This window comes from Actinomadura sp. 3N508, assembly GCF_044326375.1.
Lineage (GTDB): Bacteria > Actinomycetota > Actinomycetes > Streptosporangiales > Streptosporangiaceae > Spirillospora.
The window spans coordinates 910515-1022634 of sequence record NZ_JBIRAX010000001.1 but is presented as its reverse complement, the minus strand read 5'-3'; the positions used below and the strand labels follow the sequence as shown (position 1 = coordinate 1022634).

At 71.3% G+C, this 112120-nt stretch carries 109 protein-coding genes and 1 pseudogene (2 of these 110 only partly in view); 72 read left to right on the top strand and 38 right to left on the bottom strand.

Going from position 1 to position 112120, the window contains the following annotated elements; genetic code table 11:
* The 4 genes from ACH34S_RS04655 to ACH34S_RS04640 form a co-directional block, all read left to right on the top strand.
* Positions 1-2520: the 3' portion of a tetratricopeptide repeat protein gene (locus ACH34S_RS04655; protein ID WP_395951105.1), read on the top strand. The gene continues 132 nt to the left of window position 1, outside the view; the window shows 2520 of its 2652 coding nt (coding positions 133-2652); its start codon lies off the left edge, out of view; the stop codon is at positions 2518-2520.
* Between the two features lie 88 nt (positions 2521-2608).
* Positions 2609-3055 carry a hypothetical protein gene (locus ACH34S_RS04650; RefSeq protein WP_395951104.1) on the top strand — a complete coding sequence of 149 codons (447 nt, stop codon included), beginning with the start codon at positions 2609-2611 and terminating at the stop codon, positions 3053-3055.
* Positions 3056-3085: 30 nt separating this feature from the next.
* Entirely contained in the window at positions 3086-4093 is a 1008-nt protein-coding gene (locus tag ACH34S_RS04645; RefSeq protein WP_395951103.1) for a WXG100 family type VII secretion target, read from the top strand.
* A complete protein-coding gene (locus ACH34S_RS04640; RefSeq protein WP_395951102.1) occupies positions 4093-4635 on the top strand; it encodes a hypothetical protein in 543 nt (180 codons plus the stop codon). Before ACH34S_RS04645 ends, ACH34S_RS04640 begins: the two co-directional genes overlap by 1 nt.
* A gap of 15 nt (positions 4636-4650) precedes the next feature.
* Here ACH34S_RS04640 and ACH34S_RS04635 read toward each other — a convergent pair whose 3' ends face one another.
* Entirely contained in the window at positions 4651-5076 is a 426-nt protein-coding gene (locus ACH34S_RS04635) for a YbaB/EbfC family nucleoid-associated protein (RefSeq protein ID WP_395951101.1), read from the bottom strand.
* Positions 5077-5102: 26 nt separating this feature from the next.
* Positions 5103-5591 carry a hypothetical protein gene (locus tag ACH34S_RS04630; protein WP_395951100.1) on the bottom strand — a complete coding sequence of 163 codons (489 nt, stop codon included), beginning with the start codon at positions 5589-5591 and terminating at the stop codon, positions 5103-5105.
* A 276-nt stretch (positions 5592-5867) separates the two neighbouring features.
* Between ACH34S_RS04630 and ACH34S_RS04625 the strand changes: the two genes are divergently transcribed.
* Complete coding sequence (locus ACH34S_RS04625; RefSeq protein ID WP_395951099.1) at positions 5868-7652, top strand: HSP90 family protein; 1785 nt, start codon at positions 5868-5870, stop codon at positions 7650-7652.
* Positions 7639-10317 (top strand): hypothetical protein, encoded by a 2679-nt coding sequence (locus ACH34S_RS04620; RefSeq protein WP_395951098.1) that lies wholly within the window; start codon positions 7639-7641, stop codon positions 10315-10317. Before ACH34S_RS04625 ends, ACH34S_RS04620 begins: the two co-directional genes overlap by 14 nt.
* On the opposite strand, the gene galK is transcribed toward ACH34S_RS04620, so the two are convergent.
* Together galK and galE are read right to left on the bottom strand one after the other, a co-directional pair.
* Positions 10304-11458 carry a galactokinase gene (gene galK, locus ACH34S_RS04615; RefSeq protein WP_395951445.1) on the bottom strand — a complete coding sequence of 385 codons (1155 nt, stop codon included), beginning with the start codon at positions 11456-11458 and terminating at the stop codon, positions 10304-10306. The two genes, ACH34S_RS04620 and galK, sit on opposite strands and share 14 nt — an antisense overlap.
* On the bottom strand, positions 11455-12408 hold the full coding sequence (gene galE, locus ACH34S_RS04610; RefSeq protein ID WP_395951097.1) for a UDP-glucose 4-epimerase GalE: 954 nt from the start codon (positions 12406-12408) through the stop codon (positions 11455-11457). Before galE ends, galK begins: the two co-directional genes overlap by 4 nt.
* 84 nt (positions 12409-12492) lie before the next feature.
* On the opposite strand from galE, the gene ACH34S_RS04605 reads away from it, so the two are divergent.
* The 4 genes from ACH34S_RS04605 (at position 12493) to ACH34S_RS04590 (ending at position 16313) form a co-directional block, all read left to right on the top strand.
* Positions 12493-13506 carry a hemolysin family protein gene (locus ACH34S_RS04605; protein ID WP_395951096.1) on the top strand — a complete coding sequence of 338 codons (1014 nt, stop codon included), beginning with the start codon at positions 12493-12495 and terminating at the stop codon, positions 13504-13506.
* Positions 13507-13524: 18 nt separating this feature from the next.
* Entirely contained in the window at positions 13525-14613 is a 1089-nt protein-coding gene (gene trpS, locus ACH34S_RS04600; RefSeq protein ID WP_395951444.1) for a tryptophan--tRNA ligase, read from the top strand.
* Positions 14603-15238: a 2'-5' RNA ligase family protein gene (locus ACH34S_RS04595; RefSeq protein ID WP_395951095.1), complete on the top strand. Its 636-nt coding sequence runs from the start codon at positions 14603-14605 to the stop codon at positions 15236-15238. Before trpS ends, ACH34S_RS04595 begins: the two co-directional genes overlap by 11 nt.
* A 73-nt stretch (positions 15239-15311) precedes the next feature.
* Positions 15312-16313, top strand: a complete 1002-nt coding sequence (locus ACH34S_RS04590; protein ID WP_395951094.1) for a YihY/virulence factor BrkB family protein — start codon at positions 15312-15314, stop codon at positions 16311-16313.
* Here ACH34S_RS04590 and ACH34S_RS04585 read toward each other — a convergent pair.
* Together ACH34S_RS04585 and ACH34S_RS04580 are read right to left on the bottom strand one after the other, a co-directional pair.
* Entirely contained in the window at positions 16283-16666 is a 384-nt protein-coding gene (locus tag ACH34S_RS04585) for a nuclear transport factor 2 family protein (protein ID WP_395951093.1), read from the bottom strand. The genes ACH34S_RS04590 and ACH34S_RS04585 overlap by 31 nt on opposite strands.
* A 117-nt stretch (positions 16667-16783) precedes the next feature.
* Positions 16784-17968, bottom strand: coding sequence for a D-alanyl-D-alanine carboxypeptidase family protein (locus tag ACH34S_RS04580; RefSeq protein ID WP_395951443.1), 1185 nt, complete (start codon positions 17966-17968; stop codon positions 16784-16786).
* Between the two features lie 551 nt (positions 17969-18519).
* Between ACH34S_RS04580 and ACH34S_RS04575 the strand changes: the two genes are divergently transcribed.
* The 8 genes from ACH34S_RS04575 to ACH34S_RS04540 all read left to right on the top strand — a co-directional run bounded on the left by ACH34S_RS04575 (position 18520) and on the right by ACH34S_RS04540 (position 28625).
* Positions 18520-19686, top strand: coding sequence for a glutamate--cysteine ligase (locus ACH34S_RS04575; RefSeq protein WP_395951092.1), 1167 nt, complete (start codon positions 18520-18522; stop codon positions 19684-19686).
* A gap of 508 nt (positions 19687-20194) precedes the next feature.
* Positions 20195-21439, top strand: coding sequence for a M20 family metallopeptidase (locus ACH34S_RS04570; RefSeq protein ID WP_395951442.1), 1245 nt, complete (start codon positions 20195-20197; stop codon positions 21437-21439).
* A 210-nt stretch (positions 21440-21649) separates the two neighbouring features.
* Positions 21650-22708 (top strand): BMP family protein, encoded by a 1059-nt coding sequence (locus tag ACH34S_RS04565; protein ID WP_395951091.1) that lies wholly within the window; start codon positions 21650-21652, stop codon positions 22706-22708.
* Positions 22709-22808: 100 nt separating this feature from the next.
* Positions 22809-24338, top strand: a complete 1530-nt coding sequence (locus ACH34S_RS04560) for an ABC transporter ATP-binding protein (RefSeq protein ID WP_395951090.1) — start codon at positions 22809-22811, stop codon at positions 24336-24338.
* Positions 24335-25585: an ABC transporter permease gene (locus tag ACH34S_RS04555; RefSeq protein ID WP_395951088.1), complete on the top strand. Its 1251-nt coding sequence runs from the start codon at positions 24335-24337 to the stop codon at positions 25583-25585. The genes ACH34S_RS04560 and ACH34S_RS04555 overlap by 4 nt, the downstream gene beginning before the upstream one ends.
* Complete coding sequence (locus tag ACH34S_RS04550; protein WP_395951087.1) at positions 25582-26937, top strand: ABC transporter permease; 1356 nt, start codon at positions 25582-25584, stop codon at positions 26935-26937. Before ACH34S_RS04555 ends, ACH34S_RS04550 begins: the two co-directional genes overlap by 4 nt.
* A gap of 4 nt (positions 26938-26941) precedes the next feature.
* Positions 26942-27346 (top strand): cytidine deaminase, encoded by a 405-nt coding sequence (locus tag ACH34S_RS04545; RefSeq protein ID WP_395951086.1) that lies wholly within the window; start codon positions 26942-26944, stop codon positions 27344-27346.
* 4 nt (positions 27347-27350) lie between these two features.
* Positions 27351-28625 (top strand): thymidine phosphorylase, encoded by a 1275-nt coding sequence (locus tag ACH34S_RS04540; RefSeq protein ID WP_395951085.1) that lies wholly within the window; start codon positions 27351-27353, stop codon positions 28623-28625.
* Positions 28626-28629: 4 nt separating this feature from the next.
* On the opposite strand, the gene ACH34S_RS04535 is transcribed toward ACH34S_RS04540, so the two are convergent.
* Positions 28630-29373 (bottom strand): siderophore-interacting protein, encoded by a 744-nt coding sequence (locus tag ACH34S_RS04535; RefSeq protein ID WP_395951084.1) that lies wholly within the window; start codon positions 29371-29373, stop codon positions 28630-28632.
* 97 nt (positions 29374-29470) lie between these two features.
* Between ACH34S_RS04535 and ACH34S_RS04530 the strand changes: the two genes are divergently transcribed.
* Complete coding sequence (locus ACH34S_RS04530) at positions 29471-30199, top strand: TetR/AcrR family transcriptional regulator (protein ID WP_395951083.1); 729 nt, start codon at positions 29471-29473, stop codon at positions 30197-30199.
* 75 nt (positions 30200-30274) lie between these two features.
* A complete protein-coding gene (locus tag ACH34S_RS04525) occupies positions 30275-32131 on the top strand; it encodes a Xaa-Pro dipeptidyl-peptidase (RefSeq protein ID WP_395951082.1) in 1857 nt (618 codons plus the stop codon).
* A gap of 138 nt (positions 32132-32269) precedes the next feature.
* Here the strand turns inward: ACH34S_RS04525 and ACH34S_RS04520 are convergent, their stop codons facing one another.
* Positions 32270-32548 (bottom strand): hypothetical protein, encoded by a 279-nt coding sequence (locus ACH34S_RS04520; RefSeq protein WP_395951081.1) that lies wholly within the window; start codon positions 32546-32548, stop codon positions 32270-32272.
* Between the two features lie 98 nt (positions 32549-32646).
* Complete coding sequence (locus tag ACH34S_RS04515; protein ID WP_395951080.1) at positions 32647-32877, bottom strand: hypothetical protein; 231 nt, start codon at positions 32875-32877, stop codon at positions 32647-32649.
* A 129-nt stretch (positions 32878-33006) separates the two neighbouring features.
* Here ACH34S_RS04515 and ACH34S_RS04510 point away from each other — a divergent pair, with 129 nt between their 5' ends.
* The 4 genes from ACH34S_RS04510 to ACH34S_RS04495 are packed head-to-tail and all read left to right on the top strand — an operon-like array spanning position 33007 to position 34479.
* On the top strand, positions 33007-33837 hold the full coding sequence (locus ACH34S_RS04510; protein ID WP_395951079.1) for a helix-turn-helix domain-containing protein: 831 nt from the start codon (positions 33007-33009) through the stop codon (positions 33835-33837).
* Positions 33834-34046: a DUF397 domain-containing protein gene (locus ACH34S_RS04505; RefSeq protein WP_395951078.1), complete on the top strand. Its 213-nt coding sequence runs from the start codon at positions 33834-33836 to the stop codon at positions 34044-34046. Before ACH34S_RS04510 ends, ACH34S_RS04505 begins: the two co-directional genes overlap by 4 nt.
* Positions 34047-34048: 2 nt before the next feature.
* Positions 34049-34252, top strand: a complete 204-nt coding sequence (locus ACH34S_RS04500; protein WP_395951077.1) for a DUF397 domain-containing protein — start codon at positions 34049-34051, stop codon at positions 34250-34252.
* A gap of 2 nt (positions 34253-34254) precedes the next feature.
* On the top strand, positions 34255-34479 hold the full coding sequence (locus ACH34S_RS04495) for a DUF397 domain-containing protein (protein ID WP_395951076.1): 225 nt from the start codon (positions 34255-34257) through the stop codon (positions 34477-34479).
* Positions 34480-34535: 56 nt separating this feature from the next.
* On the opposite strand, the gene ACH34S_RS04490 is transcribed toward ACH34S_RS04495, so the two are convergent.
* Positions 34536-34883, bottom strand: a complete 348-nt coding sequence (locus ACH34S_RS04490) for a VOC family protein (RefSeq protein ID WP_395951075.1) — start codon at positions 34881-34883, stop codon at positions 34536-34538.
* Positions 34884-35051: 168 nt separating this feature from the next.
* Between ACH34S_RS04490 and ACH34S_RS04485 the strand changes: the two genes are divergently transcribed.
* From ACH34S_RS04485 to ACH34S_RS04475, 3 genes are all read left to right on the top strand, one after another.
* Positions 35052-35339: a type II toxin-antitoxin system Phd/YefM family antitoxin gene (locus tag ACH34S_RS04485; RefSeq protein ID WP_395951074.1), complete on the top strand. Its 288-nt coding sequence runs from the start codon at positions 35052-35054 to the stop codon at positions 35337-35339.
* Between the two features lie 91 nt (positions 35340-35430).
* Positions 35431-35580, top strand: coding sequence for a hypothetical protein (locus ACH34S_RS04480; RefSeq protein WP_395951073.1), 150 nt, complete (start codon positions 35431-35433; stop codon positions 35578-35580).
* 767 nt (positions 35581-36347) lie between these two features.
* Complete coding sequence (locus ACH34S_RS04475) at positions 36348-37106, top strand: hypothetical protein (protein WP_395951072.1); 759 nt, start codon at positions 36348-36350, stop codon at positions 37104-37106.
* Positions 37107-37153: 47 nt separating this feature from the next.
* Here ACH34S_RS04475 and ACH34S_RS04470 read toward each other — a convergent pair whose 3' ends face one another.
* Positions 37154-37777: a DUF4360 domain-containing protein gene (locus ACH34S_RS04470; protein WP_395951071.1), complete on the bottom strand. Its 624-nt coding sequence runs from the start codon at positions 37775-37777 to the stop codon at positions 37154-37156.
* 447 nt (positions 37778-38224) lie between these two features.
* Here ACH34S_RS04470 and ACH34S_RS04465 point away from each other — a divergent pair, with 447 nt between their 5' ends.
* Complete coding sequence (locus tag ACH34S_RS04465) at positions 38225-38764, top strand: DUF1062 domain-containing protein (RefSeq protein ID WP_395951070.1); 540 nt, start codon at positions 38225-38227, stop codon at positions 38762-38764.
* A 15-nt stretch (positions 38765-38779) separates the two neighbouring features.
* Positions 38780-39337, top strand: coding sequence for a dihydrofolate reductase family protein (locus ACH34S_RS04460; RefSeq protein WP_395951069.1), 558 nt, complete (start codon positions 38780-38782; stop codon positions 39335-39337).
* 32 nt (positions 39338-39369) lie between these two features.
* Here ACH34S_RS04460 and ACH34S_RS04455 read toward each other — a convergent pair whose 3' ends face one another.
* The gene (locus ACH34S_RS04455) at positions 39370-39996 is read right to left on the bottom strand and encodes a DUF4360 domain-containing protein (protein ID WP_395951068.1); all 627 of its coding nucleotides are present in this window, start codon (positions 39994-39996) and stop codon (positions 39370-39372) included.
* A 181-nt stretch (positions 39997-40177) separates the two neighbouring features.
* On the opposite strand from ACH34S_RS04455, the gene ACH34S_RS04450 reads away from it, so the two are divergent.
* Both ACH34S_RS04450 and ACH34S_RS04445 read left to right on the top strand, forming a co-directional pair.
* Entirely contained in the window at positions 40178-40651 is a 474-nt protein-coding gene (locus ACH34S_RS04450; RefSeq protein WP_395951067.1) for a calmodulin-binding protein, read from the top strand.
* A 180-nt stretch (positions 40652-40831) separates the two neighbouring features.
* Positions 40832-41290 carry a calmodulin-binding protein gene (locus ACH34S_RS04445; RefSeq protein ID WP_395951066.1) on the top strand — a complete coding sequence of 153 codons (459 nt, stop codon included), beginning with the start codon at positions 40832-40834 and terminating at the stop codon, positions 41288-41290.
* Between the two features lie 76 nt (positions 41291-41366).
* Here ACH34S_RS04445 and ACH34S_RS04440 read toward each other — a convergent pair whose 3' ends face one another.
* Entirely contained in the window at positions 41367-42287 is a 921-nt protein-coding gene (locus ACH34S_RS04440; protein WP_395951065.1) for an RNA polymerase sigma-70 factor, read from the bottom strand.
* Positions 42288-42486: 199 nt separating this feature from the next.
* Between ACH34S_RS04440 and ACH34S_RS04435 the strand changes: the two genes are divergently transcribed.
* Positions 42487-42975 (top strand): carboxymuconolactone decarboxylase family protein, encoded by a 489-nt coding sequence (locus ACH34S_RS04435; RefSeq protein WP_395951064.1) that lies wholly within the window; start codon positions 42487-42489, stop codon positions 42973-42975.
* A gap of 26 nt (positions 42976-43001) precedes the next feature.
* Here the strand turns inward: ACH34S_RS04435 and ACH34S_RS04430 are convergent, their stop codons facing one another.
* Together ACH34S_RS04430 and ACH34S_RS04425 are read right to left on the bottom strand one after the other, a co-directional pair.
* On the bottom strand, positions 43002-43643 hold the full coding sequence (locus tag ACH34S_RS04430) for an MOSC domain-containing protein (RefSeq protein WP_395951441.1): 642 nt from the start codon (positions 43641-43643) through the stop codon (positions 43002-43004).
* Positions 43644-43698: 55 nt separating this feature from the next.
* Positions 43699-44298, bottom strand: coding sequence for a YciI family protein (locus ACH34S_RS04425; RefSeq protein ID WP_395951063.1), 600 nt, complete (start codon positions 44296-44298; stop codon positions 43699-43701).
* 97 nt (positions 44299-44395) lie between these two features.
* Between ACH34S_RS04425 and ACH34S_RS04420 the strand changes: the two genes are divergently transcribed.
* On the top strand, positions 44396-44758 hold the full coding sequence (locus tag ACH34S_RS04420) for a cupin domain-containing protein (protein ID WP_395951062.1): 363 nt from the start codon (positions 44396-44398) through the stop codon (positions 44756-44758).
* Positions 44759-44769: 11 nt separating this feature from the next.
* Here ACH34S_RS04420 and ACH34S_RS04415 read toward each other — a convergent pair whose 3' ends face one another.
* On the bottom strand, positions 44770-45423 hold the full coding sequence (locus ACH34S_RS04415; RefSeq protein ID WP_395951061.1) for a 1,4-alpha-glucan branching protein: 654 nt from the start codon (positions 45421-45423) through the stop codon (positions 44770-44772).
* A gap of 110 nt (positions 45424-45533) precedes the next feature.
* Between ACH34S_RS04415 and ACH34S_RS04410 the strand changes: the two genes are divergently transcribed.
* On the top strand, positions 45534-47036 hold the full coding sequence (locus ACH34S_RS04410) for a M28 family metallopeptidase (protein WP_395951060.1): 1503 nt from the start codon (positions 45534-45536) through the stop codon (positions 47034-47036).
* Between the two features lie 8 nt (positions 47037-47044).
* Here the strand turns inward: ACH34S_RS04410 and ACH34S_RS04405 are convergent, their stop codons facing one another.
* A complete protein-coding gene (locus ACH34S_RS04405) occupies positions 47045-47824 on the bottom strand; it encodes a TetR/AcrR family transcriptional regulator (RefSeq protein WP_395951059.1) in 780 nt (259 codons plus the stop codon).
* Between the two features lie 133 nt (positions 47825-47957).
* Here ACH34S_RS04405 and ACH34S_RS04400 point away from each other — a divergent pair, with 133 nt between their 5' ends.
* The 6 genes from ACH34S_RS04400 (at position 47958) to ACH34S_RS04375 (ending at position 54269) form a co-directional block, all read left to right on the top strand.
* Positions 47958-48953 carry an ATP-binding cassette domain-containing protein gene (locus ACH34S_RS04400; RefSeq protein ID WP_395951058.1) on the top strand — a complete coding sequence of 332 codons (996 nt, stop codon included), beginning with the start codon at positions 47958-47960 and terminating at the stop codon, positions 48951-48953.
* Complete coding sequence (locus tag ACH34S_RS04395; RefSeq protein WP_395951057.1) at positions 48950-49786, top strand: ABC transporter permease; 837 nt, start codon at positions 48950-48952, stop codon at positions 49784-49786. Before ACH34S_RS04400 ends, ACH34S_RS04395 begins: the two co-directional genes overlap by 4 nt.
* Before the next feature lie 95 nt (positions 49787-49881).
* Positions 49882-50241 carry a hypothetical protein gene (locus ACH34S_RS04390; protein WP_395951056.1) on the top strand — a complete coding sequence of 120 codons (360 nt, stop codon included), beginning with the start codon at positions 49882-49884 and terminating at the stop codon, positions 50239-50241.
* The gene (locus tag ACH34S_RS04385) at positions 50238-52499 is read left to right on the top strand and encodes a caspase family protein (RefSeq protein WP_395951055.1); all 2262 of its coding nucleotides are present in this window, start codon (positions 50238-50240) and stop codon (positions 52497-52499) included. Before ACH34S_RS04390 ends, ACH34S_RS04385 begins: the two co-directional genes overlap by 4 nt.
* A 23-nt stretch (positions 52500-52522) precedes the next feature.
* Positions 52523-53614: an adenosine deaminase gene (locus tag ACH34S_RS04380; protein WP_395951054.1), complete on the top strand. Its 1092-nt coding sequence runs from the start codon at positions 52523-52525 to the stop codon at positions 53612-53614.
* A gap of 7 nt (positions 53615-53621) precedes the next feature.
* Positions 53622-54269: a PH domain-containing protein gene (locus tag ACH34S_RS04375; protein WP_395951053.1), complete on the top strand. Its 648-nt coding sequence runs from the start codon at positions 53622-53624 to the stop codon at positions 54267-54269.
* Here ACH34S_RS04375 and ACH34S_RS04370 read toward each other — a convergent pair.
* Genes ACH34S_RS04370 through ACH34S_RS04360 form a run of 3 tightly spaced genes read right to left on the bottom strand, consistent with a single transcriptional unit; the run spans position 54262 to position 57221 of the window.
* Complete coding sequence (locus ACH34S_RS04370; RefSeq protein WP_395951052.1) at positions 54262-55914, bottom strand: phospho-sugar mutase; 1653 nt, start codon at positions 55912-55914, stop codon at positions 54262-54264. The two genes, ACH34S_RS04375 and ACH34S_RS04370, sit on opposite strands and share 8 nt — an antisense overlap.
* Before the next feature lie 8 nt (positions 55915-55922).
* On the bottom strand, positions 55923-56723 hold the full coding sequence (locus ACH34S_RS04365) for a purine-nucleoside phosphorylase (protein ID WP_395951051.1): 801 nt from the start codon (positions 56721-56723) through the stop codon (positions 55923-55925).
* Between the two features lie 39 nt (positions 56724-56762).
* Complete coding sequence (locus tag ACH34S_RS04360) at positions 56763-57221, bottom strand: gamma-glutamylcyclotransferase (RefSeq protein WP_395951050.1); 459 nt, start codon at positions 57219-57221, stop codon at positions 56763-56765.
* A 148-nt stretch (positions 57222-57369) separates the two neighbouring features.
* Here ACH34S_RS04360 and ACH34S_RS04355 point away from each other — a divergent pair, with 148 nt between their 5' ends.
* Entirely contained in the window at positions 57370-58755 is a 1386-nt protein-coding gene (locus tag ACH34S_RS04355) for an NAD(P)H-quinone dehydrogenase (RefSeq protein ID WP_395951049.1), read from the top strand.
* A 21-nt stretch (positions 58756-58776) separates the two neighbouring features.
* Here the strand turns inward: ACH34S_RS04355 and ACH34S_RS04350 are convergent, their stop codons facing one another.
* Together ACH34S_RS04350 and ACH34S_RS04345 are read right to left on the bottom strand one after the other, a co-directional pair.
* Positions 58777-60057: an SLC13 family permease gene (locus ACH34S_RS04350; RefSeq protein ID WP_395951048.1), complete on the bottom strand. Its 1281-nt coding sequence runs from the start codon at positions 60055-60057 to the stop codon at positions 58777-58779.
* A gap of 46 nt (positions 60058-60103) precedes the next feature.
* Positions 60104-60565 (bottom strand): CBS domain-containing protein, encoded by a 462-nt coding sequence (locus tag ACH34S_RS04345; RefSeq protein WP_395951047.1) that lies wholly within the window; start codon positions 60563-60565, stop codon positions 60104-60106.
* Between the two features lie 286 nt (positions 60566-60851).
* Between ACH34S_RS04345 and ACH34S_RS04340 the strand changes: the two genes are divergently transcribed.
* Positions 60852-61538, top strand: a complete 687-nt coding sequence (locus ACH34S_RS04340; protein ID WP_395951046.1) for a response regulator — start codon at positions 60852-60854, stop codon at positions 61536-61538.
* 1 nt (position 61539) lies between these two features.
* Here ACH34S_RS04340 and ACH34S_RS04335 read toward each other — a convergent pair whose 3' ends face one another.
* Positions 61540-62529 (bottom strand): sensor histidine kinase, encoded by a 990-nt coding sequence (locus ACH34S_RS04335; protein ID WP_395951045.1) that lies wholly within the window; start codon positions 62527-62529, stop codon positions 61540-61542.
* 191 nt (positions 62530-62720) lie between these two features.
* Between ACH34S_RS04335 and ACH34S_RS04330 the strand changes: the two genes are divergently transcribed.
* Positions 62721-63368: an SPFH domain-containing protein gene (locus ACH34S_RS04330; RefSeq protein ID WP_395951044.1), complete on the top strand. Its 648-nt coding sequence runs from the start codon at positions 62721-62723 to the stop codon at positions 63366-63368.
* On the opposite strand, the gene ACH34S_RS04325 is transcribed toward ACH34S_RS04330, so the two are convergent.
* Complete coding sequence (locus ACH34S_RS04325; protein ID WP_395951043.1) at positions 63257-64633, bottom strand: hypothetical protein; 1377 nt, start codon at positions 64631-64633, stop codon at positions 63257-63259. The two genes, ACH34S_RS04330 and ACH34S_RS04325, sit on opposite strands and share 112 nt — an antisense overlap.
* Positions 64634-64759: 126 nt before the next feature.
* Entirely contained in the window at positions 64760-66529 is a 1770-nt protein-coding gene (locus ACH34S_RS04320; protein WP_395951042.1) for an acetyl/propionyl/methylcrotonyl-CoA carboxylase subunit alpha, read from the bottom strand.
* A gap of 203 nt (positions 66530-66732) precedes the next feature.
* Between ACH34S_RS04320 and ACH34S_RS04315 the strand changes: the two genes are divergently transcribed.
* Both ACH34S_RS04315 and ACH34S_RS04310 read left to right on the top strand, forming a co-directional pair.
* Positions 66733-67761, top strand: coding sequence for an SPFH domain-containing protein (locus tag ACH34S_RS04315; RefSeq protein WP_395951041.1), 1029 nt, complete (start codon positions 66733-66735; stop codon positions 67759-67761).
* 37 nt (positions 67762-67798) lie between these two features.
* On the top strand, positions 67799-68128 hold the full coding sequence (locus ACH34S_RS04310; RefSeq protein ID WP_395951040.1) for a hypothetical protein: 330 nt from the start codon (positions 67799-67801) through the stop codon (positions 68126-68128).
* Positions 68129-68516: 388 nt separating this feature from the next.
* On the opposite strand, the gene ACH34S_RS04305 is transcribed toward ACH34S_RS04310, so the two are convergent.
* On the bottom strand, positions 68517-72839 hold the full coding sequence (locus ACH34S_RS04305; protein ID WP_395951039.1) for an FtsK/SpoIIIE domain-containing protein: 4323 nt from the start codon (positions 72837-72839) through the stop codon (positions 68517-68519).
* A gap of 40 nt (positions 72840-72879) precedes the next feature.
* Positions 72880-73821, bottom strand: a complete 942-nt coding sequence (locus ACH34S_RS04300) for an NAD-dependent epimerase/dehydratase family protein (protein ID WP_395951038.1) — start codon at positions 73819-73821, stop codon at positions 72880-72882.
* A 113-nt stretch (positions 73822-73934) separates the two neighbouring features.
* On the opposite strand from ACH34S_RS04300, the gene ACH34S_RS04295 reads away from it, so the two are divergent.
* From ACH34S_RS04295 to ACH34S_RS04245, 11 genes are all read left to right on the top strand, one after another.
* Entirely contained in the window at positions 73935-74672 is a 738-nt protein-coding gene (locus ACH34S_RS04295; protein WP_395951037.1) for a TetR/AcrR family transcriptional regulator, read from the top strand.
* Between the two features lie 316 nt (positions 74673-74988).
* Complete coding sequence (locus tag ACH34S_RS04290) at positions 74989-75882, top strand: hypothetical protein (RefSeq protein WP_395951036.1); 894 nt, start codon at positions 74989-74991, stop codon at positions 75880-75882.
* Positions 75883-75884: 2 nt separating this feature from the next.
* Positions 75885-76826 (top strand): hypothetical protein, encoded by a 942-nt coding sequence (locus ACH34S_RS04285; protein ID WP_395951035.1) that lies wholly within the window; start codon positions 75885-75887, stop codon positions 76824-76826.
* Complete coding sequence (locus ACH34S_RS04280; protein WP_395951034.1) at positions 76827-78125, top strand: CpaF family protein; 1299 nt, start codon at positions 76827-76829, stop codon at positions 78123-78125.
* The gene (locus ACH34S_RS04275; RefSeq protein ID WP_395951033.1) at positions 78125-79108 is read left to right on the top strand and encodes a type II secretion system F family protein; all 984 of its coding nucleotides are present in this window, start codon (positions 78125-78127) and stop codon (positions 79106-79108) included. The genes ACH34S_RS04280 and ACH34S_RS04275 overlap by 1 nt, the downstream gene beginning before the upstream one ends.
* Positions 79105-80034: a type II secretion system F family protein gene (locus tag ACH34S_RS04270; protein ID WP_395951032.1), complete on the top strand. Its 930-nt coding sequence runs from the start codon at positions 79105-79107 to the stop codon at positions 80032-80034. The genes ACH34S_RS04275 and ACH34S_RS04270 overlap by 4 nt, the downstream gene beginning before the upstream one ends.
* A gap of 75 nt (positions 80035-80109) precedes the next feature.
* The gene (locus tag ACH34S_RS04265; protein ID WP_131964367.1) at positions 80110-80331 is read left to right on the top strand and encodes a Flp family type IVb pilin; all 222 of its coding nucleotides are present in this window, start codon (positions 80110-80112) and stop codon (positions 80329-80331) included.
* 47 nt (positions 80332-80378) lie between these two features.
* Positions 80379-80771 (top strand): TadE/TadG family type IV pilus assembly protein, encoded by a 393-nt coding sequence (locus ACH34S_RS04260; protein WP_395951440.1) that lies wholly within the window; start codon positions 80379-80381, stop codon positions 80769-80771.
* Positions 80772-80779: 8 nt separating this feature from the next.
* Positions 80780-81211, top strand: a complete 432-nt coding sequence (locus tag ACH34S_RS04255) for a TadE family protein (RefSeq protein WP_395951031.1) — start codon at positions 80780-80782, stop codon at positions 81209-81211.
* Positions 81208-81669 (top strand): TadE/TadG family type IV pilus assembly protein, encoded by a 462-nt coding sequence (locus ACH34S_RS04250; RefSeq protein WP_395951030.1) that lies wholly within the window; start codon positions 81208-81210, stop codon positions 81667-81669. The genes ACH34S_RS04255 and ACH34S_RS04250 overlap by 4 nt, the downstream gene beginning before the upstream one ends.
* 79 nt (positions 81670-81748) lie before the next feature.
* A complete protein-coding gene (locus ACH34S_RS04245; RefSeq protein ID WP_395951029.1) occupies positions 81749-84838 on the top strand; it encodes a BTAD domain-containing putative transcriptional regulator in 3090 nt (1029 codons plus the stop codon).
* A 22-nt stretch (positions 84839-84860) separates the two neighbouring features.
* On the opposite strand, the gene ACH34S_RS04240 is transcribed toward ACH34S_RS04245, so the two are convergent.
* The 4 genes from ACH34S_RS04240 to ACH34S_RS04225 form a co-directional block, all read right to left on the bottom strand.
* Positions 84861-86075 (bottom strand): YncE family protein, encoded by a 1215-nt coding sequence (locus ACH34S_RS04240; RefSeq protein ID WP_395951028.1) that lies wholly within the window; start codon positions 86073-86075, stop codon positions 84861-84863.
* Positions 86076-86180: 105 nt separating this feature from the next.
* Positions 86181-87260, bottom strand: a complete 1080-nt coding sequence (locus ACH34S_RS04235; RefSeq protein ID WP_395951027.1) for an NYN domain-containing protein — start codon at positions 87258-87260, stop codon at positions 86181-86183.
* A gap of 77 nt (positions 87261-87337) precedes the next feature.
* Positions 87338-87577, bottom strand: coding sequence for an acyl-CoA carboxylase epsilon subunit (locus ACH34S_RS04230; protein ID WP_395951026.1), 240 nt, complete (start codon positions 87575-87577; stop codon positions 87338-87340).
* A gap of 31 nt (positions 87578-87608) precedes the next feature.
* Positions 87609-89201, bottom strand: coding sequence for an acyl-CoA carboxylase subunit beta (locus tag ACH34S_RS04225; protein WP_395951025.1), 1593 nt, complete (start codon positions 89199-89201; stop codon positions 87609-87611).
* Positions 89202-89301: 100 nt separating this feature from the next.
* Here ACH34S_RS04225 and ACH34S_RS04220 point away from each other — a divergent pair, with 100 nt between their 5' ends.
* The 5 genes from ACH34S_RS04220 (at position 89302) to ACH34S_RS04200 (ending at position 94676) form a co-directional block, all read left to right on the top strand.
* A complete protein-coding gene (locus tag ACH34S_RS04220) occupies positions 89302-91881 on the top strand; it encodes a phosphoenolpyruvate carboxylase (RefSeq protein WP_395951439.1) in 2580 nt (859 codons plus the stop codon).
* 2 nt (positions 91882-91883) lie between these two features.
* The gene (locus ACH34S_RS04215) at positions 91884-92321 is read left to right on the top strand and encodes a GNAT family N-acetyltransferase (RefSeq protein WP_395951024.1); all 438 of its coding nucleotides are present in this window, start codon (positions 91884-91886) and stop codon (positions 92319-92321) included.
* A 140-nt stretch (positions 92322-92461) separates the two neighbouring features.
* Complete coding sequence (locus ACH34S_RS04210) at positions 92462-92938, top strand: MarR family winged helix-turn-helix transcriptional regulator (protein ID WP_395951023.1); 477 nt, start codon at positions 92462-92464, stop codon at positions 92936-92938.
* A 7-nt stretch (positions 92939-92945) separates the two neighbouring features.
* Positions 92946-94346, top strand: a complete 1401-nt coding sequence (locus ACH34S_RS04205) for an MFS transporter (RefSeq protein ID WP_395951022.1) — start codon at positions 92946-92948, stop codon at positions 94344-94346.
* A 33-nt stretch (positions 94347-94379) separates the two neighbouring features.
* Positions 94380-94676: a DUF1330 domain-containing protein gene (locus ACH34S_RS04200; protein ID WP_395951021.1), complete on the top strand. Its 297-nt coding sequence runs from the start codon at positions 94380-94382 to the stop codon at positions 94674-94676.
* Positions 94677-94680: 4 nt separating this feature from the next.
* On the opposite strand, the gene ACH34S_RS04195 is transcribed toward ACH34S_RS04200, so the two are convergent.
* Together ACH34S_RS04195 and ACH34S_RS04190 are read right to left on the bottom strand one after the other, a co-directional pair.
* Positions 94681-95025: a hypothetical protein gene (locus ACH34S_RS04195; RefSeq protein WP_395951020.1), complete on the bottom strand. Its 345-nt coding sequence runs from the start codon at positions 95023-95025 to the stop codon at positions 94681-94683.
* A gap of 105 nt (positions 95026-95130) precedes the next feature.
* On the bottom strand, positions 95131-95583 hold the full coding sequence (locus tag ACH34S_RS04190) for an ATP-binding protein (RefSeq protein ID WP_395951019.1): 453 nt from the start codon (positions 95581-95583) through the stop codon (positions 95131-95133).
* A gap of 221 nt (positions 95584-95804) precedes the next feature.
* On the opposite strand from ACH34S_RS04190, the pseudogene ACH34S_RS04185 reads away from it, so the two are divergent.
* A pseudogene (locus tag ACH34S_RS04185) lies at positions 95805-96725 on the top strand (helix-turn-helix domain-containing protein).
* An 18-nt stretch (positions 96726-96743) separates the two neighbouring features.
* Positions 96744-96944, top strand: a complete 201-nt coding sequence (locus ACH34S_RS04180) for a DUF397 domain-containing protein (RefSeq protein ID WP_395951018.1) — start codon at positions 96744-96746, stop codon at positions 96942-96944.
* A 120-nt stretch (positions 96945-97064) separates the two neighbouring features.
* On the opposite strand, the gene ACH34S_RS04175 is transcribed toward ACH34S_RS04180, so the two are convergent.
* Both ACH34S_RS04175 and ACH34S_RS04170 read right to left on the bottom strand, forming a co-directional pair.
* Positions 97065-98468, bottom strand: a complete 1404-nt coding sequence (locus tag ACH34S_RS04175; RefSeq protein ID WP_395951017.1) for a sensor histidine kinase — start codon at positions 98466-98468, stop codon at positions 97065-97067.
* Positions 98465-99151 (bottom strand): response regulator transcription factor, encoded by a 687-nt coding sequence (locus tag ACH34S_RS04170; RefSeq protein WP_395951016.1) that lies wholly within the window; start codon positions 99149-99151, stop codon positions 98465-98467. The genes ACH34S_RS04175 and ACH34S_RS04170 overlap by 4 nt, the downstream gene beginning before the upstream one ends.
* Positions 99152-99339: 188 nt before the next feature.
* On the opposite strand from ACH34S_RS04170, the gene ACH34S_RS04165 reads away from it, so the two are divergent.
* The 5 genes from ACH34S_RS04165 (at position 99340) to ACH34S_RS04145 (ending at position 105297) form a co-directional block, all read left to right on the top strand.
* Positions 99340-101523, top strand: coding sequence for an MMPL family transporter (locus ACH34S_RS04165; RefSeq protein WP_395951015.1), 2184 nt, complete (start codon positions 99340-99342; stop codon positions 101521-101523).
* A complete protein-coding gene (locus tag ACH34S_RS04160) occupies positions 101520-101855 on the top strand; it encodes a YciI family protein (RefSeq protein ID WP_395951014.1) in 336 nt (111 codons plus the stop codon). Before ACH34S_RS04165 ends, ACH34S_RS04160 begins: the two co-directional genes overlap by 4 nt.
* Complete coding sequence (locus tag ACH34S_RS04155) at positions 101852-103066, top strand: RNA polymerase sigma factor (protein ID WP_395951013.1); 1215 nt, start codon at positions 101852-101854, stop codon at positions 103064-103066. The genes ACH34S_RS04160 and ACH34S_RS04155 overlap by 4 nt, the downstream gene beginning before the upstream one ends.
* An 84-nt stretch (positions 103067-103150) precedes the next feature.
* Entirely contained in the window at positions 103151-103888 is a 738-nt protein-coding gene (locus tag ACH34S_RS04150; RefSeq protein WP_395951012.1) for a DUF899 family protein, read from the top strand.
* Positions 103888-105297, top strand: a complete 1410-nt coding sequence (locus ACH34S_RS04145; protein WP_395951011.1) for an MFS transporter — start codon at positions 103888-103890, stop codon at positions 105295-105297. The genes ACH34S_RS04150 and ACH34S_RS04145 overlap by 1 nt, the downstream gene beginning before the upstream one ends.
* Here the strand turns inward: ACH34S_RS04145 and ACH34S_RS04140 are convergent.
* Complete coding sequence (locus tag ACH34S_RS04140; protein ID WP_395951010.1) at positions 105294-106067, bottom strand: enoyl-CoA hydratase/isomerase family protein; 774 nt, start codon at positions 106065-106067, stop codon at positions 105294-105296. The genes ACH34S_RS04145 and ACH34S_RS04140 overlap by 4 nt on opposite strands.
* 47 nt (positions 106068-106114) lie before the next feature.
* Between ACH34S_RS04140 and ACH34S_RS04135 the strand changes: the two genes are divergently transcribed.
* Both ACH34S_RS04135 and ACH34S_RS04130 read left to right on the top strand, forming a co-directional pair.
* The gene (locus ACH34S_RS04135) at positions 106115-106990 is read left to right on the top strand and encodes a biotin--[acetyl-CoA-carboxylase] ligase (protein ID WP_395951009.1); all 876 of its coding nucleotides are present in this window, start codon (positions 106115-106117) and stop codon (positions 106988-106990) included.
* A gap of 135 nt (positions 106991-107125) precedes the next feature.
* Complete coding sequence (locus ACH34S_RS04130; protein ID WP_395951008.1) at positions 107126-108151, top strand: adenylate/guanylate cyclase domain-containing protein; 1026 nt, start codon at positions 107126-107128, stop codon at positions 108149-108151.
* Positions 108152-108207: 56 nt separating this feature from the next.
* On the opposite strand, the gene bfr is transcribed toward ACH34S_RS04130, so the two are convergent.
* Complete coding sequence (gene bfr, locus ACH34S_RS04125) at positions 108208-108705, bottom strand: bacterioferritin (protein ID WP_132170494.1); 498 nt, start codon at positions 108703-108705, stop codon at positions 108208-108210.
* Positions 108706-108806: 101 nt separating this feature from the next.
* Positions 108807-109103 carry a bacterioferritin-associated ferredoxin gene (locus tag ACH34S_RS04120; protein ID WP_395951007.1) on the bottom strand — a complete coding sequence of 99 codons (297 nt, stop codon included), beginning with the start codon at positions 109101-109103 and terminating at the stop codon, positions 108807-108809.
* Positions 109104-109343: 240 nt separating this feature from the next.
* On the opposite strand from ACH34S_RS04120, the gene glgX reads away from it, so the two are divergent.
* Together glgX and treY are read left to right on the top strand one after the other, a co-directional pair.
* A complete protein-coding gene (glgX, locus tag ACH34S_RS04115) occupies positions 109344-111515 on the top strand; it encodes a glycogen debranching protein GlgX (protein WP_395951006.1) in 2172 nt (723 codons plus the stop codon).
* Between the two features lie 4 nt (positions 111516-111519).
* On the top strand, positions 111520-112120 hold the 5' end (the start) of the coding sequence (gene treY / locus ACH34S_RS04110) for a malto-oligosyltrehalose synthase (protein WP_395951005.1). 1790 nt of this gene lie beyond the right edge of the window; the window shows 601 of its 2391 coding nt (coding positions 1-601); it begins with the start codon at positions 111520-111522; its stop codon lies beyond the right edge, outside the window.

Sequence of the window (112120 nt, the reverse complement as noted above, 5' to 3'; positions counted from 1 at the left end):
ACCCTGCTGATCCGCCGGGTGGACGAGTCGGAGCATCCGGCCGAGCCGGTCATGGTGGACGAAGCCGGGGACATCGCCCTGCTGGCCGTGACCGGGGATCCACCGCCCGCCGGCCTGCCCCCGGTGCGTTTCGGGCGCGTCGACCGCTCGCGGGTGAGCGTGATCGACCCGTGCTGGACGATCGGTTACCCCAGATGGATGGAGTATCCGCGCGAGCCGGGCAAGGCCAGGCAGCGGGAGAGCGCCCAGCTGGACGGCGTCATCCCCACCGGCTCCAACCTGCGCACGGGGCTGATGGAGTTCCGCGTCGAGTCGGCGCCTCGTGCCGCCGATGGGCGGGCGATCAGCGAATGGCAGGGCATCTCCGGAGCGGTGGTGTTCGCCCAGGATCCGGAAGAGGGCGCGGTCGCCGTCGGTGTGGTGACGGAGCACTCCGCGGCGCAGGGGACCTCCGTCCTGATCGTCGCCCCGATCGACGGCTGGGCCGACGCGATGCGGCACGAACCCTGGGGTCGGGAACTCGGGCTGGATCGTCTGGTCGCTCTCCCGCGCCCGGTGGCCGTCGCGCCTCCGGCCCCGTCCGGGCTCATGAACCTGGAAAGGTCGCTTTCGGACTTCACGGACCGGGACGAGGTCATCGAGGACGCGACGGCCCGGCTCACCGAGCGGCTGACCCAGACCTGTCCGGTGGTGGTGTTCCACGGTATGGCGGGGGTCGGGAAGACCGAGCTGGCCAACGAGCTCGCGCACAGGCTCGCCGCCACGTTCACCCATGCGCGGATCCGCGTGGACGTCGCCGCGGCCGCGACCGAGGAGGCGGCCATGATGGCGGTGCTGGCCGCGTTCGGCGTGCGGTACTCCAAGGTGCCGGATCCCAACGCGCGCAGGCGGAAGTACCAGGAGCTTTGGGGAAAGGGCCCGAGCCTGCTCCTGCTCGACAACGTGTCCGATGCGGGGGAGGCCAAGCCGCTGCTGCCGACGTCCCCCGGCGCGGCCACGATCGTGACCAGCAGGACGAAGCTGGCCTCGTTGAGCGGTGCCCGCCGGCTCCCCGTCCACCCGCTGCCCGACCCCGACGCGCTCCAGCTGCTCGACCGGCTCGTGGAGTCGGAGGCCGTGGCACGCGACCGGCCGTCCATGGAAGAGATCGTCCGGCTGCTGGCCGGGCTTCCGCTGGCGATACGCATCGCCGGGACGCACATCACGAGGACCGACGTCTCGTTCGCACGCTACTCTTCCGACCTCAGGGATGAGGCCGGGCGGCTGGCCCACCTCGACGATGCGGACAGGGGAGTGCGCGGCAGCTTCGAGCTCAGCTACCGGTCCCTTGGATCCGGCACGGCACGGCTGTTCCGCCACCTGGGCGTCCTGGCGGGCCGGGACTTCACCGCCGATGTGGTCGCACGGGCCGGGGACGTCGCCGTCGCGGACGCCGAGCGCATGCTCTGGGAGCTGGCGGACCGCCATCTGATCGAGGTCGCGGGCGACGGCCGCTACCGGCTCCACGACCTGCTGCGGCTGTACGCGAAGGAGCGCATGGCGGCCGAGGAGTCGCCGGCCGACCGGCGCGAGGCGTTCCGCCGTTCGCTGACCTGGTACGGCGACCGCATGCACGCGTGGATGTCGCGGCCGGGCGCGCACGAGCAGCCGCCGGCCGAGGCGATCGCGTGGTTCGCGCACGAGTCCCTCAACGTGCAGGCGAGCGTGCGGGCCGCGGCGGAGGCGGAGGAGTACGAGCTCGTCGTCCGGATGGCGGAATCCCTCTACGGCCTGCTGTTCTACCGCGCCCACTGGGAGGAGATGGCGGCGGTCAAGGACCTCGCCGTCCAGGCGGCCCGGCATGTCGGCGACGCCCCGGCCGAGCTGGGGTCGCTGATCCACCTCGCCGAGGCGCGCCGGATCATCGGGCGCGGCGCGGAGGCGCCACCGCTCTACGAGCGGGCGCTGGAGGTCGTCCGCACCATGGACGACCCGGGCAAGGAGGCGTGGGTGCTGGTCCACTTCGGCGACTTCCAGTGCGATCTCGATCAGCCTGAGCAGGCCCTCGACCGCTATGCCGAGGCGCAGGCCATCTACAGGGCCCGGGACGACGAGGCGGGCGAGATCTGGCTGGCCGCGCACACCGCCGACGCCTACCGCCAGCTCGGCCGGTACGCGGACGCGGCCCGCGTCCTGGAGCGGGCGATGGCGATCGCCGAGCGGCGCGACGACCGCGACGGGGTCATCTGGTGCGCCTGGCACCTGGCGCTGGCCTACGACGGCCTCGGACGTTTCGCCGACGCCGAGGAAGTGCTCACCCCGGCCATCGATTTCCATCGCGAAATCGAGAACAAGGCGGGGCTGGCCACCATGCTACGCATTCTGGGCGACGTCCACCGCCATGCCGGACGTCCTGACAAGGCCCGGCCGGCCTACTCCGAAGCCCTAGACCTGCTAATCGAGATTGATGCCCCCAGCAGAGTCCGCGAACTGCGAGAACTCCTGGCGAACCTCCCCCGAAACGACGACCACCGGCCATAGGCGGCGGCGAAACCCGTTATTCTGACCCCCGCTGCCGGCGTGTCTGACTTCTGACAGTTCGCGAGTCAAAAGTGGAGATCGATATCGCATGAGTCCTCCGAACCGGGTCGAGCAGGCCCTGGGAACGAAGACCGACCATTCGCCCGCACCGCCCACGCAGGGATCGGTGCCGCCGTCCGCAAGGCCCGTGCCGCCGAAGTCGCCGTTCGGGAGCATGCCGGTCTCGACGGGGTCCGACGAGGTCCGCTTCAAGCCGCAGGACGTTTCGCGGCTGGGCGACCGGCTCGTCACCGAACTGGGAGACGACCTGAGCCAGGCACGGCGCCACGTGAACGCCGCCCCCCGCCAAGTTGAGGCACAAGCGTTCACGACGTTCTGTGCCCACCTGGCTCATGCGTACGTCCAAGGCACGGAGTACGCGGACGTCGACCTAGTGACCAAGCTGCGCCACCTGAAGGAATTCCAGGACGGACTGAAGACGACCGCCAAGGTCGTCCAGATGGCGGACGACAAGAGCGCGCCGAAGACGCGGTGATTTCGCGTCCCGAGTAGAGACGGGTGTTTCATGGCTCCCAGCGGTATGTCCCACCTGGCCGAGGTGGGCAAGATCGCATTAGACCTTTCGACGGTCGCCGCCTTCCTGATACCCGCGGCCTGGTCGTCGGTGGCGGTCATGTACATGGCCCAGTCGGACCCCGCCCAACTATGGGACGCGGCGCAGGACTGGAAGAAGACCGTCGACAAGATCAAGTCGGCGCGGGACAAGATCGACGACGAACTGCGCACGCTGCCGGAGGACAGCTGGTACGGCAAGGACCGCGACGCCTTCGAGAAGAAGATGAACGACTACGCCAACCAGCTGATGCTGGCTTTCGCGTACGTGTTCGTCATGTTCATCGTCCTCACGATCATGGCGCTGCTGATCGCCGTGTTCATCATGACGATGCTGGCGTGCGCACTCATCCTCGCCTTCTTCGCCGCATGGGTGTTGATCGCGCGGCTTCTGGTGCCTGTGCCCGGGTACGGTCAGGCGTACCTCGCGGCCACGGAGGCCTCCGCGCGGAGTGCCGCCTCTAGTGTGCGGCACGTCCTCCGCACAGGTGAGGGGGTGCTGCAGAAGGCGGGCACGGCGTGTGCGGCGGCCATCGCCGCCGCCACCGGGGTCGACGTGGTCGGCCAGATGCTCACCGGCAACACCAACGCCTTCCCGGACTTCTTCGAGGCGCAGGTACGCAGCCTCGATGACGTGGCCATCAGCAGGCTCGCCCTCGTCGAGCAGAAACTCACCGGGCAGTTCATGCGCGGCCGGGCCTTCGGCGGCACCGGATACGGGAAGTTCCGCCTGCCCATGGTTCGTCTCCCGCAGCAGTACAGGAGCCTGTGGTCGGGCCTCGGCGGCGCCAAGGGTGTCGCGGACACCGGAATTCCCTACGCACCCGAGGGCGTCGCGAACCCAGGGGCGCCGTGGATCAACAAGGGAATCACTTCGGTCACCGGAAAAGAGGGCTACGGGGACGGCTACGTCGAGCGAACCAACCCGATTCCGGCCGACACCGACAAGGGGCTCGACTGATGACCGCTCCCGGAGGTTTCAGGGTCGTCCTTCAGAACCCGAAGCGGGATGCGCCCGTCACGCTCGCCGTTCTGGTGTTCCTGTGCGCCCTCTGTATCTGGGGCGTGGTGGCGGTCGACAACTTCTGGCGCTACGTGCTGGCCGTGTTGGCCGTCGTGCTGGTCGCATTGCTTCCGCTGCTCGTCGTCCAGCTCCTGCCCGGGAGGGAATTTCTCACCTACATCGATGATCGAGGGCTGATCGTGACAAACGGCAAGCGGCCTGAGGAGATCCTTCCGGCCGAGCGGTTCCGGCGGTTCGAGGTCGTCGACCCTGGGGGCGGTGGGCCGGTGACGCTGAAGCTGAGTTACAGCAATGATGGTGACTACGAACCGTCGAGGCAGATCCGGAGAATGGAGGAGTCTCCGGGGCGCCTCTTGCTCGCGATGATCCAGGACGAGGAGGGGGGCGGGTCCCTCAGCCTGGAGGATCTGTGGCGGCTGCGGCGGTTCGTTGAGGAGACGGGCGTTGGGACGTGGTCGGAGCAGACCCGCCCTTACTGAGCCCTGGCGGGCCTTTCACCGTTGCTGGAAGGCCCGGCGCATGCTGTCGATGATCGCGGTGGTCTCGTGCAGCGTGCTCTCGAACGTCGAGTGCAGGTCGGTGACGAAGGCGGCGGCCTCTTCAGCGCTGGGCGGCTCCGCCATCTGGTCGCCGTTCGGCCCGAACGATTCGGCCGTCAGTTCGCCGACCTCCCGTTCGAACTCCCGCTGGGCGTCCCGCACGGTGTCGGTGATCCGTTCACCGAGTTCGGCGGCGGGCATACGCAGTGCTCTCGGGTCCAGGACGACGCCGGCCAGCCCCGCGCTGGTCCACTGCGCTTTAACCCGCCCGTCGGCGGATTCGGCCTCGGTCTTCAGTTCGTCGATCCGGCGGCGCAGCTCTTCCGACCTGGTGGCGTACTGCTGGGCGCCATTGGCCAGGGCACCGAAATCGAAGTCCATGAACGTCCTTTGAGTGAATATGGCGGTCAGTGGCTGCGCAGGGCCTGGAGTTCGGCGGCGATCTCGGCGGCTATCGCCAGGGCCATGAGGGAGTATCGCCAGCGTTCGCTGTCATCGGGGCATTGGATTGTCATCATGCCGCCGCCGCCCTCCGAGATGTGTCCGATGGGCGTGTCATTCGGGTCCATGACCTTGAACGAGGTGTAGGTGAAGTCGCCGTGAATGGTGCCGAAGGGCTCGTCGTTCGGATCGACCACCTGGAACACGTTCGTTGTCAGGCGCTTTCTCCCGGTACGTCGTAGCGCTGCGATCCGGTTGCCGGAGGGGTCCTCGATCGGGAGGAGGTCGATGTCCGGTGTCCGCTGCTGGGGCATCTGGAACAACGGGCTTCTCTCTGGGGCCAGGACTCGTATCTCTGGGGCGGATGAGCGGAACATGTCGCGGAAAGACCAGCGCGGACGTTCGATGAACGCGAACGCGTCCCCTCTCCAATCCACGAACTTGTTATCGGTCATCAGGAATTGGCGCCTGTCGGTTCCTTGGGGGGTCATCGTCCGCCTTCGGCTCGGGCTGGGCATGCTCCGACAGGGCGCGGGGTGCGGCGTCCCAGCATAGTGGTCGTAATCGGCGCGCCCAGGCGGGTCGAACCGATCGGTGTCAGGGGCGGTCATGCCGGGGTCGCCACTCGCTGGTCATGCGGTGGGTACTCGGCGTACTGGATGCCTAAATGATCTGTGGGAGCCGGTATCGGTCGCTAGGGTGTGATCGCCCGTAAAGGTGATCGGGGAGGCATGTCGGTGGCAGAACAGGCATTTCAGGTCGACTTGCGTGGCGTGGTGGATCTGCTGAGCCGGCACCTCTACGCGAGCCCGCGGGTCTATCTGCGTGAGCTGCTGCAGAACGCGGTGGACGCGATCACGGCGCGTGGCGGGGGCGGCGGACGGGTCGAGATCGAGACCGGCGGCGGGACGCTGCGCGTCCATGACGACGGGATCGGGCTCACCGGCGACGAGGTCCACACGCTGCTCGCGACGATCGGCCGCTCGTCCAAGCGCGACGAGCTGGGGTTCGCGCGGCACGACTTCCTCGGCCAGTTCGGGATCGGGCTGCTGTCGGCGTTCCTCGTCGCCGACGAGATAGAGGTCGTGACCCGCTCCGCGAAGGGCGGGGACGCGGTCCGCTGGACGGGGCTGTCCGGCGGCAGCTACCGGGTCGAGCCCGCCGAGCGTGATCAGCCGGGGACGACGGTCTCGCTGCGGGCGCGCCCGGGGTCGGCGGAGCTGCTCAGCCCGGAGGTCGTCGCGGAACTCGCCCGCACGTACGGGTCGCTGCTCCCGGTCGAGCTGACCGTGGACGGCGTGCCGATCACCGGTGGCGGGCCGCCCTGGCAGGTCGCCCATCCCGATCCGGCGTCCCGGCGGCGGGCGCTTGAGCGGTACTGCGAGGAGCTTTACGGGTTCACGCCGTTTGATGTCGTCGACCTGGACGTGCCAGAGGCCGGGCTGACGGGTGTCGCGTTCGTGCTGCCGCAGCCTGTTTCGCCTGCTGCGCGTGCCTCGCACCGTGTTTATCTGAAGCGGATGCTGCTGGCGGAGAACGTTGAGGGTCTCCTTCCGGAGTGGGCGTTCTTCGCGCGGTGTGTCGTGGACGCGGGGGAGCTGCGTCCGACCGCCAGCCGCGAGGCGCTCTACGAGGACGAGCTGCTCGACTCGGCGCGGCAGGGCCTCGGGGACGTGCTGCGGCAGTGGCTGGTGAAGCTGTCGGAGACCGATCCGGGGCGGCTGCGGGCATTCCTGCGGCTGCATCAGCTCGGCGTGAAGGCGATGGCGCTGCACGACGACGAGATGCTCCGGATCGTGGACCGGTGGCTGGAGTACGAGACGTCCGCCGGGCCGATGACGCTGCACGAGTTCCGCCGCCGCCACCCGGACGGCCGGTTCACCCCGGACGTGGACGAGTTCCGGCGGCTGTCGGCGGTGGCGGGCGCGCAGGGCGTCGGCCTCGTCAACGGCGGCTACGTCCACGACACCGAGATCATCGAGCGGCTGCCCGCGCTCGACCCCGACATCCGGCTGGCCCGGCTCGACGCGGCGATGCTGACGACCACGTTCGGCGTCCTCGACCCGGCGGCGGAGCTGCGGCTGCGGCCGTTCCTCGCGGCGGCGCAGCGGGCGGTGGAGCGGCTCGGCTGCGAGGTCGTGGTCCGCGAGTTCGATCCGGCGTCGCTGCCCGCCCTGTATCTGACCAGCCGCGACGCGCAGTTCCAGGAGGAGCTGACGCGGGCGCGGGAGGAGGCCGACGAGCTGTGGGCCGACGTGCTGGGCGCGGTCAACGCCACGACGGGCACCGAACGCCCGCAGCTGGTGCTCAACCACCGCAACCCGCTGGCGCGGCGCGTCACGTCGCTCGGCGATGACGGGCTGGTGGAGCTGGCCGTCCAGGCGCTGTACGGGCAGGCGCTGCTGCTCGGCCACCATCCGCTGCGGCCCGCCGACACGGCGGTGCTGAACCGTTCCTTCATCGGCCTGCTCGAATGGGCCGTCCACTCCCCGGAGGCCCCCCGTGAGCACGGATGACGTCTATGCGCTGATGGCGCGGTCGCAGGAACTGCCCTACGGCGAGGCGCGGACCGTCCTGGTCGAGGACGCGCTGCGCCGTGCCGAGGCGGCGGGCGACGAGGTGCTGGCGTTCCACGTCCGGGTCCGGCTGACCGACGCCTACCGGTACGGCGGCGAGCCCGTGAAGGCGTTCGCGACGTTCAGCCGGTCGCTCGCCGACCACGACCGCGATCCCGGCCGGTTCGACGAGACGCACAGCCTGCTGTGGCAGATGAAGGCGATCGTCAGCTCGCTCACGCTGTTCCCGGAGATCCCGCTCGACCGGGCCTACTCGGTCCTGGACGACATGGAGCGCCGCTACAAGGCGGGCGGGCACAGCCTCCAGGCGGTGTACCACTACCGCAACGTCGTGGCGCGGCACGTCGGCGACGGCTCGGCGGACGAGTGGTACGCGAAATGGCGCGCGGCCGAACGGGACGAGCTGTCCGACTGCGAGGGCTGCGACCCGACCGGCATGGCCCGCCATCTGGTCGAGGCGGGACGGCACGAGGAGGCGTTCGAGATCGCCGCGCCGGTGCTGAACGCGACCCTGCGCTGCAACGAGCAGCCGCAGTCGATCCAGACCGCGCTGCTGCCGGTGTACCTGCGGACGGGCCGTGCCGAGCAGGCCGCGGACGCGCATCGCCGCGCGTACCGGGTGCACCGGACCCGGCTCGCCGATCTGAGCGACATCGCCGAGCACCTGGAGTTCTGCGCGATCACGGGCAACGAGGCGCGCGGGCTGGAGATCCTCCAGCGGCATCTCGGGTGGCTGGACCGGGTGCCGAGCGCCCACGCGGAGATGCAGTTCTGCGCGGCGGCGGCGCTCGTCCTCGGGCGGGCCACGGCGGCGGGGCACGGCGCGGCGACCGTGCGGCGGCCCGCGGCGGACGGCCGCCCGGCGGCGGACGTCCCGCTGGCCGGCCTGCGCACCGAGCTGGCGGAGCGCGCGACGGAGCTGGCGGGCCGGTTCGACGCCCGCAACGAGACGTCCCATCAGGGTGATCTGGTGCGGGCCGTGCTGGGGGCGGAGCCGGTCGCCGAGTTCGTCCCGCTGGCGGCGCACCACCGCCGCCCGGCCCCGGCCGCCGCCCCCGCGGCACCGCCGCAGCCCGTCCCCGACGAGGACCTGTCCGGGGAGACGGACCTTGACGCGCTCCTGGACATCGCCGACGCGCGCCGCACCCACCGCGACATTCACCGGTCGATCGCCGCGTGGCGGCGGTTCGACGTCCTCGCCGAGAAGGCGGAGCCGACGCCGCTGCAGAAGGCTCGCCGCCTGGACGGCAAGGCCGTCGAGCATGCCGTCGCGGAGGAGTGGGCGCCCGCCGCGTCGTTCCTGGAGGCGGCCGGCGAGCTGTTCGGCGAGCTGGGCGACGAGACGCGCCGGCACCGGGTGCTCGGCCGCCTCGGCGCGATCCGTGTCCGCCTGAACGACCAGCGCGGCCCCGACGAGATGATCACCGCCGCCGAGTACTTCACGAGCAACCCGACCGGCGAGGGCGACGCCACCAGCGCGCTGCTGCGCCTCGCCACCAGCTACGTGGAGCTTGAGCGTCCGGCGGAGGCGCTGGCGACGCTCGACCGGGTGGACCCGGACGACCGTCCCGGCAGCGCCGGCGAGATGTGGTTCGTGCGCGGGCAGGCGCTGCTGTGGTCCGAGGACCCCGAGGGGGCGGTCGCGGCGCTGCGCCGCTCCGCCGAGGCCGCCCGCGCGGGCGACGATCCGGAGCTCGTCGCCGCGCCCGTGCTGCTCCTCGCCCGCACCCTCGCCCGCATGGAGGGCGGCCCGGACGACGAGGTGATCGCCCTGATCGACGAGGGGCTCGCGGTGCTGTCCGGCCCGTCGCCGATGCGCGCCGCGGCGCACTCCGAGCGGGGGCTCGCGCTCCTCGCGCTGGACCGTCCGGCCGACGCCGTCGCCGACCTCGCCGAGGGCATCGCGGGCTGGGCCGCGGAGGGCCTGCACGAGCAGGCGATCCACCTGCGCGTCGACCTCGCCGCCGCGTACCTGTCGACGGACCGCCACCTGGAGGCCGCCGAGACCGCCGAGGAGGCGCTTCCGGCGCTGACCGCCCCGGAGCACGCGGGTATGGAGCGGCGCTGCCGGCTGATCCTCGCGCACGCGCAGAAGGGGCTGGGCGAGGAGCACGCCGCCACGTTGTTCACGTCCCTAGCCCAGGACGCCGCCGGCGAGGACCAGCACGACGCCGCCGCGCACTTCCTGTACGAGGCCGGCGAGGTCCTGTCGAACCTCGACCAGGACGCCGTGGCCGCCGAACGGTTCGCGGAGGCCGCCGAGGCGTACGAGAAGGCGGGCGACCCGTACGGCGTCGTCCGCGCCGGGCGCCGCCGGTCGATGTCCCTGCTGTGGAGCGGCGACACCGGCGAGGCCGTCACGGTCGTGGCCGCGGCCCGCGCCGCGCTCGCGGGACTGCCGCCGGACAACGAGACCGCCCGCGTCTGGGAGACCGCGCTCGTCGCCTTCGACGAGGCCCGCATCCTCGCCCAGGCCGGCCGCCTGCCCGAGGCGGTGTCGACCGCGACCGCCGCCGTGGACGGCTTCGCCGCCCTGGACCAGACCGAGGCCGCCGAGGAGGCCGCCAGGCTCCGCGACGACATCGCCGCCGCTATGAAGCAGTGATCCGCGCGGCCGAGCCGGACGGGACGGCGTCGAGGAACTCCGGCGCCGTCCAGCCGCGCCTGGCGTAGGCGGCGGTGATCGCGTCCCGGACACGGTCGGCCTTTTCGGCGGGGACCAGGACGATCATCGAGCCGCCGAACCCGCCGCCGACCATCCGCCCGCCCCGCGCGCCCGCCCGCAACGCCGCGTCGACGGCCGCGTCCGCCTCGGGCCAGGACACCTCGAACTGGTCGCGCAGGGACAGGTGCGACGCGTTCAGCATCGCGCCCAGCTCCGCGACGGCCCCTGCGCGCAGCAGCCCCACCGCCGCCTCGACGCGATGGTTCTCGGTGACGACATGCTGGACGCGGCGCCGCAGCACCGGATCGCGGAGCGTGCCGAGCGCGCCCGCGAGGTCCCTGACGTCGCGGAGCGCCTCCACGCCGAGCGCCGCCGCGGCCGCCTCGCACTCGGCGCGCCGCGTGCCGTACTCGCCGCCGGTCAGCGCGTGCGAGGCCCGCGTGTCGACCACCAGCAGCGCCAGCCCGGACGCCGCCGGATCGAACGGGACCTGCCCCGACAGGCCGCTGCGGCAGTCGAGCATCAGCGCGTGCCCGGCCTTGCACAGCAGCGACGCGGACTGGTCCATCAGCCCGCACGGCATGCCGACCTGCTCGTTCTCCGCCCGCTGCGCCAGCCGCGCCAGCTCGGGACGATCGATCCGGATGCCGTACAGCTCGCAGAGCGCCAGCGCGGTCGCGCACTCCAGCGCGGCCGACGACGACAGCCCCGCCCCCTGCGGCAGGTCGGAGTCGATCAGCAGCGACGCGCCGCCCACCCCGTGCTCCCGCAGCACCCGCGCGACGCCGACCGGGTACGCCGCCCACGCGCGCTCGGCCGGCCAGCCCTCGGACACGACCGTCCCGCCGTCGATCGGCGCGGTCACCCCTGCACGAGCCTGGTGCGAGCGGACTTCGAGGACGCCGTCGTCGCGCCGCGCCGCCGCCACCGACACCCCGAGCGGCAGCGCGAACGGCAGCACGAGCCCGCCGTTGTAGTCGGTGTGCTCGCCGATCAGGTTGACGCGTCCGGGCGCGTACCAGACGCCTTCCGGCTCGCGCCCGTAGGCGGCTGCGAAGCCGGCCCCGAGCCGGGGGGTCATCGCGACCGGAGGAAGGTCCACGCGTCGTCGACCATGGTGCGCAGGTCGCGCTCCGGCTTCCAGCCCAGCTCCGCCTGGATCTTGTCGGACGAGGCGACCAGCACGGCCGGGTCCCCGGCGCGGCGCGGCGCGACCTCCGCGAGGATCTCGCGTCCGGTGACCTCGCGGCACACGTCCACGACCTCCTTGACGGAGTTCCCCGTGCCGCTGCCCAGGTTGAAGATCTGGTGCGTGCCGGGCGCGCAGGCGTCCAGCGCGAGCAGGTGGGCGCGGCCGAGGTCGGTCACGTGGATGTAGTCGCGGATGCAGGTGCCGTCCGGCGTCGGGTAGTCGTCGCCGAACATCTGCACCGCCGCGCCGTCCCCCTGTGCGATCTTCAGCACGTTCGGGATCAGGTGCGTCTCGACGGTGTGCCGCTCGCCGAGCCGCCCGTACGCGCCCGCCACGTTGAAGTACCGCAGCGACACCCCGCCGATGCCGTGCAGCCGCGCGTACTCGGCCAGCGCCGTGTCGATCGCCAGCTTGGACGCGCCGTACGGGTTCGTCGGACGGGTCGGGTCGGTCTCCAGGATCGGCGTCGACTCCGGCTCCCCGTAGACGGCGGCCGTCGAGGAGAACACGATCCGCGGGACGCCCGCGACGCGCATCGCCTCCAGCAGCGCCAGCGACTCGCCGAGGTTCTTGTCCCAGTACAGGCCGGGCTTCTCCACCGACTCGCCCACCAGGGACTTGGCGGCGAAGTGCAGGACCGCCTCGAACCCGGCGCCGGCCAGCACGTCCTGGGCCGTGTCGCGGAGCGTGCCGCGCACGAGGCGGGCGCCTTCCGGGACGCTGTCCTCGTGCCCGGTGGACACGTCGTCCAGCACGACGACCTCGTGCCCCGCCTCCAGGAGCAGGGCGGAAACGACGCTGCCGACGTAGCCTGCGCCTCCGGTGACGAGCAGCTTCACGGACGGACCTCCAAAACACACGACACTGTGACGGCGGGGTGAGGCCAGGCTATCCGCTGCGCCGAACGGGGAAGGGTGAAGTGCATGGACCGGACGCCGCCGCGGGCGCCCCGGGGGGTCGCGCGCCCCCTGGTGTGGCTGCTGTCGAGCTCGACCAACCTCGTCGTCCGGCTGTCCGGCGGCGACCCCGGCGCGCTCCGCGAGGAGCTGACGGCGGAGCGGATGCGGGCGCTCGTGGCGGAGAACACGCAGCTCACGGCAGAGGAGCGGGCGCTGATCGGGGAGGTGTTCGCGGCGGGGGAGCGGCCGCTGCGGGAGGTGCTCGTCCCGCGCACCGAGGTCGTGTTCCTGGACGCGGCGCTCCCGCTGACCGCCGCCGCGCGGCTGGCCGCCGGGAGCCCGCACTCCCGGTTTCCGGTCTGCCGCGAGTCCCACGACGAGGTGATCGGCTTCGTCCATATCCGCGACCTGCTGGCCCCCGATCTGCCGGAACGGGACGAGCCGGTCGGTGATCTCGTGCGGGCGGTGAAGTTCCTGCCGTCGTCCAAGCGGGTGCTGCCGGCGCTGTCGGAGATGCGCCGGGAGGGCTGCCATCTGGCGATCGTCATGGACGAGTACGGCGGCGTCGCCGGGATCGTCACGCTGGAGGACCTTGTGGAGGAGCTGATCGGGGACATCCGCGACGAATATGATGTCCAGGACGCGCAGGCACGGCGCCTGCACGGCGGTGTGGTCGAGGTCGACGGCCTGCTCAACCTGGACGACTTCGCCGCCGAGACCGGCATCCGGCTCCCCGCCGGGCCCTACGAGACGGTCGCCGGGCACATCATGGCGGTACTGCGCCGCGTGCCCGCCGAGGGCGACTCGGTGGAGGCCGGCGGCCACCGGCTCGCGGTGGCCCGGATGGACGGCCGCCGGGTGGCCCGCGTGCGCGTCACCCCGCGGGCGACGCCGCAGGCCGTCACGGCGGCGCCCGTCACCCCGGCCGCGACCCCGCGGGCGGGCACCGGCGAAACCGCCGCCGGCGCTGCCGCCAGCAGCGCCACCGGGGCCGCCACGAGCGGCGCCACCCGCGGCGGGGCCCCAGGCGACACCTGAGAGAATCGGTCCGTGCACATGCCCGAAGCGTCCAGCCCAGCAGCAGCGACCAGCCCGTCCCAGCAGACGGGCGGGGCCGTCAAGCCCCGCGTGCTGTCCGGCATCCAGCCCACCGCCGACTCGTTCCACCTCGGCAATTACCTGGGCGCATTGCGGCAGTGGGTCGCGATGCAGCACACGCATGACGCCTTCTACTGCGTGGTCGACCTGCACGCGATCACCGTCGAGCACGACCCGGCGGTGCTGCGCCGCCGGACGAAGGTCGCCGTCGCGCAGCTCCTCGCGATGGGCCTGGACCCCGAGCGCGCCACCGTGTTCGTGCAGAGCCACGTCCCCGAGCACGCGGAGCTGGCGTGGGTGCTGGGCTGCCTCACCGGGTTCGGCGAGGCCGGGCGCATGACCCAGTTCAAGGACAAGTCGTCCAAGCAGGGGACGAGCGGCACCACGGTCGGGCTGTTCACGTACCCGATCTTGCAGGCGGCCGACATCCTGCTGTACTCGCCGGAGCCCGGCGAGGGGGACCGGGCGCTGCGCGTGCCCGTGGGCGAGGACCAGCGGCAGCATCTGGAGCTGACCCGCGTCCTCGCGCAGCGGTTCAACCACCGGTTCGGCGAGACGTTCGTCCCACCGGAGGCGCACATCCCGCAGGGCGCCGCGAAGATCACCGATCTGCAGGAGCCCGAGGCCAAGATGAGCAAGTCGGCCTCCTCCCCGCAGGGGATCATCGACGTGCTGGAGGAGCCCGGCCCGATGCGCAAGAAGATCATGCGCGCGGTCACCGACACCGGCACCGAGGTCCTGTACGACGAGGAGAAGAAGGCCGGGATCACCAACCTCCTGCGGATCTATGCGGCGCTGGACGGCGCGTCCGTGCAGGAGTTGGAGGCCCGCTACGCGGGCTCCGGGTACGGGCAGTTCAAGAAGGACCTCGCGCAGCTCGTCGTCGACACCTTCACGCCGATCAGGGAACGCACGCTGAAGCTGCTGGACGACGAGAAGCAGCTCGACCGTGTCCTCGCGCTGGGCGCCGCACGCGCGTCCACGGTCGCCGCGCGGACGCTGGAGACCGTCCGCGACCGGGTGGGATTCGTGGGACGTGGTCGCTGACCGCCCGTCCGGCGACGCCGCCGCGGAGGGCCCCGGGGAGGCGCCCTCCGCGCGCGCGGACCGGCCGCCGGCCGCCGCGCGGGTCCCGGCGACGGCCCCGGGCGTCCGCGCGATCGGCGTCGCGATCCCGATCCCCGATCCGCACGGCGCGCTGCTGCAGGCCAAGCGCGCCTCGTTCGGCGACCCGCTGGCGACCGCGATCCCGACGCACATCACGCTGCTCCCGCCGACCGAGGTGCACGAGTCGGCGCTCGGCGTGATCGAGGACCATCTGCGGGAGATCGCCCGGACCGAGGAGCCCTTCCAGATCAAGCTCCGCGGAAGCGGAACGTTCCGGCCGGTCTCCCCGGTCGTGTTCGTCGCGCTCGCCGAAGGAATCGGTGGTTGCGAACGCGTCCAGGCGAGGGTTCTGTCGGGTCCGCTGGCCCGCCCGCTGCCGTTCCCCTACCACCCGCACGTCACCATCGCCCACCACCTGCCCGACGACGTCATGGACAAGGCGTTCAAGGAGCTCGCGAGCTACAGCGCCGACTTCGACGCGTGGGGCTTCTCCCTCTACGAGCACGGCATGGACGGCGTCTGGCGCCCCCAGCGCGACTTCGTCTTCACCGGACGCGGCACCTGACGGTATTTGGGAGCCTTTAACGCCCGATTACCGTCCGCGGCATCTCCTGACCGCGAGTGGGTACGCCCGGTACATGCGGCAGGTGATCAACCGGGTTCAGCGGGGGAGCGAGGCGCTGTTCGGCCGCGGCAAGAGCCTGCTCCGGGACGCCCGCCGGCGCCGCCCCTGGCTCGACCACCAGGCGCGGGCGTTCAACCGGTACCGGGAACGGCGCGGTGACCGGCTCGCCGCCGCCCTCACCTGCTACGGCTTCCTGTCGTTCTTCCCGCTGCTGGCGCTGGCGTACTCGCTGCTCGGCTACCTCGTGGGCGTCAGCTCGGAGGCGCGCGACTACTTCGTCCGGGCGGTGAACTCGCTGCTGCCCGGGCTGTCCGAGGAGCTCCAGGTCGAGCAGATCGCGCAGTCCAAGACGGCGGTCGGGATCATCGGCCTGGCCGCGCTGCTGGTCACCGGGCAGAGCTGGGTGCAGGTCCTGCGCGAGGGGCTCCGCGACATGTGGGGCAACGAGCCGGGCGGCGGCGGGAACTACGCCGTGAAGCGGCTGTGGGACCTGGCCGTCCTGGCGTTCCTCGGCGCGGTCCTGATCTGCGGGATGGCGGTCTCGACGGTCACGACGTCGGCCACGCACTCCGTCCTCGGCTGGTTCGGGCTGGAGGACGTCACCGGCGCGGGCACCGGGCTGCGGCTGCTGTCGCTCGCCTGCGCGACCGCGTTCAACACCGTGGTCTTCCTGGTGCTGTTCACCCGCCTGTCGGGCACGCGGGCGCCCTGGCGGCGGATCTTCCGCGGCGCGCTGTTCGGGGCCGTCGGCTTCGAGCTGCTGAAGCTGATCGCGACGCTGCTGATCGCGCGGACGACGGCGAACCCGGTCTACGGGGCGTTCGCCGTCCTCGTCGGGCTGATGGTGTGGATCAACATCGTGTCGCGCTTCACGCTGTTCGCCGCCGCGTGGACGGCCACCCGCCGCGTCGTCCTCACCGCCGACGCCGACAACCCGGAGAAGGCCGACCCGCCCGTGCACGACGCCCCCGCCGAGCCGCCGGCTCAGGACCAGAAGGCGTCGTCGGCGTACTGATCCTCCGCCAGCGTGCGGATCTCGGTGATCTTCCCGTCCACGATGCGGAACAAGTCGACCGCGCGGCCGTCCAGGACGCGTCCCGGCCGCCCCGGCCGCTCGGCATAGGTCTGGACGAGTCCCACGCCGTACTCCTCGTTCGCCATCACCGCGTACGGCTCCGCGCGGAACGTCCCGCCGGACAGCTCGAACAGCCGGACGTAGAAGCCGAGGACCTCCTCCGCCGTCCGGTACTCCCCGCACAGCGGGCCGCGTCCCGGGACGCGGTGCACGACGTTCTCGGCGAGCAGCCCGCGGATGGACGCCGTGTCGCCCTTCGCGAAGGCGGTGTAGCCGTCCTTCAGCAGGGTCACGTTCGGATGTTCAGGTGTGCAGTCGCCGAACACCCCGCGAGCGTAAGCCCGCCCGCGCCGGTCGGGCCAGGGCGCGGGAAGGCCCCTGAGCGAACCTTTACCCCGCCCTGGCGGGCCTCAGCGGGACTCCAGGCGGCGACGGCGGCGCAGCACGACGAACAGGGACACGATGGCCAGCAGCGCGCCGACCGCCCCGCCGCCGATGAGCAGCCACGTCCTGGACGCGTCGTCGGAGGCGAGCGGCGCGTCCGGCAGCACCCCGTCGGCGGCGGCGTCCTTCTTGCCCTTGTCCCGCTCCGGGGTGCCGGGGGCGACGAGCGCGCCGACCGGCTCGACCTTGCCGCGGGCGGCGAAGCCCCAGTTCAGCAGCTCGGTCGCGTACTCCGACGGCGGCCGGTCGGCCTTCATCAGCGAGATCACGATCGTGTGGCCGCCGCGCCGCGCCTGGGCGACGAAGGTCTGCTGCGCGGCGATCGTGTAGCCGTTCTTGCCGCCGAGCATCCCCGTGTAGGCGTGCCGCTCGCCCGGCATCATGCGGTTGTGGGTGTGGATCGGGTACCCGCCGACCTTCTTGCCCGCCTTGCGTTCCTTCTTCGTCGGCGGCGCGGGGAACTTGTGGTCGATCGCCTGCATGTACTGCCGGTAGGCGGGGTTCTTCATCCCCTCGCGCAGGATCAGCGCCAGATCGTAGGCGGAGGTGTGCTGGGTGCGGACGCTCAGCCCGAGGTCCTTGTCCAGCCCGTTCGGCGACCCGGCCAGGGTGTCGAGGGCGTTGATCCGCTTGGCCTCGGCGTTCATGTCGGCGAGCGTCCGCTTCATGCCGCCGTGCGCCTCGGCCAGCGTCACCGAGGCGTCGTTGGCCGACATCATCAGCATCGCGTGGAACAGGTCGGAGACCTTGTAGCTCATCTTCGGGGTGAGGCCGACCTTGGTGCCCTCGACGTTGCAGGCCTGCTGCGACGGCCGGACGAGCCGGTTCGGGTCCAGCTTGGGGACGAGGGCCAGCGCGGTCAGCGTCTTGATCGTGCTGGCGGGCAGGTACCGGCCGTGCGGGTCCTTGGCGGCGAGGACGTCGCCGGTGTCGGCGTCCGCGATCAGGTACGAGCCCGCCTTGATCTTCGGCAGCGCGGGGACGCCGGGCGCCTTGTTCAGGACGATCCCGCGCCCGGCGAGCTGCGGCCCGCCGACCGTCTCCTCCGGCGCGGCCCCGGCCTGCCGCGGGAGGGGCGCCGCCGTCGCCGGGGCGGCCGTGAAGGCGGGGCCCGTGGCGAGGGACGCCGAGGTCAGTGGCACTGTGATCATCGTCAGGGCGCGGCGGACGCTGGTCCGCTCTCGCCGCTCTGCTCGCAAGCTTCCGACGCTCCTCGATCCCGTGGAAGCCCGATCGCTCCCGACGCGCGTACGCGTGACGCCCATGGCTCCCCCGAAGACTAGGCGACGTATCCGGCGAAGGGGTACCCAGACGCGAACACGGCAAGCGCGGTACGTAGGCGACGCCGGGCGCACTGGGGAGCACCGAGGGACGCCACGGTATGTAAGGGACGACCGCTATCGGTGACACACCGTCATCGACGGTATTTTGGGACGGACTGACTAGTTCGATCGGATGGTGCCGCAGACAAGATCAATGACCGAAAGGTAGGGCCTCCGGGTGCTCGCCGACCGTCCGCATGAGTCAATTGGACCGCAAAGGGCATGGAGACCGGGCAGCGCGGGAACCGCGGACGCCATCATGGAGCGAACACGTGAACACGTGACCTGGACCGGCGTTTGTCCAGGCTTAGGGACCCGCTGGCTTGAATTGCGCCACGTGCCACGCAACGACCTGCAAGGATTGTGGACGGAGGTTGGCCGTGGCCATTGACTTCAACGCATCGGACGGGGCGACGCTCGGTGTCGAGTGGGAGATCCAGCTCGTCGATGCGGAGACGAGGCACCTGCGGCAGGACGCACGCGAGGTGCTCGCCGCCCTGCCATCGCTCAGCCTGGACGGTGAGAATCCGCCGGTCCGCCACGAGCTGATGGAGTCCACGGTCGAGGTCGTGACCGGTATCTCCCACACGGTCGGTGAGGCCAAGGCCGACCTGACCGGGACGCTCGCCGCCCTCCGCACCGCCGCCGCCGAACGCGGCATCGCGCTCGCCTGCACGGGCACCCACCCGATCAGCGACTGGCGCGACGCGGTCATGGCGCCGATGCGGCGCTACGCCGAGCTCATCGAGGAGATGCAGTGGCTGGCGCGGCGCATCCAGACGTTCGGCGTTCACGTCCATGTCGGGGTCTCCGACGGTGAGCGGGCGGTCCCGATCGTCAACGCCCTGTCCTCCTACCTTCCGCATTTCCTGGCGCTGACCGCGTCCAGCCCGTTCTGGAGCGGCAGCGACACCGGGTTGGCGTCGTGCAGGGCGGTCGTGTTCGGCCAGCTCCCGACGGCCGGGCCTCCCCACTTGCTGGACGACTGGGCGGCGTTCGAGGATTACATGGACACGCTGCTTCGTTCTGGAACTATCCGCAGCATCAAGGAAGTCTGGTGGGACATCCGGCCACATCCGGACTTCGGCACCGTCGAGATCAGGATGTTCGACGGCATCCCGACGCTGCGGGAGGTCGGCATGGCCGCGGCTCTCTGCCAGAGCCTGGTCACGATGTTCGAGCAGCAGCTCGACCGCGGGTACACGCTGCCCCGCCCGGCCGCCTGGGTGGTGCGCGACAACAAGTGGCGCGCGACCCGCTACGGGCTCGACGCCATCGTCATCACCGACGACAGCGGGAACACCGCCCCGCTCCGCGACGACCTGTACGAGCTGATCAGGGAGCTGGAGCCGGTGGCCGACCGGCTCGGCTGCGCCGAGGAGCTCAAGGTGGCCGGCGAGGTCCTGGAGCACGGGGCCCCGTACGAGCGCCAGCGCGCCATCCGCGCCGAGGGCGGGACGCTGGAGAACATCGTCGACGCGGCGATCGTCGAACTCGCGGAGGACAGGTTCGTCACACTGGGGGAGGTCGCTCATGCCGGCGCCTGAGGAACCGGCCGTCCCGGGGAACCCGCCCGGTGCCGCCGTCCCCGCCCACGAGGCGGCTCCCGTCCACGAGGCGCCGCCCGTGGCGCCGCCCGCCCGCGAGCCGTTTCCCGGCCGCGCGGCCCGCCGCACGGCGGACTCCAGCGAAGACAACGAAGACAACACGGTGACAACAGGGCGGAGGCCCTCCGGCTCCGCCGTCGCACAGGGGGCGCACATGACACATCCGAGGCCCGGGGTGATGCCTGGCCTTGAACCACCCACCGCCTCGGGGCCCGCGGGCTCCGGGCGCCGTGACGAGGCGGTCCCGCCGTCCGGGCCGGTGGCCCGCGACACGGCCGCCAGGGCGTCCGCGGCGGGGAGTCCGCCCGGTGGCGAGGACGTGCCGCAGAACATTCCGGGCAAAAGCGTCCAGGAAGGAACGGTCCCGGACGAAACTCTGGCGCAGCCCGTGACGGGCGAGATCGTCCCGGTGACCCCGGCTCCGGGCGCCGCGTCCGCCGGATCGGCGGTGCTCGGCGGCGCGGTGCTGCAACCGCAGCTCGACGCCTTCCTCGCCGCGCACGAGGACGAGCTGATCGCCTTCCGCCGCGACCTGCACATGCACCCCGAGCTGGGCTACTCCGAGTACCGCACGACCAGGAAGCTCGCCGAGCGGCTCCGCGCGGCGGGCCTGCACCCGGTCATCCTCCCCAAGGGCACCGGCCTGTTCTGCGACGTCGGCCCCGCCGACGGCGGCACGGTCGCGCTGCGCGCCGACATCGACGCGCTCCCCCTCCAGGACGAGAAGGCCGACGTCCCGTACCGGTCGACGGTGCCGGGCGTCGCGCACGCGTGCGGCCACGACGCCCACACCGCGATGGTGCTGGGCGCGGGCCTGTTCCTCGCGCAGCAGGCGGAGGCGGGGCTGCTGCCCGGCCGGGTCCGGCTGCTGTTCCAGCCCGCCGAGGAGACCCCGGGCGGCGCGCTGGACGTGATGGCCGCCGGCGGTATCGCGGGCGTCGACCGGGCGTTCGCGCTGCACTGCGACCCCCGCATCGAGGTCGGCCAGCTCGGGCTGCGTACCGGCCCGATCACCGCCGCCTGCGACAAGGTGTACGTGAAGGTCACCGGTCCCGGCGGGCACACCGCCCGGCCGCACCTGACCGCCGACCTCGTCTACGCCCTCGCCAAGATCGTCACCGAGCTGCCGTCCGCGCTGTCGCGCCGCGTCGACCCGCGCTCCAGCCTGTCGCTGGTGTGGGGACGGGTGTCGGCCGGGTCCGTCGCCAACGCGATCCCCGACGACGGGATCGCGGAGGGGACCGTCCGCTGCCTCGACGACGACGCCTGGCACCGGGCGCCGGAGATGATGAAGGCGCTGCTGCAGTCGGTCGCCGCCGCCTACGACGTGGAGGCGTCCCTGGAGTACGTCCGGGGCGTCCCGCCGACGGTGAACGAGGCGACCAGCGTCCAGATGTTCCGGGACGCCGCCGCGCAGGTGATGAGCGAGGAGGGCGTGGTGCCCACCCCGCAGAGCCTCGGCGGTGAAGACTTCGGCTGGTACCTGGAGTCGATCCCCGGCGCGCTGGCCAGGCTCGGCGTCCGCACTCCCGGCTCGCCCGGCGAGTACGATCTGCACCGCGGCGACTTCGACGTCGACGAGCGCTGCCTCGCGGTCGGCGTCCGGGTGCTGAGCGCGACCGCGCTGACCGCGCTGTGGGAGGGTGGCCGTCCCGGCGACGCCGAACCGATCGAGGGTGCGGCGCTGGCCTGATTCCCTGATCTTCCCCCCCCCCGCTGACCTGCGGTGCTGGCCTGCCGTGCGGGCCCGTGGCGCGTTGCCTACGCGTTGGTAACGGACCTGTTGCGAATCAGTGCACACGGGAAGTTTGCCCGCATTCGCGAGGTAGCGTCCGATCGATTTCGGTGACCGGTCGGACGGAGCGGTCACCTTCCCGTGGGTGGGAACGGAAGGAGCGCAACCTTGCGCCGTGGACTGAAGATTTCGCTCGTCACCGCGACGGGTGCGGCGGTGCTGCTCAGCGCTTCCGCCTGCGGTGGCAAGAAGGCCGACACCGGCGAGGGTGACGGGGACGGCAAGAAGTCCCTCAAGATCGGCCTGGCCTTCGACATCGGCGGGCGCGGCGACCAGTCGTTCAACGACTCGGCCGCCGCCGGGCTGGACCGCGCGAAGAAGGACCTGAACGTCCAGACCGAGGAGATCTCCGCCAAGCCGGACGAGCCGGACGCCGACAAGGAGTCCCGCCTGCGGCTGCTGGCCAACAAGGGCTACAACCCGGTCATCGGCGTCGGCTTCGCCTACACGACCTCGATCATCAAGGTCGCCAAGGAGTTCCCGAACACGAAGTTCCTCGTCGTGGACGCCGACCAGTGCAAGGTCGAGGGCGCGAACGTCAGCGGCGCCTGCTTCGCCGAGGAGCAGGGGTCCTACCTGGTCGGCGCCGCCGCGGCGCTGAAGTCCAAGACCGGCACGATCGGGTTCATCGGCGGCGTCAACGTGCCGCTGATCGTGAAGTTCTACGCCGGCTACCAGGCCGGGGCGAAGGCGGCCAAGCCGGGCATCAAGATCCTGCCGCCGAAGTACCTGACCCAGCCGCCGAACTTCAACGGCTTCAAGGACACCGGGCTCGGCAACGAGGCCGCCAAGGGCCAGCTCGACCAGAACGCGGACGTCATCTACCACGCGGCGGGCGGCGCGGGCATCGGCGTCATCAAGACCGTCGGCGGGGCCGGCAAGTGGGCGATCGGCGTCGACTCCGACCAGTACAACCAGCCCGCCGTCGCCGGCGTGAAGCAGCAGATCCTCACCTCGATGATCAAGCACGTCGACCTCGCCGTGTACGACTTCGTGGAGAGCGTCGCGAAGAACACCTTCCAGGCGGGCACCAAGCAGTACGACCTGAAGAACGACGGCGTCGGCTACGCCGCGACCGGCGGGAACGTCGACGACATCAAGGCCAAGCTGGACGAGCTGAAGGCCGGCATCGTCAGCGGCTCGATCACGGTCCCGACCAAGGCGTGACGCGGGCCCCGGCCCGTTTCGCACGGCCGTAATCGCGCACCGGGCGTCACCGGCGAGGTGACGCCCGGTGCGGTCACAGGTCAAGAGGAGGGGGAGACTCGTGCCTGACCAGGTGCCGGCCGTGCGGCTGACATCGATCACCAAGCGGTTCCCCGGTGTGGTGGCCAACCACGATGTCGACCTCACCATCGAGCGCGGCGAGGTGCACGCGCTGTGCGGGGAGAACGGCGCCGGCAAGTCCACGCTGATGAAGATCCTCTACGGGATGCAGCGGCCGGACGAGGGCACCATCGAGGTCGACGGCGAGCAGGTCTCGTTCCGGACCCCGGCCGACGCGATCGCCCGCGGCATCGGCATGGTCCACCAGCACTTCAAGCTGGCGGACAACCTGACCGTCCTGGAGAACGTGATCCTCGGCGCCGAGCCGCGCGGCCGGTTCGGCGGCATCGACTTCGCCGCCGCCCGCGCCAAGATCAAGGAGATGTCGCAGGCCTACGGGCTGCACGTCGCCCCCGATGTGCTGGTCGAGACGCTCGGCGTCGGCGAGCGGCAGCGCGTGGAGATCCTCAAGGTCCTGTACCGGGGCGCCCGCGTGCTGATCCTGGACGAGCCGACCGCCGTCCTCGTCCCGCAGGAGGTCGACGAGCTGTTCGGCAACCTGCGCGAGCTGCGCGCCGAGGGCCTGACCGTGCTGTTCATCTCGCACAAGCTGGACGAGGTGCTCGCCGTCGCCGACACGATCTCGGTGATCCGCCGCGGCACCACCGTCGCGAGCCGGCTGGCCCCGAGCGAGGTCACCTCGCGGCGGCTGGCGGAGCTGATGGTCGGGTCGGAGCTGCCTACCCCGGAGCTGCGCGAGTCCACGGTGACCGAGGACGTCCAGCTCGACATCTCCGGCCTGAAGGTGCTCACCCCGGAGGGCCGCGCCGTCGTGGACGACGTGTCGCTCCGCATCCGCCGCGGCGAGATCGTCGGGCTGGCGGGCGTCGAGGGCAACGGGCAGACCGAGCTCATCGAGGCGATCATGGGGATCCGGCACTCGGACGCCGGAACGATCCGCTACGGCGCCGACGACATCACCCACTGGCCGACCCGGCGGCGCCGCGAGGCGGGCATCGCCTACATCCCGGAGGACCGGCACCGGCACGGGCTCGTCCTGGAGGGGACGCTCTGGGAGAACCGCATGCTGGGCCACCAGACGCAGCCGCCGAACGTCCGCGGCCCGTGGATCGACCGGCGCGGCGCCCGCCGCGACACGACCCGGATCGTCCAGGCCTACGACGTCCGGACGCCCGGGATCGACGTGCCCGCCGCCGCGCTGTCGGGCGGCAACCAGCAGAAGCTGATCGTCGGCCGGGAGATGTCCGGCGAGCCGCGCCTGCTGATCGCCGCGCATCCGACGCGCGGCATCGACGTCGGCGCCCAGGCCGCCATCTGGGACCACCTGCGGCAGGCCCGCGCGGCCGGGCTGGCCGTGCTGCTGATCAGCGCCGACCTTGAGGAACTCATCGGTATGTCCGACACCCTGCATGTGATCCTGCGGGGCGAGCTGGTCGCGGAGGTCGATCCGCGGACCGTCACCCCCGAAGATCTCGGCTCCGCCATGACCGGCGCCGGAGCCGACTCATGACCGACCCGAAGGACCCGGGCAAGCCCGACCTGTCGAAAGAGAAGCCGCCGCCCAGTGTTCCGGAGCCGGTGCCGGCGTGGAAGGCGATCATCCAGGGACTGGGGCCGACCGGCCTCGTCCTGCGGATCGGCTCACCGCTGCTGGCGCTGCTGATCTCCCTGGTCATCACGATGATCCTGCTGCGGATCACCGGCGCCGACCCGTTCAGCTCCGTGCAGAGCATGATCGACTACGGCACCAAAGAGAACTCGATCGTCGAGATCGTCAACCGCGCGACCCGCTACTACCTGTCGGCGGTCGCGGTGGCGATCGGGTTCCGGATGGCGCTGCTGAACATCGGCGTGGACGGCCAGTACCGCCTCGCCGCGTTCCTCGCCGCCGCGCTCGGCGGCGCGATCACCCTGCCCGCGCCGTTCGGCCAGCTGCTGGTGATCGTCGCGGCGATGGTGGTCGGCGGGGTGTGGGCGGCGATCGCGGGCGTGCTGAAGGTGACCCGCGGGGTCAGCGAGGTGCTGTCCACGATCATGCTGAACGCGATCGCGACCGGCGTGATCGCCTACCTGCTGAACGACCAGCGGCTCGCCGAGTTCCGGCCGGGCAGCAACAACGTCGCGACCCCGAAGATCCCGGAGGACGGCCGGGTCGGCTCGCTCAACGGCGCGCTGTCGTCCATCGGCATCGACCTGCCCGGCCAGCTGTACGGGCTGCTGCCGGTCGCGATCGTCGTCGGCATCGTGTTCTGGGTCGTGATCAACCACACCAGGTTCGGGTTCGATCTGAAGGTGTCGGGGCTGTCCCAGCCCGCGGCGCAGGCCAGCGGCGTCAACGCCCGCCGCATGGTCGTCTACACGATGATCGCGTCCGGGGTGGTGGCCGGGCTGATCGGGATGCCGGAGCTGCTCGGCGCGTCCTACGAGTACTCGCTGAACTTCCCGTCGGGCCTCGGCTTCACGGGCATCACGATCGCGCTGCTCGGCCGCAACCATCCGGTGGGCATGGCGCTCGCCGCGCTGCTGTTCGCGTTCCTCGACCAGACCTCCGACATCCTCCAGGAGGTGGACGTGCCGAAGGAGATCGTCGGGGTGATGCAGGGCGTGGTCGTGCTGACCGTCGTCGTCGTGTACGAGCTGGTCCGGCGCTGGGAGATCCGGCTGCAGCAGCGCACCGTCGCGGCGGAGCTGGCCACCGGCCACGACCTGGCCCGCGAAACGCCCGGGGCCACGGGCAGCACGGGGAGCGCCTCATGAGCACCGCGACCGGGACGATGACCCCGACCAAGCCCGCCAACGGCAAGCGCAGGCTGCGCTGGCCGCACTACGCGCTGATCGCGTCAGGCGTCCTCGTCCTCCTCTCCCTCGTCCGCGTGATCGACGACGCGAACCCGGTGACCTCCAGCGGGACGGTCAGCGCCTCCCTCCGCCTCGCCGTGCCGATCTTCCTGGCCGGGCTCGGCGGGCTCTGGTCGGAGCGGTCCGGCGTGATCAACATCGGGCTCGAGGGCATGATGATCCTCGGGACCTGGACGGGCGCCTGGGCCGGCTTCCAGTGGGGCCCGTGGATCGGCGTCCTCGCGGGGATCATCGGCGGCGCGCTCGGCGGGCTGCTGCACGCGATCGCGACCGTGTCGTTCGGCGTCGACCACATCGTGTCCGGTGTCGCGATCAACATCCTCGGCATCGGCCTGACGCAGTTCCTCGCCGGGCTGATCTTCGACAAGGGGGAGGCGAAGGCGCTCGGCGGCGGGCCGCGGCAGTCCCCGCCCGTCGACACGATCAATACGCTGACGTTGCCCGTGCTGTCCGGCGGGAAGATCGGCGGCTGGCAGAGCCCCGACTGGCTCGGCTCGCTGGAGGACCACCACTGGTTCCTGGTGTCCGACCTGGCGGGCATCCTGCGCGGCCTGACCAGCGAGATGTCGCTGCTGACGTTCGTGGCGCTGCTGCTGGTGCCGCTCAGCTTCCTGATCCTGTGGAAGACGTCGTTCGGCCTGCGGATCCGGTCCTGCGGCGAGGACCCGTACGCCGCCGAGTCCCTGGGCGTGCAGGTCTACCGGATGAAGTACGCGGCCGTGATCATCTCCGGCGGGTTCTCCGGCCTGGCGGGCGCGTTCCTCGTGGTCGTCGCGGGCAACCTCTTCCAGGACGGCCAGACCAACGGCCGCGGCTTCATCGGCCTCGCCGCGATGATCTTCGGTAACTGGCGTCCCGGTGGCCTGATGACGGGCTCGCTGCTGTTCGGCTACACCGACGCGATGAACGTCCGGGGCGGCGGCGAGTCCGTCCACGCGCTGCTGCTGTTCGTGACGATCCTGCTGGTGGGCGCGGCGGTCTACCAGACGGTGCGGGCGACGCGGCTGCGGCCGCTCGCGGTCACCGATCTCGGCCACCGCGAGGTCCGCAACGCCTACATCAGCGCGGTGCTGGCGCTGGTCGCGGCGGCCGGGCTGCTGACGTGGTTCCTGATGAGCGACCTCGTCCCCGGCGAGCTGGTCTCGTTCTTCCCGCACCTGACGACGCTGCTCGTGCTGGCCCTGGCGAGCCAGCGCCTCCGGATGCCCACCGCGAACGGGCTCCGGTATCGGCGCGGTGAGGCACGATAGCGAGATGGAGATCGACTGGCCTGCCCTGCGCGACGCCGCGCGGGAGGCGATGAAGCGCGCCTACTGCCCCTACTCCGGTTTCCCCGTCGGCGCCGCCGCCCTGGTGGACGACGGCCGCGTCATCAGCGGATGCAACGTCGAGAACGCCGCGTACGGGGTCGCCCTGTGCGCGGAGTGCGGCGTCGTGTCGGCGCTGCACGGCCCCGGCAAGGGGGAGAACCCGCGCCTGGTCGCGGTCGTGGTCGTCGACGGGCACGGCAACACGCTGATGCCGTGCGGCCGCTGCCGCCAGCTCCTCTGGGAGCACGGCGGCGCGTCGATCCTGATCGAGACGACGGAGGGCATCCTGCCCATGTCGGCCGTGCTGCCGGACGCGTTCGGTCCCGACGACCTGATCGAGAGGGCGTGATCGGTTGGACGCCATCGACGTCATCCGCGCCAAGCGCGACGGCGGCACGCTGACCCCGGGCCAGATCGACTGGGCCGTCGACGCCTACACGCGCGGCACGATCGCCGAGGAGCAGATGGCCGCGCTGGCCATGGCGATCCTGCTGAACGGCATGACCCGCGCCGAGGTGGCCCGCTGGACGGACGCGATGATCCGCTCCGGCGAGCGGATGGACTGGTCGTCGCTGGACCGTCCGACCACCGACAAGCACTCCACCGGCGGCGTCGGCGACAAGATCACCCTTCCGCTGGCACCGCTCGTGGCCGCGTGCGGCGCGGCGGTCCCGCAGCTGTCCGGCCGCGGCCTCGGCCACACCGGCGGGACGCTCGACAAGCTGGAGTCGATCCCGGGCTGGCGGGCGTCGCTGTCGAACACCGAGATGCTGGACGTGCTGCGCACCGCCGGAGCGGTGGTCTGCGCGGCGGGCGGCGGCCTGGCCCCCGCCGACCGCAAGCTCTACGCGCTCCGCGACGTGACCGGCACCGTGGAGTCGATCCCGCTGATCGCCTCCTCGATCATGTCGAAGAAGATCGCGGAGGGGACCGGGGCGCTCGTCCTGGACGTGAAGGTCGGCTCCGGCGCGTTCATGAAGACGGTGGAGAACGCCCGCGAGCTGGCCGAGACCATGGTCGCGATCGGCACGGACAACGGCCTGCGCACCACCGCCCTCCTCACCGCGATGGACCGCCCGCTGGGCAACGCGGTCGGCAACGCGGTAGAGGTCGCGGAGTCGGTGGAGGTGCTGGCCGGCGGAGGCCCGGCCGACGTCGTCGAGCTGACGCTGACCCTCGCCCGCGAAATGCTGGCCGCCGCCGGGCTCACGGACAAGGACCCGGCCGACGCGCTCAAGGACGGCTCCGCAATGGACGTCTGGCGCCGCATGATCACCGCCCAGGGCGGCGACCCGGACGCGCCGCTCCCGTCCGCCCGCGAGACCCACACGGTCACGGCCCCGTCCTCCGGCGTCCTGACGAGCCTGGACGCCTACGGCGTGGGCGTGGCGGCCTGGCGCCTGGGCGCGGGCCGGGCCCGCAAGGAGGACCCGGTCTCGTTCGCCGCGGGCATCATGTGCCACGCCAAACCGGGCGACACGGTGACCGAAGGCCAGCCCCTCCTCACCCTCCACACCGACGACGAGACCCGCCTGCCCCGCGCCCTGGAATCCCTGGAAGGCGCGTACGAGATCAGGGAAGACGGAACCCCGGCCCTGCACCCCTTGATCATCGACCGGATCTCCTAGCCGCTCAGTGCAGACCGCGCTTGCCGGGCGTCCAGAAGGGTTTGACCTTGACGGACGTGCGCGGCCATCCACGCTCGCGCACCAGGTGATCGCGGACCATCTGGCACGTCCTGGCCTCCCCGGCCACATAGGCGGCACCCGGCGCCGTGGGGAGGTCGAGCCGTGCCACGGCGTCGAGCATGACCTTCGACGACGCCGCGGGTGACCCTTCCCGGTGGACGCGCCGCAGCCGGTGCGGGCCGGGCAGCGGAGGGTCGACCTCCGGGGTCTCGCTCTCCAGCACCCCGTAGACCCGGGCGGACGCGTCCAGCTCCCGCAGCATCGGCCCGAACGCGACGGACGCCGTCTCGTCCCCGGCGAACACGTGGTAGTCGGCGTCCCGGACGGCGAAGTCCCCCTGCGGCCACCAGAACGTCACCGCGTCGCCGGGCTTCGCGTCCCGCGCCCACCGGAGCCCGATGCCGTCGCCGTCGTAGAGGTGGGCCCGGAGCTCCAGCTCCCGCGCGTCCCGGTCGAACTCCCAGATGGTGTAGCTGCGGAGGGTCTCCACCGGACGCAGCAGCCCGTGGAGCGAGAGCGGGTCGTTGATCTGGATCCGGACGTGCTGCCCGGGCGTGTAGCGGAACTCGATCGGCGCCTCGGTGACCAGCCGGATGCGCTTCATCGTCGGCGTGACGTCCCCGACCTCGGTGATCGCCGCCTCCATCGCGTACTTGCCGACCAGCCGGTTCAGCGGGTTACGGGCCATGACTCCTTATCCCCTCTAGATTGATTTAGAGGTATTAAGGAAACATAGAAGCCCTAGACTGTCAACGCCCCGTCCACGAACCCCGGGAAGGACACTCATGAGCCCCAGCCGCCGTGACCGCCTCCGGCAGGAGACCCTGGCGGAGATCCGCGAGGCGGCCCGCACGCTCCTCACCACGCGGGGCACCGCCGCCGTGACGATCAACGCCGTCGCGCGGGAGGTCGGGATGAGCGGCCCCGCGCTCTACCACTACTTCTCCGGGCACGACGAGCTCGTCCAGGCCGTGACCGCCGACTTCTTCGCGGAACTGGCTGCCGAGATGCGCGCCGCCCGCGACGCCCACGGCGCCGACGGAAGCGTCTCCGCCCGCCTGCTGGCGACCTGCCGCGTCATGCGGGGCTGGGCGATCGCGCACCCCGCCGAGTTCGGCTGGATCTTCACCAGCCACGTCCCGCCGACGGTCACCCGCAGCGCCGACTCCGCCCGCAACCTGGCCGGACGCGACTTCGAGCTCGTCTTCCAGGAGGAGATCGCGACGCTGTGGGAGACGGCCCCGTTCCCCGTCCCGGACGACCTGCCGCCCGCCGTCCGCGAGCAGCTGAGCGCCTACGTCGGCAAGCTGGGCGTCAAGCTGCCCGTCGAGGCCGTCTACGTGACCACGACCTGCTGGATCAGGCTCTATGGGCTGCTCTGCATGGAGGTCCTGAACCAGCTCGACTACATCTACACCGACGTGGAACCCATTTTCGAGGAATGTCTCAAGGACCTGGCCGGACTGCTCGGACTCGACTACGAGCCGCCACCGGCCCGGCCCTCCGCTTTGTGAACAATCACCGTTGACGCAGGTCCGCGCGGCTCTGGAAAGCTGATCAGGTTTCTTTCAATGATCAGGGAGCGGAAGTTGAGACCCTCACTCCTGCCCGTCGCGGCACTCGTGGGCACGGCGACCTTGGCGGTAGGCGCCTTGTCGTTGCCCGCCCATGCCGAGACGGCACGTCCTCACATCGTCGTGAAGGACGGCAAGACGCAACCCGTGTTCTCCTACAAGGACGCCATTCGCGAAAAGATTTTCGTCGAGACCAAGGTGGACAGCGACGGGGACGGGAAACGCGACCGCGTGTCCGTGTACCTCACCCGTCCGAAGGAGACGAACGAGGGCCTGAAGGTCGCGTCCATCATCGAGGGCAGCCCCTATTACGGCGGCCTGCACGACACGCCTTACCACCCGGCCGACGTCACCGACTACCCGCGCCTCGCCCCGTGGACGCCCCCGCCGGGCCCGCCCGGCGCGCCGAATTACGCGTTCCCCTATTACGACAACTATTTCGTCTCCCGCGGCTACGCGTTCCTCGCCGCCGACACCCTCGGGACGGGCGACTCCGACGGCTGCCCGACCGCCGTCGGCCCGAACGAGGCCCAGGGCATGAAATCCGTCGTCGAATGGCTCACCGGCGACGCCGTCGCCTACGACGCGAACGGAAAGAAGGTAGAGGCGAACTGGTCGACCGGCAACGCCGCAATGGCGGGCAAGTCCTACGACGGGACGCTGCCGCTCGCCGCCGCCGCGACCCGCGTCAAGGGTCTCAAGACAGTCGTGTCCATTTCCGGCGTCTCCAACTGGTACGACGAATACCGCGCCAACGGCGGCGTGGTCGCCCCCGACGGCTGGGCGGGCGAAGACCTGGACCTGCACGCCAAGGTCGTCCTGTCCCGCAAGAACCCCGCCATCTGCGCGCCCGTCATGCACGACCTCGCGAAGAAGATGGACCGCGTCACCGGCGACTACAACCGCACCTGGGACGACCGGAACTTCGCCAAGCAGGCGCGGCATTTCCGCGCCAGCGTCTTCATGACCAGCGGCCTCGCCGACTGGAACGTCAAGCCGCTCCAGATGTCCCTTCTCTGGGACGGTCTGAAGAAGGCGGGCGTGGACCGGAAACTCTGGATTCACCAGGCCGCCCATGACGAGCCCCTCGACGTCCGCCAAGGCGCATGGCTCGAAGCGCTGAACCTCTGGTTCGCGCACGAGCTCTACGGCGTCCGCAACGACATCATGCGCCAGCCGAAGGTCGACCTGGAACGCACCCCGGGCACCTGGGAAACGCACCGCGACTGGCCCGCGCCCGACGCCCGCCCCGTCCGGCTGGGCCTGAACTCCACCGGCCTGGGCAAGCCCGGCTACGGCACCCAGCACCTCGTCGACGACCCGTCCCGCAAGGCCGAGGAACTGGCCGCCAAGCCGGACGAGTCCGACCCCAACCGCCTGATCTACCTGACGCCCGAGCTGAAGGAATCGGTGAAGCTCAGCGGCACCGCCGAAATCAAGCTCCGCGCCGCCATCAACGGCAAGTCGCCGTACCTGTCGGCGATCCTGGTCGACTACGGCACCGACGAGCGCATCTCCGGCTACGTCCGGACGTCCGACACCTGGTGCTACGGCGACTCGATCCCCACCGACCAGGGCTGCCGTGCCGTCCGCAAGTACACCACCGAGGTCAGCCCCTTCAAGATCGTGACGCGCGGCTGGATGGACATCCGCAACCGCAACTCCATCTGGCACAGCACCCCGGTCAAGCCCGGCAAGGAGTACACGTTCTCCTGGCCGATGCAGCCCTACGACTACGTCTTCAAGAAGGGCCACCGCATCGGCCTGATGATCGTCGCGACCGACCACGCCTACACGCTCCGCTACCCGGCGGGCACCAAGGTCGACGTCGACCTACGAGGAAGCACCCTCACCCTCCCCCTGACCCGCTAGAAGCCAGAAAGAACGGCCCCGCCCATTCGGCGGGGCCGTTCCCTTTTCACCGACTCCCGGCCAGAAACCCGAAGAACCATCCAGCCACTCCGCAAGCACCCCCGAAAACGAGGATCTGCAGCGTCATCTGCCCCAGGCTCATTCCAGCTCCCGCACGAGCGCGCCGATGACACCGTCGACGTCCCGCGCGATCGGCCGCCCATCGCTCCAGGTGAACCACCACGCCTCCCGGACGAAGTCGCACCCGACCTCGACCAGCCGCCCCGACCCACCGACCCGGACGACGCTCACCCACGAGACCCCGCGCCGCTCGATCAGCCCGCACGCCAGCTCCCGCCGCGCCTCCACCGCGTCCCGCAGCACGTGCAGGTTCGCGACCCGCTCGTTGGTAAGAACGCCCTGCTGTCCAACGCTCACACCTCTCACCTCCCTGTGAAGCGGCGCGGCCGGCGAACTCGGGGGGACGCCCACCGGCCGCACCGCGCTTGAGAACGGCGGCCACCCGGCCGCCGTGATCACAGACTCCGGACCCGCGCCCGCTGCGCCTGCTGGACCAGCGCCTCCCGCAGAAGTGGCGCGGTGGGGAACATCAGCGTCGGCTCGACCCCGACGTTGGGGTCATGGAGGCTGGCCACCCATTCGCCCAACCGCCCGTCCTGCTTCACGGCCCGCCAGATCCGCCACCCGCGGAAGTCGTCCCGCAGCCGCCCCAATTCCCGCTCGTCGTCCCGCACTCGCGTGTCCATCCCGAAACCCCTGGTCCTTCGGCCTGTCCGTTTCCTGTGACCAGCGTCACGCAATTGGATTACGCTCTGCTACAGAGCAACCACAACCAAGCACCAACCAAGATCGCCGCCGATCCGAGGAACACCCCCATGACCGCCGAGATAGGCACCCACACGCGCGACCCTCTGATCCGTACCTTCGGCGTGGTCCTGCGCGGTTATCGCGAGGCCGCAGGGTTGTCCCGCCCTCAACTGGCCGACGCGCTCGGATGTACGGCCGCCTGGATCGAGAAAATGGAGACCGGCACCAAGCCGTCCATCCCAGCCGCCATCGACCTGGACACCTACTTCAAGATCCCGACCAAGACCTTCCAGAACATCGCGGAAGACATCGAACGGATGGGCAAGCACCTGGCTTTCCCTCCGGGCTTCGCGGGTTTTGTGGAGCAAGAAGCCAAGGCAACGTCGATTTACGGCTTCGAGGCCCAAGTCATCCCGGGGCTCCTCCAAAGGGAGGCGTACGCTCGGGCAATCATGGACGCTGGGCAGCCTCAGGATGAGCTAGACGGTCTGGTTGAAGCGCGGATTGGCAGACAGGCGATCCTCGAGACGGCCCGGCCACCCCGGGCGTGGTTCGTGATCGACGAATCGGTCCTCTTAAGGCCAGCAGGTGGGAAGGACGCGATGCGTGAGCAGTTGTCTTACCTGCTCAAGGTGATGACCGAGTCCCCGAACACTCAGGTTCGGGTGCTTCCCTTCGAGTCGATCACATGGGCTGGCCTCGATGGCTCCTTCGAGATTCTCGAGTTGCCGGATGGGCATAAGGCCGCTTACCTGGAGTATCCCGGGTCGGGAGTGCTGACCCACGAGCCGAGTAGAGTCGAAGCAACATCGGTACGCTTTCAGCTCGTCATGGGAGAGGCGTTGCCGGCGAGCGCGTCTCTCAAGTTGGTTAAGAGAGCGCTGGAGGATTACGAATGAGCACTCCGGGTCAGTGGGACCTTCAGTGGCGTAAGAGCAGCCGTAGCGGCGGCCAGGGCGGCAACTGCGTGGAGCTCGCGGATGCTACCCCCATGATCGTGGTGCGGGATTCCAAGAACCCGGACGGGCCCAGGCTGGCGTTCGGTCGTGTGGCCTGGCGTGTGTTTGCCGAGCAGGTGAAGGCGAGCAAGTACGACCTGGAGGGCTAGCCATGGGCGCCTCGGACGACCGTTGGCGCAAGAGTAGCCGCAGCGGCGGCCAGGGCGGTGCCTGCGTGGAGGTCGCGAGCCTGGATGACACGGTCGCGGTGCGGGATTCCAAGGACCTCGACGGTCCCAGCCTTGCGTTCGGTCGCGCGGCCTGGCGTGTGTTTGCCGTCCGGGTGAAGGCAAACGAGTTCGACCCGGAGCGTTAATCATGGGGTCGGCCGACGTCCAGTGGCGCAAGTGCAGCCACAGTGGCGGCCAAGGCGGGGACTGTGTGGAGGTCGCGGACCTCGCCCCTGTGATCGCGGTGCGGGACTCCAAGAACCCGGACGGCCCCAGGCTGGCGTTCGGCCGTGCGGCATGGCGGGCATTCACGCGTCGTGTCAGGTCGGACGAGTTCGACCTAGTCACGGAGGGTGCGGAAACGCCCTGCTAATCCCGGGCGCCGCATTCGTGGTGTTTGGTAAATGAGCGTGCGTTGACCGGGCCATGTCATCGGTGGGTCAGCACGTTGACCACGCGGCCGTTGGGGTCGCGGACGAAGAACCGGCGCACGCCCCACTCCTCGTCCTGCAACGGGTGGACGATCTCCGCGCCGGCCTCCCGCATCAGCGCGTAGGCCGCGTCCACGTCGTCCACCTCCACGCTCAGGTCGGGCACGACGGGCGCGGTCTTGTCGTGAGTCATGAAGGTGACCTGCGCGGTGGGGTTGGACGGGGAGGCGAGCGTCACGACCCAGCCGTGGTCCATGACCTCCTCGAACCCCAGGCGGCCGTAGAAGTCCCGGCTCTCGTCGATGGCCTCTGATCGGATGTCGGGCATGACCCGGCGGACGGACATGGCGCCTCCTGCTGACGTGGGAGAAGCGGGCGTGCCCCGATTGTGTCCAGTGGCGCCGGGGGCTCAACCCAACGCATAGCCACGAATGGGCACCGAGAGTAATCAAGCAAACGCGGCACAGGTGTACACCATGTACACATGTAGCGTTGTGTGCACTAGAGTCTCGGTATGGAGTCCTATCCGATCAAGGAGGCGCGGAAGCGCCTTGGAGACATGCACGCCGCCGTGGTTCACGGCCGGTCTCACCCTCGGATCACCAAGAATGGCCGGGATCCTGTGGTGCTGGTCACTGAGCAGGAATGGCAGGAACTTCAACAGCTCCGTCGCGAGCGTGCCGCCCTGCATGCAGACCAGGAGGCGAGCCGCATCCAGCCATATCTGGACGCCGGTGAGACCCCACCTGGCTACGAGGTTTACACCCGCGAACAAGTTGCCTCTGGTGACTGGCTTGCCTGATCATCTCGTCGTCCCCCGCAGCCTCCGGCTCCTGATCGCTGGTATGGCGCCCCACTACCGCACGGCGGTTCAGCTGGTGATCATGTCTTTGTTGAGTGATCCGGTACCGCCCGACGCCAAGCCACTCGGAATCGAGGGGTTGGAGTACACCCACTACACGCTCACCCGCGACGATGTCACCGTCTACTATCTCGTCACGGGCGACAGCGTCGTGATCAATAACGTCCATCCCGACAGCTGACGAGTGCTGGCCTGGGGACCACTCTCATGGGTCGAGCGGCCTATTGCGCTGTCCAGCGGATCGGGTGGCCGGATGGATCAGTGGTGAGCCAGGAGCCGTCGCCGAGAGGCTGGAGGTCGTAGGAGTTCTCGTTGTGGCCGTCGAACCGCGATTGAACCGGCCGGAACGCAGGTCGATGCGGTAGCTGCGGGACCACTCCGAGTCGTCCTCGTTCTCTCCTACCAAGACGACGATCGCGGTGTCCGGGGCTGCTCGTGATGGACCGTCAGGAACCGGTTTCCATCGGGAGTGAGGTCGATGAGGCATCGGTCGTCCCAGGGGTAGCGGTCGAGGGCGAGCCCGCCGGTGGTCAGTGTCGCGCGGTAGATGATCGAGCCGTCCTGGCCCTCGCCGACGTCCAGCAGGACGTGGCCGTCCGACAGGTGGGGTAACAGTTGCGCGCCGTGTCCAGCCGTCTTCAGATCCGCGTGCGCGAGTGGCTTTCCGGTCGCCGCGTCGTGTAGACGGCCTTCTTAGCGCTGGCGAAGACCGCATGTTCTAGCGCGCTGTCGCCGGGCAACGGCCGGAACGTCACACCTCAACTGCCAGCGGACCATTGCGAAGGACAATCACAAAGGCATCATCTCGCTGGACCAGACATCGGTCCACGGCAATCAGTACGACATGAAGGACTTCCTCGAGTGGTGATCGGCCCGGGCCCCGCGGCTCGATCTGGCGGCGCGCGAGACCACCAGACTTGGCCCGGTTGCCTGTGGTTGTCTACCGATATGACGGCGGTGGGGAGGCTGGACGCTGAGAGTCTCGCCGTTCGCGCCGAGCTGCTGAAGCTGGGCAGGCTGTTGACGCCGGGCAACGTGCAGCACAACCCCGCGCTCTCCGAGGGCTACCGGCGGCGCGACGAGCTGTGGCGTCGCTACCGGGAGTGGCTGCCCGAGATTCCGCTGACCCGTGACCCGCATTCCGGCGCCGCTCTTCACTGGCCGCTCGACCCGGTCGATCTTGACGGCTGGTTCTGGAACCATGAGGCGCCCGTCCGCCGCGTTCCCGTACGGCTTCCACGGCTGTGGCTCACGCTGACCGGTGCCATGCGGATCTCCGAACCCGTGACCTATGCGCCGTTCACCTGTGAGCCCGGTCCCGGCGCTCCCTACGTCGTCCCGCGCATTCTGGAGGCGCCGGACGTGCGTGCCGTCATCTCCGAGGTCCCGGTCGGGCGCCACACCGGCTGGGCCGTCGCCTACTTCGGCCCCCTTCCGAGCGTCCCGCTGGAGAACGAATGGGGCGGCCACGAATACTACGTCTACGACGACAACGGCGAATGGAAGGGCTGGTCAGAGCACACGCCCCAAGCCGATGACTGGGACTTCGACCTCCGCCCTTGGCTCGCCTCGGGCCGCCTGCTCTGGATCGTCCCCGGAGACTCCGCCCTCACCCTCCGCGAGGGCGCTGCCTCGTGCCCCTACGTGGGCATTGAAGGCCCCTACGAATGTGCCTCCATCAGAAACGGCAAGCTCACGTACCACTGATCCGACCGGAACCGTGCGGCCTGCAGTTGTGGAAGCCCTGAGGGGGCTTATGTGGTGGGGCAGCGTTTCCAGGAGAATTCGTAGACCTCTTTTTCGCCCATGGTCATGTAGCTGGGCTTGGACGGGTCGGAGGTGCCGAGGTCGACGCGCACGCTGGCGGAGATGTTGAAGTTGCGCTGCTCGCCGCACGGGCTGTACATCGGGTCTTCGTCGATGATGGACGTCTGCCAGGGGCCGGAGAACGGGCCATTGAGCGTTACGGTCTTCGCTTCCGGTTTCGGTGCGCCCTGGAAGTAGGCCGATACCGCCACGGTGCCCGAGGCGCCGGGCTCCAGGTGCGCGGTGCCGCTGTATCCGTACGACTTGATGCCGTAGGTGTAGCCCTGCGGGACGTGGATCCTCATGTTGATCTGGCAGTTCTTCCGAGCGTCCGCCGGGTTTGAGGCGCCACCTGCGTCGGCGCGCATGTCGCTTCGGGTAATGGTGAAGGTGCTGGAGTCGTGCGAAAGGGCGACCGATGCCGTCCCGATTGGGCAGCCTGTGCCGTTGATTGTCGCTATCTCGATGGTCACCCCCTTCGGTGGGGGATCGGCGACTGCGGCGGTGGAGGTCAGGGCGTGCAGAGCGATTGTGGCGGCCATCGCCGTGAGCACTGAGCGTCCGGGTTTCATCTTGGGCAGCCTTCCAGAACGGGGAGAGTGAATGCCGTGCATGCGGCGCGGCATTGCTGCGGTGATCCTGGCGGGCCCGGAAATGCTCCGTTAGCCTAATTCTCGATCAATAAGAATGTCAATGTTAATTGACATTCTGTCCTCTTCAACTTTTTCACGTCGTCGGGATCCTCCGGAGACTTGGGCTTGGTGGACGCAGGTCCCGCCGGAAAACGGTTTGACGGTGGGGGTGGGCGTGTGGGTACGGTGCGTTCGTCGTCGTAGATCGTGAGGACACGCGCGTGAACACGCCCGCTATTTCTCTCTGACCCGTATCACCAGCGCTTCGTAGGCCTGTGGGCCTCTGCCGGGCTGTCCCCGGCTCTTTAGCGTTCCTGGCCGGCTGAGCGCGGCCTTGTATCAGGGCTTAGAGAGATCGTGTCTTCACAACCCAATAGAGATTGTTCCGTGCTGTCCTGGGCGGTGCGGTGCGTCCGCCTGCCCCTGTTGTCCTTGCGGTGCCTGGAGTGCGGGGCGACGACCGCCACGGCCGAACGGCGGATGTTCCGCGTCAACGCCAACAAGAAGCTCCTGGACGTGTGGCTGCTCGTCGACTGCGTTCGTTGTGGGGCGACGACGAAGGTCGCGGTTCATGAGCGTGTTCCGGTGCGCTCGGTCGATCGGCTGCGTGCCTTTGAGGACAACGACCCGCGTCTTGTCGAGCGGGTGCTTCTGGACCCGCAGGTCGCGCGCCGCAACCGCTTCACCCTGGACTGGGACGGTGCGTGGTACCTGGATACTCCGGAAGTGCCGCCGCTGGACGCGGACTGGCCGGTGTGCGTCGAGGTCGCGTTCGAGGCTCCCGTCCCGCTCCGGCCGGATCGGTTGATCGGGCGGGGGCTCGCGCTAAGCAGGAGTGCGGTCGCGCGCCGGGTCAAATGCGAGGTCACGCTTACCCGCAAAACGAGCCGTGCGTTCGGCTTCGTCCTTCTTCCCCGGTTGCTCTAGGGGTACGCTTGCGCGATGCGACCTTTGAGGTATTCCATCCACGTCACATTGGACGGGTGCTGCGATCACCGTGAGATATTCACGGACGAGGAATTGCATCAGCACGCGACCGAGACCATCGCCAGGGCCGATGCCCTCATCTTCGGCAGGGTCATCTACCAGATGATGGAGGAGGCGTGGCGGCCGCCGGCGCCTGCGGAAGCCAGGCCCGACTGGATGGAACCCTTCGCCCGGACGATCGACGCGACAAAGAAGTACGTCGTTTCGAACACCCTTGAGCGGGTCGACTGGAATGCCGAACTCGTGCGCGGGGATTTGGAGGAGACCGTCCAGCGGCTCAAGCGGGAATCGGGCGAAGGGCTTTATACGGGAGGTGTGAAGCTCCCGCTGGCGCTGGCGGAGCTGGGATTGATCGACGAGTACGAGTTCGTGGTGGTGCCCAGGCTGGCGGGTCACGGGCCGACGCCGTTCGCGGGGCTGTCGAAGGTCCTTGACCTGAAGCTCGTGGACCGGCAGGAGTTCAGCTCGGGGGCCGTGGCGATGCGTTACGAGCCGAAGAAGGGGGCCGTGTGACGGGCCCTTTGTCCAGGTGAGTTCTGGCGTTCTCAGCCGGGCGGGCAGGTCCTCCAGGCGAAGAGGTAGGTGCTTCCGCGGTCGGAGTTCATGTCGATGGTGCTCGTCTTCGTCCGGGCGGAGGCGGTGAGACGCAGTTCCGTGTTGAGGGTCAGATTGCGGTCCTCGCCGCACGGCACGTAGATGAACTCGCGGGGGTCGAACTCCTTGAAGACCAGCCACTCGCCCGAGTAGGGCCCCTTGAGCGAGGAAAAGCCCGAGTGCCGGGCCGGGAGGCCCGCGTAGTAGTGCGACGCCCTGAAAGCAGCGGTCGCATCGGGTGCCAGTTGGGCCGACCCGTAATGGTCGACGTACGTCACCGCGTATGTGACTCCCTCCGGGGGGATGATCCGCAGGTTGAGCTGGCAGTTCTTCCGGAAGTCGGTGGGGAGGGCGTCGCCGCCGATCTTCGCCGAGTAGTCGCGGTAGTGGACGGTGAAGCCGCCGGGCCCGGGGGTTACCGTCACGGTCTCGCGGCGGCAGCCCGACCCGTTGACGGTCGCGATCTCGATCGTGGGGGTGTCGCGCGGCTGGGCCGCGGACGCGGGGAGAGGGGCCAGGACGGGCAGGGCGGCGACGACGACGCCTAATCCTGTGGTCAGCTTGGCGTCGGGTTTCATCGGGGGCTTGGCACCTCCTGCTGTCAGGCGAGAGTGCGCGTGCCCCGAGTATGTCCAGTGGCGCCGTGGACTCAACCCCCCGCGTGGCCACAAATGGGCACGGACAGTAGTTAACCGATTTCATTGGGTAAGTAGCGGTCGGGTCGCGCCACTGCGGCCCATCGGACCCAACGGAGGGAACGTGCACCAGTTCACCGCTCTCAGCGCCCTGCGGAAGGCGAGGACCCGTGTCAGGGCGCTCGCCGCGGCCGTCGCGGTGGCCGTCGTCGCGCCGCTGACGGTCGCCACCGCCACGCCCGCCAGCGCCGACCCCGCGGCCTACTTCGTGTTCACCGACATCACCAACCAGCAGGCCGTCCTCAAGCTCACCGACCCGGCCAAGATCCAGCACGCCCGGGAACTGGTCAGCGGCGAGACCGTTGACCGGCCGCACGTCTTCGGCCGGATCATCAAGCGCCAGGCGGACTACAACCCGCGCTGGAGCTACCACTACGACCCGTACACGGTCGACTTCTTCGACTACGCCATCGAGGTCTGCGACGCCACCATTCCCTACGTTGAGGATCACCTGGACGAGGCGGGCGGCGCGTTCCTGCCCGGTCTCATGTGGTGCCCCTGGACGTCCCGCCTGATCAGGGAGATCCCCGCGCCGTAACCGTTCCCGGCGCGGTATAGCACCCACTCGCCCAGGGGCCCTGCAGGTCAGGCCCCTGGGCGTTCGCCGCCCTGCCCGGCGAGTGATTTTCGCGTTCCTCCCGTGGTGGTCCGCCGCCGGTCATGTGATGATCAAGTCGTGGCACCCCGTGATCCCTTCACGACTTACCGGAGGTACATCATGCGACAGACGACGATCAAGGGCCCGCGAGCGATCGTAGGAGCCGTGGCGGTGGCCTTAGCCGGGCTGCTGGTCATGGCCACCGCCATCCGTCCGGCCGACGCCGCTCCGACGACCGCCGCCTACTTCGTCTTCACCGACATGGCGAGTGACGACGAGGCCGTCATCGAGCTCACCGACCCCGCCGAGATCCAGCACGCCCGCGACCTGATCAGCGGGTCCGCCACCCACGATCCCCAGGTCATGGGGAAGATCGTCAAGCAGCCGGCGCCGTACAACCCGGGCTGGAGCTACCACCTCGACCCAGCGACGATCCAGTTCTTCGAGATGGCCACCGAGGTCTGTGACGCGTCCATCGCCTACGTCGAGGAGCACCTCGATGAGGCGGGCGGCGCGTTCCTGCCCGGCCTGACCTGGTGCCCCTGGGGCTCGCGCGTGATCAGGGAAGTCCCCGCGTAGCCGCCGACCGGCACGTGCCCGGGGGCCGAGTCAGGTCCCCGGGCCTCGGCGGCAGGGGCGAGCCGGAGACGAGGACTCAGCGGGTCACCGGCGTCTCCTGCCGCACCCGCGACAGCTTCTCGGGATTGCGCACGTAGTAGCACCCGCTGACCAGGCCGTCGTCGAACCGGACGGCAAGCACGCCGTCGATCTCCCCGTCCAGCCGGACGAGCAGGGCCGGGCCGCCGTTGATCTGCACCGGCTCGACCGTCATGACCGCGCCGACCCTGGTGAGGCCCGCGGCGAACAGGCGGGCGACCTTGTCCGCCCCCACGACGGGCTTCAGCACCGCCTGCTTGACCCCGCCGCCGTCCCCGACCACGACCACGTCCGGCGCGAGGACGTCGAGCAGGCTCTGCACGTCGCCCGTCTCGACCGCCCGCTGGAACGCCTCGAACGCGTCCCGGGTCTCGTCCGGCGAGGTCGCCCCGCGCGGGCGGCGCGCGGCGACGTGCGCCCGCGCCCGGTGGGCGATCTGCCGGACGGCGGCCGGGTTCTTCTCCACGGCCTTCGCGATCTCGTCGTAGTCGAAGGCGAACACCTCGCGGAGCACGAACACCGCCCGCTCCAGCGGCGTGAGCGTCTCCAGCACCAGCATCATCGCCATCGAGACGCTCTCGGCGAGCTCGACGTCCTCCGCCACGTCGGGCGAGGTCAGCAGCGGCTCGGGCAGCCAGGAGCCGACATAGGTCTCCTTGCGGCGGCCGAGCGTCCGCAGCCGGGTGAGCGCCTGCCGGGTGGTGATCCGGACCAGGTAGGCGCGCGGATCCCGCACCGTGGCGAGGTCGACGGTCGTCCAGCGGAGCCAGGTCTCCTGGAGGACGTCCTCCGCGTCCGCGGCCGACCCGAGCAGCTCGTAGGCCACGGTGAAGAGCAGGTTGCGGTGGGCGATGAACGCCTCGGTGGCAGCGTCCGGACGGCCGTCGCCGGCGGCGGGCGGTTCGGCGGGCTCGCTCATGGACGGCTCCTTCCCGTTCGATCTCGGTCGTCCCACGCGCACAAGACGCCGGTTCCCGCCGCGCTGTGACATGCGCAGCCGGTGATCCACGTCACGTGACCTGGGACGTCACAGGGATCGGGCGGGCGGCATCTCCATGGCGTCAGGACGCCGCGCCGACGATCGGCGCGGGCGTTCAACTCGTGAACGAGGAGAAGCCATGGAAACCCGTATCGACCTGATGAGCAACGAGTTCGGCGCCAAGTTCTCCAAGCGGTTCGCCGCCGCCGGGCTGCTGGTCCACCAGTCGGCGCTGCCGAGGTCCACGCAGGAGCTGGTGTCGCTGCGCACCAGCCAGATCAACGGCTGCGGCTTCTGCGTCGACCTCCACACCAAGGAGGCGGCGGCGGGCGGCGAGACCGCGGTCCGGCTCAACCTGGTCGCCGCCTGGCGCGAGTCCGCCGTGTTCACCGAGGCGGAGCGGGCCGCGCTGGCGCTCGCAGAGGAGGGCACCCGGCTCGCGGACGCCCACCAGGGCGTGTCCGACGAGACCTGGGCCGAGGTGTGCAAGCACTACGACGACGATCAGGTCGCCGCGCTGGTGTCCCTGATCGCCCTGGTCAACGCGGCCAACCGGACGGGTGTGATCACGCGCATGAAGGGCGGTGCGTACGAGCCCGGCCAGTTCGACGACTTCACCAAGAACTGAGACCGTCCGGCGGCGACCCGCGCTGGTCAGGCGATGCGCCGGCGGGCCCTGTCCTTCAAATGCGCCGGCAGGGCTTCGATCGGCAGCAGTCGCGGCAGCAGATCGGGTTCGGCGGTCAGGGCACGGAAGGCGACGGCCGCGGTCACGTCGTGCCGGGGCCGGTACACCTTCTCGACGGTGTCACCCGGGCGGATCGCGCCCGGCTCGATCACGCGCAGGTAGGCGCCGGGACGAGCCGTCTGGGTGAACCGTTTGATCCAGTCCTCTTCGTCCAGCCATCCCTGGAAGGTGCGGCAGGGAATCCGCGGGCAACTCACCTCCAGGACGACCGCGGACCCCAGCCGCCACCTCTCGCCGATCAGGGCGCCGTTGACGTCGATTCCGGTCGTGGTGAGGTTCTCGCCGAAGACGCCGTCGGGCAGGGTCCTGCCGAGTTCGTCCTGCCAGAAGTCGAGATCCTCGCGCGCGTAGGCGTAGACGGCCTGGTCGGGGCCGCCGTGTCCGGCGCTGAACGTCCTGTCGCCGGCCAGGCCGACCGCTCCCGGCGCGGTGGGTTCCGGAGCGGCGACCATGATCGGGCCGTCGACCGGCCGCTTGTCGATGCCCGTCGTCGAGGCCTTCTGCGCGGGATTGGCCCGGGGCTTGCCGATGTTGACCGAGAGCAGCATCACGATGCGACGATACGTCGCGGATGAGCCGGTTTCGGCGCCGGTGTCGCCAGGATCACCTGCGGCCGCCGAATTCCCAGTGGTGGATCTCGACGGTCTCGTAGAGGCCGTTCCTGGCGTAGGGTTCGTCCGCCATCAGGGTCTCGGCGGCGGTCCGGTCCGGGAGCTCGACCAACAGGGCGGTGCCCGCCCATTCGGTGCCGTCCTCGGAGAAGAGCGGGCCGTAGCCGATGAGGCGGTCGCGGTAGCCGCGGTCGAGGTATTCGTGGTGCGCCTCGTCCAGCGAATCGCGGGACGCGGCCGCCTCCGGCTTGGCGTGCGCGAGGATCAGGAAACGCTGGTACCCGGGAACCGCGCCGGTGAACTGCCACATCGTGCGGCCGAGGACGTTCCGCCAGCGGCGGATGAGGACCTCACGGTAGACACCGGCCTTGTAGTTGGGCTCGTCGAACGCGAATTCCCGCGCCGCCGCCGGATCGGGCAGGCCGGCGATGTGCAGGCTGCCGGTCGCCTCCTCGCCGTCCGGGGTGAGGGTGGGGCCGCGCGCGATCATCGTCTCGGCATAGCGGTCCATGAACGACCAGTGATCTTCGATCAGTTCCGCACGGAGGGGGGCGCTGCCCGGCCGGTCACGGCAGTAGAAGAAATACTCCACGTTGAATCGTACCAATCGCCACACCCGGTTGCCGACGCGTCTTGACGCAGGTCAGGGGTGGTGCGAGCGTGGAAATGATGGTGAAGGGGGACCCATCATGTTGGAGATCAAGAGCATCGAGAAGCCGGACGACCGGCGCGACATGCCGAGGGCGCACCTCGAACTCGTCAACCTGTCCGGGCTGGTGTTCGGCAAGGCGACGTTCGAGCCCGGCTGGCGCTGGACGGAGTCCGTCAAGCCGATCGCCGGCACGGACCTCTGCCAGGTGCACCACAACGGCTATGTCGTCCAGGGCCGGATGCGCATTCGCACGGAGGACGGAGCCGAAGGAGAGGTCGGCCCCGGCGACGTGTTCGTCGTCTCACCCGGCCATGACGCGTGGGTCGTTGGGGACGAGCCGTGCATCGCGTTCGACTTCGGGGGCGGCATCGGCGAATACGCGAAGGCCGACACCCACTGATCCAGTGGGTATCAGGGATTGAGGACGGCGAACGGGCCGCGGTTCTGGTCGCCGTTCGGTGAGTGCCATTCGGCCGTGACGGAACCCAATGCGTTGGGCGTCGTCTCCTGATCCCTGCGGAGAACGCGCACAATTCGGATCGTCAGTGCGCCGAGGGGCTCGGTCTGCACCGCGATGTCGGTGCCGTTCGGGGTGTCCTCGATGGAGGTCACCTCGGTAATGGCTGCGGTTTTGCCGGCCGTGAAGTCGCTGATGACGGACGGGTCAGGCGTGTCGCTCTGGCTCTGGTGCTGCGGTTCGGCCTGGCCTTGGAGAAGGGCTAGGAGCTGTCCGACGGCGACCGGGTCGTGCGCGGCGTCGTACACCCAGCGGCGTCCGAGCACGCCGTGCTCGGACGTGCCGATGAGCGCCGCCTCGGCTCCGTCGCGCGGCGCACCCCGGTAGGTGACCGGGACGTGGTAGGCGACGGGGGCGCCGCCGGAGACGTCCGTGACCACCATGAACTCGATCCCGACCTCGCCGTCCGGGTCGTCGAGCCGGAAACCGCCGGCCTTGGACAGCTCGGGGCCGTCCGGCGAGCCCGTGTACCAGGGCCGCGCGGGCAGCCACGCCGTGAGCAGCTCCAGCTTGCCGGGCGTCATCGTGGTCTTGTGGATGAAGGCCATGGCGCCGAATCTATCCCGCCGGTGATCATCGCAATTGTCCACACCCTGGCGAGGCGATGACTGTCGCGTCTGGGCCTGGACACCGCCGGGATTCGGAGAAGGATCGATGCGTGGTCACTAACGCATCCCCCGCCGGCAGCCCCACTCCCGCCGATCCGACGCCCGCTACGTCCAGCGCGTCCGTCACGTCCAGCCGCAGGACGTTCCTCTCCCTGTCCACCGCGGCCGCCGCCGTCACCGCGAGCGCCGGGGCCGGTGTCGCGCTGACCGGTGCGCCCGCGGCGGCGGCGCCGAAGGAGCGGACCTGGCCGGACGGGCCCGGCAGGCCCGTCACCGGCCAGCGGCCGGACGCCGAGCTGCGCGCCCTGCTCCGCGAGATCGACCCGGGCCGCGTGGAGGCGAACATCCGGAAGCTGGTGAGCTTCGGCACCCGGCACACGCTGTCGGTCCAGGACGATCCCGCCCGCGGCATCGGAGCCGCCCGCGACTGGATCCTCGCGGAGATGAAGCGGTACGCCGCCGCGTCGGGCGGGCGGATGACGGCCGAGCTCCAGTCCTACGTGCAGGAGCCGGGGCCGCGCATCCCGGTCGCCACCCGCATCACCAACGTGGTCGCGACGCTGCGCGGCTCGGGGAGCCCGGACCGGATCTACGTGGTGTCCGGCCACTACGACTCGCGCGTCACCGACGTCATGGACGCCACGTCGGACGCGCCCGGGGCCGACGACGACGCGTCCGGCGTGGCGGTCGTCATGGAGGTGGCCCGGGTGATGGCGAAGCGCCGTCCGGAGGCCACGATCGTGTTCACCGCCGTCGCGGGCGAGGAGCAGGGCCTCTACGGGGCCAGGTACCAGGCGAAGCAGTACAAGGCGGCCAACGCCGACGTGCAGGGCATGTTCACCAACGACATCGTCGGCAGCAGCACCGCCGACGACGGCACCCGCGACCCCCGCTCGCTGCGCCTGTTCGCCGAGGGCGTGCCCACGGCCGAGTCCCCGGGCGAGGGAGATGTGCGGCGGGCGGTCGGCGGCGAGAACGACTCCCCGTCCCGGCAGCTCGCCCGGTTCGTGTCGTCCGTCGCCGACAACGACGCGACCGGCATGCGCGTCCGGATCATCTACCGCCGCGACCGCTACCTGCGCGGCGGCGACCACATCGGCTACCTGGAGCAGGACTACCCGGCCGCCCGCTTCACCGAGCCCCACGAGGACTTCGCCCACCAGCACCAGGACGTCCGCGTCGAGGACGGCAAGCAGTACGGCGACCTGCCCGAGTTCTGCGACTTCGGGTACATCGCCCGCGTCGCCAGAGTGAACGCCGCCGCGCTGTGGTCGCTGGCCCAGGCGCCCGGGACGCCGAAGAACGCCCGCGTCCGCACCAGCGAGCTGACCAACGACACCGAGCTGGTCTGGGACCGCGGCACCGAACCCGACCTCGAAGGGTACGAGGTCGTGTGGCGGGAGACGACCAGCCCCGACTGGACGCACGTCATCCCCGTCGGGAACGTCACCGGGGTCAGGATCGACCTGTCCAAGGACAACGCGTTCTTCGGCGTCCGCGCCGTCGACCGCGACGGGCACCGCAGCCCCGTCGCGTTCCCCGTCCCGGGCTGAGCCGGGCCCTACTTCGCGGGCGTGTCCAGGAGGGGCGCGAAGCCGTCGTGGAGGCGCGCCAGGCCGAACTCGAAGAGCTGCTCGTAGGAGAAGTCGAAGGTCTTCTCGTCGAGGGAGGCCATGGTCGGGAAGGCGCCGCTGCCCAGGGCCTTCTCCAGCGTCGGTGACTGCTGCGCCCAGAACTCCTCGCTGCTGACGCCCGTCCGCGCCTCGGCGCGCAGCTCGCTGATGTGGCTGCGCGCCATGGCGTGGACGAGGTCGTACTGGACGCCGATCATCATCATCAGCGTCCGGTCGTCGGTGCCGAAGGCGCGCATCCGGCCGAGGAACCCGTCGAGCCCGCGCAGGGTGTTGGGGCCGAGGAGCGGACGGCTCTGGTCCACGAACGGGTACCACGGGTGGTCCATGCAGAGCCGCCAGTGGCCGCGCGCGTCGGCGGCCATGATCTCCCGCCAGCCGAGCGTCTCGTCCACGCTCCCGTCCCCGCATACCTCCTCGGTGGGGGTGACGACGTGGTCGAGCATGAGGTCGAGCAGCTCGCTCTTGCCCGGGACGTAGCGGTACAGCGACATCGTCCCGACGCCCAGATGGGTCGCGACGCGGCGCATCGACAGCGCTTCGAGCCCCTCGGTGAGGGCGATCGCGTCGGCGACCTCGACGGCCGCCGCGACGATCCGGTCGAGGCTGAGCGCGGGCGGACGGCCGCGCGCCGGCCGGACCCGGCCACCCCACAGCAGCTTCAGGCTGAGTCCGAGGTCGCGGTCGTCGCCGCCGTGCTCCCTTGCCATCGTGCGTCCCGCTCTTCCCGTCCGCGGCGCCGCCCGCCGCGCTCCGGGACATGACGCTATCGCGTGGGCCCTGCTCGACTTCGAGTATAGTGTACGCTAATTTGCGTAGGGCATACGCGAAATAGGAGGCGGCATGCCGGACAACGCGATCCTCGCCGAGGGGGTCCGCAAGAACTATGGAGACAAACGGGCACTGGACGGCTTCGACCTCGCCGTGCCGAGCGGCATGGTCTACGGCCTGCTCGGCCCGAACGGGGCGGGGAAGACGACCGCGGTGCGCATCCTGACCACGCTCGTCCGGCTGGACGGCGGCCGGGCCGAGGTCGCCGGGCTGGACGTCGCCACCCGGCCCCGGCAGGTGCGCCGCCGGATCGGGCTGGCGGGGCAGCACGCGGCGCTGGACGAGGTCCTGACCGGACGGCAGAACCTGCGCATGTTCGGCCGCCTGTTCCACCTGGGCAAGAAGCGCGCCGCCGAGCGCGCCGAAGAACTGCTGGCCCGCTTCGACCTGCTGGACGCGGCCGACAAGGGCATCAAGGAGTACAGCGGCGGGATGCGCCGCCGCCTCGACCTCGCGGCCAGCATGATCCTCGCGCCGGACGTCCTGTTCCTGGACGAGCCGACCACCGGCCTCGACCCGCGCGGCCGCAACGAGGTCTGGGACTCGGTCCGCTCGCTCGTCGCGCAGGGCACGACCGTCCTGCTGACCACGCAGTACCTGGAGGAGGCCGACCAGCTCGCCGGGCGGATCGCCGTCCTCGACCGGGGCAAGGTCATCGCGGACGGCCCGCCCGAGTCGCTGAAACGCCTCATCGGCGGCGACCGGATCGAGGTCGTCGTCAGCGACCCGGCGAACCTGGCCGCCGCGGCGGCGATCGTCGCCCGGGTCGCGTCCGCCGAACCGGAGGTCGAGGAGGCGGCGGCGCGGGTGCACGCGCCGGTCACCGAACGGGTGGCCGCGCTGACCGAGGTCGCCCGCACGCTCCAGGACGACGGCATCGGCGTCGAGGACATCGCGCTGCGCCGCCCCACCCTCGACGAGGTGTTCCTGCGCCTCACCGGCCACCGCGCCGAGAGCGAGCCTTCGGACGGCGCCCCGGAGAAGAAGAAGGAGAAGGTGACATCGTGAGCGTCCAGGCGCAGACCACCACCGCCGACGACGAAGGGCTCGGCGCGCGGCTCTACTGGGCGGCGGCCGACTGCTGGACGGTCGTCCTGCGCGGCCTGACCCACTACGTCCGGCAGCCGAGCAACATCGCCTGGCAGCTCGGGTTCCCGATCGTCTCCGTCCTGCTGTTCGGGTACGTGTTCGGCAGCGCGATGTCCGTCCCGGGCGGCGGCGACTACCGCGAGTTCCTGATGCCGGGCATGTTCGGCATGACGATGGCGATGGGCTTCATGAACACCGCGTACACCGTCGTCTACGACAGCTCGCGCGGCGTCACCGACCGGTTCCGGTCGATGCCGATGTCGCCGTCCGCCGTCGTCACCGGACGCGGCGTCGGCGACCTGATCGGCGCGTCCCTCGACCTCGTCGTCCTGGCGCTGACGGCGCTCGCGATCGGCTGGCGCTCCAGCGGCGGCCTGTTCGACACCCTCGCCGCGTTCGGGCTGCTCCTGCTGCTGCGCTTCGCGCTGATCTGGATCGGCGTCCTGCTGGGGTTGCTGATACCGAACGAGGAGGCCGCCGGAAGCCTGTTCGCGGTCGCGTTCCCGTTCTCGATGATCTCCAGCGCGTTCGTGGCGCCGTCGCTGATGCCGGACTGGCTCGGCACGATCGCGATGTGGAACCCGGTCTCCTCGACCGTGACCGCGTCCCGCGAGCTGTTCGGCAACCCGGCCGCCGTCGGCGACACCTGGATCGAGCAGCACGCCCTGCTGATGTCGATCGTCTGGCCGATCGTCGTCACGGCGATCTTCCTTCCGCTCGCCGTCCGCCGCTACCAGCGCCTCGGCCGTTGAGGCGCCGGAACCTGTGAACCTGTGACCGAGCCTGCACGTCGGTGATGTAGTGGCCGACAGGGGAGAGGCGGGGCGGCGTGCAGGCTTGGCTCAGTGTGGGGGGATCGCCGGACGGGGACGAGCCGGCCTCCCTGTACCGGTGGCTGTCGCAGGACGCGGAACTCCGCCGGGACGCGAAGGTGACGGTCGTCCCCGCACCTTCGCAGCCCGGCGACATGGGCGGCGGGCTCGAACTGGTGAACGTCGTGCTGAGCAACGGCATCGCGCTCAGCAGCCTCGTCGTCGCCGTGGTGTCGTGGGTCGGGACACGGCGATCGTCCCGTCCGGTGGTGCGGATCGAGTACGACGGCGTCTCGGTCACCATCGACGCCGACTCCCCTGACGCGGCCCAGGACGTCCTGCGCGCCCTGGGCGGTGGCACGCTGGACGGCGGGGAGCGGGGCGACGCTGAGTGACGGGCCTCCCGGACGCGGACGCCTCACGCGCGGTGCTCATCGGCGTCCACGGGTACGAGACGCTCGATGACCTCCCCGCCGTCGAGCAGAACCTGACGGGCCTCCGTGACGTGTTCACCGACCCGGCGCTGTGGGGCCTGCCGGAGGGCAACTGCGTCCTGGCCCCGCAGCCGCCCACGGCCCGGACGGTCCTCGACACCGTGTGGGAGACCGCCGCGCAGGCCACCGACGCACTGATCGTCTACTACGCCGGGCACGGCCTGACCGACCCGCACACGGACGAGCTGTGCCTCGCCCTTCCCGACTCCGACCCGGAACGTCCTTACACGGCCCTTCCGTACGAGTCCCTGCGCCGCGTGATCCTGGGCGCCGGTGGCCGGGCCCGCCGCAAGGTGGTGATCCTGGACTGCTGCTACAGCGGCCGCGCCCTGGTCGGCGGCATGAGCGCGAGCTCCCGGGTCGCCGACCAGGCGGTGGTGGACGGCACGTACCTGCTGACCGCGTCCGCCGAAACCCGCAAGGCACTGGCCCCGCCGGGCGAGCGATACACGGCGTTCACCGGCGAGCTGATCTCGACACTGTCGGAGGGTCTCCCCGGCGGCCCCGACTTCCTGGACATGGAGACCGTCTACCGGCAACTCCACACCCGCCTGTCCGCACGCTCGCGACCACTCCCGCAGCAACGCAACCGCAATGCCGGCGCCCGCATAGCCCTGGTCCGCAACGCGAACCGGACCGCCGATCCCGAACCGTCGCCGCCACCATCGCCGCCCGGCCCGCCCGCCGCTCAGGACCCGTGGGGGGCCGTCCATCAGGGTGCCGCGCTGCTCGCCTCCAAGATCGCCGGCACGCTCGGCCCGTCCCCCGCCACGGTCTACGCCCATTCGGACGGCTACCTCATCACCACCACCGACCCCGCGGTGATCTGCGAGATCACCACCGCCACCGAGCTGGAGGCCCAGTTCGGCGCCGCCATCGGGATGGAGGCCCAGTTCGGCGCCGAACTGGTCCGTGCGCTGGTGCACCGGATGCGCGCCGAATGGTCGGACGGTGCCGCCACCGCGGTCGTGATGGCCGAGGCGATGATCCGAAGGGCGTTCGTCCTGATCCGCGACGGCGCCGCGTCCCCCACCCGGCTCGCGGCCGAGCTGAACAGCTTCGGCGACCCGGCCGCGGACCTCGTGCGCCACAGTTCCTTCGAGATCGGGACCAGGGAACGGCTCGTCGAGGCCATGACGACCATGACGGGAGACCCGTCCGGCGCCGCGAAGCTCGCCGAAGCGGCCGACGCCGTGGGCAGGGACGGCGTCATCGTCGTGCAGGGGAACAGCGCCGAACCGGGCGTATCCATGCGCTACGAGCCCTACGAGTACTTCCTGCCCGTGGACCCGTCCGACGGCGAGCGCCTTCTCGGCCACGGCATGCTGGAGGCGGTCCTCCTGGTGGAGAACGAGCCGTCGTCCGGCGACCTGCTCCCTGAGAGGGAGTGGGAATCGCCCATCGTGCTGCGTCCCGCCCCGGGCGGAATCGCCATGGAGGTCAGGAGCATCACCGGGCCCGTGAAGGCGTTCCTGCCGGACGAGTTCCGGCTCGACACGCTGACCGACATCATCGACCTGACCGGGGCGGAACCAGTTCCGGGCACGGAGTCCCGGTACCGCGCGAAGATCCCCAAGGCCACGGTCGACCGCAACGGTCTCCACATCGTCCACAATGACCGGTCCAGCGATCATCGCGTGGCCCAGCTCGTCGCCCGGTTGCGCTCGCGGATCGACGAAGCGGAGTCTCCAGCCGCCCGCGCTGCCCTTGAGCGGCGCCTGAGCCGGGCCGCCACGGGTGTCGCCACCGTTCTGGTGGGCGTACCCGGCGAGCCGGGTCCTCGCCCGGAACGTGTGGAGACGTTCGTGCGCGCCCGGAACGTCCTGCCCACGCTCGTGAAGCACGGAGGCGTGGACGGCGGTGGAGCGGCCCTGCACGCCGCGGCTGACCACTTCTCGGGCTCGCGCATTGACCCGGCCACGGACGTCCTTTACGCGGGACTCACGGCCCCCCTCGCTCTTTTCATGGCCGCCTGCGGCCCCAGCACCGACCGGGCCTTTTCGATGCTCCGGTCGATGCCGGGCGTCAACGGGTTCGACCTGCGGACGGGACGGCTCGCCATGATGGCCGAGGCCGGGGTCGTGGATTCCGCCGCCGTGCTCGCCGGGGCCGTCACCGCGGCGGTGGAGACGACGCGGCAGTTCCTGACGCTTGCCTGAGACCGGAGGGGTAGGTTCAAGTGATGAACGTTCGGCCGACTCTTGAGGACATTCGGCGCGCGCCGAAGGTGTTGCTGCACGACCATCTCGATGGTGGGGTGCGGCCCGGGACCGTGGTGGATCTGGCGCGGGAGTCCGGGTACGCGGAACTGCCGAGCACGGACGCCGGCAACCTGGGCACCTGGTTCGAGGAGTCGGCCAACTCGGGGTCGCTGGAGCGGTACCTGGAGACGTTCTCGCACACCGTCGGGGTGATGCAGTCCGTCGAGGCGCTGACGCGGGTCGCCTACGAGTGCGCGGAAGACCTCGCGAAGGACGGCGTCGTCTACGCGGAGGTCCGGTACGCGCCCGAGCAGCATCTGCGGGACGGGCTGTCGCTGGAGCAGGTCGTCGAGGCCGTCCTGGACGGCTTCGCGCAGGGCGGCCGCGACCACGGCATCCGGGTCGGGACGCTCGTCACGGCGATGCGGCACCAGGCGCGGTCCATGGAGATCGCGGAGCTGGCCGTCCGGTACCGGGACGCGGGCGTCGTCGGGTTCGACATCGCGGGCGCCGAGGCCGGATACCCGCCCACCCGGCACCTGGACGCGTTCGAGTACCTCCAGCGGGAGAACGCGCACTTCACCATCCACGCGGGCGAGGGGTTCGGGCTCCCGTCGATCTGGCAGGCCATCCAGTGGTGCGGCGCCGACCGGCTCGGCCACGGCGTGCGGATCATCGACGACATCGAGGTGAACGGCGACGAGGCGAAGCTCGGGCGGCTCGCCGACTACGTCCGGGACAAGCGGATCCCGCTGGAGATGTGCCCCACGTCCAACATCCAGACGGGTGCGGCGAAGTCGATCGCGGAGCATCCGATCGGGCTGCTGCGGCGGCTGAGCTTCCGCGTCACCGTGAACACCGACAACCGGCTGATGAGCGGGACGACCCTGTCCAACGAGTTCGCGAAGCTCGCCGAGGCGTTCGGCTACGGCTGGGACGACCTGCAGTGGTTCACCGTGAACGCGATGAAGTCGGCGTTCGCGCCGTTCACCGAGCGGCTCGAACTGATCAACGGGGTGATCAAGCCCGGTTTCGCGCAGCTCAAGTGGAGCGGCGCCCGGCCCCTGGCATGATCGAGCCATGCTGACCATTCGTTCCACCGGCGGGCGCGTCGCGGCGTACGCGTGGCTGGTGTTCGCCGCGCTCAACATCGCCGACCTGCTGTTCGGCATCACCGGCGACGCGAGCTACTCGCCGATGACGTTCGGCATCGGCGCGCTGCTCCTGCTCGGCTGCGGGATCGCGTACGCGGTCGGGCTGCGGCCCGCGATCCTCGGGGACGACGACGCCGTCACGATCCGCAACCCGCTGCGGGACGTCCGGGCGCCGTGGGCCGCGGTCCGCCGGATCGAGGGCACGAACGCGGTGGCGGTGCGGTTCACCGGCCCGGACGGGGCGGAGGCGGAGACGCGCGCCTGGGTGCACCAGACGTCGCCGCGCGCGCAGGCGAAGGCGGAGGCGCGGGCGCGGAAGGAAGCGAGCAGGCAGCAGGAGTTCGACCTGCGCGGCCGGACCCCGGCCGCCTACGCGGCGCAGCAGCTGACCGAGATCCGCGACCGGCAGCGGCCCCGGACCGAGTCGGGCGCGCCGGACCGGGCCGCCGCCGAGAAGCAGGCGGCCGATGAGGCGGCGCGGGGGACCGTGACCTGGTCGATCCCTGCGCTGGCGGGGCTGGGCGTCCCGCTGGTGCTGCTGGTCGTGGTCCTGGTCGTGGGCGCGGTCAGCTGAGCGCGGCGGAGACGGCCTCGCGGAGGGCGTCCAGCTCGGCGGCGGCGCGGGCGCGTGCCGCCGCGACGTCGCCGCCGTCGCCGACCGGTTGGACGACCTCCAGGTAGCACTTGAGCTTCGGTTCCGTCCCGGACGGGCGGATGATCACTCGCGAGCCTCCGGCCAGCCGGAACCGCAACCCGTCGGTGGGCGGCAGGCCGTCGGAGGGGGCGGCGAGGTCGTCGAACGACTCGACCGCGCGTCCGGCCAGGCCGGACGGGGGAGCGGCGCGGAGCCGGGTCATCGCGGCGGTGATCAGGGACGGGTCGTCCACCCGGACGGAGAGCTGCGAGGTGGCGTGCAGGCCGTGCGCGCGGGCCTGGTCGTCGAGGAGGTCGAGCAGGGTGCGGCCGTTCCGGCGCGCCTCGGTGGCGAGGGCGGCGACGGCGAGGGCGGCGGAGATCCCGTCCTTGTCGTTGACGAGGACGCCCCGGTCGTCGCCGACGCTGTACCCGAGGGCCTCCTCGTAGCCGAACACCAGCCGGTCGGACCGCCCGCCCGCCCTCATGATCCATTTGAAGCCGGTCAGCGACTCCGCGAACCGGACGCCGTGCGCCGCCGCGATCGAGCGCAGCAGCGACGACGACACGATCGTCGTCACGACCAGCCGGTCGTCGCCGCTGGTGTGGCGCAGGACGTGCTCGGCGAGCAGCCCGCCGAGCTCGTCCCCGGTCAGGACGCGCCAGCCCCCGTCGCTCCCCGGGACGGCGACGGCGCAGCGGTCGGCATCCGGATCGTTGGCGATCACCAGGTCGGCGCCGCGCGCGTCGGCGAGCGCGAGGGCCAGGTCGAGTGCGCCTGGTTCTTCGGGATTCGGGAACGCGACGGTCGGGAAATCGGGATCGGGGTCGGCCTGCTCGGCGACGACGGCAGGCACCGGGAATCCGGCGCGGTCGAAGGCCGCGAGGAGGACGTCGCGCCCTACCCCGTGCATCGGCGTGTAGACGATCGACAGATCGCCGCCGGTGAAGCCGAGGTCCAGGGACGAAACCGCGTCCAGGTAGAGGCCGACGTCGGTGTGGACGGGCCAGCCGGTGCCCAGGGGCAGCTCGTCCACGCGGCCGACGGCGTCGATCGCGGCGGAGATCTCCGCGTCCGTGGGCGGGACGATCTGTGCCCCGTCCGACCAGTACACCTTGTAACCGTTGTCGCGGGGCGGGTTGTGGCTGGCCGTCACCATCACCCCCGCCACCACGTCACCGTGAGCGCGGGTGAAATGCGCGAGGACGGGGGTGGGGACCGGGTCGGCGAACACCTCGGGCCGCAGGCCCGCCCCGCTCAGCACCGCCGCCGTGTCGTCGGCGAACCGCCGCGAGCCGTGCCGGGCGTCGAAACCGATGATCACCCGGCCGCCGGGCGGCAGGCAGGCGGCGAGCCCGGCCGCCGCGCGCAGCACCGTGACCCGGTTCATCCGGTTCGGCCCGGCGCCGAGTTCGCCGCGCAGCCCGGCCGTGCCGAACTCCAGCCGCGCGCCGAACCGCGCGGCGAGGGCCCGGTCGTCGCCGCCGTCCAGGATCGCGCGGAGTTCGGTGCGGGTCTCCGGGTCCGGGTCCTGCGCCAGCCACTCCTCGGCGTCCCGGCGCAGGTCGCTCACGGCATCGCTCACGGCATCGCTCACAGCTTCGCCAGGACGGTCGCGAGGAGGGACCCCATCCGGCCGGCGGACGCGCGTCCCGCCGCCAGGACCTCCTCGTGGTCGAGGGGCTCCTCCGACAGACCGGCCGCGATGTTGGTGACCAGGGAGATCCCGAGGACGTCGGCGCCGCCGCGGCGGGCCTCGATCGTCTCCAGGACGGTCGACATGCCGATCAGGTCCGCGCCCAGCGTGCGGAGCATCCGGATCTCGGCGGGCGTCTCGTACGTCGGGCCCCGCAACGCCGCGTACACCCCCTCCGACAGCGTCGGGTCGACCTCCCTCGCGAGGGTCCTGAGCCGTCCCGAGTACGCCTCGGTCAGGTCCAGGAACGTCGCGCCGGTCAGCGGGTTCGCGCCCGACAGGTTCAGGTGGTCGGAGATCAGCACCGGCTCGCCGACCTTCTGGTGCTCGGGCCGCAGCCCGCCCGCCGCGTTGGTGAGCACCATCGTCGGCACCCCGGCGGCCAGCGCCGTCCGGACCGGATGGACGACCGCGTCGACGCCGTGCCCCTCGTACAGGTGCGTCCGGCCCAGGAACACCAGGGTGCGGCGCCCGGCGACGTCCACGACCCGGACGCGTCCCGCGTGCCCTTCGGCGGCCGGGGGCGCGAAGCCCGGCAGCTCGGTGACCAGCAGGTCGGCGGACGGGGTGCCGAGCGCGTCGGCGGCCGGGACCCAGCCCGAACCCATCACCAAAGCGACGTCGAAGGAGTCCACGGACGCGCGAGCGCGCAACTCATCCGCGGCAGCTCGCGCCAATGCAAAAGCGTCGTTGCTCACCTCGCCGACGATACCGGCGCGGATCAGGACGCCGGACGGCTAGGGCTGGTCGCCCAGGGACTTGCACGGACGGGTCCGCAGGTCCTTCACGTAGTCGTCGGGCGCGCCGGCCTTCTCCGCCGCGTCGGCGAGGATGCCCAGGTAGCGCGCGGACGGGAGCCCGCCCTCGTAGTCGTCCAGGACGTACATCCAGCACAGCACGTCGCCGTCGAGCGTCTGCACCCGGACCCTGATCTTGCGGTAGACGCCGAGCGCCGCGCCCTCCCAGGCGTCGAGCTCCTTCTCGTCCCAGGCGGGCACGTCGTAGTAGACGACGAACACCTGCTCGGAGTCGTCCTCGACGACGGTCGCGAGAGCGCCGTCCCAGCCCTTGTCCTGCCCCCCGAAGGTCAGCCGCCAGCCGGCCAGCCAGCCGGTGCCGCGCATCGGCGAGTGCGGAGCCCGGCTCGCCATCTGGTCGGGATCCATGTTGGAGGCGTACGCCGCGTACAGTGCCACGTTGGCCAAGGTTACGCCACATGTGCCGGCCGGCCGGGAGGAAGCCCGCATCGGTATCGGTGCGCGCCGCGGAACCGGCTCGGCGCGCCCGGCGAAACCGGTTCGCTCCAGGACTTTTCACTCCCGTGAGTAGGAAACAATGGAAGATGTGACCCGAATCGTGATCATCGGAGGAGGGCCGGGGGGCTACGAGGCCGCGCTGGTCGCGGCGCAGCTCGGTGCCGACGTGACCGTCGTCGAACGGGACGGTCCGGGCGGTGCCTGCGTGCTCACCGACTGCGTGCCCTCCAAGACGCTCATCGCCACCTCGACCCGCATCGCGGTCATGACGGAGTCGGACCGCCTCGGCGTGCGCTTCAACGGCGGCCCGGACGGTGTCGTCGGCGCGCTGGAGGCCGACATGGTCACCGTCAACAAGCGCGTGAAGGACCTCGCCCGCGCCCAGTCGTTCGACGTCGCCGAGCGGCTCGCCTACGAGGACGTCAAGATCGTCCGGGGTGAGGCGCGGCTGGTGGAGCCGCATGTCGTCGAGGTCGGCGACCAGCGGATCCAGGCCGACAACGTGCTGATCGCGACGGGCGCGACACCGCGCGTGCTGCCCGGCGCTGAGCCGGACGGCGAGCGCATCCTGAACTGGCGCCAGCTCTACGACCTGCCCGACCTGCCCGAAGACCTGATCGTCGTCGGCTCCGGCGTGACCGGCGCCGAGTTCGCCGGGGCGTACCTGTCGCTCGGGTCGAAGGTGACGCTGGTGTCCTCGCGCGACCGGATCCTGCCGACCGAGGACGCCGACGCCGCCGCCGTGCTGCAGGAGGTGTTCCTGCGCCGCGGGATGAAGGTCATGTCGCGGTCGCGGGCGGCGGCCGTGGAGCGGTCGGGGAACGGCGTGATCGTCACGCTGGAGGACGGGACGAAGGTCGAGGGCAGCCACTGCCTCATGACCGTCGGCATGATCCCGAACACCGCCGGCATGGGCCTGGAGGACGTCGGCGTCCGCTGCGACTCGCGCGGCTTCGTCGAGGTCGACAAGGTGTCGCGGACGTCCGTCCCGCACATCTACGCGTCCGGCGACTGCACCGGCGTGCTGATGCTGGCGTCGGTCGCGGGCATGCAGGGCCGTATCGCGATGTGGCACGCGCTGGGGGAGGCGGTGCAGCCGCTGAAGCTCGGCTGGGTCGCGTCCAACATCTTCACCGACCCGGAGGTCGCGGCGGTCGGCGTGACGCAGCACATGGTCGACTCGGGTGAGGTCAACGCCCGGACGGTCATGCTGCCGCTGTTCACCAACGCGCGGGCCAAGATGCAGGGCTTCGAGGACGGTTTCGTGAAGCTGTTCTGCCGTCCGGCCACGGGGATCGTGCTGGGTGGCGTGATCGTGGCGCCGCGGGCGAGCGAGCTGATCCTGGGCGTGTCGATGGCCGTCCAGCAGCACCTGACCGTCAACCAGGTGGCGCAGACGTTCGCGGTGTACCCGTCGCTGTCGGGCAGCATCACTGAGGCGTCCCGGCGGCTGATGGCCGAGCACGCCTACTAGGCGCGCCCGGCCACCGAACCGTCAGAAGTAGCGCAGGGCGACGTACGCCCACGCCATGAAGGTGCTCACCAGCGTGATGCCGATCCCGTAGCGGGTGAACTGCCAGAAACTGATCGGGTGACCGGTCCTGGCGGCGATGCCGATCGCGACGACGTTGGCGCTCGCGGCGACCGCCGTCCCGTTCCCGCCGAAGTCGGCGCCGAGCGCGAACGACCACCACAGCGCGTCCGCCGTCTGCGGGTCGGCCCCGGCGGCCATCCCCTCCACGATCGGCGCCATCGTCGCCGTGTACGGGATGTTGTCGAAGAACGCGCCCAGCACGGCGGACCCGAACACCAGGGCGGTCGCGGCGGCGAAGTAGTTGTCGCCGATCGCGTCCGCCGACCAGGTGCCGATGTTCTCGATGACGCCGGTGTGCCCGAGGCCCGCGACCATCACGAACAGGCCCATGAAGAACACCAGGACGCCCCACTCGACCTCCTTGAGGACGTCCGCGACCTCGACCTTCGTGACCAGCAGCATGACGCCCGCGCCGACGAGGGCCACGATCGACGGCTCCACGTGCAGCACCGAGTGCAGCGAGAACCCGACGATGATCAGCCCGAGCACGACCAGGCAGCGCACCAGCAGCCTGTGGTCGGTGATGGCCCTGCGCTCGTCCAGCGCCATCACCTCGTCCACGTACCGCTCGTCGTAGGTGAACGACTTGCGGAAGATCCACCGCGACATCACCACGAACGTGGCGAAGATGATCACCACGATCGGCGTCATGTGCGCGAGGAAGTCGTTGAACGTCAGCCCCGCGCGGCTGCCGATGATGATGTTCGGCGGGTCGCCGATCAGGGTCGCCGCGCCGCCGATGTTGGACGCCAGCAACTCGGCGATCAGATACGGCTGCGCCGGGATGCGCAGCCGGTTGCAGACCACGACCGTCACCGGCGCCACCAGCATGATCGTGGTGACGTTGTCCAGGAACGGCGACGCCACGGCGGTGATCGCCATCAGCATCACCAGCAGCCGGTACGGCCTGCCCTTGGAGCGCTTCGCCGCCCAGATCGCCAGGTACTCGAACAGCCCGGTGCCCTTGATCACGCCGACGACGATCATCATGCCGAGCAGCAGGAAGATGACGTTCCAGTCGATGCCCTCGTGCTCGGAGAAGAAGACGTCCGCGCCGGAGGTCAGCCCGAGCACGGTCATCGCACCGGCCGCGATCAGGACGACCTTGACCTTGTCGACACGCTCCGTCGCGATGAAGAAGAACGCGACGACGAAGATCCCGAGCGCTACGCCAGCGCTCACCGCACGCCCCTGGGCGCACGGGACCGCCGGGTCGGGCGTCGTCGAGTCAGGCGTCGTCGGGTCTGGCCAGCGCCAGCGCGGACAGCAGCCGGTCGAGCGTGATCGCGCCGGCCAGCAGCCCGGCGTCGTCCACCACGGCGACGACGGGGCAGCGCTGCCGCGCCATCAGCGTGGCGAGCTCCAGCAGCGTCGCGGACGCCTTCACGATCACCGGGCGGGGAATGTGCGTTCCGAGGCAGTCGCCGACCGTCCTGTCGCGGAGCTCGTGCCAGAAGACGTCGGCGTGCGCCTCGTCCACGGCCCGGGTCAGCGCCGGATCCTCCTGGTAGGCGGCGGGCACCGCGAGCCGCAGCACCTGCGTCCCCGGCAGGACGACCCGGGGCCGCTGCTCCGCGTCGATCACGATCAGCCCGGGCAGGCGGCCGAGCGCCATGACCTGGATCGCGTGGGCGATGGGGTCGCCCAACGTCACGGTCGGCACCTGTACGGCGATGTCCCGCGCTTGCATCCTGGTGGTGTCCTTCCGGCTCCCGGAGAGCCTTGTCCCTCGTGCTGATAGATCCCTCCTCCTGACGCCGGGGAACGGCCCGTCGCAGGACGGCCGCCGTCGCCCGGTGGCCGGGGGACGGCGTGCGCCGCTGAACCGTTGAGACATGCGTCCGCCCCTTTCTGCGTACGCTGTCCAGTCTTTGCGGCGACGGTCCGGGCCGATATCGGGTCCGGCCCCCATATCGGCCGGGAGGAATCATGTATCTGCAGGTGGCGGGGATCTCCCGTGAGGTCCCGAGCCTAGGATGAGGACGAGACCGGAGGTGATCGGGGTGCACACGCGCGAGTCCGCCACCCGGATTCTGCTGGCCGACGACCACGCGCTGGTGCGCCGCGGGCTCCGCCTGATCCTGGACGCCGAACCCGACCTGACCGTGGTCGCCGAGGCCGCCGACGGCGCGGAGGCGATCGACGCGTGCGCGGGCGGCGACGTCGACCTCGCGATCCTCGACATCGCGATGCCGCGGATGACGGGCCTTCAGGCCGCGCGGGAGATCTCGCGGCGGTTCCCGTCCGTGCGGACGCTGATCCTGTCGATGTACGACAACGAGCAGTACCTGTTCGAGGCGCTGAAGGCGGGCGCGTCCGGGTACGTGCTGAAGTCCGTCGCCGACCGGGACCTGCTCAACGCCGTCCGCTCCGCGATGCGCGACGAGCCGTTCCTGTACCCGGCCGCCATCACCGCGCTGATCCGCGAGTACCTGGCCCGCGACCGGGACGGCGACGCCCCCGACAGCGTCCTCACCCCGCGCGAGGAGGAGATCATCAAGCTGGTCGCGGAGGGGTACTCGTCCCGGCGGATCGCGGAGACGCTCACGATCAGCGTCAAGACGGTCGACCGGCACCGCGCGAACATCCTCGGCAAGCTCGGCATGCGCGACCGGCTGGAGCTGACCAAGTACGCGATCCGCGTCGGCCTCGTCGAACCCTGACCTAGGGCGCCGCCGTCCGGCGTGCGCCCGATGGCGGGATGACCAGCCTGATCTCGGTGCCGCCGCCCTCTTCGCCGGCCGGGCCGACGGTGAGCTGGGCGCCGATGAGCATCGCCCGCTCCCGCATCCCGTGGATTCCGGCGCCCATCTCGGTGGGCGGGCCCGAGCCGTCGTCGACCACCCGCAGGACGACGCGGCCGTCATCGTCCTGGGTCAGGGACAGCTCGGCGTTCCGGGCGCCGGAATGGCGCCACACGTTCGTCAGTCCCTCCTGCGCGATCCGGTAGATCACCAGCTCGGCGTCCGGGCCGAGGCCCACCAGGCCGGTCTGGACGCGGCGGGTCACGCGCGGCCCGCCCGCCTCGGAGAAGTCCGCGGCGAGGGCGGTGAGCGCGCTGGTCAGGCCGAGGTCGTCCAGGACGCCCGGCCGCAGCCGCCGCGCCACCTGGCGGACCTCGTCCAGGCTCGACCGGACGGTCTCCTGCACGCCCCGCAGCTCCTCCGCCACGTCATCCGGCGCCTTGTTCACCACCGACTTCAGCTCAAGCAGCACGACGGTGAGACTCTGGCCGATCTCGTCGTGCAGCTCCTGCGCGATGCGGCGGCGCTCGGCCTCCTGGGCGTCCAGGACCACGGCGGTGCTGGTGCTGCGGTCGGCCTCCAGCCGGTCCAGCATCGCGTTGAACTGGTCGACCAGATGGAACAGGTCGCCGCTCCGGCCGGTCGCCAGCCGGTCGCCCGAGCGCAGCGAGTCGAGCCGCGTCACCAGCGCGGTGAGCCCCTCCAGCGGCGCCAGGCTGGCGCGCAGCAGGACCGCGTTCGCCGCCATCATCACCGCGAGCCCGACCACCAGCACGGGCAGCTCCCGCAGCAGGACGAACGACGACACGGTCACGGGCGCCACCGCCAGCGCCACCGTCCCCGCCGCGAAGATCAGCCCGTTGATTCCGAGGATGCGCCAGTACAGCGCCGACGCGGGTGTCCTGCTCATGGGTCCACGTCACCGCATGACGTCATGTCTTGTCCATGCGTGACACCCCGGGCGCGGGTGCATGGCCCCTTGCGCGTTTGTGCAGGGTGGGACCGGGACGTAATGGGCATCCGGGCCGATGTCGGTGCCTCGTTCCGTCGCCGATGGTGGAGGGAGCGCAGCCGTTTCCGAGCCGGAGGTGGGTGGGTCAGGTGGGCGTTCTCTCCGCGATCCTCGTGGTCCTGGGGGTGGGGGCGGTCGTCTTGGCGGTGTCGGGGGTGCGGCGGGTCGGGGCGTCCGAGCGGCTCGTCGTCCAGCGGTTCGGTGGGACGCCCGAGGTCCGCGGTCCTGGGCTGCGGTACCTGCTGCCGCTCGCCGACACGGGCGTCCGCGTCCCTCTGGACCTGCCGCCGCACCACGTCTGGTTCAAGGCCATGACCAGGGACGGCGTCGCCGTCCAGGGCAAGGCGCTGGCGACGATGCGGGTGGCCGACCCCGTCCGGTACGCGCAGGCGCCGGACTCGCCGTCCTCGGCCGCGCAGGCGCTCATCCAGGTCTCGCTGCGCGACGTGATCGCCGCCCGGGACCTGGCGGACCTGCCCGCGCTGCTCGATACCAGCGACGATCCCGACCTGGTCGGGCACGTCAACCGGGCGGTGCGGCCATGGGGGATCGTCGCCGGGCTGGTCGCCATCGTCGACGCGACGATCCCCGTCGTGCGGGACCGGCATGCGCGCGGGAACGCCGGTCAGAAGCCGCCGAAGTCGCCCCCGCCGAACCCGCCGCCGAAGTCGCCGCCGCCGAAGTCCCAGCCGCCGCCGATGTCGCCCTCCATGCCGGCGCCGGCGTCACCGCCGTAGCCGCCCCAGCCGCCGCTCATCATCGAGCCGAGCATGGTGCCGATCATCATCCCGCTGAGCAGGTCGATCCCGCCGTAGCCGTAGTAGTAGCCGCCGGCGTACGGCCCGTAGGCGGGGCCCGCGTCCCAGTAGGGGCGGCGGGCGCCGCCGGACGGCACCATGCGGACGTCCGGGGCCGTCCCCTTGAGGACGGCCTCCGCGTCGGCCGCGCACGCCGGGACGGAACGCTCGACACCGCCGGGCGGCGCCCACAGGACGTCCTCGACGGACGGCCCGTGCTGCGGGTTGAAGAAGCACGGCGCACGCCGCTCCGGGACGGGCTCGTTGGCGAGGCGGGCGCGCGTCGCGGTCATGTAGTAGCGGCCGTCTTCCAGGGCGGTCGTGACGGCCTGCATGTCCTGCGGTATGGCGGCGTGCGCCGTCTCCCGCTTGGCCTGGTCGTAGGAGTTCATGGCGCGCTCGTAGTCGGCGCGGGTGTCGGGATCGAGGCCCTTGTCCATGACGTCGAGGTCGAGGCGCGCGATGTCCTCGCCGAGGAGTGTCACATCCTCCTCGACACCGGCCTTGAGGTCGGCCATCTGCCGGGCCTCGCGGTCGAGGCGCCGCTTGCGGACGACGAGGAACCCGCCCGCCGCCGCCGCGACGACCATGAGCAGGACGCCGAGCGTCACGTACGTGCCGATCGTGCTGGACCGGGCCTTGTCGTCGACCTTCTGCTCCGCGAGGTCGCCGAACTGGATCAGCCGGTCCTTCAGCGGGGTGCCGTTGGTGCGGGTGACGAGCTGGTTGATCTCCTGCCGGTCGAGCTTCTTGGACATCCCGGTCATGCGGCGGCCGTCGGCGGTGACGGCGACGTAGGTCTCGCCCTTGCCGACCCGCTCCGCGACGGCCGGGAGCAGCTGCCGGACCTCGGCCGGGGTGATGTCGTTGCGGACGACGACGGCGCGGATGTCGGCGTCCCGGTCACCGCCGAGGGCCGAGGTGATCGCGTTCCGGTCGGCCTGGGCCAGCGCGTTCCCGGCCTCGCTCGTCACGTAGAGCCGCGAGTCGATCAGGCCCCTGGCGATCTGCCCGACGTTGTCGGCGGGCGCGGTGGTCCGTGTGGTCGTGATGTGCGCTGCGGTCGTGATGTGCGCTGCGGCGGGCTGTGCCGGGGCGGCCTGTGCCGGGGAGGTGAAGGCGAACGCCGGCAGGGCGACGGCGGCGACGATCGCCGAGACGGTGCCCCGGCGTACCGCCCGGATGGCCCGGTTGTCGGTGCTCATGCGTGCTCCTCGTGGGGGGACGACCCCCCGCACCCCCCGGTTCGCTTCGCTCATGCCTCCAGTCTGCCCACGCGATGCCGGAATGCGTCCTCCGGCGGACGGATTTCGCGCGGCCCGCCGTGGGTGTCAGCTGTCCTTGATCTCGCAGATGACGGCCCCGGCGGAGACGGTCTGGCCGACCTCGGCGGACAATCCGGTGAGCGTCCCGGCCTTGTGCGCCGCGATCGGCTGCTCCATCTTCATGGCCTCCAGGACGACGACGGTGTCCCCGGCCGCGACCGTCGCGCCCTCGGCGACGACGATCTTGACGATGGTGCCCTGCATGGGGCTGACGAGGGAGTCTCCGGACGCCTGCGCGCCGCCGCCCTTCTTCGCGCCGCGCCGCCGCGCGGGCTGCGCCGTCCCGGCGTCCCCGCCCGGCCGGGCGCCCAGGCCCGCGGGCAGGACGACCTCGATGCGCCGCCCGCCGACCTCGACGGTCACGCGCTCCCGCTCCCCGGGCTCGGCCTCTTCTCCTGCGGCGGGCGTCTCGTACGGCGGGATCTGGTTGTCGAACTCGGTCTCGATCCACCGGGTGTGGACGGAGAACGGCGTCGCGTCGCCGGCGGGGACGAACGCCGGGTCGTCCAGGACGGCGCGGTGGAACGGCAGCACGGTCGGCATCCCGTCGATCACGAACTCGGCCAGCGCGCGGCGCGCCCGCTCGACGGCCTGCCGCCGTGTCGCGCCCGTCACGATCAGCTTGGCGATCAGCGAGTCGAACGCCTGCGGGACGGTCTGCCCCGCGCCGTAGCCGGTGTCGAGGCGGACGCCTGGGCCGGTCGGCGGCTCCCAGGCGGTGAGCGTCCCGACGGCGGGCAGGAACCCGCGGCCCGCGTCCTCGGCGTTCAGCCGGAACTCGATCGAGTGGCCGCGCAGCTCGGGGTCGCCGTAGCCGAGTTCCTCGCCGTCGGCGATGCGGAACATCTCCCGGACGAGGTCCACCCCGGCGACCTCTTCGGTGACGGGGTGCTCGACCTGGAGGCGGGTGTTGACCTCAAGGAAGGAGATCGTCCCGTCCTGGCCGACGAGGAATTCGCACGTTCCCGCACCGACGTACCCGGCCTCTTTGAGGATGGCCTTGGACGAGCTGTACAGCAGCTCGACCTGCTCGTCCGACAGGTACGGCGCCGGGGCCTCCTCCACGAGCTTCTGGTGCCGCCGCTGGAGCGAGCAGTCGCGGGTCGACACGACGACCACGTTGCCGTGCTGGTCGGCGAGGCACTGCGTCTCCACATGGCGCGGCTTGTCGAGGTACCGCTCCACGAAGCACTCGCCGCGCCCGAACGCGCCGATCGCCTCGCGGACGGCGGACTCGTACATGTCGGGGACCTCGTCCAGCGTCCGCGCCACCTTCAGGCCGCGCCCGCCGCCGCCGTACGCGGCCTTGATCGCGATCGGCAGGCCGTGCTCCTCGGCGAACGCGACGACCTCGTCCGCACCCGACACCGGGTCCTTGGTCCCGGCGACCAGCGGCGCGCCGACCTTCTGCGCGATGTGCCGGGCCTGGACCTTGTCGCCCAGCGCGATGATCGCGGCGGGCGGCGGGCCGATCCAGGTGAGCCCGGCGTCCTGCACGGCCCTGGCGAAGTCGGCGTTCTCGGCGAGGAACCCGTAGCCGGGGTGGACGGCGTCCGCGCCCGAGTCGGCGGCGACCTTCAGCAGCTTCTCGATGCTCAGATAGCTGTCGGCGGCGGTCTGCCCGCCGAGGGTGAACGCCTCGTCGGCGACCCGCACGTGCAGCGCGTCCAGATCGGGCTCCGCGTACACCGCGACGCTCGCCAACCCGGCATCGCGGCAGGCACGGGCTATACGGACCGCGATCTCACCGCGGTTGGCGATCAGGACCTTGCGCACGTGGGTCTCCTCCCTCACAACCTCACGCAGTCTAGATAATCGCCGTTCGCGGGCTTCGCGAGCCCCTCCCACATCGGCTCCTTTTCCCAGAAAGCAGAAGATGTCGGCAGAAATAGACCGGTACCGGAGGATCCTCGTAAGAATCATCTCCGTCTCAGTCAGCGAACCCGTGCCCACCGGTACGGCGTATGAGAGGAGTGGCCGTGGCCAAGAAGGAGTCGACCGGCGGGGCGGGGAGCGCTCGGCCCGAGCTGAGGGCGCCGCGCAAGGGGACCGCGATCGTCACGGCCGTCCTGCTCGTCGTCGTGGGCATCCCGCTGCTCAGCGCGCTGTTCGGCGGCTACGAGCGGACGAGCGGCGGTGAGATCGCCGTGATCCGCAACGGCGGGTTCTTCGACAACAACAAGATCCGGCAGGTCATCGACCCCGGATCGGGCCGGGTCTGGATCGGCCTGTACTCGCAGACCCACAAGTACCCCGCCCAGCAGCGCTTCTACACGATCACCTCGGACGCGAAGAAGAGCGACAGGACCGGTGTGGACGTCGTCACCGTGCCCAGCTCGGACGGCGTCAACATGGGCCTGGAGGGGACGCTGTACTTCACCCTCACCCAGGACCACGAGGCACTCAAGAATTTCGATGACAAGTACGGCACCCGCAAGTTCCGCGGCGTGGACGGCGAGATGCGCAACGTCTACGACGGCGACGACGGCTGGTCCGCGTTCCTCGACCAGATCGTCCGGCCGGTGATCGACAACGACCTGCGCAGCCAGATCAACAGCTTCCGGTGCTCCGAGCTGGTCTCGTCCTGCGCGCTCGTGCAGAACGCCGGCAGCCAGCCGAGGAACGGGTCGGCCACGGGGCAGGCGCAGAGCAACAACGCCAACATCGCCAAGGTGCAGAACGCGATCAACACCAGCCTCGCCACGGACCTGGAGCAGACGCTCGGCGGCAAGTTCTTCACCAACATCCACTTCAACCTGGTCCGGGTCACGCTGCCGACCCGGGTGCAGGAAGCGGTGGATCGCGCGCAGGCCGCGTTCGCCCAGGTCAGCGAGGCGCAGGCGAAGGTCGCCACGGCGCGGGCCGAGGCCGCGGCCAACCAGGCCCGCCAGGACGGCTACAACAAGTGCCCGACCTGCGCGAGGATCGAGGAACTGAAGGCGCTCCCGCAGGGCATCACCGTCTACGCGCCCGGCAACCCGAACGGCTCGCTCCTGCGGGGCCGGTGACGGTGCAGGGGCCCGTCATGGTGCAGAGGAGGCGGACGTGCGATTCGTGATCGTGCTGGTGGCGCTGGCGGTGGTGGCCGTGGCGGTCGTCCTGCTGCTGTACGCGTTCGCCGGGCGCAGCTCCGCGGGCCGGGCCCGGCTGGAGCGGGACGCCCGGTGGGAGACGCACACCGAGTCGTCCGGCGGCGTCACAACGGTCGTCGTCCGGCAGGTGTCCCGCAACGCCGCCGGGGACGTGCTCGCCGAGGTCGCCCGCCAGACGGTCGCGTCCATCCCGGACGGCGACCCGGATTGGGAGACCCGTTACCACGAGGCGATGGCACAGGCCAGGTCGCGCGTCGCCGCACTGGAGATCGAGACCGGCTGACCCGGCGGACGACCGGACGGCCCCATTTCCGGAATGGCGGCCGCGATCGGGGGCCATGAAATCCCCTTGACGAGCAGTAATTATGGGCGTCACGAGGTGTGCGTGGCCACATCCGGACACGCGTTCGGGGGACGAAAGCCCCCCGAACGCAGGCCGATCCGTCATCCGGCACTGGATCAAGGTGATCGGCTGGGCGTAGGCTGTCGCCATTCTTTCGGCGCCGCCTGGAAACGTTCCAGCGTTGCGAGACGAAAGGTCGGGGCACCTTCGCATGCCCTGGCAACGATCGAGGCCTGCGCCGGTCGACGCCTCCACGGACCGCGGGTCCCGGCCCATCCCCCCGAGGCCGGGACCCGCACCCGCCAGCCCGTCCCGAGCCCCCGCGCGATCAGTCGGTGCCGGCCGGGGGCGGAAGTGCCACCTGGATCTGGGTGGTGGCGCCCATCGCGACGAACAGGCCGCGCCCGGTGGGGCCGCCGAGCGGGGCGTTGCGGGGCAGGGTCAGGCCGAAGAGGGCGCCGTCGTCCGGGGAGTCGACCGACAGCAGGACGCCGGAGCGGGAGCGGCGCGCCTCGGAGAGGAAGCCGCGGCGGCCGGTGCCCAGGTCGGCGGTGGTGCCGCCGATGACCACGGCGTGCGCGCCGTCGCGGGCGGTGCGTATGACGTCGCGGAGGGCGTCGTCCAAGGCGGTCCGGTCGAGGAGTTCGGCGTCGTCCACGACCACGGCGAAACGGTGCTCGTCGCCGATCGCGGCGAGGAGATCGGCGGTGCCGGAACCCGACGTCAGCAGGCCGAGAACGCCCGGATGCCCCGACAGCAGCCGCAGCGGCGACCGGCGGGGCGTGACCAGCACGACGGGCACGAGACCGCCGCCGACCGCGGGGTCGAGGAGCGAGTGCACGATCGTCCGGAGCGTGGTGGAGCGCCCGGAGCGGGCCGGGCCCGCGACGGTGAAGCCCGGACCTTCGCCGCGCAGGTCGACGCCCACGGGCGCGAGGGTGTCGCCGCCGACGCCGACCAGCGCCCACAGCGCGGACGGGGCCAGGAACTCGCGATCGAGGGACATCGCCTCGCGGTAGGTGACGCGGTCGGGCAGCTCGTCCACGCGCAGCGGGCGGCGGCGGCGCGGCAGGCGGCCGTAGCGGGACACGCAGGTGCGGGCGATCTCCTGGAGCGCGGCGGCCTGCGCGGCGCCGGACGGGTCGTCCCCCAGCAGCGCGATCTGCGACTCGTGCGGCGCGGCTCCCGGCTCCGCCGGTTCGAGGGCGCGGCCGGGCGGCATCGCGGCGGGGACCCGCCGGTCGCCGAGGCCGCCGTAGCCGTAGTCGTCCGGGTCGTCCATGCGGAGGAGGAGGCGGCGGGCGAAGGCGGCCGAGATCTGCCCGCCCAGGCCGGAGCGGTCGCCGGTGACGACGGCGCGCAGGCCCACGGCGGCGCCGTCGTCCAGGAGCCGGATCGTCCGGTCGACGAGGCGGCCCTGGTCGTGGTGCTCGAACGCGTCGAGGAACCCCTCCCAGCCGTCGAGGAGCAGGACCATCCAGGGGAGGCGGTCGGTGGCGGCGACGGAGGCGCGCTGCTCGGCGAGCGACGCGAAACCCGCCTCGGCGAGGATGTTCCGGCGGCGCTCGATCTCGGCGGTGAGCGCGGTGAGGAGCCGTTCGCAGCGGTCGAGGTCGTCGCGGGCGACGACCGCGCCGCAGTGCGGGAGCGAGGTCAGCGGGAGCAGCGCGTTCGCGCCGCAGTCGATGGCGTACAGGTGCGCGTCGTAGGGGGAGCAGGCGGCGGCGAGGGACCCGGCGATGGTCCGCAGCGCGGTGGAGCGGCCCGACCGGGCAGACCCGGCGATGTACAGGTGGCCGCCGGACGCGAGATCCAGCGCGAGGTCTTCGCGGGACTGGACGGCGGGCAGGTCGGTCACGCCGAACGGGATCGGCGGGACGTCCACGACGGAGCCGCCCGCGGCGTTCCGGGTCGTCAGCGTGAGCTGGTCCGGCAGCGGGTTCAGCCAGGGCGACGGGTCCCGGCCGATGCCCGCGCGGCGGGCGGCCTCGTCGATCGCCTGGACGAGCACGCCGAGGTCGGTGGCGTCGTCGTCCGCTCCCGGGAGGGCCTTGCGGGGGTCGGGCAGCGGGTGGCCGAGACTCTGCCAGGGCAGCGGGACGACGGTGGCCCCGCCCCCTGTGGACCCGGCCCTCGGATGGCGGCCCCCGACCTGCGCCACCTGCACGGAAGGCGGCGCCGAATCGCCGGAGCGGATGTAGCAGCGGCCGGGCGTGGACTTGGAGATGTGCGCGGCGCCCGGTGAACCGAGGATCTCGGTGGATTCGGCCGGGGTGGCGACGCGGAGCGCGATCCGGAGGCCGGTGGTGTCGCGGATGCCGTCGGTGACGGCCCCGGCGGGATGCCGGGTGGCGAGCACCAGGTGGACGCCGAGGGGGCGCCCGCGCCGCCCGACGTCGAGCAGCCCGGACACGAAGGCGGGGATCTCGGCGAGCTCGTCCACGACCAGCACGAGGCGCGGCACGGGCGGCAGATCGGGCCTTCCGGGACGCAGGCCGTCGTAGGCGTCGATGTCCTTGGCGCCCGCGTCGAGCAGGACGTCCTCGCGGTGGCGGAGTTCGGCGGCGAGCGCCTCCAGGGTGCGTTCGGCGGTGTGGTCGTCCAGGCCGGTGACGACGCCGACCGTGTGGGGGAGGCGGGCGCATTCCCGGAACCGCGCGGCGTCCTCGGCACCGATCAGGACGAACGCCATCTCGTCCGGCCGGTTCGCGACGGCCAGGGACGCGACGAGCGTGCGCAGCAGCTCGGACGTGCCCGCCCCGGCGGTGCCCGCGACGAGGGCGTGCGGCCCGTCCGCGCGCAGGTCGATCTCGGGGGGGCGGCGTGCGGCGCCGGCGCCGATGGGGACGCGTGCCGTCCGTCCTCCCGAGCGCGTCCACGACCGCAGGACGTGGTCGGCGGTGGGCTCCGGCATGTCGAGGACGTCCAGCAGCCGCACCTCCGCCGGAATCGGATCACCGGCGGCCTGGCGCGGCGCGTCCCGGACGGGGGCCAGCGCCCGCGCCACCCGGTCGGTCCAGGTGGGGGAGACCTGGTCGGCCAGGACGGGGAAGTCGTATCCCGGGCCCCGGAAACGGACGGTCGCGGGGCGCTGCGGGTCGCACACGGCGGCGGCGCGGCACTCCTCGGGGAGCAGGCGTTCCTCGTCGTCCACGCAGATGCCGTAGAGGCCGAACTCGGCGCCGCGCGACAGCAGCATCGGCATGCCGGGGATGCGGCGGAGGGTGCGCGCCCCGTCCAGCACGATCAGGATGTTGTAGGGGATCGGTTCGGCCTGGGCGGCGGCGCGGCGCCGTTCGGTGAGGCGGATCGCCAGCTCGGTGACGCGGCGCGCGGCCGATTCGGGGTCGGTGCCGACGAGCGCGACACAGTCCTCGCCCTCGCGGGGCACGCAGTGCGGCAGCCACCGCACCCAGTTCCACTCCTCCCCGGCGTCCCGGTCGGCGGACAGGACGACGATGGCCAGGTCACGGGGGCTGTGCAGCGCGGCGGCCTGCGCGACCAGCCACCGGGCCAGCGCCCGGGACGCCCGCCGCGGCCCCGCCACCCCGACGACGCCCGACTCGGTCAGCGGCACCGTCACCGGCACCATCCGCGCGGTCACGGACGGAATCCGCTCATTGTGGGGGGACGACCCCCCACGCCCCCCGGTTCGCTGTCGCTCATGAATTGCGGTGTCGCCGGTGAGATCGATACGGGCCGGTAGGTCGGCGAGGCCGATCCGCAGTTGCAGGACGTCGGGGTCGCCGGGGCGGCGCTCCCACAGCCGCCGCCGGGGCCCGGTCGCGGTGAGCAGCACCTCGGCCGGGTCGGGATGCAGGGCGCGCCGTTCGGCCTCGTCCTCGCGGCGCAGCCGCTCCAGCTCGGCGTCGAACTCGGCGGACCTGCGCTCGAACTCCTTCGAGGACCTGCGCCCGAACACCCGGAGCCGATCCAGCGGCCCCTGCTCGGGAGACTGCGGGACGTGCAGCGTCCTGACGTGGCGCACGGGGGCGGCGCGGGGCGGCCGGTCGAACGCGAGGCCGCCCTCCGGCAGGGGCTCCAGGTGCGCGTCGGGTGCGGTGCTCGGCCCTAGCGCCAGGACGCTGGACCCCACCCGCAGCAGCCCGCCCACCGGCCACATCGTCTTCGCGGCGAGCGGCGTCCCGTCGAGGGCGGCGGCGCCGCGCATCGTCAGCTCGGACGCCTCCACCTCGACGGTCTCCCGCCCGACCGTGAGCCGCAGGGAGCGCGCCGGCACGGACGGATCGTCCAGCGCGACGTCCACGTCCCGGCCGGACCCGATCGTGCTGACCCCGATGCCGAGCCGGTGCACCGACCCGGCCGCCGGGCCGCCGACGACGCGCACCTCGACCAGCCCGGTCGGCTCGGCGACCACGGTGGCGGCCGCGCCGCGGCGCTCCACCGCGACGACCGCGCCGTCCCGCAGCTCCTTGACGGCGAGGGCCTGCGGGTCGAGCATCCGCCCGTCCATCCACAGGGCCCGCCACGGCCGCCCCGACCGCCCGCCGACGTCCGCGACCTGCGGTGCCCGGACGTCGAGGAGGGCGGTGAGCGACTGGGCGACGGCGTCCACGGTGGCCTCGTCGCCGACGTCCATCACGACATCGCGCGGCCCTGCGCCGGTGAGTGCCGTGAACGAGATCCGCATCCGAGTTACCCCTCCGACGCCCGCGGGACAGGGGCTCAGCTTAATTACCCGCGGGCGTCCGCTCGCGGTGCGCGGCGATGATCGTTTTGAGGGCGTCGTCCAGCGGGGTGGGCGCCATGCCGAACGTGGACTCGAAGGCGGAGGAGTCGACGATGTAGGGCCTGTCGAACTGGTATCGGGTTTCCCGCAGCTCCTTCAGCATCGGCGAGAACAGGCCGAGCGCGTTGAAGACGGGCCGCGGCACCTCGTGGACGCGCGGGGCCGGGGCACCGGCGATCTCGCACAGCCGCTCGGCGACCGCGAGCGTCGAGACGGCCGGGCCGGTCGGGACGTGCCAGGCCCGTCCCCAGGCGCGCTCGTCCGTCCCGGCGATGGCGAGGGCCTCGGCGACGTCCGGCAGGTACGTCCACGCGTGCGGGACGGACGGGTCGCTGAAGTACGGCACCCGCTTGCCCGCCAGCAGCGGCTTCACGAACCGCTCCTCGCCGACGTAGGCCTGGTCGGTGCTCCCGGGCCCGTAGTAGTCGGACCCGCGCAGCTCGGTCACCCGGGCGCGGCCCGCCTGGTGCGCGGCGAGCGCGTCCCGCCACATCTTGACGCGCACCCGCCCCTTGGTCCCGGTCGTGGCGAGCGGGAGGTCTTCGGTCATGGGGCCGTCGACCGGCCCGTATCCGTACAGGCAGCTCAGCGTCACCAGGACGGCGCCGGTGGCCTCGGCCGTGCCCAGGAGGGACGACGCCATCGGCGGCCAGTCCTGTGTCCAGCGGTGATAGCGGGGGTTGACGCAGTTGTAGAGCGCGTCCGCGCCCTTGGCGATCTCGGTCAGCCGGGCCTGGTCGGCGACGTCGGCGGCGACCTTCCGGACGCCGTCCGGCCCCGAGCCGGACCGGGTCACGACGGTGACGTCGTGCCCGCGCCCGGCGAGCCGACCCGCCAGGTGCGCGCCGACCTGCCCAGCTCCGACGATCACGTGCTTGCCCATGGTTCGCTCCCTTGTGTTCGGTGCTCTGCTTCGAGAGCAATGCTCTCGCTTTAGAGCGGTGATGTCAAGAGCAGTGCTCTCGTTTCGGTGCGACGCTCTGCTAGCATCGGCGCATGAGCGCAGGTCGTACGGCACGGGAACGGGTCCGGGCGGAGCTGATCCGCGAGATCACGGAGACCGCCAGACGGCAGCTGGCCGTCGAGGGCGCGGCCGGGCTGTCGCTGCGCGCGGTCGCCCGCGAGATGGGCATGGTGTCCTCGGCGATCTACCGGTACGTCGCAAGCCGCGACGACCTGCTCACCGCGCTGATCATCGACGGCTACAACGCGATCGGCGAGGCGGTCGAGCGCGCCGACGCCCGCTCCGTCAAGGCCGACGCCGACGACTTCAGCGGACGATGGCTCGCCGTGTGCAGGGCCGTCCGGGACTGGGCCCTCGCCCACCCGCACGAGTACGCCCTGCTCTACGGGTCACCCGTCCCCGGCTACCAGGCCCCGGAGGACACCGTCACCGCCGCCGTCCGCGACACGGTCGTCTTCGCCCGCATCCTCACCGAGGCGCACGCCGCCGGGGCCGTCGACCCGGACGGCGGGGCGCCGCCGGGAAGCCCGCCGTATCCGCCCCCGCCGCCCTCGATCGCGGAGGGGCTGGACCGCGTGCGCGTCATCGTCCACATGGACGTCCCCGACGACGTGATCGCGCGCGCCCTCACCGCCTGGGCGGGCCTCTACGGGACGGTCAGCTTCGAGGTCTTCGGCCAGTACGACAACCTGATCGACGAACCGGCACGCGCCGGCTACTTCGACCACACCATGTCGCTCCTCGGACGCCTCATCGGCCTGAAACCCTGACCTGCGGGCGTTCCAGGGCCGTCCACAATGGGGTCAGTGACGGAAGTGACTGATGGTAAGAACCCAAGTGACCGAAGACTCCGCAGGTCACCGCTATATGCCGCAGCACGTTGCGGTACACGTTCACCGAATCCATTGACGTGACCTTGCCGCCCCCGCAAGCATGGATCGCTCGGTGATGCGCGGGCCCCGTGAGACGGGGTCCAGCGGGAGGGCGGAAGGGAGCGCGTGGAGGCTCGATGACCGGAGCGAAGCGAGGATCTTCGAGCCGACCTCTCGGGGGTCTGGGGGTCGCCCCCCAGAAGGGCAGAGCGCGATGAAGTCCAACCAGGCGACCATCTCCGGCGGTGCGGCGGCGGGGCTCGGTGGCAGCGGGCTCGGCACGTCCGGCGGGCAGCGGCTCCCCTCGTCCCCGCGCGAACGCAAACCGGCGCTGGCGGCGCTCGCGCTGCTGCTCATCCTCGGCGGCGCCCTCGCCAGCGCGTACCTGGTGATGGCGAGCGGCGAGCGCGTGTCGGCGATCCGGATCGCCCAGCCGGTCGCGGCCGGGCAGCCGATCCCGGCGAGCGCGCTCGAAGAGGTCCAGGTCGGCGACACCGGCATCCAGTACCTCGCCTGGACGGAACGGGCGAAGGTGACCCGCCACATCGCGGCCGTCCCGCTGGTCAGGGGCGCGCTGCTGACCAACGGCATGATCAGCCCGGCGGACGCCCCGTCGAGCGGACGCCTGATCGTCGGCCTCGCGCTGAAGCCGGGCCAGTTCCCCTCCGGCGGCGGCGACGCCGGTGTCAGCGTCGGCAGGCACGTCATGCTCTACGCGGTCGGCGGCGCGACGAACGGCGGGCCGCGTCCAGGAACGGTCCTGTCCCAGGACGCGATCGTCGTCGGCATGAGCGGCGAGGACGGCGGCAGCGGCGGCCTCGGCGGCGCCCGGCTGCGCTCCGAGCAGACGATCGTGAGCGTCGCCGTCCCGCCCTCGGACGCGCCGCTGGTCACGCAGGCCGCCTCCGCCGGGACGATCGCGCTCGCGCTGATCCCCGCCGGGTCGAACGCCCCGCCTCCCGTCGCGCCCGCGCCCGCGAAGCCCGGGCAGCAGCAGACCCCGCCCTCGGGCGGCGGCCAGACCCCCGGCGGAACGGAGAGCCCCGGCGGCACCGTGCCCGTCCCCCAGGGCGGCGGCGCGCAGGGACCAGGCACGGGCGGTAACTGACGGTGGCACTCATCGCGCTCGCTGCCGACAAGGGGGCGCCGGGCGTCACGACGGCCGCCGTCGCCCTCGGCGCCGTGTGGCCGCGTCCCGTGCTGGTCGCCGAGTGCGACCAGGCGGGCGGCGACCTCGTGTACCGGCTGCCCGTCGCGGCCCCGGACGACGGCGCCGGCGACGGCGGGATGCTCAACCCGTCCCGCGGGCTGCTCAGCCTCGCCGCCACCGCCCGCCGCGGGCTGCGGCCCGACCAGATCGCCGAGCACTGCCAGCGGCTCGTCGGCGGCCTCGACGTGCTCGTCGGGATCACCAACGCCGAGCAGGCGCAGGCGATGACCTGGCTGTGGGGCCCGCTCGGCCGCGCGTTCGCCGGCCTCGCGCCCGTCGACGTGATCGCCGACTGCGGGCGGCTCGGCGCGGACACCCCGCTGCTCGGCCTGATGCACGAGGCCGACCTGGTCGTGCTGCTCACCCGCGCCACCCTGGAGCAGGTCGCGCACCTGCGCGAACGCGTCGCGGCGCTGACGGCGGAGCTGCGCGGCGGCCCGCCCATCGGGGTGCTCGTCCTCGCCGACCCGCGCGACTTCCGCGGCTCGATCGCCGAGGTCGACCGCATCCTCGCGGGCGCCAGGCACCGCGGCACCGCCCACGACCCGGCGCAGGGCCCGCCGCCGCCCGACGTGACCGTCCTCGGCGGCCTCGCCCTCGACCCCAAGGGCGCCGAGCTGCTCTCCGGCCGCTGGGGCGGGCGGCTGGACCGTTCGCTGCTGATCCGCTCCGCCCGCGAGGTCGCGGGCGATCTCGTCGGCCGCATCCCGTCGGCCGGCAGGCCGTTAGCCCTGCCGCCGCCGCCAGCGCAGGCCGCACCATCCGCGCCCGCGGCACCACCCGCCCAGCCACAGCCACAGCCACAAATACCGTCACCGGCACCGGCCGAAGGGAGGCGTTAGATGGACCACGGTCTCGTCAAACGGCTCCGGCAGGAGGTCGGCGACCGCCTCGCGCGGCAGCGCCGCCTGGACGCCTCGAACGCGCTGCCGCCGATGTCCGGGGAGGACGAGCGGCAGTTCGCCCGCGCGCTCATCGGCCAGGTGCTGGAGGAGTTCGCGCGCGGCGAGATCACCTCCGGGCGCCGCCCGCCGAACGCCGAAGAGGAGGAGGCGCTCGCCGCCGGGGTGCACGCCGCGCTGTTCGGCGTCGGCCGCCTCCAGCCCCTCCTCGAAGACCCCGAGGTCGAGAACATCGACGTCAACGGCTGCGACCGGGTGTTCATCGGTTACGCCGACGGCCGCGAGGTGATGGGCGAGCCCGTCGCGGAGAGCGACGAGGAGCTGGTCGAGCTGATCCAGATCCTCGCCGCCTACAGCGGCCTGTCGTCGCGCCCGTTCGACACCGCGAACCCGCAGCTCGACCTGCGGCTGCCGGACGGCTCCCGGCTCTCCGCGATCATGGACGTGACGGTCCGTCCCGCGCTGTCGATCCGGCGCGCCAGGCTCGGCAAGGTGTTCCTCGCCGACCTGGTCGGCAACGGCACGTTCTCGCAGGAGATCGGGCACTTCTTCCGCGCCGCCGTGCTCGCCCGCAAGAACATCATGATCGCCGGGGCGACCAACGCGGGGAAGACGACGCTGCTGCGCGCCGTCGCCAACGAGATCCCGGCGCACGAGCGGCTCATCACCGTCGAGCGGGCCCTGGAGCTCGGCCTGGACGCCTTCCCCGAGCTGCACCCGAACTGCGTCGCGTTCGAGCAGCGGCTGCCGAACTCCGAGGGGCAGGGCGCGATCACGATGGCGGAGCTGGTCCGCCGGTCGTTGCGGATGAACCCGTCCCGGGTGATCGTCGGCGAGGTGCTCGGCGACGAGATCGTCACGATGCTGAACGCGATGACGCAGGGCAACGACGGGTCGCTGTCCACCATCCACGCGAACTCGTCGGTCGAGGTGTTCAACCGCATCGCCACCTACGCGATCCAGTCGGACGAGCGGCTGCCGGTCGAGGCGACCCACATGCTGATCGCGGGCGCGATCGACTTCGTCGTGTTCATCGAGAAGCGCAACGACTACGCCTCCGGCGGGCGGCTGCGCCGGTACGTGTCCAGCGTCCGGGAGGTCACCGGCGTGGACGGCCGGGTGCTGTCGTCGGAGGTGTTCGCGCTCGGGTCCGCCGGGTACGCGGTGCCGTCCGCGCCGATCTCGTGCATCGCCGACCTCGCCCAGCACGGCTACGACCCGTCCGCCGGAGCCTGGTGATGTACACGCCGGACGTGCTGCTCGCGATCGTCGCGGGCGCGGTGGCGGGCGGCGGGCTGATCCTGCTGGTCGCGGCGCTGCGCGGGATGCCGGTGCGGTCGGGCCCGGTCCGCGGGCGCAGCCGCGAGGACCTCGTCCGGACGTTCACGACCCGCACCGCCGTAGCCGTCATCGTCGGCGTGGTCGTGCTGATCGTGACGCGCTGGCCGATCGCCGCCGCCGGGACCGGCGCGCTCGTCCTCGCCTGGAACGGCCTCGCGGGCGGCGCCGCCGAGGAGCGCAGGTCGATGGCGCGCCTGGAGGGCCTTGCTGCCTGGACGGAGTCGCTCCGCGACACCATCGCCGGGGCCGTCGGCCTCGAACAGGCCATCCCCGCCTCGCAGCGCGCCGCCGCGCCCGCGCTGCAGCAGCCGCTGCGCAACCTCGTCGACCGGCTGCACACCCGCGTCCCGATGCCGGACGCGCTGCGCCGCTTCGCCGACGACCTGAACGACCCGTCCGCCGACCTGGTGATCGCCGCGCTGATCCTGAACTCCAAGCTCCGCGGCCCCGGCCTGCGCGACATGCTCAGCGCGCTCGCGAACTCCGCCCGCGCCGAGCTGGACATGCGGCGCCGTGTCGAGGCCGACCGCCGCTCCACCCGGCGCAGCGTCCGGATCGTCGTCGCCGTCTCCGTCGGGACGGCCCTCGCCCTCGCCGTGTTCAACCACTCCTACGTCGAGCCGTACGACGACCTGCTCGGGCAGCTCGTCCTGTGCATCGTCGTCGCGCTGTACGGGGCCGCGTTCCTGTGGCTGCGGCGGCTGTCGAAGTACGAGCTGCCGGGCCGCTTCCTCAGCGAGCCGCGCGGGACCGGCCAGCCGGGCGTCCCGGGCGAGGTGCCGAGCACGGTCGCCGGCTGGCAGGGCGACGGCGCGGGCCCGCAGGAACTTCCCCTCCGCGGACGCCACACCATGGACGCGGGAGGCGGTGGCACCCCGTGAACGGCCTGAACGCCGCCATGATCGCAGGCGCGGTCGCCGGACTCGGCCTCTACGTCCTCGTCCGGGCGCTGTTCCCGCAGCGTCCCGGACTCGCCGCCCGGATGGCCGCGCTCGACGCCACCCGCCGCCGCCGCGACCTGGAGGAGCAGCAGGCCGGACGGCTCTCCCCGACGCTGGAGAAGGTCGGCGGCGTCCGCGCCAGGATCGGCCGGGAACTGGCGCGGCTCTGCGAGGCGCGCGGCTGGCGGCTGCGCGGCGTCCGCGCAGACCTCGCCATCACCGAGCGGTCGCTGGAGGGGTTCCTCGCGACGAAGTTCCTGCTGCCCGCCGGAGCGCTGCTGTTCATCCCGTTGATCGTCGCGTACTTCACGCTGCTCGGGCTGGGCACGTCCGTCGCCGTCCCGGTCTGGATCTGCGTGCTGTTCGCCGCGATCTTCTTCTTCTTTCCCGACATGCAGCTCCGCCAGGAGGCGCAGGCCCGCAGGCAGGACTTCCGGCACGTCGTCGGCGCGTTCCTCGACCTGGTCTCGATGAACCTGGCGGGCGGGCGCGGCGTCCCCGAGGCCCTGATGACCGCCTCGAACATCGGCGAGGGCTGGGCGATGCACCGCCTCCGCGACGCCCTGTCCAACGCCCGCATCACCGGGCAGACGCCGTGGCAGTCGCTCGGCCGCCTCGGCGAGGAGCTCGACATCGCCGAGCTGCGCGACCTCGCCGGCGCGCTCGCGCTCGTCGCCGACGACGGCGCGCAGATCCGCAAGTCCCTCGCCGCCCGCGCCGCGTCGATGCGCAGCCGCGAGCTGTCGGAGCTGGAGGGCAAGGCGGGCGAGCGCTCCCAGTCGATGCTGGTCGCGCAGCTGTTCCTGTGCGCCGGCTTCCTGATCTTCCTGGCCTACCCGGCCCTGATCCGGGTGCTCGCCTCATGACGCCCGCCCCCGAGATGGCCGACGCCGCCCCCGAGAGTCCCGACACCGCCGAGACGGCCCACTGGAGGTGCCCCGATGAGTCAGCACAACCCTTTCAACGATCCGTTCGTCGCCTATCTGCGCGCGATGGCGAGCGCGCGGCTCGCCCGGCTCCGCTCCGAGGAGGAGCGCAGCAAGGGCGCGTCCGCGATCGAATGGGCGATCATCACCGCGATCCTGGCGCTGCTCGCCATCACGATCGGCGCGGTGATCACCAAGAAGGTCACGGACAAGGCGAACACGATCAACACGGGCTGAGGCGTTTCCTCCGCGACGGGCTCCGCGCCGATGACGGCGTGTCGTCGATGGAGTGGGCGCTGCTCACGCCCCTCCTCATCCTGTTGATGCTCATCGTCGTCCAGTTCGCGATGGTGTTCCACGCCCGCCATGTCGCGCTCGCGGCGGCGCAGTCCGGCGCCCGCGTCGCGCGGACCTCGCCCGTCGGTGGCGGCTGGGAGGGCGCCGCCGCCGCGAAGGCCACGACCGACGCGCGCGCCATCGGCCCCGAACTGCTGGACGGCCTCGACGTCCGGACGGGCGAGGCCGGAGACGAGCGCTGGGTCGAGGTCAGCGGGACGGCGGTGTCCGTCATCCCGTTCATGAAGTTCCATGTCTCGCAACGCTCGCAGGGACCGATCGAATGCTTCCGCCCGGACGTCGGCGACGGCACCGCGTGCGAGCGGGGGGCCGGGCCGTGAGGGCGGCCATGGGACTCCCCGATCGCGGGTCGATGTCCCTGGAGATGGTGCTGGTCACGCCCATCTTCGTCGCGTTCCTGCTCTTCCTCGCCGCCGCCGGCCGCATGGTCGACGCGCAGAGCCAGGTCGACGGAGCCGCACGGGACGCGGTGCGCGCCGCGTCCATCGCCCGCAGCGCCGGGTCCGCGCAGGCCTTCGCCGCCGACACCGCAGCCGCCGGGCTCAGGGGCAGCAAATGGTGCGCCGGAGGCCCGAGCGTCGTGACCGACGTGTCCGACTGGCGCCCCGGCGGCCGGGTCGGCGTGACGATCACCTGCGACGTCGACCTCGGCGACCTGTCCTTCATCGGGCTCCCCGGCACCAAACGCCTCCAGGGCGACGCGATCGCCCCCATAGACACCTTCACGTTCCGCGGCGCGGAACCCGGAGACGGCGAATGAAACGCCTGCTCGCGCGCTTTGACCGCGCCGGACGGGACCGGGGGACGATCGCGCTGTACACGGTCCTGTTCACCCCGATCGTCCTTCTCCTGGCCGGGCTGCTGGTGGACGGCGGCCTCGCCATCCACGCACGCCAGCGCGCCGCCGACATGGCCGAGCAGGCCGCCCGCGCGGGCGCCAACCAGATCGACACCGACGAGCTCCGGCGGACGGGCGAACCCGTCCTCGATCCCGGCCGCGCCCGCGCCGCCGCGTGCGACCTGCTCGCCGCCTACCGCGACGAGGTCACCGCCTCCCAGTGCGACGCCGACGAGGAGGAGGTGGCCGTGACCGTGCAGATCACCGTCCGGCCGCAGCTGCTCGGGATCCTCCCCGGCTTCAGCGAGTTCCAGATGACGTCGGGTGCGACAGCGCATCCCGTGACGGGAGGCCCCGATCCGGGAGGAATCGACCCGTGAGCGGCGGCCCGAACAGACCTACGATGAGTGCGACGTCCAAGCGCACGGCAGGCGGCGACCGGCGAACGGCAGGGGCGCGATGGTGACAAGGCAAGGGCAGCGGCCCCCAGTCAAGGTGAAGCGGCAGCGCAGCGCGGGCGATGTGCTGGCCGGTGTCCTCGCGCTCCTCGCGCTGGCGGTGCTGGTGGCGGGCATCCCGATCGCGCTGCTGACCCTGTTCGGGTCACCGCTGCCGGACGACCTGCCGGCCGCGTCCGACCTGACGAACAGGGTGGGGCCGGGCGCGCTCATCCACATTCTGGTCGCGCTGGTGTGGCTCGCCTGGATCCAGTTCGCGGCGTGCGTGGCCGTCGAGGTGTACGCGGGGGTGCGCGGTGTCGGCGTCCCGGCGCGGGTGCCGCTGGCGGGCGGGACGCAGTCGCTCGTACATCGCCTCGTCGTCGCCGCGCTGCTGCTGTTCTCCGCCACCTCGGTGATCGTGCCCGCGTTCTCGGGCGGCGCCGGGCTGTCGCAGCGGCCCCCGGCGCAGACGCAGGCGCAGGAGTTCCAGCCGCCGCCCCCGCCCGCCGCGCCGCAGGACACGAACATCACCGACCGGTCGGTGACGCCCGTCGCCGAGACCATGATCGACCAGTCGGCCACCACCAAGATCTACCGGGTGCAGCCGCCGGAGGGACGCCACCACGAGAGCCTCTGGGAGATCGCCGAGAAGTGCCTGGGCGAGGGACGCCGGTACAAGGAGATCTTCGCGCTCAACAAGAACCACATCCAGCCGGACGGGACGCGGCTCACCATCGCCAGCCTGATCCGTCCGGGCTGGGTCCTGGAGATGCCATCGGACGCCAAGGGCACGAAGACCATCCCCGCCAAGGACCTCAAGGACTACTACCGCTACGGCCACGCCGTCCCCGACAAGCCCAAGAAGCCGGAACGGCCCGCCACGCCGGAGCGGCCCGTCCAGCCGGAGAAGCCCGCGCAGCCGGAGCAGCCCCGCGAGTCGGCCCCGACCGCCCCGACCACCCCGGCCCCCGACCCGAAACCGCAACAACCGGCCCCGCCCGCGCCGCCCGCGCCGGCCCCGCCGCCAACGACCCAAGCACCGGCCTCACCACCCCCGGCCTCGCAGGCGCCGCCGACCGCGCAACCTCCCGCGCCGGAGCAGCAGCCGCAGCCGCAGCAGTCGCAGCAGCCGGGACCGTCGGGGGAGATGGACGGGACCGCGGGCAACGGCGGCGCGTCGGTCCCCGGCCAGGGCTCCGACCAGCAGCAGGACGAACAGAAGGACGAGCCCGGCGAAGGGCTCGGCATCGGCTGGCCGCACAGCCTCGCGGCGGGCGCGCTGCTCGGCGCCGGGCTGCTGGTCGTGCTCGGACGGCGCCGCCGCGCCCAGATGTGGGACCGCGCGGCCGGGAACATGATCGTCCGCCCGGAGGGTGAGGCGGCGGAGGCGGAGCGGGCGCTGCGGCTCGGCGCCGACGACGACGCGACCCGGCTCCTCGACCTCGGGCTGCGGTTCCTGTCGAAGTCGATGGCGGCGGGCGGCCGCGCGCTGCCGACCGTGTACGGCGTGCACATCGGCGGGTCGCAGAGCCTCGACCTGTGGATCGCGCCCGCCGACAGGAACCCGCCCGCGCCCTGGCAGGCCTACGACGACGGCCAGGTCTGGCGGCTGCACGGCGAAGCGCTCGCCGGGCTCGAGGCGTCCGACCTCGGCGACGTCCTCGCCCCGTACCCCGGCCTGGTGTCGATCGGCACGAACGAGAGCGGCCGGATCCTCGTCGACCTGGAGGCCGCGCACGGGCTGATCGCGCTGCGCGGCCCCGAGGACGTGCGGCGGGCGGCGCTGTCGGCGATCGCGATCGAGCTGGCCACCAACCGCTGGTCCGACCACATGCGGATCACGCTCGTCGGGTTCGGCGCCGAGCTGGGCGAGGGCCTGGCGGAGATCGCGCCGGACCGGGTGCGGTCCGTCTCGACGCTCGCGGACGCGCTGCCGGAACTGGAGGGACGCAGCGAGGAGGTCCGGCAGGCGCTCGCCGCGTCCGGGGTCGACTCGGTCCTCACCGGACGCTGCCGCGGCGTGTTCGGCGAGGCCTGGATGCCGCACTACCTGATCATGGCGGACCAGCCGTCCGAGCGGGACGCGGACCGGCTCGTCGCGCTCGCCCGCACCGGCACCCGCATGGCCGCCGGGTACCTGGTCCCCGGCGACGTGCAGGGCGCCACCTGGACGTGGGACGTCGACGCCACCGGACGCCTCCAGGCGGGCGTGCTCGGCTTCGACGTCGACGCGCAGCTCGTCCCCGACGACGCCTGCCGCCGCGTGTTCCAGCTGTTCCGGGCCGCGAACCGGCTCGACTCCGTCGAGCTGCCCGGCCTGACCGGCGGCCCGGAGCCGCCGACCTCGCAGCAGTCGTCGGTCGACCTCCGGCTGCTCGGCCCGATCGAGGTCGAGGCGCCGGGACCGATGGACGAGAGCCGCCGCGAACTCTGCACCGAGCTGCTCGTCTACCTGGCGGCGCATCCGGAGGGCGTCCACCCGACGGTGCTGTCCGGGGCGATCTGGCCGCGCGGTGTGAGCGCGGCCGTCCGCGACGCCTCCGTGGCGCGCGTGTCGGACTGGCTGGGCCGCGACGCACGCGGCCGCCCGAACCTGTACTACGACGACCGCGGCCGGATCAGGCTCGGCTCGGAGGTCCGCGTCGACCTCGACGTGTTCCGCTGGCTGGTGTGGCGGTCGGCGGCGGAGCCCGCGTCCGAGGCCGCCTACATGGCGTACGCGCTCGACCTCGTCCGCGGCCCGCTGCTCGCCGGGCGCCCGCGCGGCCGGTACGCGTGGCTCGCCGACCACGACCTGGAGTACGAGGCGTCCGCGCGGGTCATCGACGTCGCGCACCGGCTCGTCGTGCTCCGGCTGGACGAGGGCGACGCGCGCGGCGCGGTCAGCGCGGCACGGGCTGGGCTGCGGCTCGCGCCCGAGGACGAGGGCCTGTGGCGCGACCTGCTCCGCGCGACCCACGCCACCGGCGATGTCGCGCAGGTGCAGGTCGTCGTGAACGAGCTGCGCGGACGCATCGCCCGCGACCCGCTCTACGACCGGCTCCAGCCGCAGACGGAAGCGCTGATGGAGGAACTCCTCCCCGAATGGCACGGCGTCAGCACCCGCTGAACGGCGCCGGGCACGCCCGGCTTCACCGGTAAAGGCCGGTACCGCCCAGCGAGAACCGTCCCGGCTGCGGGTGGACGGACAGCCCCACCGGACGCCCCTCGACCGTGGCCTTCCGCAGGACGCGTCCCGTCTGGGTGTCCACGGCATAGACGAGACCGGTGGGGTCGGCGAGCCACAGCGCCGTCCCGTCCGAGGACACCCCGCCGACCGCGGGGGAGCCGCCGCCCGGCAGCGGCCACTGGGACGTGACGCGCCGGGTCGCGAAGTCGATCGCTGCGACGACACCGCCGCCGACGACGAAGAGCCGCCGCGCGTCCCGGCTGACCGCGAGCCCCCGCGCGCCCGGCGCGGTCGGCACGAACCTGGTCAGGATGAACCGGCGGGCGTCGACGAGCCACACCCCGCCGTTGACGGAGTCGGTCACGTAGAACGCGGCGCCGTCCGGGGACAGCCGCAGGTCGCCGGGACGCGCCCCGTGCGGCAGCCGGATCGTCCCGGTGATGCGGCGCCCGGCGAGGTGCACGCGGCCGATCCCGGCTCCGGACGCGCAGGTCGTGACGAGCGACGCCCCGTCCAGGGTGAAGTCGGCGTGCCCGGGGGTGCAGGGCATCGGCACCGACGCCTTCAGCAGCATCGTCTGCGGGTCGCGGACGTCGATGCGGCGCGGCCGGCGAGCCAGGACCAGCGCGTCCTGCCCGTCCGGGGTGAAGTAGAGCCCGGCCGCGCCGGTCACGTTCACCGGCAGGCCCAGCCTCCCGCTGCGCACGCCGACCGAGACGAGGACCCCGTTCACGCGCCCGGCGGCCCACAGCCGCCGCAGATCCCACGACGGCACCACCCGCGACGCCGCCGCCCCCGTGTGGAGGCGCCCGACGGGGCGAAGCGAGCGAGGGTCGAGCATGTCGACGGCCTGCCCGTTCGCGACGTACAGCCGCTCGGGCACCCCGTGGACGCTCGGCGCGATCATGCCCGCCCCGGTGGCCGCGTACACGCGTCCGGCCGCAGGACGGGCGCCCAACGGAACGGCCTCCTCCGGAGCAGCAGGCCCGGTACCAGGACGCACGCTCGAATACGGCGCAGGCCCGCCGAGCCCGATCACCGGGCGGCCCGGGGCGCCCTCGCCAGGCCGGTAGAACGGGACGGGCGACTCGCACCCGGCGAGCCCGCCGCCGGTCAGCACCAGGGCCGCGGCGAGCGGGACGGCGGCGGCCCGTGATCGTCCCTCGTGAGCTCCCATGCGCGGTCTCCCCCCGTCAACGCGGGGACCATACCGAGGGACGACACTGAGTGTCCGACCAATTGCCAAACGTGTTCGCGTTCGCTGCCCGCGCGAGGGGAAACGTCAGTCGGACTTGCCGATACCGATGCCGAACTCGCGGTAGACGCGCTCCCAGAAGCCGTCCCGCAGCCACGTGCGGGCCTCCTGGTACGGACGCAGCGACGAGCCCAGTTCCTTCTCCGCCTCGATCAGCAGTTCCTTGTCGATGACGGGCGGCAGGATCGGGCCGGGGAGCAGGTCACGGATGTTGTCCCGCCCCCGCTCGAAGATCCACTTCTGCGCGACGTGCTCGCCGATCTCCAGCATGTGGTCGCGCTCGGGCCCGAGCTTGCCGTCCTGCGCGGCCGCGGCGGCGGAGTTCATCGACGCGGCGACCGTCGCGGGCGTCGCACCGGCGCCCGCGCCCGCCGGGACCGGGACGCTCGTGCGGACGGTGGCGGGCGTCGGCTTGATCGCCGGGGGCCGTCCCGCGAACACCTGCGACGGCGACGGCACGGGGCTCGTCCCCTTCGCCGCGGCGGCCGCGTCGGCCGCGTCCCGGACGGCCGCGGCCGTGCCGGGCGCAGGCGCGGGCAGCAACTTGGCTTTAGTGAAGTAAGGACGCAGGAAATCAGCCGGCAGCACTTCAACGGTGTCGGACTCCCACACCAGCCACTCGGCCTGGTTGGACCCGTGCGTCGGCTCGACCCCCCACAGATGGACCCGGACGCCATACCGCTGCGCCGCCTCGACGGCGGGCAACATGTCCTCGTCGCCCGCCAGAAGCACCGCGTCGGTGATGGCGCGGTGCCTTGCCAGGGCCTCAAGGTCGGCGCGGAGCTGGGCGTCCACGCCCTTCTGCTGGCCCTGCGCGTTCAGGTTCCCGAGCCGCAGCTTCACCAGCGGCAGGTTCGCGATGACGCGCTGATCGACCGTCGGCTGCCGCTTCGGCGCGGCGTCGAACCAGTACACCCGCAGCAGCTCGCCACGCCGCTGCTCGTCGGCATGATCGGTCAACGCCTTGATCAACTTTTCGGCCGCGACGCGGTACTCGCGCCGGGAACCGCAACTCAGGAGCAGCGCCCCGGAGGCCGCGTAAAGGTACCCCGCGTCGACGAAAATCGCGTAGCGCGCGGGCTGTGGGACGAACTCCGAGGTGGCCATGGCCTTCCACCTTATTCGTGACGGGCGGTCGCTGGGAGCGAACCGCGGTTGTCCGTCACCGGGTCATCACGCGTCCGTCACCGGGGAAGGGCGCTCGCCCGCCACGCTCCGGGCCCGCGCGGCCGCGGTTCCGCCGCGAACGAGCCGCGCACCAGCCGAGACCGGTCGGCCCACCGGGACGGCCTCGCCGCTTCGGACCCTTGCGGCGCGGCGGCGGCCTGCGCACGAGCGGCCAGCACCGCCACGAGCGCCGCGATCTCATCGGGTCCCGCGTCGCCGCGGACGACCTGAAGGAACGGCTTGTCCTCAGCGGTCACCAGATCTCCTCACGCACTGGGAGCGTCGGGCTCAAAGCGGGATGTTTCCATGCTTCTTAGGTGGAAGCGTCTTGCGCTTCTCCCGCAGCGCCCGCAGCGCCCGCACGACCTGCCCCCGCGTCTCGGACGGCTTGATCACGTTGTCGACATACCCGCGCTCGGCCGCCACGTACGGGTTGGCGAGGGTGTCCTCGTACTCGGTGATCAGCTCTGCGCGGCGGGCGTCCGGGTCGTCGGCGGCGGCCAGCTCGCGCCGGTACAGGATGTTCACCGCGCCCTGCGCGCCCATCACCGCGATCTGCGCGGTCGGCCACGCCAGGTTGACGTCGGCGCCGAGGTGCTTGGACCCCATGACGTCGTACGCGCCGCCGTACGCCTTCCGCGTGATCACCGTGACCAGCGGGACGGTCGCCTCCGCGTACGCGTACAGCAGCTTCGCGCCCCGCCGGATGATCCCGTTCCACTCCTGGTCGGTGCCGGGCAGGAAGCCGGGGACGTCCACGAACGTCAGCACCGGGATGTTGAACGCGTCGCACGTCCGGACGAACCGGGCCGCCTTCTCGGACGCGCCGATGTCGAGCGTCCCGGCGAACTGCATCGGCTGGTTCGCGACGATGCCCACCGAGTGGCCCTCAACGCGCCCGAATCCGACGATGATGTTCGGCGCGAACTGCTCCTGCACTTCGAGGAACTCGCCGTCGTCCACCACGTGCTCGATGGCGGTGTGCATGTCGTAAGGCTGGTTGGGCGAGTCGGGGATGAGAGTGTCGAGCTCCCCAACGAGCTCTTCCGGATCGACATCCGCCGGGAATGCCGGCGCGTCCGAAAGGTTGTTGGACGGCAGGTAGGACAGCAGCGCCTTGACGTACTCGATCGCGTCGTCCTCGTCCGATCCCTGGTAGTGCGCCACGCCCGACTTGGAGTTGTGCGAGTGCGCCCCGCCCAGCTCCTCCATCGTCACCTCTTCGCCGGTGACCGTCTTGATCACGTCGGGCCCGGTGATGAACATGTGCGAGGTCTGGTCGACCATGACGATGAAGTCGGTGATCGCCGGGGAGTACACGGCGCCGCCCGCGCAGGGCCCCATGACCAGCGAGATCTGCGGGATCACTCCGGACGCGTGCACGTTCCGCTTGAAGATCTCCGCGTACAGGCCGAGCGCGACGACGCCCTCCTGGATCCGCGCGCCGCCGGAGTCGTTGATCCCGATGACCGGGCAGCCCGTCGTGATCGCGTGGTCCATGACCTTGCAGATCTTCTCGCCGAACACCTCGCCGAGCGATCCGCCGGAGACGGTGAAGTCCTGGCTGAACACCGCCACGGGACGCCCGTCGACCGTCCCGTACCCGGTGACGACGCCGTCCCCGTAGGGCCGGTTCTTCTCCATCCCGAAGTTCGTGGACCGGTGCCGCGCCAGCTCGTCGAACTCGACGAACGACCCCGGGTCGAGCAGCGCGTCGATCCGCTCCCGGGCCGTCATCTTGCCCTTGGCGTGCTGCTTCTCGACCGCGCGCGCCGATCCGGCGTGCACCGCCTCGTACCGGCGGCGCTCCAGGTCGGCGATCTTCCCGGCCGTGGTGTGGACGTCGTACCCCACCGGGGGTTCAGGGGCTTGCGTGGCCATGCGCGCCAGGGTAACCGCCCGCCACCCCGCCGTCCGTGACCGGGGGAGTCGTTACGCTGGGCGCGTGGCCACGAAGACACGCGACACGTTTCGGCAGGACATGCCCGAACTGCTCCGGCGCGACGTCCGCCTGCTCGGCGCGATGCTCGGCGACGGCCTGGTGGAGTACGGCGGCCCCGGCCTGCTGGACGACGTCGAACGCCTCCGGCACGCGGTGATCGCGGCCCGCCGCGGCGAGACCGCCGTCGACGACGTCGCGGCCCTGGTCGACGGCTGGACGCTGGAACGTGCCGAGCAGGTGGCCCGCGCGTTCACGGTCTACTTCCACCTGACGAACCTGGCGGAGGAGCACCACCGCATCCGCACCCTCCGCGACCGCGACACCGGCGAAACGGTCCCCGGCTCGGTGGCGGCGGCCGTCCAGCAGGTCCAGGCGAGCAACGGCCGCGTGGACGACCTGGTCGACGGCCTGGAGTTCCGCCCCGTCTTCACCGCCCACCCCACCGAGGCCCGCCGCCGCGCCGTCGTCACCGCCATCCAGCGGATCAGCGACCTGATGACCCGCCTCAACGGCACCCCCGGCGCGACCGAGCGCGAGGAGATCGAGCGGAGCCTCCGCGAGGAGATCGACCTCCTCTGGCGAACGGCCCTGCGCCGAGCCGCCCAGATGGACCCGCTGGACGAGGTCCGCACCGCGATGGCGGCCTTCGATGAGACGATCTTCAGGGCCGTCCCACACGTCTACCGAGCCCTGGACCGCGCCCTGGGGAACTCCGGCACGCACCCTCCGAAGGCCCGCCCGTACCTGCGCTTCGGCAGCTGGATAGGCGGCGACCGCGACGGCAACCCGTACGTGACCGCGCAGGTGACCCGAGACGCGATCATGATCCAGGCCGACCACGTCCTCCGCGCCCTGGAGGCCGCCTGCCTGCGCATAGGCCGCGAGTTGACCGTCCATGAGGACACCACGCCCGCGTCGGCGGACCTCCGCACCGCCCTGGCCGCCGCCCGCACCGCGCACCCCACCCAGCTAGGCGAGATCGCCAAGCGCTCGCCCGGCGAACCGCACCGCCAGTTCCTCCTCCACATCGCGACCCGAATCGCCGCGACCCGCGACCGAGACGCCGACCTGGCCTACGCCACGGCAGACGACCTCCTGACCGACCTCCGCCTCGTCCAGGAGTCCCTGGCAGGCGCAGGCGCGCCCCGCCAGGCGTACGGACGCGTCCAAAACCTGATCTGGCAGGTCGAGACGTTCGGCTTCCACCTGGCCGAACTGGAGATCCGCCAGCACTCGGAACTCCACCAGCAAGCCCTGCAAGAGCTGAGGGCAGGCGGCCCACTCTCCGAGATGACAGAAGAGATCCTGGAGACGCTCCGCGTCGTGGCCTGGATCCAGCAGCGCTTCGGCGTCCGCGCCTGCCACCGCTACATCGTCTCGTTCACCCGCTCCGCCGAAGACATCGCGAACGTCCACGCCTTGTCAGCCTCCCTAGGCGAGTCGGCCCCCACCCTCGACGTGATCCCGCTCTTCGAAACAGGCGAAGACCTGGAACGGGCGCCCTCCGTCCTGGACGGCATGCTTCACATACCCGCCGTCCAGCAGCGCCTGGCCGACACAGACCGCCGCCTGGAGGTCATGCTCGGCTACTCGGACTCGGCGAAGCAGCTAGGCCCCACCAGCGCGACCCTCCGCCTCTACGACACCCAGGAAGCTCTAGCGGCCTGGGCGGCCCGCCACGACATCAAGCTCACCCTGTTCCACGGCCGAGGCGGCTCGCTAGGCCGAGGCGGCGGCCCCGCCAACCGCGCCATCCTCGCCCAGGCCCCCGGCTCGGTCGCGGGCCGCTTCAAGGTCACCGAGCAGGGCGAGGTCATCTTCGCCCGCTACGGCCACGGCGAGATCGCAAAACGCCACGTGGAACAGGTGACAAGCGCCATCCTCCTGGCGTCCACAGACGCAGTCCAAGACCGAGCCCGCCAGGCAGCCGCCCGCTTCCGCCCCCTAGCGGGCAAGATCAGCGAAGCAGCCCGGACGGCCTTCCGCTCCCTGATCGAAACCCCCGAATTCGCCATCTGGTTCGCCCAGGTAAGCCCCCTAGAGGAGATCGCCGAACTGCGCATAGGCTCCCGCCCGGCCCGCCGCAAGGCCGCCCGCGGCCTGGAAGACCTGCGCGCCATCCCGTGGGTCTTCGCCTGGACGCAGACCCGCGTGAATCTCCCCGGCTGGTACGGCCTGGGCAGCGGCCTGGCAGCCGTCTCCGCCGGCGGCGCCGACCTGACCGAACTCCGCGACGCCTACGAAACCTGGCCGCTCTTCAACACCCTCCTCGACAACGCTGAGATGAGCTTGGCCAAGTCAGACCGCGCAATAGCCGAGCGTTACCTGGCCCTAGGCGAACGTCCCGAACTCACGGAAACTGTCCTCGCCGAATACGACCGCACACGCCGCCTGGTCCTAGCGGTCACAGGCCACGAACGCCTCCTGGAGAACCGCCGCGTCCTCTCCAGAGCCGTAGAACTCCGAAACCCGTACGTGGACGCCCTCTCCCACCTACAGCTAAGAGCCCTAAAGGCCCTCCGCAAGGGTGTGGCGAACGACGAGGAACGCACCCACCTGGAGGCCCTTCTCCTCCTCTCCGTCAACGGCGTAGCCGCCGGCCTCCAGAACACGGGCTGACCATGATCAGACCAGCCACCCCACCCGACCAAGCGCGCATAGAAGAGATAGTCGAAGCCGCCTACACCCCGTGGGCGGAACTGATCGGCGCCCGCCCCATCCCCATGGACGCCGACTACGCCGCCTTCATCGAGTCCGGCCACGTGTTCGTGACCGGCGAGGGACCGGACGGCCTAATAGTCCTAATCCCCGAGGACGGCACGCTCCTGATCGAGAACGTCGCCGTAGCCCCCGCCCACCACGGCAAGGGCATAGGCCACGCCCTTCTCTCCTTCGCCGAAGACCGCGCCCGCGCGCTAGCCCTCCCGAGCCTGCGCCTCTACACCAACAAGCTAATGACGAAGAACATCGCGCTGTACGCGTCCCTCGGCTACCACGAAACGTCCCGCGAGGAAATCAACGGCCGCACCATCGTCCACATGCAGAAGTCCCTCGCCTAACCCCCGGGACCATGGACGAGTCCGGACTGGCCGACCGCCCGGCCAACCGGTGCTGCTCGACCACCTGCGTGCGCAAGCCCGCCGCCCCAGCACACCCAGAGATACATAAAGGATTAATATAAAGCTGCTATGCTTCGAGCGTGAGTCGCCGAGACGCCGCGCACCGCGCTTCCGATGCCATCGGGGCAGCCCTCTACGGTCTGGCCACCAGGGCCGTGAGACGCCTTCCCCGCGACATGAGCCTGACGTCCGCCGCCACCTTGGCCACCCTGGACAAGACCGGCCCGCGACGGATCACCGATCTGGCGGTGGCCGAGGGCGTCACCCAGCCCGCGATGACCGTCCTGGTCCGGGTGATGGAGGAATCCGGGCTGGTCGAGCGGAAGGGCGATCCCTCCGACAAGCGGGTCACGCTGGTGTGCCTGACCGAGGCGGGCGCGTCGTACGTCCGGACGCGGCGCCAGGCGGGCGTCGACGCCTACGCACGGTTGATCGACGAACTCACCGATGACGAGGTCGAGGCACTGGCAGCGGCCCTTCCGGCGCTGCTGCGTCTGGCGGAGCTCGAAAGCCACGCCGACAGGAGCCGGACCGGTGACCGCGGCCCAGGGGCATGACCGGCCCATGAGCACCGCCCTGATGCGTTCCGAGGCACGCCTGCTGGTCCCGGCCCTGATGTTCATCGCCCTGGTCGTGGCGGCGGTCGCCAGCCTCGGGACGCCGCTCATCACCAGCGTGGCGACCACGTTCCACGTCTCCCTCGACAGCGCGCAGTGGACGCTGACCATCGCCCTGCTCAGCGGCGCCGTCGCCACACCCGTCCTCGGCCGGCTCGGAGCCGGTCCGCACCGGCGGGCCACGATTCTCGCCACGCTGGCGATCGTCGTCGCCGGCAGCGCGCTCACCGTGCTGCCGCTGCCGTTCGCCTGGCTGCTCGCGGGCAGAGCGGCCCAGGGCGTCGGACTCGGTCTCACGGCGCTGATGATGGGCGTGGCCCGCGACCATCTTCCCGAGGAGCGCGGCGCGGCCACGATCGCCCTGATCTCAGTGGTCTCCATCATCGGAGCCAGCGTCGGCTACCCGCTGGCCGCGCTGCTCGCCGAGTTCGGCGGACTGCGGGCCGCCTACGGCCTCGGCCTGCTCGTCACCGCCATCGCCTTCGTGACCGCGTGGCGCTCCATGCCCGCAGCTCCCGAAGGCCGCTCCGCGCACGTGAACGCGGCCGGTGCGTTCCTCCTGGCGGGTGGACTGCTCCTCGTCCTGTTCCTGGCGGGCGAGAGGAGCCTGTGGAGCCGACACCTCGCCGGGGCGGTCGCCCTCGCCGTCGCCGCCGTACTCCTGCTCTGCGTCTGGACAGTTTCCGAACTGCGAACCAAGACGCCCTTGGTCGACGTCCGGGCGGTACGGCACCCGGCGGTCGCCGGGGCGAACATCGCCATGCTCGTCGGCGGGAGCGGCATGTACCTCCTGCTCACGCTCATCACCCGCTACGCGCAGACGCCGCACGGCGCCGGCTACGGCTTCGGGCTGACCACCTCCGTGGCGGGGCTGGTCCTCGTCCCGTTCTCCGTGCTGGGGTTCGTCGCCGGCAAGCTCACGCCGCGGGTCCGCGAACGGATCGACGGCCCCCTGCTCCTGGCAGGCAGCGCCGCCATCGTCGGCGGCGGGTTCGTCCTGTTCGCCACCGCCCGGTCCAACCTGGCCGAACTGCTCGCGGCCATGGGCCTGCTGGGCTTCGGCGTCGGCAGTTTCTCGGCCGCCATGCCCGGCGTCATCCTGGCCGGCACCCCCAAGAGCGAGACGTCGAGCGCCATGAGCTTCAACTACGTCGTCCGCAGCGTCGGGTACTCCCTGGGCAGCGCCATCGGCGGTCTGGTTCTGGCCGCCGGTACCGCCACGGGCCGTCTCTTCCCGGACGACGACGCCTACACGACCGCGGCGCTGGTCGGTGTCGCCGCGATGGCGATCACGACGATGACCAGCCTCGCCCTCGCCCGCCGACGCTCACCCGAGACCAACCCGTAAGTCACACGGACTCATTCCAACACTGGAGGTTCCATGCCCAAGGGCTACTGGGTCAGCGTCTACCCCACCATCGAGGACCCCGAGAGGCTTGATGTCTACAACGAACTGGCAGGTCTAGCCGTCGCGGCCGCAGGCGGGCGGGTGCTCGCCAGCATCGGCGGCCGGGTCGACGCATACGAAGCCGGAATCGCCGAGCGCGTCGTCCTGATCGAGTTCGACAGCTTCGAACAGGCGGTCGCCGCACGCGCGAGCGCGGCCTACCAGGAGGCGCTGGCCGAACTCCCCGACGGCTTCGAGCGCGACTTCCGCATCATCGAGGGCCTCGACTGACGCGTCAGGCGGACGGGTTCGGCGGGGCGCAGGTCCATTCTTCGTTGGGGAACATGCGGTACTTCAGAAGGCGGTCGACGCGGTCGGCCGCCTTCGCCGCGTCGCCGCAAGGGGAGAGGTAGCCGCCGCGTCCCTTTCCGGCCTCGAAGTAGCTCCAGGTGCCGCCCGGCGTCGCCCGGACGGTCACCACGGCTCCGACGTCCTCTGCCGCGCCGCTCGCGTACGCCCACAGCAGTGGGACCGGGAACCCGAATTCCGCCTTCTCGTACAGTTCCACGCACCGCCAGCCCTTGGGCTTCAGCGCGACCGCGAGCAGTTCCAGGTTTTGGACGGCCGCTTCGTCGCCCAATAACGTCCGCCACCGAAGCACGGCCTGCCAGCGTCCCACCGCCTGACGCACACCCATCTTCGGGCACCTTCCCACGAGTTTCGGCCCTCCACTCATCCGCGACCGTCACGCGCTCACGCGCGACCAGACCCATTTCCCGGCCGGATTGGTCGCCTTCACTCCGTACTCCGACGACAGCAGGCCCACGATCGGCAGACCCCGGCCGCCCGACCCGTCCTCGCATTCCAATGCCTCGGTGTCCGGGGCGATGTCACCGGCGAGGTTCTCCGCCGTCCGCTTCGGGATGGGCGGGACGTCCGAGGAATCCCACACCTCCAGGAGCACGCCGCGCGCCTCGCGCGTGAACCGGACGCGGATCTCCGGCCCGGACGTGTGCCGGATCGCGTTCGTGACCAGCTCACTGGCGATCAACGTGACGTCGTCGCGCAGTACCCCCAGCCCCCACGAGACGAGTCGTGACTCCACGAGCGTCCGGACCTGCCCCGGAGCCGTCTGCGCCGCCGGGATCCTCACGTCGAGCCCGGTGCCGAAGCCGACGGTGGCGCGTTCGCAGTCCATCACGACCACCTCGCCACGAGCGGCCCCTTGCGCGCGTCCACGCGGACGCCTCGTCGCGTGAGCTGCGCCGCCAGCTCCTCCAACGGCGTGCCCGTACCATCGTTCACTGGTCCGACTCCTTCCAGTCGGGCAAGGCCCTGGGCCGGTGAGGTAAGCACCGGCCCAGGGCCGTTCTTTTCCTGCGCCACGTGGTCACGCGGTGGCACTCTGTGTGACACAGCATGCACCCGTTGCGCTGGCTATGCAATATGCTCGACAAGAACAATTTGCCTTCACGGGAGACGGTTATGACGGGATCTCCGACCATGCGGCGACGACGTCTGGCGGCGGAGCTGCGACGAATGCGGACGGACGCGGGGATGTCGATAACGGAGGTGGTGGCGCAGCTCGGCTGGCAGGGGTCGAAGCTCTCCCGGATCGAGAACCGGCAGATCGGGGTCAGCACCGCAGATGTCCGAAAGCTCCTCGACCTGTTCGGCGTGGAAGACCCTCAGCAGGTGCGTCGCCTGGTGGAGATGGCGCGCAGGGCCAAAGAGCGCGGATGGTGGGAGTCGTACGGCACGACCCTGCCGACAGAGACTCGAACCATGATCGGTATCGAGGCGGAAGCCTCCATGATCCGCACCTACCAGCAGGCCCTCATCCCTGGCCTGCTCCAGACTCCCGACTACGCCCGCGCCGTGATTCGCGCGACGCGCCCCACCGACTCGCAAGAAATCATCAACGAGCGTGTAGAGGTACGGCTCGCTCGTCAAAGCCTCCTTGAGGAGAAGGAGACCCCGCAACTCTGGGTCGTGATCAACGAGGGAGCCATTCGGTAGGTGGTGGGGAGTCCAGCAACCATGGCGGCTCAACTCCGAAGCCTGACCGACGAGCGCGACCGGCTCAACGTTGTGGTCCAGGTCCTTCCATTCGCCGCCGGAGAGCACCCGGCCATGGTCGGCTCCTTCTCGATCTTCACCTTTCCGGCCGAGGACGAGACCGGGGCGGTCTACATCGAGACCATGAACAGCGCCTTGATCCTTGAGAAGCCGCACGATCTAGAGACCTACAGCGATGCCTTCGACCACATCCGCGCGGCGGCGCTGTCTCCAAGGGACAGCCGGGACCTGATCAGCGCACTCGTGGCGGATACGATCTAGACACAGGAAGGAGCCCATATGCGTACAGACCTGGCTAATGCGAAGTGGCGGAAGAGCAGCTACAGCGGGGGAACTGGGGACTGTGTCGAGGTGGCCGACTTGGCCGAGAGCATCGCCGTGCGCGACAGCAAGGCTCCTGCCGCTGGGCACCTGATGCTGTCCGTCGAGAGCTTCGCCCGCCTTGTAGCCCGCGTGAAGCGGGACGAGCTGGATTTCTGACCCCCACGAGCGTGCCCCGGCCCGGTGTGGTCGGGGCATTTTTGTTGGGGGAGCGTGCGTGCGTTCCGCTCCTCACTGGAGTTCAAGAGCGGAACTGTGCCTCTCGCCTGGTCGCGTTGTTCAGGCGTTGGTTGTCGGTTGGGGCAGATGGACGGTGGCGGTGAAGCCGCTGGTCGGGGCGGTGTCCACGGTTACTGTGCCGCCGTGGGCTTCGACCGCTGCCTGGACGATGGACATGCCCAGGCCGCTGCCATGCCTGGTTCTGGCTGCGCGGAAGAAGCGGTCGAATACGTGCTCGGCGTCGTCGGGGGCCATGCCTGGGCCTTCGTCGGCGACTTCCAGGACTGCTTGGTCGGGCTCCTGGCGGAGGGTGATCTTTACGGCGGCGTCCTGGGGGGTGTGGGCGCGGACGTTGGCCAGGAGGTTCGTGACGATCTGTGTCAGCAGGGCCTCGTCGCCCTCGATCGTGAGGTCGTGTACGTCCACATCTATGGGGCGTGTGGGCTGGACGGCGTGCAGGTCTGCGGCGGCGTCGCGTACCACGCGGGTCAGGTCCACCGGGGTGGCGTGCATTTCGGGGGTCTGGTCTAGGCGGGCGAGAGCGAGCAGGTCGTCCACGAGGCGGGCCATCCGGTCGGTCTCGGCGGTCATGCGGGCCATCGCCCGGTCCCGCTGCGGGCCGTCCAGCATGCCCTTGTCCGACAGCTGGAGGTAGCCGCGGATCGCGGCGAGCGGGGTGCGGAGTTCGTGCGAGGCGTCGGCGACGAAGCGGCGCAGCTGTGTCCCGCTGCGTTCGCGTATCTCGAAGGCCGATTCGATCTGGTGCAGCATCGTGTTCAGTGCGCTGCGCAGTTCCACCACTTCGGCGCTGGCCGGTGCTCGGGCCGTGACGCGGCGTGTCAGGTCGCCCTCGGCGATCGCCGACGCGGTCTCGACCATGTCACCGAGCGGGCGCAGCCTCCGCCGCGACTCCAGCTGGGACACCGCGGCCAGGACCAGCAGCAGGACGCCGCCCGCGCACACGTTCAGCAGGAGCAGGCGCCGCCCGGCGCGTTCCACCGGCTCCAGCGACAGCGCGAGCAGCACGTAGTTGCCGTCCGACAGCCGCATAGTCGTGACCCGGTAGGCGACGCCCTTGCTCCTGACCGTCGCCGGTTCGTCGTGGCGAGACGGGGCGCCTAGTGCTCGCGCGAGAGCCTGCTGGCGCTCGTCGGGGGGACGGTGGAGCGGCTGCGCCTGGCCGGTGCGGGAGAGCGGGATGAAGAGCAGGTCTCGGTCCGTGGGCGGTGTCGCCGCCGAGATCGGGGCGCCGAGGTCCGCGTAACGCTGGATGGCGGCCATGTTGGTGTTCACGGCTTGGACGGCGCCTCGCGCGTCGCGTAGGTCGTCGTCGACGGCGTTCACGAGGAAGCGTTCCAGCCCTTCCAGGCTCGCCACGCAGAAGAGCGCCAGTCCCACCGCGAACAGCAGCACGTTGGCGGTTGTGAGCTGCGCGCGCAGCGAGCGTGGACGCGTCCGGCTCATTCCACCGCCCGCAGTTGATAGCCGAGGCCGCGCCTCGTCACGATCAGCGGTGTTCCCAGCGGGTCCAGCTTGCGTCGCAGGTAGCCGATGTAGGTCTCGACCACGGTGGACTCTCCGGAGAAGCCGTACTTCCACACCTCGCGCAGGATCTCCTCCTTGGTGACGACACGCTCTGAGTTGAGCAACAGGTAGCGCAGCAGCGCGTACTCGGTTGGCGTGAGATCCACTAGGGTGCCTGCGCGTCGCACCGTGTAGGTCGCCTCCTCCATCTCCACGTCGCCGTGCCGCAGTGTTGACGGTGGTGGGCTCTGGCGGCGGGTGCGGCGCAGCACCGCGCGTACCCGGGCCACCACCTCGTCGATGTTGAACGGCTTGGTGATGTAGTCGTCGCCGCCCAGCGCGAGACCGCCGACGATGTCGGCCGGGGCGTCCCGGGCGGTCAGGAAGACCACCGGGACGTCCTCGCGTTCGTTGCGGACGGTCCGGCACACCTGCCAGCCGTTGCCGTCCGGGAGCATCACGTCCAGGAGCAGGAGATCTGGGTGGTGTTTGCGGGCCATCTCGACCGCTCGCGCCCCGGTCGCCGCGCGCAGCACCCGGAAACCGTGGAACTCCAGGGTGATGCGCAGGATGTCGGCCAGGCTCGGCTCGTCCTCGACCACGAGCACGGTCGGTGCTTCCAACGATGTCCCCCTTCGGTTCCCGCTGCCCTCCTCAGTATCGGGCAGGCAACGTTTCCGCAGCCTGCGAGCGGCTTCGGAGGATCTTGAGAATCGGTTGTGAAGACCCGCCAGGCCATGGCCGGACGCGTGGGCGGCGGTCGAAGCTGAGGCCCGTCCAGTTCTCTGACGAACATGACAGGAGCCTTCCCGTGGTCCTTCTGGCGCGCTGGTGCTTCCGGCATCGCCTCGTTGTTCTGCTGCTCTGGGTCGTCGCGCTCGGTGGCGCCGTCCTGGCCGGACGGCTGGCGGGCAGCGACTACTCCAGCGAGTTCAAGCTGCCCGCCTCCGAGTCCGTCCGGGCCGCGGAGCTGATGCAGGCGGCCTTTCCCGAGCAGTCCGGCGATACCGACGTCGTCGTCTGGCAGGTCGACGGTGCGGGCACCGTCAAGGACGCGGCCGTAAGCGACCGCGTGCAGTCCGCCCTTGACCGGATCGCCGCGCTGCCGGACGTCGGCCAGGTGGTGAGCCCCTACGGGACGGACGGCGCCGGGCAGATCAGCTCCGATGGGCGCACCGCCTACGCCCAGATCACCTACACCCGTTCGGCCGAGGACCTCGCCGCGGACCGGGTCGAGCAGGTCGTGGACACCGCCACGTCGGCGGCGGCGGCGGGGCTTCGGGTCGAGGTGGGCGGGCCGGCCGCGGGAACCACCGGCCAGCCGCCGTCCCATCTGGCGGAGTTCGTCGGGCTCGCCGCCGCCGCGCTCGTGCTCTTCCTGGCCTTCGGGTCGTTCCTGGCGATGCTGCTGCCGCTCGTCACCGCGCTGTTCGGCGTGGGGCTCGGGCTGCTCGGCGTCGGGCTGCTCAGCCACGCCATGGACGTCCCGGACGCGGCACTGCTGCTCAGCACCCTCATCGGGCTCGGGGTCGGCATCGACTACGCCCTGTTCATCGTCTCCCGGCACCGGGCCGGTCTCCGTGAGGGGCTGGCGCCGGAGGAGGCCGCGATCGCCGCCGCGCGCACCTCGGGACGGTCCGTCCTGTTCGCCGGGGCCATCGTCTGCGTCTCGCTGCTCGGCATGTTCGCGATGAAGCTGGACTTCCTGAACGGCGTCGCCGTCGCCACCAGCCTGACCGTCCTGCTGAGCGTCGTCGCCGCGCTGACGCTGCTGCCCGCCCTGCTCGGACTGCTCGGGACGCGCGTGCTGAACCGTCGCCAGCGCCGCAGCCTGCTCGCCGCCCCCGAGGGCGGCGGGGCGGACGGGCAGAGCGCCGTGCGCGGGTTCGCCGTGCGATGGGCCGACACCGTGCAGCGCCGTCCGAAGACCTTCGCGGCCGCCGCGCTGGTGCTGGTCGCCGTGCTGTCGCTGCCCGCGTTCGCGCTACGGCTCGGCATGAGCGACCAGGGCACGCTGCCGGAGTCCAACACCGCGCGCCGCGCCTACGACATGCTGGCCGACGCGTTCGGGCCGGGCTTCAACGGCCCGCTGCAACTGGTGGTGCGCCCGCGCGGCGAGGCCACGGAGGTGCCGCCGGACGCGCTGCAACGGCTCGTCGACGGCGTCGGCGCGACACCTGGCGTGGCGAAGGCCACCGCGATGCCGCTCCCCGGCCAGGGCGGTGGTGCGTCGCGGATGGCGGTGGTGCAGGTGATACCTACCACCTCCCCGCAGGACGCCAAGACCGACGCGTTGATCGACCGGCTCCGCACCGGCCCCGCTGTGCGCGACGGCTCGCTGGAAGTGCTGGTGGGCGGCGGCACGGCGCTCAACAAGGACCTGGCCACGGCGCTGACCTCCCGGCTGCCGCTCTTCCTCGGCGCGATCGTCGCGCTCGGCTCGGTCCTGCTCCTGGTGGCCTTCCGCAGCCTGGCGGTGCCGCTGCTGGCCGCGGTGCTGAACGTGGCGGCGACGGGCACCGCGCTGGGCATCACGGTGGCGCTGTTCCAATGGGGCTGGGGCACCGGCGTGCTCGGCATCGGCAAGCCGGTTCCAATCACCTCGTTCCTGCCGGTGATCATGATCGCGATGCTCTTCGGCCTGGCCATGGACTACCAGGTGTTCCTGACCGGCCGGATGCGCGAGGAATGGCTGCGGACCGGGGACGCGCGGCAGGCGGCGCACGCCGGGCTGGTCCGCGCCGGAGGCGTGATCATCTCGGCCGCGCTCATCATGATCTCGGTGTTCGGCGCGTTCGTGCTGAGCGGCGATATGGAGGGAATGCTGGTCGGCGCCGGGCTCGCGGGCGCCATCGCCGTGGACGCCCTCGTGCTGCGCGCCATGCTCGTCCCCGCCGTGATGACCCTGCTCGGCACCGCCGCCTGGTGGACCCCCGCACGCAACGCCCGAAGGTCGGGATCCGCGGCGTTGAGTCGGGGAGAATCGGAGGCATGAGGTATGTGCTGCTGATCTGCGATGACGAGGTGGACGCGCCGAGCAACGAGGAGCTCGCGGCCGATCCGGTGCACCGGGCGTGGGAGGCCGACCTGAGGCGGCGCGGGGCCGAGATCGTCGGGATGCGGCTGCGGCCGGTGGTGGACGCGACCACGGTGACCGTTCGCGAGGGGGAGACCCTCGTGTCGGACGGGCCGTTCGCCGAGACCAAGGACTTCGTCGGCGGCGTCGTGATCGTGGACTGCGAGAACCTGGACGAGGCCATCGAGATCGCGGCCGGCCATCCCTACGCGCGCCGGGGCGGGGTCGAGATCCGTCCTGTCTGGGAATGAGCGACGACGCCGTCCGGGACGCGGTCGACGCCGCCTACCGGGACGAGTGGGGCCAGGTCGTCGCGACGCTGATCGGCATGACGGGCGACTGGGACCTCGCCGAGGACTGCGCGCAGGACGCGTTCGCCCTCGCGCTGGCGAGCTGGGAGCGCGACGGTGTGCCGCGGAGGCCGGGCGCTTGGCTGACGACGGCTGCTCGTAACCGGGCGATCGATCGGCTGCGGCGGGACGCGGCGGGTGCGGCGAAGCTGCGGCAGCTCGCCGTGCTCGCCCGCGACCCGGACCAGGGGCCCGAGACCGACATCCCGGACGAGCGGCTGCGGCTGATCTTCACCTGCTGCCATCCGGCGCTGCCGTTCCCGGCGAGGGTCGCTCTCACCTTGCGCACGCTGGCCGGGTTGAGCACCGCCGAGATCGCCAGGGCCTTCCTGACCGCGGAACCTGCGATGGCGCAGCGGCTCGTCCGGGCCAAACGCAAGATCAAGGAGGCGGGGATTCCGTACCGGGTGCCGCCCGCCGATCTGCTGCCGCAGCGGCTCGCCGCCGTCCTCGCGGTGCTCTACCTGATCTTCAACGAGGGCTACGACGAGGAGGACGAGCGGCGGGCGCTGACGGCCGAGGCCATCAGGCTGGCTCGCGTTCTCGTCCGGCTGATGCCCGGAGAGCCGGAGCCGGGCGGGCTGCTCGCGTTGATGTTGCTGCACGAGGCCCGGCGCGCGACGCGTATGGACGGTGGTGTGCTGGTCACGCTGGAACACCAGGACCGGACGCGGTGGGACCGGGAGCTGATCGCCGAGGGGGTCGCGGTGCTCGACCGCGCGCTGGCGGCGCGGCGTGCCGGGCCGTACCAGTTGCAGGCCGCCATCGCCGGCTGTCATGCCACCGCGCCGGACGTGGCGAGCACGGACTGGACGCAGATCGCGAACCTGTACGGGGAACTGGGGCGGGTGGCGCCGTCTCCCGTTGTGGAGCTGAACCGTGCCGTGGCGGTTGCCATGGCGGACGGCATCCCGGCCGGTCTCAAGCTGGTCGACGAGCTGTCGGCGTCCGGGCGGCTGGAGGGCTACCACCTGCTTCCCGCGACCCGCGCCGATCTGCTTCGCCGGGATGGGCGGGTCGCGGAGGCCAAGGCGGCGTATGAGGAGGCGCTGAAGCTCGCGCCTACCGAGGCCGACCGGCGCTACCTCGCCGGGCGGCTCCGCGAACTCTGAACATTTCTTTGCCGGGGATGTCGATGTCGGGCGGGTGTCCTTCGTCGGTGGGGCGAAAGTCCAACCGAGAGGGAGGGAACCCTGATGAGCACCGACAAGACACCGCCGATGCCCGAGATCACCGACCGTGCCACCTTCCAGGCAAGGCTGGACGAGCTGCGGGTCCGGGAGAAGGCGCACACGCGCGCGGGCGACGCGATCGCGGCGGCCCGGCGCCGGCTGCCCATGGTCGAGGTGGACGCCACCACGCCGCTGGTCGGCCCGGACGGGCCCGTCACGCTGCTGGACGCGTTCGAGGGGCGTCGAATGCTGATCGCCTACTACATGATGTGGTATGAGGGCCGTCCCGCCGCCGAGCAGTGTGAGGGCTGCACGTACTACAACGGCAAGGTCCGCGAGCTGTCCTACCTGCACGCCGCGGGAATCACCTACGCCACGCTCTGCCAGGGACCGTACGAGGAAAGCGTCCGGTACCGGGACTTCATGGGCTGGACGATGCCCTGGTACTCCGCCCAGGACTCCGCCGAGACCCTGCTGGTCGGACGCCAGGTCGGCATGTTCCACCTGGTCGCCTACCTCCGCGACGGCGACCGCGTCTTCGAGACCTACTGGACGAACGGCCGCGGCGTCGAAGCCCTCGACAACAGCTATCCGCTCATGGACATGACCGTCTACGGGCGCCAGGAGGAGTGGGAGGACTCGCCCGAGGGCTGGCCGCACGACGGCTCGATCGACGGCGGGTTCTTCCGCATCGACGGACGTCCCGCGTCGCAGTGGCCCCGTCTGGCGGCCGGGTACTCCGACGACCTGGGCTCCGCCTGATGACCGCCGCCGAGACGAGCGGCGCTCTGACGGGTGGCGTCGCCGGCACGAGGCTCGCGCCACCACGCTTTACCGGCAGGCAGCGGATGGTGTTGCTCGTCCTGCTGGGCGCGGGATTCACGATGGCCGTCGACTTCTCGATCCTGAACGTCGCGCTGCCGGAGGTCGGCGCGGGCGTCGGGCTGGGGCTGACCGGCCTGCCCTGGATCACCTCGGCGTACGCGCTGCCCGCCGCGGGTTTCGCGCTGGTGTTCGGCCGCCTGGCGGACCTGTTCGGGCGCCGCAGGCTGTTCGTCGCCGGGATGGCCCTGCTCGTCGGGTCCTCGCTGCTCGGCGGCTTCGCCGTCAACCCGGAGATGCTGCTGACCGCGCGGGCGCTGCAGGGGTTCGCCACCGCGATGTCGATCCCCGCGACGCTGTCGCTGCTCACCACCACGTTCACCGAGGGCGCGCTGCGCGAGCGCGTCCTCGGCCTGAACGGGGCGCTGCTGTCCGGCGGGTTCACCGTCGGCGCGCTGGTCGGCGGGACCCTCGTCGGGCTGCTGGGCTGGCGGGCGGCGTTCTTCGTGAACGTCCCCGTCGCCGTGGTCATCCTGGTGGCGACGCCCATCCTGATCAGGGAGAGCAAGGCGGCCGGACGGACGCGGCTCGACCTGCCCGGGGCGGTCACCGTGTCCGGTGGCCTGCTGGCCGTGATCTACGCGGTCATCGAGCGGAGCGTCCCGGCCGCCGTGGCCGGTGTGCTGCTCCTGGGCGCGTTCTGGATGATCGAGCTTCGCTCGCCCGCGCCGCTCGCGCCGGTGCACATCCTCAAGCGGGCCACCGTGAAATGGGGCAACTACGCCGGGTTCATGATCTTCGCTCTGGAACCCGCGATGATCTTCCTGATGACGCTCTACCTGCAGCGGCACCTCGACTTCTCGCCGCTGGTCACCGGGCTGATCTTCGGTGTCCCCGGGCTGGCGTCGGTGGCCGCCGGGGTGATCGCCGGACGGGTCGTCGGGCGCCTCGGCAGCCGCACGGTCCTCGCCGTGGGGCTGGCGGTGCAGGGGCTGGCGACCGTCCCGCTGATCTTCCTCGGCGCGGACCGGCTGGCATTGGCCGTCCTGATCCCCGCCTTGTTCATCGGGTTCTTCGGGCATGTCAGCGCCATCGTCGCGTTCACGGTGACCGCGACGTCGGGCCTGCCGGACGAGCAGCAGGGCCTGGCGACGGGCCTGACCTCGATGACCCAGCAGGTGGCGCTGACCGTCGGCATCCCGATCATGGGCGCGGTAGCCGCGACGCAGGGGACGGGGCTGCCCGGCATCCACCTCGCGCTCGGCGTGATCGTGGCCGTGACGTTCGTGACCGTCGCCCTGGTCTGGTTCGGGCTGCGCCCGCGCGAGGGCCTCGGGAACCCCGCCTAGGAGGGCCAGACGGGCTTGCGTTTCTCGTTGAACGCCGCGATGCCCTCGCGGCGGTCGGCGGAGAGCGCGACGGTCCGCCAGGCGTTCTCCTCCAGGTCGAGGCCCGCCTCCAGGCTCACGCCGCCGCCGAGGCGCATGGCGCGCTTGGCCGCCCGGACGGCCACCGGGGAGTTCCCGGCGATCACGCCCGCGAGCGTGCGGGCCTCCTCGCGGGCCGTCCCGGCGGGCACCTTGCGGTCGGCGAGGCCGTACTCCACGGCCTCGTCGATCCCGAGGCGGCGGCCGGTGAACACCAGGTCGGCGGCCTTGCCGGGGCCGAGGCGGCGCAGCGCGAGCTGTGTCCCGCCGCCGCCGGGGACGAGCCCGACGCTCACCTCCGGCAGGCCGAACACGGCCGTCTCGTCCGCGACGATCATGTCGGCGGACAGCGCGAGCTCGCAGCCGCCGCCGAGCGCGTACCCGTGCACGGCCGCGACGACCGGCTGCGGCAGGCCCAGGACGCCGCTGAACGCGGCCCGCAGCACCGGCCGCTGCGCCGCGATCTCGGCGTCGGTCATCCCGTTGCGTTCCTTGAGGTCGGCGCCGACGCAGAACGCCTTCTCCCCGGCCGCGCTCAGCACCACCGCCCGGACGGACGCGTCCGCCGCCACCTCCGCGCAGACCCCGGCGAGCCGCCGCGCCATTGCCGTGGACAGGGCGTTGAGCGCCTCGGGCCGGTCCAGCACGATCTCCGCGACGTGCCCGTCGCGCCGCAACGTCACACCATCCATAGTGGGCACCCTAACGATCGTCGTGGTCGTGGGGTTGGATGGGTCGGGTGAGCGACTCACCATATGGCGATCTCGACCGGCCGCCCCTGCATGAGGCGGCGCTGCGGCGCGCGCTCGTCCGGGACGGCGGGCTGTGGCAGGACGTGCGGGTCGTGGCCGAGACGGGCTCCACCAACGCCGACCTCGCGGCGCGGGCCGCGGAGGGGGCGCCGGAGGGCAGCGTCCTGGTCACCGAGCTGCAGACGGCGGGCCGCGGCCGGCTCGGCCGGGCCTGGACGGCCCCGGCACGGTCCGGGCTGACGTTCTCGATGCTGCTGCGCCCGCGGGTGCCCGTGCCGATGCTGGGCTGGACGCCGCTGCTGACCGGTGTCGCCGTCGCGACCGCCGTCCACCGGATGACGGCCTGGTCGGAGAGCGGGGAGCGCTTCCTCGGCGAGGGCGCGGACGGGCAGGGCGGCGACGTGGCCATCGACGTCCGGCTCAAGTGGCCCAACGACCTGCTCGCCGGTGACCGGAAGCTGGCCGGGATCCTCGTGGAGAAGGCCGGGGACGGGGTCGTTGTCGGCGTCGGGCTGAACGTGGGGCTGCGGAAGGACGAGCTGCCCGTGGAGACGGCCACGTCCCTCGCGATCGAGGGGGCGCCGCTCAGTGATCGGGCGCCGCTGCTGCGGGCGATCCTGCGGGAGTTCTCGACCTGGTACCAGGAGTGGACGGCGCTCGACGGCGATCCGGAGACCAGCGGGCTCCGCACCGCCTACAAGGACCTGTGCACCACCCTCGGCAGGGAGGTTCGGGTGGAGCTGCCCGGTGACGAGTCCCTGACCGGGACGGCGCGAGACGTTGACGGTGCGGGGAGGCTCGTCATCGCCGGACCAGGGGGAGAGCGGACGATCAGCGCCGGTGACGTGGTGCACGTCCGGTGAACAGGCGAAGAGCATCGGCGGTCGACGCAATGAAGCGGTTGCTGATCTGCGACGATATGTCCGGATACCGAGTCACGACGCCGTCGCCGCGGCCCATGGCGGCGGCCGACTGAGGGGCGGAAGATGGCGGCCGGAATGCCGGATCCGAAGGAGATCGAAGAGCTCCTGCTGGGGGGCGAGCTGCGGTACAACCGCGTCGACGCCGTGCGCCTGGCCGGGGTCTCCCGGGAGTTCTCCGGACGGGTGTGGCGCGCGTTCGGCTACCCGTCGATGCCGGACGAGACGGTCGCCTACACCGAGGGCGACATCGCCGCCCTGGACCGCATCCGCCGCCTGATGGACGACGGCGTCCTCGACGAGGAGGGCGTGATCCGGCTCGTCCGGGCGTTCGGGCAGACCATGACCCGGCTCGCGGAATGGCAGGTCAGCCTGCTGCACAGCATGCTGACGCAGGACCCGCACGACACGCCGTCCGCCGAGGCCGTCCAGACGATCGTGGACGTCGCCGAGAAGCACATCGGCGAGTTCGAGCCGCTGGTCGTGCACGCCTGGCGGCGGCAGCTCGCCGCGGCCGGGACGCGCGCCCTCGCCGCCGCCGCGACCCGCGACAACGGCGACCCGGCGGGCCGTACCCCGGCCACCGTCGGGTTCGCGGACATGGTTTCGTTCACGCAGGTCAGCCGGGAGCTGGAGGAGATCGAGCTGGCCCGGATCGTGGAGTGGTTCGAGGAGACCGCCGCCGACATCATCGCCTCCTGCGGCGGCCGGCTGGTGAAGACGCTCGGCGACGAGGTCCTGTTCAGCGCGGAGACGCCGGAGATCGGCGCGGAGATCGCGCTGACGGTCGCGGCCGCCATCCAGGACGAGACCGAGGTCCCCGACGTGCGGGTCGGCGTCGCGCACGGGCCCGTCGTGCCGGTGATGGGCGACCTGTTCGGCACGACGGTGAACCTCGCGGCCCGGCTCACGTCCATGGCCCGGCCCGGCTCCGTCATGATCGACGGAGAGCTGGCCGCGCGGCTGGAACCGAGCCGGGCGTACGAGGTGACGCGGCTGGTGCGCCGTCCGGTCCAGGGGCTCGGCATCATCCAGCCGTACGTGCTGCGTCGCGCCACCGGAACGGGCACGGGCGCCGGGCCCGTGACGCTCGACGCCGTCTAGCCGAAGCTCGGCGGGGCCTGGCCGGGCCCGACCCGCCGGCCGGGGCCCGGCGCGGTTCAGACGGGCTTGATCGAGTCCTCGCCGGGGGCGTCGGTGAGGCGCTGCAGGTAGTTCTGCTCGCCGAGCGCCTGGACGAGGCTCAGCTCGGTCTCCAGGTAGTCGATGTGCTCCTCCTCGTCGGCGAGGATGTCCTCGAAGATCCGCGCGGACGTCACGTCGCCGCGCGAGCGCATCAGCTCGATGCCGGGCCGCAGCCGGGCCACGGCCTCCAGCTCGACGGCGAGGTCCGCCTCAAGCTGCTCGAAGACGGTCTGCCCGATCCGCAGGGTGCCGAGCTTCTGGTAGTTCGGCAGACCTTCCAGGAACAGGATCCGGTCGGTCAGCCGCTCCGCGTGCTTCATCTCGTCGAAGGACTCGTCGCGGGTGTGCTCGGCGATGCGGGTGTAGCCCCAGTTCGCCTGCATCTTCGAATGCAGGAAGTACTGGTTGATCGCCGTAAGTTCCGCGGTGAGCTGCTCGTTCAGCAGCGCGATGATTTCCCTGTCGCCTTCCATGACCCCCATGCTTCCATGATGGGTGGTTTCAGGACAGCACTAACCCCCCGCAAGGCGTGTGTCCGCCCGTCGCGGGCGGGCCGTGCGGGGGCCCGGAAGGCTCAGGCCGCGGTCTGTGAAGCGGCGCCCCCTTCGAGGGTCTCGGCGGTTTCGGCGACGATCGGTTCGGGGCCCTGGTCGGGGACGGCCGTGAGGTCGGCCGGGCCGCCGGTCAGGGCGTCCGCGAGCTCGCTCGCGGTCCGGTACTCGCTGACCATGGTGTGGATGCGCTTGGTGCACGTCCCGCACGCCGGCTTGAAGCCGCAGGCGGCCTTGACCTCCTTGGCCGTACGGCAACCGCTCGCCATGCAGCCGTTAACGTCGTCCTCCGTGACGGCGTTGCAGATGCAGACGTACATTCGGCCGATGGACCCCTTCGTGCGGTTCGCGCGCCCCCTCACCCGTCTGACCAGGAGAGCTTAGGGCACCCTCATTAAGGTTAGGCTCCCCTAAAGTAGCTCAGGTTTGTCCGTTCTGGCCAGAGCTCTCCCGATCGGTGTGATCCACCCCTCACGGGGAAGGGCTTCCCACGCGCGCTCCGCGGTGCGGGCTCGCGCGTCGCATGAGACTCGCGGGCCGCAGGAACGGAGGGCGGGACAGTGGCTCAGGTTTGGCCGGGCGACGCCTACCCTCTCGGCGCCCGGTTCGACGGGGCGGGCACGAACGTCGCCGTCTACTCCGAGGCCGCCGAGCGGGTCGAGTTGTGCCTGTTCGACGGCCCCGCGCATGACGGCGGCACCGTCGAGACCAGGGTCACGCTCCCCGAGGTGGACGGCTTCGTCTGGCACGGGTACCTGCCCGGCGTCATGCCGGGGCACCGCTACGGGTTCCGGGTGCACGGCCCGTACGAGCCGCGCCGCGGGCTGCGCTGCAACCCGGCGAAACTGCTCCTCGACCCGTACGCGCTGGCCGTCGAGGGCGCCGTCGACTGGGACGAGTCCTGCTTCGGCTATGAGTTGAGTGATCCGGCGTTCCGCAACGACGCCGATTCCGCCGCTCACACGATGCGGTCGGTGGTCGTCAGCCCCTACTTCGACTGGGGCGACGACCGGCCGCCGCGGATCCCGTACCACGAGACGGTGATCTACGAGGCGCATGTGAAGGGCCTCACCGCGCGGCATCCGGAGGTCCCGCCGGCGCTGCGCGGCACGTACGCGGGCCTCGCCCATCCGGTGATCATCGATCATCTGCGGTCGCTCGGGGTGACGGCGGTGGAGCTGATGCCCGTGCACCAGTTCGTCCACGATCACGCGCTGGTGGGCCGTGGCCTGCGCAACTACTGGGGCTACAACACGATCGGCTTCTTCGCGCCGCACGACGGGTACGCCTCGTCCGGGCGGCGGGGCGAGCAGGTGCTGGAGTTCAAGGCGATGGTCCGCGCCCTGCACCAGGCGGGCATCGAGGTCATCCTGGACGTCGTCTACAACCACACCGCCGAGGGCGACCACCGCGGGCCGACGCTGTCGTTCCGCGGCATCGACAACCGCGCCTACTACCGGCTCGCCGACGACGACGCCCGCTTCTACGCCGACACGACCGGCACGGGGAACAGCCTGCTGATGCGCAGCCCGCACGTCCTGCAGCTGATCATGGACTCGCTGCGGTACTGGGTGACGGACATGCACGTCGACGGGTTCCGCTTCGACCTCGCCGCCGCCCTGGCCCGCGACCTGCACGAGGTGGACCGGCTGTCGGCGTTCTTCGACCTCGTCCAGCAGGACCCGGTCGTCTCCCAGGTGAAGCTGATCGCCGAGCCGTGGGACGTCGGGGAGGGCGGCTACCAGGTCGGCAACTTCCCGCCGCTGTGGACGGAGTGGAACGGCAAGTACCGCGACACGATGCGCGACTACTGGCGCGGCGAGCCGGGCGCGATGCCCGAGTTCGCGTCCAGGCTGACGGGGTCGGCCGACCTGTACGCCGACGACGGCCGCCGCCCGAGCGCGTCGATCAACTTCGTGACGTGCCACGACGGTTTCACGTTGAACGATCTCGTCTCCTACGACCGCAAGCACAACGACGCCAACGGCGAGGGCGGCGCGGACGGAACCGACGACAACCGTTCGTGGAACTGCGGGTACGAGGGCCCGACCGGTGACCGGGAGGTCATCGCGCTGCGCGAACGGCAGAAACGCAACCTCCTGACCACGCTGTTCCTGTCGCAGGGCGTCCCGATGCTGCTGCACGGCGACGAGCTCGGCCGGACGCAGCGCGGCAACAACAACGCCTACTGCCAGGACAACGAACTCTCATGGGTCGACTGGACCGACCCGGCGCTCGCCGGAGGCGGCACGCTGCTCGACTTCGTCCGGCGGCTGTCCAGGCTCCGCACCGAGCACCCGGTGTTCCGGCGGCGGCGCTTCTTCAGCGGCGACCAGCGGACGCAGGACCGGCCGGCACAGACGTCCCGTGCCACCGCGAGATCGGAGGAGCTGCCCGACCTCGTCTGGTTCACCCCGGGCGGGGAGGAGATGGCGGGCACGGACTGGTCGGCCGGGTTCAACAAGTCCCTGACCGTGTTCCTGAACGGCGACGCGATCTCCGAGCCCGACCGGCGCGGCCGGCGGGTCGCGGACGACTCGTTCCTGCTCCTCTTCAACGCCCACGACGGCGACCTGACGTTCATGCTGCCGCCCGCCCCCTACGGAGAGCCGTGGACGAAGGCCCTCGACACCGCCGACCCCCTGCTCACCGAGGCGGAGTCGCCCGCCGTGAAGGCCCGCGAGACCGTCCGGGTCGGCGCCCGCTCGATCCAGGTCCTGCGCCGCGGCTGAGCCCATGCCCGCCCTACCGATCGACTCCATGTCCGCCGAACCCGCTCCCGAGGAACCGCTCCCCGGCGACGAACCCCCCGATGAGGAGACCGTGTCCGAGGACCACCTGGACGAACAGAACCTGACCGCAGACGACAGTGCCGTCCCGGCGGGGGAGGAGATCGCCGCGCCGCCGTCCGGGACGTACCGGCTCCAGCTCCGCGGGACGCCGGAAGGGCGGTTCGGATTCGCCGAGGCCGCCGCTCTGGCCCCCTACCTGGCGTCCCTCGGCGTGTCGCACGTGTACCTGTCGCCGATCCTGCAGGCGGCGCCCGGGTCCGCGCACGGCTACGACGTGATCGACCATTCCCGGCTGTCGGACGAGCTCGGCGGGTCCGAGGCGTTCGGCGCGATGGCGGCCCGCTTCCGGGCGCACGGGCTGAGGGTGCTGGTGGACGTCGTCCCGAACCACATGGCGATCCCTGCACCGCCCGACCTGAACCTGCCGCTCGCCGCCGTCCTCGCGGAGGGCCCGGACGGAGCCGGGTCGCCGTTCGCGAAGTGGTTCGACGTCGACTGGGCGGCGGGCGGCGGCCGGATCGTCCTGCCGGACGGCGGCGAAGCCG

What these genes read in the sequence shown, in the direction of transcription:
- ACH34S_RS04650 (WP_395951104.1), top strand. Translation starts at nt 2,609, where the DNA reads ATGAGTCCTCCGAACCGGGTCGAGCAGGCCCTGGGAACGAAGACCGAC.
- ACH34S_RS04645 (WP_395951103.1), top strand. Translation starts at nt 3,086, where the DNA reads ATGGCTCCCAGCGGTATGTCCCACCTGGCCGAGGTGGGCAAGATCGCA.
- ACH34S_RS04640 (WP_395951102.1), top strand. Translation starts at nt 4,093, where the DNA reads ATGACCGCTCCCGGAGGTTTCAGGGTCGTCCTTCAGAACCCGAAGCGG.
- ACH34S_RS04635 (WP_395951101.1), bottom strand. Translation starts at nt 5,076, where the DNA reads ATGGACTTCGATTTCGGTGCCCTGGCCAATGGCGCCCAGCAGTACGCC.
- ACH34S_RS04630 (WP_395951100.1), bottom strand. Translation starts at nt 5,591, where the DNA reads ATGACCGATAACAAGTTCGTGGATTGGAGAGGGGACGCGTTCGCGTTC.
- ACH34S_RS04625 (WP_395951099.1), top strand. Translation starts at nt 5,868, where the DNA reads ATGTCGGTGGCAGAACAGGCATTTCAGGTCGACTTGCGTGGCGTGGTG.
- galK (WP_395951445.1), bottom strand. Translation starts at nt 11,458, where the DNA reads ATGACCCCCCGGCTCGGGGCCGGCTTCGCAGCCGCCTACGGGCGCGAG.
- ACH34S_RS04605 (WP_395951096.1), top strand. Translation starts at nt 12,493, where the DNA reads ATGGACCGGACGCCGCCGCGGGCGCCCCGGGGGGTCGCGCGCCCCCTG.
- trpS (WP_395951444.1), top strand. Translation starts at nt 13,525, where the DNA reads ATGCCCGAAGCGTCCAGCCCAGCAGCAGCGACCAGCCCGTCCCAGCAG.
- ACH34S_RS04590 (WP_395951094.1), top strand. Translation starts at nt 15,312, where the DNA reads ATGCGGCAGGTGATCAACCGGGTTCAGCGGGGGAGCGAGGCGCTGTTC.
- ACH34S_RS04580 (WP_395951443.1), bottom strand. Translation starts at nt 17,968, where the DNA reads ATGATCACAGTGCCACTGACCTCGGCGTCCCTCGCCACGGGCCCCGCC.
- ACH34S_RS04555 (WP_395951088.1), top strand. Translation starts at nt 24,335, where the DNA reads ATGACCGACCCGAAGGACCCGGGCAAGCCCGACCTGTCGAAAGAGAAG.
- ACH34S_RS04550 (WP_395951087.1), top strand. Translation starts at nt 25,582, where the DNA reads ATGAGCACCGCGACCGGGACGATGACCCCGACCAAGCCCGCCAACGGC.
- ACH34S_RS04545 (WP_395951086.1), top strand. Translation starts at nt 26,942, where the DNA reads ATGGAGATCGACTGGCCTGCCCTGCGCGACGCCGCGCGGGAGGCGATG.
- ACH34S_RS04535 (WP_395951084.1), bottom strand. Translation starts at nt 29,373, where the DNA reads ATGGCCCGTAACCCGCTGAACCGGCTGGTCGGCAAGTACGCGATGGAG.
- ACH34S_RS04530 (WP_395951083.1), top strand. Translation starts at nt 29,471, where the DNA reads ATGAGCCCCAGCCGCCGTGACCGCCTCCGGCAGGAGACCCTGGCGGAG.
- ACH34S_RS04515 (WP_395951080.1), bottom strand. Translation starts at nt 32,877, where the DNA reads ATGGACACGCGAGTGCGGGACGACGAGCGGGAATTGGGGCGGCTGCGG.
- ACH34S_RS04510 (WP_395951079.1), top strand. Translation starts at nt 33,007, where the DNA reads ATGACCGCCGAGATAGGCACCCACACGCGCGACCCTCTGATCCGTACC.
- ACH34S_RS04505 (WP_395951078.1), top strand. Translation starts at nt 33,834, where the DNA reads ATGAGCACTCCGGGTCAGTGGGACCTTCAGTGGCGTAAGAGCAGCCGT.
- ACH34S_RS04500 (WP_395951077.1), top strand. Translation starts at nt 34,049, where the DNA reads ATGGGCGCCTCGGACGACCGTTGGCGCAAGAGTAGCCGCAGCGGCGGC.
- ACH34S_RS04495 (WP_395951076.1), top strand. Translation starts at nt 34,255, where the DNA reads ATGGGGTCGGCCGACGTCCAGTGGCGCAAGTGCAGCCACAGTGGCGGC.
- ACH34S_RS04490 (WP_395951075.1), bottom strand. Translation starts at nt 34,883, where the DNA reads ATGTCCGTCCGCCGGGTCATGCCCGACATCCGATCAGAGGCCATCGAC.
- ACH34S_RS04485 (WP_395951074.1), top strand. Translation starts at nt 35,052, where the DNA reads ATGGAGTCCTATCCGATCAAGGAGGCGCGGAAGCGCCTTGGAGACATG.
- ACH34S_RS04475 (WP_395951072.1), top strand. Translation starts at nt 36,348, where the DNA reads ATGACGGCGGTGGGGAGGCTGGACGCTGAGAGTCTCGCCGTTCGCGCC.
- ACH34S_RS04470 (WP_395951071.1), bottom strand. Translation starts at nt 37,777, where the DNA reads ATGAAACCCGGACGCTCAGTGCTCACGGCGATGGCCGCCACAATCGCT.
- ACH34S_RS04460 (WP_395951069.1), top strand. Translation starts at nt 38,780, where the DNA reads ATGCGACCTTTGAGGTATTCCATCCACGTCACATTGGACGGGTGCTGC.
- ACH34S_RS04455 (WP_395951068.1), bottom strand. Translation starts at nt 39,996, where the DNA reads ATGAAACCCGACGCCAAGCTGACCACAGGATTAGGCGTCGTCGTCGCC.
- ACH34S_RS04445 (WP_395951066.1), top strand. Translation starts at nt 40,832, where the DNA reads ATGCGACAGACGACGATCAAGGGCCCGCGAGCGATCGTAGGAGCCGTG.
- ACH34S_RS04440 (WP_395951065.1), bottom strand. Translation starts at nt 42,287, where the DNA reads ATGAGCGAGCCCGCCGAACCGCCCGCCGCCGGCGACGGCCGTCCGGAC.
- ACH34S_RS04435 (WP_395951064.1), top strand. Translation starts at nt 42,487, where the DNA reads ATGGAAACCCGTATCGACCTGATGAGCAACGAGTTCGGCGCCAAGTTC.
- ACH34S_RS04430 (WP_395951441.1), bottom strand. Translation starts at nt 43,643, where the DNA reads ATGCTGCTCTCGGTCAACATCGGCAAGCCCCGGGCCAATCCCGCGCAG.
- ACH34S_RS04420 (WP_395951062.1), top strand. Translation starts at nt 44,396, where the DNA reads ATGTTGGAGATCAAGAGCATCGAGAAGCCGGACGACCGGCGCGACATG.
- ACH34S_RS04415 (WP_395951061.1), bottom strand. Translation starts at nt 45,423, where the DNA reads ATGGCCTTCATCCACAAGACCACGATGACGCCCGGCAAGCTGGAGCTG.
- ACH34S_RS04405 (WP_395951059.1), bottom strand. Translation starts at nt 47,824, where the DNA reads ATGGCAAGGGAGCACGGCGGCGACGACCGCGACCTCGGACTCAGCCTG.
- ACH34S_RS04400 (WP_395951058.1), top strand. Translation starts at nt 47,958, where the DNA reads ATGCCGGACAACGCGATCCTCGCCGAGGGGGTCCGCAAGAACTATGGA.
- ACH34S_RS04380 (WP_395951054.1), top strand. Translation starts at nt 52,523, where the DNA reads ATGAACGTTCGGCCGACTCTTGAGGACATTCGGCGCGCGCCGAAGGTG.
- ACH34S_RS04375 (WP_395951053.1), top strand. Translation starts at nt 53,622, where the DNA reads ATGCTGACCATTCGTTCCACCGGCGGGCGCGTCGCGGCGTACGCGTGG.
- ACH34S_RS04345 (WP_395951047.1), bottom strand. Translation starts at nt 60,565, where the DNA reads ATGCAAGCGCGGGACATCGCCGTACAGGTGCCGACCGTGACGTTGGGC.
- ACH34S_RS04340 (WP_395951046.1), top strand. Translation starts at nt 60,852, where the DNA reads ATGAGGACGAGACCGGAGGTGATCGGGGTGCACACGCGCGAGTCCGCC.
- ACH34S_RS04335 (WP_395951045.1), bottom strand. Translation starts at nt 62,529, where the DNA reads ATGAGCAGGACACCCGCGTCGGCGCTGTACTGGCGCATCCTCGGAATC.
- ACH34S_RS04325 (WP_395951043.1), bottom strand. Translation starts at nt 64,633, where the DNA reads ATGAGCACCGACAACCGGGCCATCCGGGCGGTACGCCGGGGCACCGTC.
- ACH34S_RS04305 (WP_395951039.1), bottom strand. Translation starts at nt 72,839, where the DNA reads ATGCGGATCTCGTTCACGGCACTCACCGGCGCAGGGCCGCGCGATGTC.
- ACH34S_RS04300 (WP_395951038.1), bottom strand. Translation starts at nt 73,821, where the DNA reads ATGGGCAAGCACGTGATCGTCGGAGCTGGGCAGGTCGGCGCGCACCTG.
- ACH34S_RS04295 (WP_395951037.1), top strand. Translation starts at nt 73,935, where the DNA reads ATGAGCGCAGGTCGTACGGCACGGGAACGGGTCCGGGCGGAGCTGATC.
- ACH34S_RS04290 (WP_395951036.1), top strand. Translation starts at nt 74,989, where the DNA reads ATGAAGTCCAACCAGGCGACCATCTCCGGCGGTGCGGCGGCGGGGCTC.
- ACH34S_RS04280 (WP_395951034.1), top strand. Translation starts at nt 76,827, where the DNA reads ATGGACCACGGTCTCGTCAAACGGCTCCGGCAGGAGGTCGGCGACCGC.
- ACH34S_RS04275 (WP_395951033.1), top strand. Translation starts at nt 78,125, where the DNA reads ATGTACACGCCGGACGTGCTGCTCGCGATCGTCGCGGGCGCGGTGGCG.
- ACH34S_RS04265 (WP_131964367.1), top strand. Translation starts at nt 80,110, where the DNA reads ATGAGTCAGCACAACCCTTTCAACGATCCGTTCGTCGCCTATCTGCGC.
- ACH34S_RS04260 (WP_395951440.1), top strand. Translation starts at nt 80,379, where the DNA reads ATGGAGTGGGCGCTGCTCACGCCCCTCCTCATCCTGTTGATGCTCATC.
- ACH34S_RS04255 (WP_395951031.1), top strand. Translation starts at nt 80,780, where the DNA reads ATGGGACTCCCCGATCGCGGGTCGATGTCCCTGGAGATGGTGCTGGTC.
- ACH34S_RS04250 (WP_395951030.1), top strand. Translation starts at nt 81,208, where the DNA reads ATGAAACGCCTGCTCGCGCGCTTTGACCGCGCCGGACGGGACCGGGGG.
- ACH34S_RS04245 (WP_395951029.1), top strand. Translation starts at nt 81,749, where the DNA reads ATGGTGACAAGGCAAGGGCAGCGGCCCCCAGTCAAGGTGAAGCGGCAG.
- ACH34S_RS04240 (WP_395951028.1), bottom strand. Translation starts at nt 86,075, where the DNA reads ATGGGAGCTCACGAGGGACGATCACGGGCCGCCGCCGTCCCGCTCGCC.
- ACH34S_RS04235 (WP_395951027.1), bottom strand. Translation starts at nt 87,260, where the DNA reads ATGGCCACCTCGGAGTTCGTCCCACAGCCCGCGCGCTACGCGATTTTC.
- ACH34S_RS04225 (WP_395951025.1), bottom strand. Translation starts at nt 89,201, where the DNA reads ATGGCCACGCAAGCCCCTGAACCCCCGGTGGGGTACGACGTCCACACC.
- ACH34S_RS04220 (WP_395951439.1), top strand. Translation starts at nt 89,302, where the DNA reads ATGCCCGAACTGCTCCGGCGCGACGTCCGCCTGCTCGGCGCGATGCTC.
- ACH34S_RS04215 (WP_395951024.1), top strand. Translation starts at nt 91,884, where the DNA reads ATGATCAGACCAGCCACCCCACCCGACCAAGCGCGCATAGAAGAGATA.
- ACH34S_RS04205 (WP_395951022.1), top strand. Translation starts at nt 92,946, where the DNA reads ATGAGCACCGCCCTGATGCGTTCCGAGGCACGCCTGCTGGTCCCGGCC.
- ACH34S_RS04200 (WP_395951021.1), top strand. Translation starts at nt 94,380, where the DNA reads ATGCCCAAGGGCTACTGGGTCAGCGTCTACCCCACCATCGAGGACCCC.
- ACH34S_RS04190 (WP_395951019.1), bottom strand. Translation starts at nt 95,583, where the DNA reads ATGGACTGCGAACGCGCCACCGTCGGCTTCGGCACCGGGCTCGACGTG.
- ACH34S_RS04180 (WP_395951018.1), top strand. Translation starts at nt 96,744, where the DNA reads ATGCGTACAGACCTGGCTAATGCGAAGTGGCGGAAGAGCAGCTACAGC.
- ACH34S_RS04175 (WP_395951017.1), bottom strand. Translation starts at nt 98,468, where the DNA reads ATGAGCCGGACGCGTCCACGCTCGCTGCGCGCGCAGCTCACAACCGCC.
- ACH34S_RS04160 (WP_395951014.1), top strand. Translation starts at nt 101,520, where the DNA reads ATGAGGTATGTGCTGCTGATCTGCGATGACGAGGTGGACGCGCCGAGC.
- ACH34S_RS04155 (WP_395951013.1), top strand. Translation starts at nt 101,852, where the DNA reads ATGAGCGACGACGCCGTCCGGGACGCGGTCGACGCCGCCTACCGGGAC.
- ACH34S_RS04150 (WP_395951012.1), top strand. Translation starts at nt 103,151, where the DNA reads ATGAGCACCGACAAGACACCGCCGATGCCCGAGATCACCGACCGTGCC.
- ACH34S_RS04145 (WP_395951011.1), top strand. Translation starts at nt 103,888, where the DNA reads ATGACCGCCGCCGAGACGAGCGGCGCTCTGACGGGTGGCGTCGCCGGC.
- ACH34S_RS04140 (WP_395951010.1), bottom strand. Translation starts at nt 106,067, where the DNA reads ATGGATGGTGTGACGTTGCGGCGCGACGGGCACGTCGCGGAGATCGTG.
- ACH34S_RS04130 (WP_395951008.1), top strand. Translation starts at nt 107,126, where the DNA reads ATGCCGGATCCGAAGGAGATCGAAGAGCTCCTGCTGGGGGGCGAGCTG.
- bfr (WP_132170494.1), bottom strand. Translation starts at nt 108,705, where the DNA reads ATGGAAGGCGACAGGGAAATCATCGCGCTGCTGAACGAGCAGCTCACC.
- ACH34S_RS04120 (WP_395951007.1), bottom strand. Translation starts at nt 109,103, where the DNA reads ATGTACGTCTGCATCTGCAACGCCGTCACGGAGGACGACGTTAACGGC.